We start from the raw sequence: 115,343 nt of genomic DNA, 5'->3' as shown, positions 1-115,343 counted from the left end.
GGTTCCACGGCCGAGGAGTGGAAGTGGTACCGCAAGGCGCTCTCCGCCTGGGCCAACTTCTACGTGAACCTGATCCTGCGGCTGGGCGTCAAGGACGCCACCGCGGGCTTCAAGGCGTGGAAGGCCGACACGCTGCGCGCCATCGACGTGTCCTCCATCAAGAGCAACGGGTACTCGTTCCAGGTGGAGATGAACTACCGCACCGTGCGCAAGGGCATCGCCATCGCCGAGGTGCCCATCAGATTCGAGGAGCGCACGCTGGGCGCCTCGAAGATGAGCCTGAAGGTGCAGCTCGAATCGGCCCTGATGCCGTGGAAGCTGTTGTTCGGCAAGCAGGTTTGATAACACGGCCGGGAAATCAGTTGTCGCGTCGAGCGACCGCGGAGGTTTCCGGCCAGTTCAGCAGGGTGTTCTGCATCAGTGTGCGGACGCCCGCTATCTCGGCGTCCATCGCGGCGGGGTCCCAGGCGCTGACGTCGATCGGCGGCAGGACCGCCACGTCCACCACGCCCTTGCGGACGACCGCCGAATTGCGCCAGGCGATTTCGCCCGCGTTGCGGATGACGACCGGGATGATGGGCGCGCCCGCCTGCAGCGCGATGTGGAACGCGCCCTTCTTGAAGGGGCCGATGCGGGGCGTCAGGGAGCGGGTGCCCTCGGGGGCGATGACGACCGACAGTCCGCCGCGCAGGGTCTCGACCACGGGGGCGAGCGCGGCCTTGGCGGCCAGTTTGTCGGCGCGGTCGATGAAGGTGACCTCGACCAGGCGCATGAGCGGGCCGAAGACCGGGTTGGCCGCGACTTCCTTCTTGGCGACGCCGGTGAATCCGGTGCCGAGGACCTCGGCCAGCACGATGATGTCGAACTGGCTCTGGTGATTGAAGATGAAGACCGCGGGCCGGGGCGTCGCGGTGTGCTCGCGGCCGCTCACCCGCACGCGCACCCCGCTGCCGCGCAGGGTGGAGTCGGCGGCGTGCACCATCATGGAATCGGCCATCTGTCTGCGCTTCTTGGTGGCGGCCTTGGCGGCGACGCCGAACAGCGCCCCGCCGATCAGGCCGCCGAACGCGCCGGCGGTGCGCAGGTAGTCTCCGGTGCGCGGCGGGCGGCGGGGCCGGAAATGCAGGACGGGCCAATCCCTTTCGGTGGCCTCGAGCACCACGCGCGGATCCGGGTTGACCGCGGTGGGCCGTCCGGCCACCTGGAGCAGCGGTAGATCGGCGGCGCTGTCGGCGTAGACCCAGCTCCGGCTCAGGTCGATGTCGCGGGCGGCGGCGAAGCGGCGGACGGCGTCGGCTTTGCCGTTGCGCCAGAGCGGTTTCCCGTCGACGTGCCCGGTGAGCACGCCGTCCTGCACCGTCATGGCGGTGCACAGCACGTGCGCGATCCCGAGCTCGTCGGCGACCGGTCGCACCTGGTACCGGGTCAGCGAGCTGACGAGTACCAGCGTGTGCCCGGCGGTTTCGTGTTCGCGCACCAGCCGCCAGGCCTCGGGGAACAGGTGCCCGTGCACGGTGCGCCGGAACAGCTCGGCGCCGAGTTCGGACAGGGTGGATTCGGGCACCCCGGCCCAGGTGTGCATGACCTGCTGCAGGAAGCGCTCGTATTCGCCCTCGCTGCGGGCGCCGCGAATGCTGGAGAGCAGGCCGGCGGCCAGGGGCCGGGCGGCGGGGCGGCGGGTCAGGCGGGCCAGCAGGCCGGGCGGGTCGAAGCCGGCGACCACGGTGCCGCCGAAGTCGAAGACGGCGGCGATGCGCGGGCCCTGCGGGCCGGACCGGATGGCGGCGACCGCGGCGTCCAGATCCTGCGCGCCGGGGGCCGCGCGGGTGATGCCCGCGCCGGGTAGGGCCGGGTGTAGATCCCCGCTCGCGGGGTGACTCATCGCGGGTCCAGCCGGTTGGAGGGATCCAGGGTGGCGGCCCGGGAGATGCGCGCGGAGATGTCGCGGAGTTCGGCGGCGAAGCGCAGGCGGCGGTCGGTGAGGTCGGCCGGGTCGTCGCCGGGGGTGAGCAGGCCGTGGTTGTCGGCGAGTTTGAGTGCGCTGCCGAACAATTCCGACGACACCGATTCGGGGCTGTGCAATCGCTGTTGCAGCAGCATCTGTTTGCCGACCTGCAGGCATTCGTCGAGGAACGTCTTCTTGTCGACGGCGACGGCGGGGTCGTGCGCGGCCAGGCGTTCGGCCATCACCAGTTGCGCGTCGAAGAACGAGCGCAGCACCCGGTGGGCCATCATGAAGCCGGAATCGGCGAGCTGGGCCAGGATTTCGCTGCCGACGGTGCCGGCGGCGGTGCGGCGGTGCCAGTGCGGATCGACGCGCAGCATCTCCGCGGTGAGCTGACTGGTGAACTCGGCGCGCTCGGGGAAGAAGAATTCGAATTTGAGCAGATCGCGCAGCCGGTAGGCCGCTTCCCAGCCGACGCGCAGCTGATCGCCCTCGGGCGCTTCGACGGCGCTGAGCACGGCGAGTTCGAGGATGGCGCGATTGGCGAACCAGTGCACGGCGCTGTTGCGGTAGAACGCGGCCTCGAGGTGCGCGCCCGCCCCGATGGAGTACACGGGTTCGAGCCCGCCGCGGTACACCGTGACGACCTTGGCCACGGCGAGCTGTTCGAGCACCACCGCCAGGCCGTGGTCGGTGCGCAGGGTGTCGAGTTCGCCGCGGGGCAGGTCCCGGCTCTCGATGTAGCCGAGCACCGGCGCGATGGCGGCGCCCAATTCGGCTCGGGTGAGGGCGCGTTCGTGCACGCCCAGCAGCACCAGGGTGGTGAGGGCGTTGACGGTGATGGGGGTGACCTCGTTGATGCCGACGGCGACCTCGAAGGCCAGGCGCTGCACGGCCCGCTGTTCGAGCGCGGTCTGTTCGGGGTTCTCCGCGGCGGCCGGCGCCCCGAGCGGATCGCCGTGCGCTGCCAGGCGTTCGCGGCCCGAGAGCGGGGTGCCGAAGCGGACGTACACGTGCCCGGCCGAATGTTGTTGATTGCGAATGTATCGCGCGAGCCAGGCCAATCCCTCGGCTTGTTTGCGGCCGCCGGTCTGTTCGTCGGCGATGGCGCCGATCTCGTTCAGTCGTTCGTAGGTAATGGAGACCGGCACCAGCATGACATCGTCGATGCGAGATGAACGCAGGGCCGCCGCAAGGTAATTCAACAATCCGTAGCGCGGCGGCCGGAGTTTCCCGGTGCGGGTGCGCCCGCCTTCGAAGTACCACTCCAGATTGAATCGTTTGGCGAGCAGATAGGCGAAGTATTCTTCGACGACCGCTTTGTACACTTCGTCGTCGCCGAAACTGCGCCGAATGAATACCGTTCCGGTGCGCCGGGCGATGGAGCCGAGCGGCCAGAAACTCAGGTTTGCCCCGCCCACGACATGATTGGGCGGAAAGTCGTTGCGCGCCAGAATGTCACCGAGGACGAACGCGTCCACATAGGAGCGGTGCGAGGGCAGGAATACCAGGGGGTAGCGACGATTGAGCGCGCGCAGCCCGTCGAGCCCGGCGGGGTCGTCGTCGACCTTCCAGGTCGAGGCGTGCACCGGCCGCATGGCCTGGGTGAACAGATCCGAGACGAGCCTGCTCTGCGCGGCGACCAGTTCCCGCAGCGCCTTCTCCGCGCGCCGGTACACCTCGCGCGCGGGCAGGTCGGCCGCGGCGGCGACGGTGTCGAGCCTGCGCAGGAACGCGGGGGAGTCCAGGATTTCCTCGACGACCAGGCGCGGCACCTTGTAGCGGTCGCCGATGACGGCGCGTTCGGCGCGTTCGAGGGCGACGATGCCCGCGCGCACGATGGCGCGTGCGAACGCTTCGGGCGCCCCGGCGGCGCCCGGGTTGTTGGTGCGCAGCTCGCTCAGCCGGGCGGGGGCGCCGGTGAGTACCAGGTGCCGGTCCGGGGCCTTGGTGACCAGGCGCCGCTGCATGAACCGGTTGGGCTTGCGCGGGTTGGACATGGTGAGCAGATCGCCGAAGCTGGTGCGGCGCACGCCGTCTCGTTCGGGCGGCAGCCACAGCACGCGGACGGGGACTACGAGCGGATCGTCCTGTCGGCCCACCAGCCGGGTGCCCACCGCGCCGGGATCGAGGTCCAGTTGGGTGACGGGCGCGGTGGTGCCGAACTCCTGCGCGATGCCGCCCTCGGCGAGCCAGTTACCGATGAGTTCCCGTTCGACCCGGCCGGCGGCGTCGACCAGTGCCACCACCGAACCCGGGGTGGTAGCCGCTGCCGGGAGCCGGCTGTAGTGATCGAGCATCTCTGGATCCCTCCGCAACTGAACCGCCGCAATCCATTGAAGCGGAAACGCGAGCGCGGGGTGGGAGGTCGCACAATTCACCGGCCGGTTCGAAGTATGCGCGGACTCGGGCAGAGGTGATATTGCCCATGGCGGCCGACTTCGCCATAAACGGAAAGGTAATGCTAACCTCACTCCTTAAAGTAAGGTAAGCATAACCTTGGAGGTCTGGTGTCGGCCACGGACGAACGGGTACGGCTCGATGGCGAGCAGCGCTGGGGCGAGTACGTCACCGATCCGGTCGCGGCGGTGTCCGCGCTGGCAGCTACGGAACGTTTCGGTGAATACGTAGTCTACGAACGCCCCGGCGCATGGGTTTTCGCCGCGGATCCGATCGGCGGAGTCGAGCTGGACGCGGACGAGCTGCGCGTTTCCTGGGAAGGGAACATCACCACCGGCGCGTGGGACGGCAGTCCCGCGCAGGCCGTGGATCGCGCGCTCGCCGCACTGCCGCTGGGCGCCCGGAACGCGTACGGCTGGATCGGTTTCGAGTTCTGCGCGTGGTCGCTGGGCGCGACCGCGCACGTGCACCCCCGGGCCACCCTGGCACACCTGATGATTCCCCGCATCGAGGTCCGCATCGACGCCGCCGGTGTGCGGGTGTCCGGCGCCTCGCCCGCGGAGACCTCCGAGATCCACGAGCTGATCGCGGCCTCGCAGGGCACCGCGCTGCCGGTGGCGCATCCGGTCGACGTGACCGTGGACCCGACCGGCTACGCCGATCGCGTGGCCACCGGCGTAGAGGAGATCAACAGCGGCAAGTACCAGAAGGTCATCCTGTCGCGGAAGGTGGAACTGCCCTTCGCGGTGGACGTTCCGGCCACCTACCGCCTCGGCCGCGCCAACAACACCCCGGCCCGGTCGTTCCTGCTGCGCCTGGGTGGCCTCGAAGCCGCCGGGTTCAGCCCGGAGCTGGTCGCCTCGGTCGACAGCGCCCGCGTGGTCACCACTGAGCCACTGGCCGGCACCCGCGCCTTCGGTCGCGGCGCCGACCTCGACATGGCGGCTCGCGCCGATCTGCTCAGCGACCCCAAGGAGATTGTCGAGCACGCGATTTCGGTACAGACATCCTTCTCCGAGATCGCCGCGGTCGCCGAGCCCGAGACCACCGCGGTCTCGGACTTCATGGCGGTGCGCGAGCGCGGCAGCGTGCAGCACCTGGCCTCCACGGTGCAGGGCCGGCTGGCCGCCGACCGCAGCCCGTGGGACGCGCTGGAAATGCTCTTCCCCTCGGTCACCGCCTCCGGCATCCCGAAGGCCGCCGGCGTCGACGCGGTGTTCCGCCTGGATCACGACCCGCGCGGACTGTATTCCGGTGCCGTGGTGACGGTGTCGCCGGACGGTGCGCTCGAGGCCACGCTGGTGCTGCGCGCGGTCTACCAGAGCGGCGCGGACGCGTGGCTGCGCGCGGGCGCGGGCGTGGTCGGGCAGTCCCGGCCCGAGCGCGAGTTCGAGGAAACCTGCGAGAAGCTCGGCAGCGTCGCGCCCTACGTGGTGCGCGCGCCCGAACGGGACTGATCACACCGGCAGTTCCACCCCCGTCGACCGCTCGGCCAGCTCACAGAGCTGACGGGCGGTTTTCTCGTCGTGCGAGGCGGCGCTGGACTCGGTCTCGACCGGATGCCCGCGCCAGCCCCACCAGGAGCCCGGCCCGTAGTACGCGCCCGGCCGGGCGGCCGCGGCGGCCGCGTACAGCGTTGGCAGCGCGCCCATCTCGACGCTCTGGGCCAGCACCCGATTGCCGACGGCGATGAACTGCTCGAGGAAGTTCTCGGCCTTGGAGTTGATCTCGGTGGCGGCGTAGCCCGGATGTGCGGCCACCGCGAGCCGCGCCGATCCGGCGGCGTCGAACCGGCGCTGGAGTTCGTAGGTGAACTGCAGCAGCGCCAGTTTGGTCTGGGCGTAGGCGCCGAATCGGCTGTAGGCGCGCCGTTCCCAGTGCGGGTCCTCGAGGTCGATGCGCCCGATGTAGTGGGTGTGGCTGGAAACGTTCACCACGCGATCGGAAATCCGTTCCAGCAGTAGGCCGGTCAGCGCGAAGTGCCCGAGAAAGTTCGTGCCGAAATGCGTTTCGAAGCCGTCGGCGGTGCGGCCCCGGGGCACGGCCATCACCCCGGCGTTGTTGATCAGGACGTGCGCGTGCTCGATCGAGTCGGCGAAGGCGCGCACCGAGCCCAGGTCCGCCAGGTCCAGGGCCCGGATCTGGACCCGCCCGCCGGTGATGGTGTGCGCGACCGCCTGGGCCTTGACCTCGTTGCGGCAGGCCATGATCACCTGGGCGCCGGCCCCGGCCAGACCGCGCGCGGTGGCCGCGCCCAGCCCGCTCGTGGCCCCGGTGACGATGTACGTCCGCCCGGTCAGGTCGGGAATGTTCGCTGTGTTCCAGCCGCCCATAGCATCACTCTATGACGCTCCGGGCTCGCGCGCCCGTGGAAGTGCGGTGCGGAAATTCACACGCGCACAAAAGATTCGAAGCGCGGCGATCGGGATACGCACGCGCGCGTTTCGTGCTCGCGCGTATCCCGGCGCGGGTCTCAGGCCCCGCGCAGCGCCTTCTTGTCGATCTTGCCGACCGCGGTGACGGGCAGTGTGTCGGCCTGGCGCAGCACGTCCGGCAGCTTGTACGTCGCCAGTCCGCGCCCGGTCAGGAAGGTCTTGATCTCGGCGAGCGAGGGCATCGCGTCCTCGACCACCAGTACCGCGCACGCCTTTTCGCCGAGCACCGCGTCGGGCAGTCCGACCGCCGCCGCGTGCCGCACACCTGGGTAGGCGAGCAGATGCTCCTCGAGTTCGTCGCAGGAAATATTCTCGCCGCCGCGGTTGATCACGTCCTTGATGCGGCCCGAGACGATGAGGTGCCCGCTCGGCAGCTGCCGCACCAGATCGCCGCTGCGGTAGAAGCCGTCGGGGGTGAACGCGCGCGCATTGTGTTCCGGCGCACGGTAGTACCCGCGCAGGGTGTAGGGACCCCGGGTCAGCAGTTCGCCCTCCTCGCCCGGCGCGACGTCGTTGCCCTCGCCGTCGACCACGCGCACCTCGTCGGCGGGGGAGAGCGGGCGGCCCTGGGTGGTGCACACCAGGTCGTCCGAGTCTTCCGCGCGGGTGTAGTTGAGCAGTCCCTCGGCCATGCCGAAGACCTGCTGCAGCCGCACGTTCAGCGCCGGAACCACTTCGCGCGCATTGACTTCGGCCAACCGCGCGCCGCCGACCTGGAGCAGGCGCAGCGTCGAGATATCCGCGTCCTCCCAGTCCACCGCGGCGGACCACAGCTGCGCCAGCGGCGGCACCACGGCGGTGACGGTGACCCCGTGCCGCTCGATGGCGGCGAAGGCGTTCTCCGGGCTGGGATCGGTGACGAAGGCGATGGCGCCGCCGGTGGCGATGGTGCCGAGCACGCCCGGGCAGGCGAGCGGGAAGTTGTGCGCCACCGGCAGCGTCGCGAGGTAGACGTCCTCGGGACCGAGTTCGCACACCTCGGCGCTGGCCTTCGCGTTGTAGGCGTAGTCGTCGTGGGTGCGCGCGATGAGCTTGGGCAGGCCGGTCGTGCCGCCGGAGACCAGCATGAGCGCGATATCGGAGGCGTCGACCTCGGGCAGCGAATCCCCGTCGGCCCGAACGCTGTTCAGATCGGTGAACTCGCCCGGATCGCCGAGCACCAGTACGTGCCGCAGGGTGGGCGCCGCGGCCCGGACCTCGGCGGCCAGGACGCGGTAGTCGAAATCGCCCGCGCGGTCCGCGATCACGTAGGCGACCGCGCCGGACAGGTTGGTGAGGTGCTCGATCTCGGCCCGGCGATGCGCGGGCAGGGTCAGCACCGGGATGATGCCGGCGCGCAGCAGGCCGAACAGCACCGTGATGAACTCGGGGGTGTTGGGCAGCTGCACCACGACGCGGTCGCCGGGCGCGATGCCGAGTGCGAGCAGCCCGTGCGCCGCGCGATCGGCGGCCGCGTCGAGTTCGGCGTAGGTCGCTCCGGCGCCGTCCGCGCCGGGCACCAGGGCCGTGTGCTCGGGCCACTTCGCCGCGGCGGCGCGCAGCAGCTCCCCGAGCGGGGTGCCCGCCCAGTAGCCCTCGCGCCGGTACCGCTCGGCGAATTCGGGGGGAAAGGGAACGAAGCCGGCACGGTGATCCGGTGCGGCGGTGGGATTCGATGTCACTGCTCAGGCCTCGCGTAAAGGGGATAAGGGTCTCATTACAAAGGTTAGGCAACCCTATCTCAATGGGTTAGGCTCCTTCCGAACCCATCCGGCCATCCCGGCTCGGGATTGGCACGAGACAAGGAGTACCAGCGGAAATGGAGTCATCGCAGGGCGCGGGCGCGACCATCGCCAGGGACGAGATCCGGGCCGCGGTCGCCGGGCACCTCGGCCTCGAACCGGACGCCATCGCCGACCACGACGACCTCATTCAACTCGGTCTGGACTCCATCCGCACCATGAAGCTCGCGGGCTCCTGGCGTAAGCGCGGGCTGCCGGTGAACTTCGCCCAGCTCGCCGCCGAGCCCAGCGTCGCGGCCTGGCATCTGCTGCTGGGCGGTTCCGACGAACCGGCTGCCGACGAACCGGCCGCCGCTGAACCGGCCGGCGCTGCCGAGCCTGCCGCCGCCGAGCCTGCCTTTGCCGCCGAGCCCGCCGCCGCGCTTGCCGACGACGGCACCCCCTTCGGCCTCGCCCCCATGCAGCACGCGTACTGGGTCGGCCGCGGCGAGGGCCAGCAGCTGGGCGCGGTCGCCGCGCACCTGTACGTGGAATTCGACGGCGCGGACGTGGACGCCGGTCGGCTGGAAACCGCCGCCGCCGCCCTGATCCAGCGCCACCCCATGCTGCGCACCCGCTTTTTGGGCGACGGCACCCAGCAGACCCTGGACCGCCCGGGCCGCCCGGTGTGGAGCCTGACCGACCTGCGCGCCGCCGACGCCGAGACCGCCGAGCAGACGCTGGAACAGTTGCGGGACAAGCGCACCCACCAGCTCATGGCGGTCGAGGACGGCCAGGTCATCGACATCGCGCTGACCCTGCTGCCGGACGGGCGCACCCGCCTGCACCTGGACGTGGACATGCTGGCCGCCGACGCCATGAGCTACCGCATCCTGGTCGCCGATCTCGCCCGGCTCTACCACGGTGAGCAGCTGCCCGCGCAGGACTACACCTTCCGTGAATACCTGGAGCGGCACGCCGCCGCCGCGCCGGAGCACGAGGCCGACCGGGAGTGGTGGCAGCGGCGACTGCCCGAACTCGCCGGCGCGCCCGAGCTTCCGCTCGCCACCGCGGCGGGCGACACCGCCGCGCGCACCGTGCGCCTGCACCGCCGGCTCTCGCCCGACGCCAAGGCGCGGGTGTTCGCCGCCGCGCACTCGCGCGGCATCACCCCGGCGATGGCGCTGGCCTCGGTGTTCGCCGAGACCATCGGCGGCTGGTCCGCCCAGCGCCGGTTCCTGCTGAATCTGCCGCTGTTCCACCGGGAACCGGTGCATCCGCGGGTCGACGGCGTCGTCGGCGACTTCACCTCCTCGGTGCTGCTCGAGGTCGACGTGACCGCGCCCGCCACCGTCACCGAGCGCGCCCAGGCCCTGCAGCGCGAATTGCACGCCGCCGGTTCGCATTCGGGCTACTCCGGCCTCGAGGTGCTGCGCGATCTGGGCCGTCTTCGCGGTGAGCCGGTGCTCGCGCCGATCGTCTACACCAGCGCCATCAACCTCGGCGAGCTGTTCTCCGAGCAGGTCACCGAGACCTTCGGCGACCCGGTCTGGATCATCTCCCAGGGCCCGCAGGTGCTGCTGGACGCCCAGGTCACCGAGGTCGGCGGCGGCCTGCTGCTGAACTGGGACATCCGCGCGGACGCGTTCCCCGCGGCCATGGTCGAGACCATGTTCGCCCGCTACATCGACGCCGTGCTGCGCCTGGCCGAGGTGGACGCCGACGGCCGCGAACTCGGCCCGGCCGGCGGCGCGGGCTGGGACGCCGACGCCGCGGTCCGGATCCCCCTGGAACAGGCCGTGATTCGCGCTCAGGTGAACGCCACCGACGGCCCGGTCACCGGCCGCGCCCTGCACACCGGCCTGTTCGACCACGCCGCGGCGAACCCCGGCGCGCCCGCGGTGATCTGGGAGCGCGACGCGACCGCGGCGGGGATCGTCGCCGGCTCGGCGGTCGATGCCGCGAACGGCAACCCGGCCTCGAACAGCGGCGCGGCTGCGAACGGCAGCCCGGCCTCGAACAGCAGCCCGGCCTCGAACAGCGGCGCGGCTGCGAACGGCAGCCCGGCCGCGAGCGGCAGCGCGGCCTCGGACGCCGGTGTGGCTTCGAACGGCAGCGCCGACACGAACGGTGCTGCGGGGCAAGGGCAGTCCGCCGACGCGGACCGAGTCGTGGAAACGCTCACCTACGGCGGCCTGGCCGCGCAGGCGCTGGCCATCGCGGGCGCGCTGCGGGCGGCCGGGGTGCGGCCCGGCGACGCCGTCGCCGTGCAGCTGCCCAAGGGGCCGGACCAGATCGTGGCGACCGTGGGCGTGCTGGCCGCGGGCGGCGTGTACGTGCCGATCGGCTTCGACCAGCCCGCCGCGCGCCGGGCGGAGATCCTGCGCACCGGCGCGGTGGTCGCGGCGCTGACCGCCGGCGCCGTGGTGCCCGAGGTGCCGACCCTCGCCCTCGCCGACGCCCGCGTGTACCCGGAACCGTTGGCGGAGCCGGTGATCGGCGACCCCGAGGGCATCGCCTACGTGCTGTTCACCTCCGGCTCGACGGGCAAGCCCAAGGGCGTGGAGGTGCCGCATCGCGCCGCCATGAACACCATCGACGACCTCAACGAACGCTTCGAGATCGGGGTCGCGGACCGGGCGCTGGCGCTGTCCGCGCTCGAGTTCGACCTGTCGGTGTACGACATCTTCGGCCTGCTGAGCGTCGGCGGCGCGGTCGTCGCGGTGAACGACACCCAGCGCACCGATCCGGCCCGCTGGGTGGAACTGCTGCGCGCACACGGGGTCTCGGTGCTGAACTGCGTGCCCAGCCTGCTGGACATGACGCTGGAGGCCGCCGCCGGACAGCCGCTCGACAGCCTGCGCATGGTGATCCTGGGCGGTGACTGGGTCGACGTGGCCCTGCCCGGCCGCCTGGCCGCGGTGGCGCCGCGGGCCCGTTTCGCGGGCCTGGGCGGTGCGACCGAGACCGCCATCCACTCCACCATCTGCGAGGTCGTCGGCGCGGCGGTGCCCGCCGAATGGTCGGCGGTGCCCTACGGCACCCCGCTGCGCAACGTGCGCTGCCGGGTGGTCGGCCCGTCCGGCAACGACTGCCCCGACTGGGTCACCGGCGAACTGTGGATCGGCGGCGACGGCGTGGCCGCGGGCTACCGCAACGATCCCGAGCGCACCGCGGACCGCTTCGTCGTCCACGAGGGCCTGAACTGGTACCGCACCGGCGATCTCGCGCGGTATCTGCCCGACGGCGGGCTGGAGTTCCTCGGCCGCGCCGACCACCAGGTGAAGATCCGCGGCTACCGCGTGGAGCTGGGCGAGGTGGAGAGCGCCCTGCGCGCGCTGCCCGGCGTCCGGCACGCCATCGCGGCGATCATCGGCACCGCCGCGCCGAAGCTGAGCGCCGTCGTGGTGCCCAACGACGGTGTGGCCCTGGCGGTTCCGGAGCTGCTGACCGCGGTCGGCGAGCTGCTGCCCGCGTACATGATCCCCAGTCGGGTGGAGCTGCTCGCCGAGCTGCCGTTCACCTCGAACGGCAAGCCGGACCGCAAGGCCATCGCGGGGCTGCTCGCGGTCGAGGACGAGGTCGGCGAATTCGTCGCGCCCGCAACCGATCCCGAGCGCGCGGTGGCCGACATCGTGGCGACCGTGCTCGATCGCGACCGGGTCGGCGCGACCGACGACTTCTTCGCCCTGGGCGGCGATTCGGTGCTGGCCACCGCCGTCATCGCCCGCGTTCGCGATTGGCTGGAGTCGCCCGACGCGGTGGTGGCGGACTTCTTCGCCGCCCGGACCGTCACCGGCCTGACCGCGCGCCTGCTCGATCGCGAGCGCCGCGCGGGCCAGGCGGGCCGCCTGGCCCAGGTCGCCGCGCTCTACCTCGAGGTGGCCGCCATGACCGACGACGAGGTGCTCTCACACTCCTGAGAGCTGACAACTCTCCTGCGAAAACGGTGATCCCCGTGCCTGTTTCGGCGCGGGGGTCACTGTGCGTTGCCGGGCAGCACGCAACCGTCGTGCAGCAGGCCGAGATCGTGCGGCAGCTGATAGCAAGCCGGATCGTCGGGCAGCTTCCAGTGGAAGCCCTCCAGGAAGAACGTCGCCACCAGATTCACCGCGATCAGCAGCGCCAGGAAGCCGAGCGCGGCCGCGCCGATCGCGCGATGCGGACGCGATGGGATATCGGTCGCGGCGGTGCTGTGCGAGAACGCCAGCACCACACCGATGGTGGTGACGGCCGCGACGAACAGCACCAGCGCCCAGACGTACAGGTGCAGGCCCAGATACGCGCCGCCGTACCCCTTGTCGCCCGGCAGGATGTGCAGCATGGTCTGGCGCCAGGCGGTGAAGCCGCCACCGAAGCACGCCACGATCGCCAGGCCCCAGCCGACCGCGTAGTCGCGCTGCGCGATACGCCCGTTCATGCCCTTGCGGACGATGTAGGCCCCGCCCAGTGCGGCCAGCATCATGAAGTAGCGCTGCAGCATGCACAGCGGGCACGGGTACTCCCAGTTGCCGAACTGGAAGCCGAGCCCGCCGCAGACCACGCCCGCCCAGCCGATCACGAAGATGACGGCCAGCCAGTACTGCACCTGCCCGAGCGCGCCGGTGGCCCCGGCGTCGGTCGCGGGGGCGGTGCCGGTCACCATGTCAGCCCCAGTCCGAGCGAGCTGGTGATGTGCAGCTTCAGCAGGAGGCCGCACGCGAGGAGGGCGAGGAACCAGCCGGTCAGAACAGACCGCCGGGAACTTTCCCGGAAGATCAGGAACAGCACGCACAGCAAACCCGCGAGTATGAGCGTGTCCATGTCGCGGACGCTACATCTCCTGCTGGTGCAGGCCGGTAAAAGATGTGCGGACACGCCGCTCGTGCCGCACTCTGAATCCGATGGTGAATAGTCGGCTACCGACACCCGCGAGCCTGTTGGATTCGACACCCGGCGGCGGTACCCGGACCCCCCTAAACTCGATCCGGTGAGTGGTTGGGACTTCGCGGACATCCCGGATCAGACCGGTCGGACGATCGTCGTGACGGGCGCCAACAGCGGGCTCGGCAAGGTCACCGCGGGCGCGCTGGCGCGAGCGGGTGCGCAGGTGATCATGGCCTGCCGCAACGAGATCAAGGCTCGCGGCGTCGCCGACGAGATCGGCCACGGCGCCCAGGTGCGCCGCCTGGATCTGGCCGATCTGGCCTCGGTCCGGGAGTTCGCCGACTCGCTCGACGCGGTCGACGTGCTGATCAACAACGCCGGCGTCATGGGCGTGCCCGCCGGGCGCACCGTCGACGGGTTCGAAACCCAGTTCGGCACAAACCATCTCGGCCACTTCGCGCTGACCGGGCTGCTACTGGACCGGATCCGCGATCGGGTGGTCACGGTGTCCAGCGGTCTGCACGCCATCGGCAAGATCGATCTCGCGGACCCGAACTGGGAGCGCCGCCGCTATCAGCGCTGGCCCGCCTACGGCCAGTCCAAGCTCGCCAATCTCATGTTCGCCTACGAGCTCCAGCGCCGCCTGACCGCCGCCGGGTCGGCCAAGCTCTCGCTCGCCGCGCACCCCGGCTACGCCGCCACCGGCCTGCAGTCGCACACCGATTCCTTCTACGACGTCCTGATGGCCGTGGGCAATCGCGTTCTCGCCCAGAGCGCCCGGATGGGCGCCCTGCCCACCCTCTACGCCGCCACGTCGCCCGAGGCCGAGCCCGGCCGCTTCTACGGCCCCGGCGGTTTCCTGGGCCAGCGCGGCTATCCCGCCCCCAGCGGCTCGACCACCGCCGCCAAGGACGAGGTGACCGCCCGCCGCCTCTGGGAGATCTCCGAACAACTGACCAAGGTCACCTTCCCTTTCACCCGCCGCTGATTCTGCGCCTCACCCGCGCCGACTACCTGGCCGATGCTCCAGCTCGAAGGGCCGAGACTTCGGGGCCGCGGCCCCCGCCCGGAGCGAAGCGGAGGGCAATGGACACAGTGTCGTACGCCATACGCACGAAATGTCATCTCTGGTACGGTGCTGGGCATGCAGCGCGTGTATTTCTGGTTTAGCCAGCCGGCCCCGGGTGGGCCGAGCGGCGTGAACCTGCGCTGACTTCCTCCACCCCGAGCCGGATACAAGACCGGCTCCACGGGGTTTCGCAAGAAAATCCTCTGCGTGGGTCGGCCTGAGAAAAGGAACCCACGATCATGACTGTTGCCGCGGATCTGACACGGCATGCCGATCTCGACGACCAGCGCACGCTGAGCGTGAGCCCGCTGCTCTCGCCCGCCGATGTGCGGGCCGCGCATCCCATCGACGACACTCTCGCCGATGTCGTGCGCGCCGGCCGCAAGGCCACCGTGGATGTCCTCAACGGCGATGACGACCGCCTCATGGTGATCGTCGGCCCGTGTTCGGTGCACGACACCGATGCCGCGATGGACTACGCCCGCCGCCTCGCGGCCAAGGCGCAGGAGCTGGGCGACCGGCTGCACGTGGTCATGCGGGTCTACTTCGAGAAGCCGCGCACCACGCTCGGGTGGAAGGGCCTGATCAACGACCCGCACCTGGACGGCAGCTTCGACATCAACACCGGTCTGCAGGTCGGGCGGCAGCTGCTGGTGGACATCACCGCGCTGGGCCTGCCGATGGCCGTGGAATACCTCGATCCCATCACCCCGCAGTACATCGCGGACCTGGTCTCCTACGGCGCCATCGGCGCCCGCACCGCGGCCAGCCAGGTGCACCGTCAGCTCTCCAGCGCGCTGTCCATGCCGGTCGGCATCAAGAACGGCACCGACGGTGACGTCCAGGTCGCGGTCGACGGCGTGCGCGCCGCGGCGGCCAGCCACGTCTTCCCCGGCACCGACCTCGACGGCCGCTCGGCGCTGATCCGCACCGCGGGCAACCCGGACTGCCACGTGATCCTGCGCGGCGGCAGCAACGGCACCAACTTCGACGCCGACTCGTGCGCGGAAGCCCTGCTGCGCCTGGAGAAGTCGTCGCTGCCCCAGCGCCTGGTGGTCGACGCCAGCCACGGCAACAGCAACAAGGACCACAACAAGCAGGTCGACGTGGTCACCGATATCGCCGAGCGCATCGCGGGCGGCGAGCGCACCGTCGTCGGCCTGATGATGGAGAGCTTCCTGGTGGCCGGCCGCCAGGATCTCACCCTGGGCAAGGCCGAGGAACTCACCTACGGCCAGTCCATCACCGACGCCTGCCTGGACTGGAACGTCACCGCCGAGCAGCTCGACCGCCTGGCCGACGCCGTCGCCCGCCGCCGCGCGCAGGCCTGAAAACCCGCGCCGCCGAGCGTTATTCGCCGCCCCGCGGGGTGGCGATGACGCACAGCAGGTCCCCGGCGCGCACCACGCGCTGATCGAAACCCGCCGCCGACAAGTGTCCGAACAGCTTGGCCGGGGCGGGTTTCGGGCTTTCCGGGGGATCGTCGGGCCCGCCGTAGCCGTACACGAGATACAGGATCCCGCCGGGCGCGAGCAGCTCGCGCACCATCGCGAGTCCGCCGTCGGCGTCGCGAGTCCAGAACAGATTCACGTTGCACGCCAGGATCCGGTCGAACGGGCCGCCCGCCGCCCGGAGCAGCGCGGTCGCGCCCGGGTCCGGCACATCCGCGTGGACCAGGCGCAGCCTGCCCGAATCGAGCAGGGCGGCATGCTTTTTCGCCGACCGGGCGATCGCGGTGGCGGACCGGTCGACGGCCACCAGCGTGCCGGTGCGCAGCCCAGCGGCCAGGTACGCCGCCGACGGGCTCGACCCCGCGCCGATCTCCAGGATCCGATCGCTCGCCCGGATGTCCATCATCCGCGCGATCCATTCGAACCGGTCCTCGCCGGTCATCGGGCCGGCCGCGGGGGGATCGGCCAGGCGGGGGCGGGGCCCGGGGGATCGCTGATCAGGCGGCTCGCTATCCAGCAGTCGTGGCGGGTGCCGCGCTGGAGGGTGCCGCCGCGCAGCAGGCCCTCGTAGCGGAAGCCCGCGCGCCTGGCCACCGCGGCCGAGGCGTGATTGCCCGCCAGCGCCCGCCATTCGATGCGCACCAGGCCCAGGAAGCCGGGATCGAAACCGGCCGCGCAGACCAGGTTCACGGCCCTGGTCATCAGCCCGCGCCCGCGCAGCTCCGGCGCCAGCCAGAAGCCGATCTCGCTCGCGCCGTCGTCGCGCCGGGACTCGCTGGGGCCCAGCCCGATCATGCCCCGCACCGCCCCGTGCGCACCCAGGCGCAGCGCCCAGGTGGGGGTGCGCGCGGCCCAGCCCGGAATCACCGCGTCGCACACGAACGTCTCGGCGTCGCTGCGGCGGTAGGGGACCGGCATCGTGGTCCAGCGGCCCACCGACGGCTCCTGACAGCAGGCGGTGATGTCGTCGATGTCGTGCACGGTCGGCGGGGAGAGCCGGAGCGGGCCGTCCGAGAGCGTCTGCGGATCCACCGGGCCATGCTGACACGGAACCGCGCACGGGCGCACCGGGTTTGCGGGTCCGGTGCGGGCCGTTCCGGGCCGCCTCCGTAGCATCGGAGCGATGGTTGCCGCTCTGCTCGCCGACTTGTTCGAAGGCCACAGGTCCCACCTGCTGTCGGTGGCCTACCGGCTCACGGGCAGTGTCGCCGACGCCGAGGACGCGGTGCAGGAGGGCTGGCTGCGCCTGGCCGTGGCCCGGCAATCGGAGATCGAGGACCTGCGGGCCTGGCTCACCACGGTCGTCAGCCGCATCTGCCTGGACCGGCTGCGCAGCGCCGCCGCGCGCCGCGAACAGTACGTGGGCCAGTGGCTGCCCGAACCCATCGTCACCTCGGCCGCGCCGTCCAGCACCCCCGATCCGCTGGCCGCGCTGGTGCGCAAACAGGACTGCCGTTTCGCCGCGCTGGTGGTGATGGACGCGCTGACCCCGCCGCAGCGGGTGGCCTTCGTGCTGCACGACGGGTTCGGCGTGCCGTTCGACGAGATCGCCGACGTGCTCGACATCTCGGTCGAGGCCGCCCGGCAATTGGCGGTGCGAGCCCGGAAAGCGTTGGCGCACACGCCGGAACCGGTCTCGGACGACGAACACAATCTCGCCGTGCAGCGATTCCTGGAGGCGCTGCTGCGGGGCGATGTGAACAGCGTGATCGCGGCGCTGCATCCGGACGCGCGCACCATCGGCGACGCCGGGGGCACCACCGGCACGGCCATCAACATCGTGGAGGGCGCGGAGAAGAACACCCGCCTGTGGCTGGGCCTGCGCACCCGGTACGGCTTCCACGACCCCGAACGGCTGGCCGGCGGCTTCGAACCCGTGCTGGTCAACGGACAGCTGGGCATGCTCATTCACGAGCGCGCCTCGGAGAACGGCTACCCGGGCACCCCGCTGCGGATCTACGGCTACACGGTCCGCGACGGAAAGGTCTGGGGCATCTACGATCTGGTGAACCCGGCCAAGCTCAAGGGCATCCGGCTGCCTAATTAGCTCGCGCTGATCGGGACCCGGCGCGCGGTGCCGGAACCGGCGGTCCCGGTGCGCTGAGCTGCGGTGCGAGCGCCGCCACCCGGTGACGAGCCGCCCCGGGGCCGCGAGCCGGGGCGCCCGAGTCGACTATTCTCCGGACATGCCTGAGATTCCCACCGTCGCCCGGCTGCGCCCGTACGCGTCGACGATCTTCGCGGAGATGACCGAGCTCGCCGTCCGGCACGGCGCGGTCAATCTCGGACAGGGTTTCCCGGACACCGACGGGCCCGCGGGCATGCTCGAGGTGGCGCGCCAGGCCATCGCCGACGGCTTCAACCAGTACCCGCCCGGGCGCGGGGTGCCCGCGCTGCGCCAGGCCATCGCGGTGGACCGGGCCCGGCGCTACGGCACGCACTACGACCCGGACAGCCAGATCCTGGTGACGGTCGGCGCGACCGAGGCGATCGCGGCGACCATTCTCGGCCTGGTCGAGCCCGGCGACGAGGTGGTGCTCATCGAGCCCTACTACGACTCCTACGCGGCCGCCGTCGCGCTCGCGGGCGCGCACCGCCGCACCGCCCGGCTCGTGCCCGACGGCGACGGCTTCGCCCTCGACCTGGACAGCCTGCGCGCCGCCATCACCCCGAAAACACGGATGCTGCTGGTGAATTCGCCGCACAACCCGACCGGGACCGTGCTCTCGCGGGCAGACCTGTCCGCCATCGCGGCGCTGGCCATCGAGCACGACCTCTACGTCATGTCCGACGAGGCGTACGAGCACCTGGTGTTCGACGGGCACGCGCACCACAGCATCTCGACCCTGCCCGGCATGTACGAGCGCACCGTCGTGATCTCCAGCGCCGCCAAGACCTTCAGCGTCACCGGCTGGAAGATCGGCTGGGCCTGCGCCCCCGCCCCGCTGCTGGACGCGGTGCTGGCCGCGAAACAGTTCCTCACCTTCGTCGGCGGCGGCCCCTTCCAGCCCGCGATCGCGCACGCCCTCACCCACGAACAGCACTGGGTCGAGGCCCTGCGCGACACCATCTCCGAGAAGCGCCTGCGCCTGTCCGCCGCCCTGGCCGAGGCCGGTTTCGGTGTGAAACGCAGCGACGGAACCTATTTCGTCTGCGCCGACATCACCCCCCTGGGAGCGACCGACGCCTACGACTTCTGCCGCGAGCTCCCCGCCCGCCTCGGCGTGGCCGCGGTCCCGGTCAGCGTCTTCGCCGACGACAAACCGAGCTGGAACCACCTGGTGCGCTTCACCTTCTGCAAGAAGGAAGAGACGATCGCCGAGGGCGTCCGCCGCCTCCGCGCCGGAAAGTCCGTCGCGACAAGGTAATCGACCGTCGGGCAAGACGATCCGTCGTCGTGTGGTCACCGGATCGTCGCGTCCGAGCGTCCGGGGCCCCCTCCGCCTGGTCGGCGGAGGGCCCGTCACGGCGAGAGAATCGACCGATCACGCGTAAACCGGCGTCGTCCGGCAGGGCCGGATGTTTCGTGGGTCTCGGCGGTTCGAGGGCGTTCGCGGGCGCCCGCCCCAGCGGGGGTGCGCGCCGGAATGCCGCCCGTAGCGACCAACCACGGGGCGGTCACCGGACTACGGGCCGGGTCCAGTGGCTGCGGACTGGACCGCGACAGCCCGGGGTCCGGGGGCGCAGGATCGAACCATGATCGGAACTGCGGCGGTGCTCGGGGTTGCGGCGGCGGCGCTGGGGATGGTGCTGACGCCGGGGCCGAACATGATGTATCTGGTGTCGCGGACCGTGTCGCAGGGGCGGCGGGCCGGGTTCGTCTCGCTGGCGGGGGTCGCGGTGGGATTCGCGGTCTACCTGGCGGCGGCGACGGCCGGAATCACGGCGGTGTTCGCCGTCGTGCCTGGACTGTATCTGGCGCTCAAGCTGGCGGGAGCCGCCTACCTGGGCTGGCTGGCGTGGAAAACGCTGCGGCCGGGCGGGGTCTCGGCGTTCGCGCCGGCTGCGCTGCCCGCCGACCCGGCGCGGCGGCTGTTCACCATGGGCCTGGTCACCAACCTGCTCAACCCCAAGATCGCCATCATGTACATGGCGCTGATCCCGCAGTTCGTGGCGCCGGCCAACGGGCACGTGTGGTTGCAGAGCCTGTCGCTGGGCGCGGTGCAGATCGCGGTCGCGCTGACCGTGAACGCCCTCATCGTGCTGAGCGCGGGCGCCGTCGCGACCTTCCTCGGCGGCCGCCCGCTCTGGCTGCGCGCCCAGCGCTACGTCACCGGAACGGTGCTCGGCGCGATGGCCGCGCTGGTCGCCACCGACCGCACCCGCCCGCTGCCCGCCTGAGAGGGCCACGCCCGCGGCGGCTTCCGGTGCGGGCCGATCTGCTTCGGTTCGGCCGGCACGAGCCCCACGACCCGTACCGGGTGATCACATTGCGGCCGAACGTATTCGGGAACTACAGGTGCAGGCTGCCCGGGTACAGGTACTCGTCGGCGGGTGGCTCCTCGCGGTCCAGCCACGCCTCGAAGAACCCCGTCAGGTCGTGAGTCGTCCTGGACTGCATGAACTTCCGGAACTCCGGCATCGAGGCGTTGCCGAACCGGTGCGTGCTCACGAACTCCTGGATCGCGGGGAAGAACACCGGGTCCCCGACCGTGCGGCGCAGCGCGTGCAGGAACAGCGGGCCCCGGTAGTACACCGAGGTGAATTCCTTTCCCGCGCCGGGGTTCTGGAGCGGGTTCCGCCAGAACTTCGGATTGCCGTAGAACTCGTCGAGGGTCTCGCGGTACATCGCGTCCACATCCTTGCCCTCCTTGCGCTCGGGCCACAGGTAGTCCGCGGTGTAGCTGGCGAAGCACTCGTTCAGGCAGATGTCGGACCACTGCTCGATCGACATCGAATCGCCCCACCACTGATGCGCGATCTCGTGCACCACCGTGTCGAGCTCGGTCCAGGGCGCGTAGATCGGCCGGGACTGGGTCTCGAGCGAGAACTCGAGCTCGGTGTCCACGTAGATCCCGCCCGCGGTGTCGAACGGGTACGGCCCGAACAACTCCTCGCTGAAATCCAGGATCTCCGGCAGCCGCCGCTCGGTCTCCATCGCCTTCATCGCCTCGGGCGCGAACGCGCTCAGCAGCGGGGTGCCGTTGGCGCGCCGCTGTTCGAGGAATTCGAACCGGTCCACGGCGATCGTGGTGAGGTAGCCGATCACCGGCTGGCGCATCTCGAAATCCACGGTGCGATCCGGGCCGCGCACCTCGTCACGCACCTTCGCCCCGATCGACATGACCTCCCATTCGGCGGGCACGGTCGCGTGCAGCGTGAAAGTGGCCTTGTCCAAAGGGGTGTCGTTGAGCGGATACCAGGCGCTGGCCGAATGCGGCTCGCCCGCGGTGAACGCCCCGCCGCTCGGGGAGAGCACCCAGCCCTCGCCCTCGGTGTCGGTCACCGCCCCCGCGTAGTCCACGCGCACCGTGAACGGCAGCCCCGGCAGCAATGGCAGCAGCGGCGTGATCACCAGTTCGTGCTCGCCGGTGCGCTCGGCGAACGCCGGCAGATTGTTGACCTGCACGCGCGAGACCGGCGGACCGCTGTAGTCGAGATTGAAGGTGCGCAGGGCCTGGGTGGCGGTCGCGTCGATACGCGTGGAGCCGGTCAGCTCCTTGGTCTCCGGTACATAGCCGAGCGTGACGTCGTAGTGCCGGGCGTCGTATCCGCCGTTGCCGTCCAGCGGATAGTAGGGGTCCCCGAGTCCGGCCGCGCCGGTGAAGGGATCGCTCACCTCCGCCCGCGCCGGGCTCGCGGCCGCCACGGCCAGCGCCGCGACGCCGACCACCGTGTACCGCCGCCACCTGCTACCGCTCATGCGCCGCGCAACCCCCTTTCCGGCGTTCATCGCCGACCAGCCCGATGCTAGCCGCCGCGCACGGCCGGGCCCGGGACCCGCCGCCGCGCGGCCCACGGATCCCGGGCGATCGGAGGCCGTCAGTGACCGCCGCTGCCGGACACCGCGACGCTCGCGCCCAGCCCGATGATCATCACCCCGCCCGCGCCCCCGACGGCCTCCAGCCGCTTCGGCGACCGCGCGAACCAATCCCGGGCGAGCCCGGCCATCAGCGCCCACGAACTGTCCGAGACCAGCGCGATGCCGATGAAGATCAACCCGAAGATGAGCAGCTGCAGCGGCACCGCCCCGCCCTCGGGCGCCACGAACTGCGGCAGCACCGCCGAGAAGAAGATGATGGCCTTGGGATTGCTCACCCCGACCAGGAACGCCTGCCGCAGCATCCGCTTGCCCTCACCCGGATCGGCGGGCGACTCCCACGCCTCCCGCAGCGACCGGCGCTGCCGAATCGCCTGAATTCCCAGGTGAATCAGATACAGCGCACCCGCCAGCTTCACGATGGTGAGCGCGATGGCCGAGGCCGCGATCACCACGCCGAGGCCGGCGGCCACGAACAGCAGGACCACGAGCACCCCGGCGGAATGGCCGAGCACCGAGAACATCGCGGCCCGGCGACCGTGGGTGAGCGCGCGGCCGATGACGAACAGCACGCCCGGGCCGGGAATGACGATCAGGGCCACGGCGGCCAGCGAGAAGGCCACCAGATTCGCACCGGGGATCATCCTCTCGATGCTACTCAGCGGCACAAGCCTTTTCGCTGGAACGGCGGCCGGCTACCCGCGCAGCTCGCCGGGCAGCTGCTGCGGATCCAGCAGCAGCCGTTTGGCATCCACCCGGCGGACCTTGGCGGCCAGATCCAGATTGTCGGTGAGCAGCTGCCACTCCACCTCGCGGATGGCGGTGCGCGCGCGGTCGATGACGTTCAGATCCCGCGTGCCCCAGGCGATGGGCATGGCGCTGACCGTCTGGCGCAGATCGACCGAACCCGGCGCCCGGTCCACCCGGACCGTCACCGCGGGAACCCGCTCCCCGGCGCGGGCGTGATGGCCGGGCAGCGTGCGCACCGAACGGGTCACCAGCGCGTAGCGCGGCCCGTCCGGCCCGGCCTTGGCCAGCTTCACCAGCGCCAGCAGCACGACCCCGCGGCCGTTGATCTCCGACACCACCGCGGGCACGAGTTCGCCTGCGGCGTACAGCTTGTCGACCCGCCCCCGGTGCGGGGTCCACAGTCCGATGAACAGCGAGGTCGCCGCGCCCAGCGCGAAGGCCACCGCCAGCAGGTACGACCACGGATGATCCAGCCAGATCAGGTACGCGGTGCCGACACCGAGCAGCACGGCCGCGCCGATGGCGACCACTCGCAGGCGCCGCAGATCCGCCACGACTTCGTTGACCGCCCGGGCATGCTCACGGTCCACCGCGAATTCGAAGCGTCGCACGTGCGTTCCCTCCCGCCTACTGGAGGCTGTTTCTCCAGTTATCCTAACGTCGGCCCCAGCAGGTCGTCCGCATCGGTGATGCGGTAGGCATACCCTTGCTCGGCCAGGAAACGCTGCCGGTGCGCGGCGTATTCGGCGTCGAGCGTGTCGCGCGCGACCACCGAGTAGAAGTGCGCCTGACCGCCGTCCTGTTTGGGCCGCAGCAGCCGCCCGAGCCGCTGCGCCTCCTCCTGGCGCGAGCCGAAAGTGCCCGAAACCTGCACCGCCACAGAGGCTTCGGGTAGATCGATGGAGAAGTTCGCGACCTTGGACACCACGAGCACCGGGATCTCCCCGCGCCGGAAGGCGTCGAAGAGCTCCTCGCGTTCCTTGGTGCGGGTCGACCCCTGGATGACGGGCGCGTTCAGGTGCTCGCCCAGCTCCTCGAGCTGATCCAGGTACGCCCCGATCACCAGGCTCGGCGAACCCTGGTGCCGGGCCAGAATCGATTCCACCACCGGCAGTTTGGTGCGCGCGGTCGAGCACAGCTTGTAGCGCTCCTCCGGCTCGGCGACCGCGTACGCCATGCGCTCGGCGTCGGTGAGGGTCACCCGGACCTCCACGCAGTCCGCCGGGGCGATCCAGCCCTGCGCCTCGATGTCCTTCCACGGCGCGTCGTAGCGCTTGGGTCCGATGAGCGAGAACACGTCGCCCTCGCGGCCGTCCTCGCGCACGAGCGTGGCGGTCAGCCCGAGCCGGCGTCGTGACTGCAGATCCGCGGTCATGCGGAAGACCGGCGCGGGCAGCAGGTGTACCTCGTCGTAGATGACCAGACCCCAGTCGCGGCTGTCGAACAGCTCCAGGTGCCGGTACTCGCCCTTCGATTTGCGCGTGATCACCTGGTACGTGGCGATGGTGACCGGCCGGATCTCCTTGCGCTCGCCGGAGTACTCGCCGATCTCGTCCTCGGTGAGCGAGGTGCGCGCGAGCAGCTCGCGCCGCCACTGCCGCCCGGCCACGGTATTGGTGACCAGGATCAGCGTGGTCGCCTTGGCCTTGGCCATCGCGGCCGCGCCGACCATGGTCTTGCCCGCGCCGCAGGGCAGCACCACCACGCCGGACCCGCCCGCCCAGAACGAGTCGGCGGCCAGTTCCTGATAGTCGCGCAGGTGCCAGTCGCCGCCGGAGTAGTCCAGGTCGATGGTGTGCGCCTCGCCGTCGACGTACCCGGCCAGGTCCTCGGCCGGCCAGCCGATCTTGAGGAGCATCTGCTTGATGCGGCCGCGCTCGGAGGGATGCACCACCACGGTGTCCTCGTCCACGCGCGCGCCGAACATGGGCGCGAGCTTCTTGTGCCGCAGCACCTCCTCGAGCACCGCGCGATCCAGGCTCACCAGGGTCAGGCCGTGCGCGGGGTTCTTCACCAGCTGCAGCCGGCCGTACCGGGCCATGGTGTCGACGATGTCCACCAGCAGCGGCTGCGGGACGGCGTACCGGGAGTACTTCACCAGCGCGTCCACCACCTGCTCGGCGTCGTGCCCGGCCGCGCGCGCGTTCCACAGCGCCAGCGGGGTGATGCGATAGGTGTGCACGTGCTCGGGTGCGCGTTCGAGCTCGGCGAAGGGTGCGATGGCCTGCCGGGCGGCGTTGGCCGCGGCGTGGTCGATCTCCAGCAGTAGTGTCTTGTCGCTTTGAACGATGAGCGGACCCTGGACCGAATCGGTCACGGCACCTCCTGGCTTGTCGGACCCGATCGGGCCGCTGTCCATTGTTCCTGATCGCGCCGACAGACCCGCGCGCGGAGCGCGGTGGGGCGAACTCGTGCGGGAGCGCGGCCGAATCCGCGCCGGGCGCGTGCCCCGCCGGCGATCGGGGCGCCGGGCGGCAGGGCCGCGGCGTCGTCGTCGAGGGTGGACAACGCCCGCATCGCCGCGAGTATTTCGGCCGAAACGATCAAGACCCCAGTTTCCGTGGCTACGATCACTCCCAACTTGGGCACCTGTCCAAGTTGGACGATTGATCTACACCGCTCGGTTCACGAGACCCGGCGGCGACATGTGAACAGGGGTAGCCGATGCGCAGGGGACACCGGGCCGGACGATGGACGGCGGGCCTGATAACCGCGGCGCTCGGCGCCGCGCTGCTGACCGCACCACCACCGGCGAGCGCCACACCCGCCGCCGGGACCCTGCGCATCGAGGGCAGCGACTTCGTCGACGACGCCGGCCGCGTCGTGCTGCTGCACGGGGTGAACAACGTCGACAAGGACGCGCCCTACGTCGAACTCGGCGACGGCTTCACCCTCACCGATCAGGACGCGGCGCTGCTGGCCGGGCACGGCTTCAACACCGTGCGGCTCGGGGTCTCCTTCGACGGCCTCATGCCGGCCCGCGGCGTGATCGACACCGCCTACCTCGATCGCGTCGGCACGGTCGTGGACACCCTGGCGCAGCACGGCATCCACACCCTGCTCGACAACCATCAGGACGGGCTGTCGAAGATCTGGGGCGGCAACGGTTTTCCCGAATGGTCGCTGAGCTCGCGGCCGAGCGCCCTCGAACCCAACCTCGGCTTCCCGCTCTACTACCTCATGCCCAGCATGAACCTGGGCTGGGACGAGGTGTGGAACAACGACGACGGCGTGCTCGACTACCTGGGCCAGGCGCTCGGCGCGCTGGCTGCCGAGATGTCGGGCCGCGCCGGGGTGCTCGGCATCGAACTCATCAACGAGCCGTGGCCCGGCACGGCGTTCCTGTCGTGCTTCCCCAACGGCTGCCCGGGCTTCGACGCCAAATATCAAGCGGCCATGCAGAAGCTGACCGACGCCGTGCGGGCGCGCAACGGCGACATCATGGTGTTCTGGGAGCCCAACGTGACCTGGAACGAGACCATGCCCACGAATCTGGGCAAGAATCCGCCGATCACCTCGCCGCAGATCGCCTTCGCCCCGCACGACTACTGCATCCCGAGTCAGCTCGCCATCTACCTCGGCCTGCCCGCGTTCCTGCGCGGCCTGTGCCCGGTGCAGCAGGACAAGACCTGGGGCAACATCGACGCCTTCGCCGCGCGCACCGACATACCCACCGTGATCACCGAATTCGGCGACGGGGATCCGACCGTGCTGCGCAACACCATGAAACGGGCCGACGAGCGTTTCATCGGCTGGCAGTACTGGCACTACTCCTCGCGGTTCGGCGCGGGCGGCCCGCGCCCGGACCCGTTCCTCGGCGACATCGGCCGCGAACTCGTGCGCACCTATCCCCGCGCGACCGCGGGCACGCCCGGGCGCATGATCTTCGACGCGGAGGACGGCGATTTCGCCTACCGCTACACCCCGCGCGCGCTCGCCGCGCCGACCGAGATCTACGTGTCGGATCTGCACTACCCGGGCGGCTACGAGGTGCGGGTGGACGGCGGCACGGTGACCTCCGCGCCTGGCGCGCGCGTGGTGACCGTGACCGCGAACGGCGCGGGTCCGGTCAGCGTCTACATCAACCGGCCGGGGTCGCCGGGCGCGACCGTGCCCACCGGGCCCGTCGGCACCGGTTCGGGCGGTTCGTCCGCGGGCTCGGCCGATTCCGGATCCGGTTCGGGGTCCGCGGATTCGGGGTCGGGCTCCGGTTCCGGGGACTCGGGGTCGGGCGGCAGCGGATCCGGTCGTTGACCGGGGGAATTTTCTGGTTCGCGGGTGTAACGACCGTTCGCCCGGGAACGACACACGTGCGAAGCGCCTCTGTTGGACACGCGCCCAGATCGAGAGGGAACACATGATCGCCTTCAGCCCGCAGCTGTTCACCCAACTGCTCCCGATGATGCTCGGTTACGCCTGGTTGGGTATGCGCGGACTGTCCATGCTCTGAGATCTTCGGCTCCCACGTCGGAAACAGGTGGCCGCGGTGCTGCGGCCGCCGATCCCGCACAGGTATCCTCACCGCGTTCACGGCAGCCGTGAATGGTTCGGTGAGAAAGGTTTTCGCACGTGAAGTTCGCAGGTACGAGGCTGATCACGCGCCTCGTCGTCGCCCTGGTGGCGATGGCCGTGGCAATGTTGGCCGTCACCGGGTGTTCCATGATCAAGGACGCCAGTAAATCCGAGACCGCCAAGTCGAAGGTCGGTGACTGCATCAACGTCATCGAGGGCTCGATGGTCGACTCCAAGACCGAGCCGATCGACTGCTCCTCGGAGAAGGCGGTCTACAAGATCGCCTCGGTCTTCGACACCAAGACCGAGTGCAAGGAGGAGCAGACCTCCTACGAGGAGACGCTCAACGGTGGCACCACCGCGTTCCTGTGCTTGACGCCCAACTTCAAGGAGGGCGCCTGCTACAACGAAAGCCCCACCACCGGTTACAAGTTCGTGGATTGCAGCGCGCCCGAGGCCAGCTTCAAGGTCACCAAGCGGGTCGACGGCCAGGCCGACGAGTTCCTGTGCGACCCGGCCACGGACACCAACTTCCACGCCCTGACCGAAGCCAAGATCACCTTCTGCCTCGGCAACCCCAAGGGCTAGACCCGGTTCTCGGGGACTGCCGGGGCTCGGCCCCCGAACCCCGAAGGCGCGGGCGGCCGCACGCCGAGACCCCGCGCGACTCCGGTTTCGCCGAACCCCGGCGGCAGCGTCCCATCGACGCGGCCGCCGGGGTTTCGGCGTTTCCGGCCGGTCTCAGTCCACCAGGGCGACCGAGGCGATCCGGTGCAGGGTGAACTGGCGGACCGCGCCGCTCACCGGATCGACGGCGTCGAGCTGGCCGCTGGTGATGTTGAGGGGTTCGACCACGCGCTGGGTGGCCACGCCCGCGGCGTCCACGTAGCTGATGTGCACGCTGCGGCGGGTGCGGGCGGCCAGCTGCAGCAGATTCAGCGTGGCGGTGGTGGTCGTGCGCGACCCGTCCGCGCGCACCGTCTGCCCGCCCCGGGCATGGGCCGCGCGCTCACCGGCCCGCAGTTCGGCGACCAGCGACCGGAGTTGTTCGGGGGAGGGCGGATTGGGCCGCCACTGCTGCCTGGGCTGCCCGCGCCCGGCGATCCGGGCGCCCCGCGCCCGCAGATCGACGATCGCGCCCGAGGAATCCTCACCCGCGGGGCTGAAGCCGGCGGCCCGCAGCTTCTCCAGCACCTCACCCAGCGAAGCCTGCGAGATCGCGACGGTCGGCGCGACCGCGCGCAGCGCCAGCTCACCGGCGACGGGCGCGGCCAGCACCTCGGCCAGCAGCGCGGGATCCTCACTGCGCACGAAGGATTGCGCCATGCCCGCGCGCAGCCGCCCGTGCCTGCGCGCGACATCGTCGATCAGATAGGTCAGCGCCTGCGGCACCGGGGTGCGGGAGTGGGTGGTGAACAGGTGGTGCAGTTCGGCGGCGGTCGCGCCCGCGTCGAGCGCGCGCCGCACCGAGTTCTCGCTCACCCGGTACACCGTCGCCGCGCCAGCGGATTCGACGTCGGCCACCAGGGACATCCGATCCTGCAGGTCGGGAACCAGCGGCCCGGGCGCGATGATCGTCAGATCCGCCTGCACCAGTACGTGATCCACGGGTGCGGGCAGCGCGGCCGTCATCTCGGACTCCGCGTCCTCCGGGCTACCGTGCAGCAGTGCCCGGCCGGCCGAGGTGATCGCGCCGCGCGCCACCAGCCCCAGCGCCTGCGCCTCGGCCAGGGTCCGTTCCACCGCCTCCGCGCGGTAGTGCCGCCGCCACCGCGGCTGCCGCCAGGCCAGCGCACGGCTCAGATCCGCGGTGGAAACGGTGGTGCCGGTGGGGTATTCGGCCAGCAGGCTCAGGATGGCGCGGCGGTCGCGCACCGCGTGCGCGTTCCGCAGTTCCGGCGAGAGCGCGGCCAGCGGTTTGTCGTTGGCGTCGCGCAGCCCGATCATCCACGGGAAGCGGTCCAGCTCCAGCCAGGCCTGGGCCAGCATCACCCAGCGCCGGGCCGGCGGCACGGCCAGCCAGGCGTCCGAGATCGCGGTGGGCGCCCAGAAATCGTCGTCGCCCGCGTCCGGGGCCGGTTCCGGGGTACCCCGGTCGAGTAGTCGCGCCGCCGTCAGTACCTCGGCGAGCAGGCCGATCCGCTGTTCGTCCACCCCGGTCTGCTTGACCAGGCGCCGGGCCTCGCGCACGCCGAGCCCGCCCGAGCGCAGCACCGGCGCGGGCGCCTGGCCCAGTACCTCGAGCACGGAAGCGCTGTGCCGCAGCAGTTCTCCGACCTCACCCGCGGCCGCCGCGTTCACGTCGGCGGCGGCGAGTTTGATCAGCGCGGGCTTGGGCGCGGTGAGCGCGTGCGGATCGGTGACCGGCTCCGCGCGCAGCACCTGACCCACCGAGACGGGCAGCTCGACGGTCTCGTCGTCGATCCGGTGCAGCAGCCGCAGCGCCAGCAGCCGGGGGACCGGCCGATCCGCCGGGGTGCCGGGCGCCGCGTCGCGGGTGCGCCCGCGCGGTCCGGTGGTGGCCAGCTTCTCCAGCAGGCCGCGTTCCTGCGCGCTCAATTCGCCCAGCGCCGCGGCGATCTCGGCTTCGGTGAGCGCGCCGGGGAGTTCGGTGGTGCTGCCCAGCGGCCACGGCAGCGCCTCCTGGGCGGCCGGGGTGAGATGCAGTTCGGCGTCCGCGCCCCAGATGATCGCGCGGGCGCGCAGCTTGTCCACACTGGCGTTCAGCGCGGTGACGGTGACCCGATCGCCCAGCAGTTCGCGCAGGCGCGGCCGGGGCACGGGGGCGCCGTTGCGCGTGTCCGCCGCGCCCTGCACCGCCAGGGTCTCGATGATCGCGAAATCGAGGGTGTCGAACTCGTCGGTGGCCCGCAGCACCGAGGCCCGCTGTTCGGTCCGGCCCGCCAGCACCGCCATGGTGCCGGGGAGCGGAACGGCCAGATCCGGCCGCAGCTGCAACAGTGCGACGAGATGGTCGTCGCTGAGCGCGGCCAGCCATTCGGGCAGGGTGGCCGGAATGGGAGCGGCCTTGGGGGCGCGGCTCTTCCGGGCCTTGGGGGCGGTGTCGGTCACGTCACCCGATCCGGGCCGCGGGTACGGCGAGACGGCGGAATCGGGCGCGGTTCAACGGCCGCCGCGGCGACGAGAGTCGCGTGCGCGGCGGCCGCCGGACTGTGTGCCGCGCCGATAACCGCATGGTTGTCGGATGTGGGGCGAATCAGCGGTTGATGACCGTGTGCGGGTGCACGTAGGGCAGCTGATCGACCGGGAGCGGGAACTCGGTGTCCTCGCCGTACGGCGAGAGTCCACCCGAGCGGGTCGAGGAAAGCTCGGTGACCGCGTGGTCTCCCTGGGCCGTCTCCGGCCAGCCATTGTCGACGTAGGGTTTCTTCGATTTGTTCACCACGGCCTCATTCTGGCATGCGAATCACGAACGCCCCGCATCGACATTGATGCGGGGCGTTCGCTCGGTGCGAAAGGTGTCGGCTCAGTGCGGGAGCAGGCCCTTGTTCGCCTCGTAGAAGTTCACGATCTGCGGGTCGAGTTGGCCGCCCGCCTTGGTGGCGTTGAAGAAGTCGAGCACCGGCTGCGGGATCGCGATGCCCTGCTGCTGAACGACTTCCACGGCGCGGTCGACAGCCTGGAAGACTTCCTGGGAGGCGTTGGCGGCCTGGGCGGGACCCGGGTTCGGGTTCCAGCGCGGCGCTTCCTGCGCGGGAGCCGGCGCGATGCGCTCGGTGGGACCGCTGGTCAGTCCGAGGCTCGAGGAGCAGGACGGCCACGCGCCCCAGCCCTGGGAAGCGAGCACCTTCTCGGCGACGGCGATCTGCTGTTCGCGGGTGGCGTGGTTGGCGGACGCGGCGTACTCGCCGCCGCCGTGGGCCTTCCAGGTGCTGGGCGAGAACTGCAGCCCGCCCTGGTAACCGTTGCCGGTGTTGATGCCCCAGTTACCGCCGGCCTCACACTGTGCGAGACGGTCCCAGTCGGAGTCGGGTGCCGCGCTGGCGTTTCCGGCCAGGGCCACTCCTGCACCGCCGACGATCGCGCTGGTCAGTGCGACCTTGGCGACGGTGCGTCCGGTGTTACTCGGCTTGCGATGGCGTCCACTCATGTTCGGGTCGTTCCTCTCGTACGCTCCTGCGAGACCGACTACCGGGGGCGAACTGAGAGGTCGTCCGGCCCGGCGCGCTGTTGCGCGCTGTTTCTCGCCCTCACCCCTTCGTCCAGTTGGGGGTCCGTACCCGCGGGGTGAGGTTGGTGCGGCGGGCCGGTGGCGCCGGGCTGACCCGGCTGATGAGTGACCATACGGTGATCTCGGTCAAAAATCACCATTTGGTAACCGTCGTGTCCGACGGGGCGCTATCCGGCGCAACGGGTTCCGTTTAGCTTCTGTGCAGGTGGTTGCGGCGAGTCCGCGACGATAGGGGTCCGTCACCGCGCCGTGACCCTTTCGTTATGTGACCAAAGTCACAGGTGTGCCGTCGTAACGAACGGGGCAATCCGACGTGTCGGCGCCGGTTTCCGCGACGAAATGCGCAGTGCTGTTCGCCGCGTGCCGCACGCTACGCGCGGGCACCGACAACCGGCTGCCGCCCGTGTTCCGGGCCCGCCGGCTCAGCGCGCGCGGCGGCCGGACCAGAGGGCGTAGCCGATGCCGAGCAGAAACGCGAGCGGCGAGAGCATCGCGACCAGATACAGCCACAACCACGGCTCGGTATCGGTCAGCAGCCCGATACCGAAGATGGCGATGATGGCCAGCAATCCCACCGCGAATAAACCGATGATGATCGTGAGCGGCCAGCTGCCGGACCTGCGCGGAGCCTGCTGCGAAGAAGAGTCGGACACGTGAAGACCGTAAAACTGATGTGCTCGCGCTATTCACACCGGGGTAGACTCGATGTCATTCGCGTCCTGCCTAGCTGCGGGGCGCGTTCTTTTCGCGAATGGAAAGGTTGCGGACGATTGGTCCGACAACCAGGACTTGTGCCCGGATATCGCCGGGCATCGAATTGACGAACGGGTGAGCGCGGTGCCGACCGGCAAGGTGAAGTGGTACGACGTCGACAAGGGCTTCGGTTTCCTTTCCCAGGATGAGGGTGAGGACGTCTACGTTCGATCGTCGGCACTGCCCGAGGGTGTCGAGGCGCTCAAGCCCGGCCAGCGGGTCGAGTTCGGAATGGCCGCCGGTCGCCGCGGCCCGCAGGCGCTGAGCCTCAAGCTGCTCGAGACCCCGCCGCCGCTGCGCAACGAGCGCGGCGCGGAACGCGGTGAGCGCGGCGACCGCCGCCGGTCGGCCGAGGCGCCGGTCAGCCGCAAGTCCACCGACGAACTGCACGGCCTGATCGAGGACATGATCACCCTGCTGGAGACCAAGGTGCAGCCGGACCTGCGCCGGGGCAAGTACCCGGATCGCAAGATGTCCCAGCGCATCGCGGAAGTGGTGCGCGGCGTGGCGCGGGAGCTCGACCACTGACCGTGGCCGACAGAGCAATTCAGGCCCCGGTGAGCTGACGCTCACCGGGGCCTGTGTGTAGGTGGGGTTGAGTCTACGAATCCTTCTGGATGTTCTGGATCGACCAGACCGCGTGCGGGATGTAGCCCTCGTTGCCGTCGGCGTCGCGGGCCGGGACCGGCAGCTGGATCTCCACCACGGCCAGTTGCAGGCGCGGGTCTGGCGGGGTCTGCACGGTGATCGCGCGCGCGTTCTCGGGGTAGTCGCGGTGCGTGGCAACCTGTTTCACCGCCGAGCCGTCCGGCAGCGCGTAGACCATCACCATCTGCCACGGGGCGTCGGAGATCTGCTTGGGCAGCGAGAGCTGCAGCGGGTAGCCCGGCGGCACGTCGAGGCTCGCTACGAACTGGCTCTCCTCGCAGTCACGCAGATCGAGCATGTTGTTCTCGACGTGGACGGTGCAGTACATGAACGGGTCCACCGTCACCGTTTTGCCGTGCGCGTACGCGGTGATCTGCGGGTCCGGGGCCTTCACGTCGCGGGCGAGGTAGACGATGACGGCGACATAGGCCACGGCCGCCACGAGCAGGGCCGCGAGCAGTCCGACGATCGTGCGGGCTTTGGGTGTGCTCACCGTTGGTTCCTGTCCGTCACTGAGTGGGTTCGCCGGCGCCGTGTGCGCCGGGGATCTCCTGCTTCGCGTGTTGCGGTCGATTACCGCCCAAACCGGGCAGTAGCGAATGACCACGGTAGCTGACGACAGTTTGTATCAATCCAAGTGCCATGACCGCCGTGACCGCGGCGAAACCTTCCCACCACACGGTCGGCAGCAGCACGCCCATGGAACCGCCTATCACCCAGGACAATTGGAGAACGGTCTCCGAGCGCCCGAAGCCCGAGGCGATGGATTCGGCGGGCAGGTCGTCCTGGATCGAGGCGTCCAGCGAGACCTTGGCCAGCGCGCTGGCGCCCGCCGCCACCAGCGTCGCCACCGCGGCCCCGATGAGGTTGTTCAGCAGCGCCGCCGCCACCGCGACGCCGACGCAGGCGCACGTGCAGGCCAGCACGATCGGGGTCGGGCGGCCCAGTTTCATGCGCGCGCCGCTGGCGTTGCCCGCGAAGTTGCCGATGGCCGCGGCCGCGCCGACCACGCCCAGCATGGCGGCCTGCTGCGCCGGGCGGTGCTCGGTCGCCTTGGCCACGAAGGCCACGTAGAAGGTCAGGAAGCCGGTCAGGATGCGCACGGTGCCGTTGCCCCACAGGCCGGTCACCACGGCCCGGCCCAGCGGCTGGCGGCGGCGGCCGGGCTGCACGGTGACGGACTGGCCCGGTTCGAGCACCTCGGTGCGGGAATCGGAGCCGTGGTAGGTCAGGGTCGCGGGGACCTCGCCCTCGGTGACCTCCACCCAGGACGGAATCCGCAGGCTCAGATACGCACCGAGTGCCGCGAGGCAGGCCGCGTAGACGAGCACGCCGGGCGAATGCGCGATCACCGCGATCAGGCCCGCGACGGCGCCCGCGCCCAGGGTGCCGCCCACCAGGCCGAACACCGTGAGCCGGGAGTTGGTGCGCACCAGGTCGATTCCCGGTGGCAGCACGCGCGGTGTCACCGCGCTCTTGAGCACCGAGAACGATTTGCTCAGGATCATCATGCAGAGCGCGAGCGGATACAGCGCCCAGTTGTCGATGTTGAAGATCAGCAGGATCGCCACCACCACGCGCACGGCGAACGATCCCGCCAGCGCCAGTCGCCTGCCGCGCTGCAGCCGGTCCAGCATGGGCCCGATCAGCGGCGCGATCACCGCGAACGGGGCGATGGTGATGAGCAGGTACAGCGCGACCTTGGTCTTGGATTCGGCGGTGGCGCTGGCGAAGAAGAGCGTGTTGGCCAGCGCCACCGCGACCGCGGCGTCGGTCGCGAAGTTGGCCATGGTGGCATAGACCAGTGCGGTCAGGCCCGATTCCTCCGCGCCGTCGGCCTTGGCCGCGCGCTGGAAGGTGGCGATGCCGCGTTCGGTCAGTTCCCGGCTGCGCCGCGCGGCTACCCGGGTGACCGTCAGTTTGCGCGGCGGCCTGTGCAATCCGGTGAACTCGGGGTCGGCGGGCTCGGCGGCGTGACCCTGCGCGAGCTCCTGGCCGGGCACGGTCTCCGGGCGCGTGGGATGCGGTTCGCGGCGCGCGGCGGGAGGATCCTGCTCCCGCGCACGCTGATTCGCGTCCGGGGCCGGGCGCGGGAGGTGGTCCGGGGCGTCGCGGCGCCCGGCGAAGGGCTGCGTGGGCGGCGCCTCGGCGCGGCGGCGGGACCAGCGCGTCGTGGTCCCGCGCGGGGGCGCGCCGCCCGGGGACGCGGGCCGGGCTTCGGGCGCGTCCGGGCCCGGCGGGGTGCGCGGGGCCGGGGTGTTCGCCGGTGGGTAGCGGTCGAAGCCGGGGTGGCGATCGAGGACGGGAGACTCCTCGTCCCCCCACCGACCGGCGTCGGCGTTCGGGTCACGGGGAGTTGGCACGTACCCAATTCTTGCAGTGCCGGGGGAGTGCGGCTGCACTACCGGCGGTGCGACCCGCCACAGTTCGGGTGTACGACCCGCTCAGGCCGGGACGAACCGGACTTCGTAGCTGATGGGCCAGTTCTTTCCGGTCAACAGGAAACGGTCGGTGCCGGGCAGGTGGGCGATGCCGTTGAGGACGTCTGTGTCGCGGGTGCGCTCGCTGTCCGGCAGCAGGCCGGAGGCGTCGATGATGTCCAGGATGTCGCCGCTGTCGGGATCGATGCGGACGATGGTCTCGGTCGGGAAGTCGTTGGCGTAGATCGAACCGTCCGGGGCGCAATCGAGTTCGTTGATACGGGTGCCGCGGCGGCTGGTCAGGGTGACCGTGCCGGTGGGTTCGAAGGTCACCGGATCGCGGAAGGTCAGGGTGTCGCTGCCGTTGCTCATGACGATGCGGCCGTCGCGAGTGCACAGTCCCCAGCCCTCGCCGTCGTAGGTGGTCCGCTTGATCTCGGCGAGCGTGGCCGGATCGCGGGCGATGGCGATCTCCTCGCGATAGGTGACCTGCCACAGCAGGTTTCCGGCGCGGGTGATGCCCTCGCCGAACAGCGGCGCCGGCAGGTCGACGCGGGCCAGTTCCTTGCCGGTGGCCAATTCGCTGGTCCGGATGAAGGACCTGCCCGACAGTCCGGTGCCCTCGTACAGCACGGTGCCGTCGACCTCGAGCCCCTCGGTGAACGCCGCGGTGTCGTGCGGACGGGTCGAGACCACTTCGACACGCAGGCTCGGCGTGTCGCCGGGGTCGGAACATCCGGTGGTCGTGGCGGCCAAGGCCGCGGCGACGGCCACCGTGACCGGGACGCTCGCTACCGGTGCATGACGTTTGCGCTCCATACGGCAAAATGTAGGGCGTGAGCGCGGTTGGAGTTTCGGAGTCCGTTGTACGGCCGATCCTGGCGGAGGCGGTCGACCTGGCTCGCCGTGCGCTCGTGGAGCTCGAGCCGTTCGGCGTTGGCGTGCATGTCGGGGTCACGGCCGAGGGTGATTCGGCGGCCACGCACTACTTCGAGGCCACGCTGGCGGGCTATCGCGGCTGGCAGTGGGCGGTCGTGGTGGCGGCGCCCCCGGAGGCCGGGCACGTGACGGTGAGCGAATCGGCCCTGCTACCCGGGCCCGAGGCGCTGGTCGCGCCCGACTTCCTGCCGTGGGATCAGCGCATTCGCCCCGGCGATCTGGCTCCCGGCGACCTGCTCGCCCCGCCGCTGGACGATCCGCGCCTGGTGCCCGGCTACCTGGCCACCGGTGATCCCGAGATCGACGACGTGGTGCTCGAACTCGGATTCGGCCGCACGCAGGTGCTGAGCCGCGTCGGCCGCGAGGACGCCGCCGACCGCTGGTTCTCCGAGTTCGGCCCCGAGACCGACATGGCCCGCGCCGCCCCCTCGACCTGCGGCCGCTGCGGCTTCTTCGTCCCCCTGGCCGGCGCCCTGCACGCGGCTTTCGGCGTCTGTGCCAATGCCATGGGCGCCGACGGGCGCGTGGTGCACACTGCGTACGGCTGTGGCGCCCACTCCGATACCGAGCTCCCCACCGGCGCGGGCTCCCCGGCCTACGAGGCCTACGACGACGCCGCCGTCGACCTGATCCCCAATTCCGAGCTCCGCCCCGCCGTGGCGGACGCCCCCGCAGCGGGCGAGATGGCCGTCGAGGGCGAGACCGCCGCGGTCGCCACCGAGGAGTCCACCGCGACCGCCGCGGTCGTCGAGACCGATCCGGCCGCGACCGCCGCCGACGCCCCGGAAACCGCCACTGCCGTTGCCGCCGAGGCGAATTCCGCGTCCCCCGAGCCCACCGCCCCGCTCGAGTCGGCCCCCGAGTCCCCGGCGGTGTCCGAAGCGGTTGCCCCCGTCTCGGTTCCGGCCCCCGAGGTTCCGGCGTCCGCGTCCCCCGACGCCACCCCGGCCCTGTTCGACATCGACCCGGACTCCCGGTACGACGACGCGTGGGCCGTCACCGAGGTCAAGGTCGACGCCGACCCCACCGCACCCGAGTCGGATCCGTCCGCCGAGTAGCTCCGCCCGACCGCGGCGCGGCCCGGATCGCGGGTCGCGAGAGCCGATCCGGCCACCTGCTCGAGAGTGCGTGGCTGTCGTCTCCCGATCGCTGCTATGCGTGGCGTCTGCTCCGCGGAGCATCTGCGGAACGGGTGCCATGGCGGTTGCGCGACACGGGATCTCCGAAGTTGGTCGTGCCCTCCCGACTCGTTCCCCGCGTACCTATTGCCAGATCCACGAGAGGTGACGATGCGGCACGATGCCGAGTCGCGACGCCGACGTCGAGGTGCCCCGTGCCGCCCGGATCCCCGTCACCAGGTCCACTCCTTCGAATCCTCGAAGGAACCGGTGCGGGGCGTGTCGGCGGTAACGCGTGCGGCCCGGACTTCGACGTTCGGCTCAGGCACGGATCGCGCGCGGGGCATCGCGGCGAGGTGCTCGCCGGTCGCCGAGTGTGGCCGATGCGCGGAGCTGCCGAAGCCGGGGTCTATGGCTTATCGGGCCGGTGGGCGTGGGGTCCGTGGCCGGGCCTCGGGTACCGGTCCGGTACGTGGCGGGCGGGTTCGTGCGAGAGTTGCCGCGGTGTGCGCGGTTCGGTGTGATCTGGAGCGGAAGGGGTGCGTGGAGTGAACGGCGACAGGGGAGTGGGGGATCCGTTCGATACCGCTGCGCTGCGGGCCGGGGTGGTGGCCGCGTGGCAGGGGTCGCCGACTCGGCTGCGGGAGGACGCGGCCACCGAGGCCGACCTCGTGCGGTCCGGATACCGGGACCGGCTGCTGACCGAACTGGCGCAGAACGCCGCCGACGCGGCGGCCAAGGCCGGGGTGCCGGGGCGGGTCGCGGTCTGGCTCGAGGGCCGGGTGCTGCACGTCGCCAATACCGGTGTGGGACTGGACGTTACGGGCGTGCACGCGCTCACGGCGTTGCGCGCGTCGAACAAGTCGGCGGCCGAGCCCGCGGTGGGACGGTTCGGCGTCGGGTTCACCGCTGTGCTGACCGTGTCGGAGGAGATCGAATTCCGTTCGCGCGGCGGCTCGGTGCGGTTCTCGCGGGCCGAGACCTGGGCGCTGCTGGGCGCGCAGGGCATCGCCATCCCGGAGACCGAGGCGGAATTCGTGCCGCCCGCGCTGCGGCTGGCCTGGGCGATCGACGAGCGCCCCGCGGTCGGCTTCGACAGCGAGGTCGTGCTGCGCCTGCGCGAGGATGTGGACACCGTCGCGCTGCTCGACGCCATGCGCGCCGACGCGGTCGATCTGCTGCTGGAGCTACCCGCGCTGACGAGTATTCGCATCGGCGACCACGAGATCGCCAGCGCGGTCACCGAACTCGACGGCGGCCTCCAGGAACTGCGCGTCTCGGGCGCGGACCCGCAGACCGACGCCGACGAACGCCGCTGGTGGCAGTACCGCACCAAACACGCCCGCTGGCTGCTGCCGATCCGGGCCGGGCGCCCGGTCGCCGCGCGCCCGGACGTGCTGCGCGCGCCCACCCGCTCGGACGAGGAACTCTCCCTCCCGGCCCTGCTCATTGCCGACATTCCCATGCAGCCGGACCGCCGCCGCCTGCTGCCGGGCGCGCGCCTGGCCGACCTGGCCACCGGCTACGCCGATTTCGCCCGTGCCCTGCCGCCCGCCGACCGCCTGGTCCTGGTCCCGACCCCGGCCTTCGCCCGCAGCGAGGCCGACCACCTGCTGCGCGAGGCCCTGATAGCCGAACTGCGCGAACAGGATTGGCTGCCGGTGCTCACGGTCGATGGGCCCGCCGTCCTCGACCCGGTCTTCGCCGTCGACGCCGCCCTGGCCGCCGCGCCGGCCGGCACCGAGCTCGGCGAGCGGGACCGCCGCGCGGGCGATACGTCGCCGGGCCACGAGACTTCCGACGACCGCGCCGGCGCGTATGCCGACGATGCAACGCATGTCGGCGATGGGCGCGCTGACGACGCAACGCGCGCTGACGACGCGGGGCGCGCTGATGACGCAACGCACGCGGACGACGCGGGGCGCGCGGACGATGTAGCGGGCGCCGACGCTGCGGGCCTGGGTGGCGCCGCGGGGCACGACGGTGCGGCGCACGACGACACCGTGCACTCCGACGCCCCCCTCCTCTCCGGTGCCGACGAGTTCGAGGACGACTCCTGGTCCGTGGTCAGCGGGGCCGTGCCCTCCGCCCCCACCGCCCTCGTCTCGGCCCTCACCGTCGAGCGCCCGCGCCGTGCGAGCGTATTCACCGGTGTGACAAAGGAACTGGCGGCGCTGCTCGCCGACATCGTCGGCCCGCTGGTGCTGCCGGAGCTGTCCGGCCGCGCCGCCGCCGACGCGCTGTCGGTGCTGGACGTGCACCGCCTCGGGCTCGCGCGCATCGCGGAGCTCTCGGCGAGCTTGGAGCGCGAGCCGACCTGGTGGTACTCGTTCTACGACGCCCTGGAACCCTTCGTCCAGGACCCGCTCGCGGTCGAGGAACTCGGCGCGCTGGCGGTTCCCCTGGCCGACGGCCGGCTCGTGACCGGACCGCGCACCGTGGTCCTGGACGACCAGCTGGAGAGCGCGGCCCCCGTGCACTGGGCGCGCCTGGTGCACCCCGAAGCCGCCCACGAACTCCTCGGCCGCCTCGGCGCCCGCCCCGCCACCGCCGAGGATCTGCTCAACGATCCCGGCCTGCAGGCGATCCTGGAGGACGACCCGAGCGACCCGGACACCGTCGACGCGGTGCTGAGCCTGGCCGGGCACGCCGACGCGACCCCCGGCGCGCTGCCCACCTGGCTGAGTCTCATCGAATTGCCTTCCAGCACCGGCGAATTGCTGCCCGCCGACGAGCTCCTGCTGCCCGGCGCTCCGCTGACCGCCCTGCTCGAGGACGATTCCCCGTTCGGCACCGTCGACGCCGAAACCGTTGCGCGCCACGGTGAACAGGCCCTGCGCGCGATCGGCGTCGGCTGGGGCTTCACGGTGATCGCCGAAGCCGATCCGACCGGCCCGGACCATCACCTGGACGGCGCCGAGGAATGGTGGGAGGGCCTGGCCGAGGATCCGCCGGAGCTGCGCGCGGTCCGCGATCTCGACCTGATCGACGAGGACGCGTGGCCGCGGGCGCTGGAGCTGCTGCTGTCCGATCCCGACACCCGCCCGCTGCTGGCCGACCGGGCCGGCTACACCGCCTGGTGGCTGCGCCGCTACGCCCATATCGACGGCGTCCCACTGGGTTTCCACAGACATCCCGACGACACCGACTTCGACGGCCTGCTACCCCGGCTCGACGGTTTCGGGTATCAGGACCTGATCGTGCTGCGCGCGGTGCTCGCCGACCCCGAGGTGATGACCGCGCACCTGGCCGAGGAACTGCTCGACGCGCTCGCGGATTCCGCGAAAACCCCTACCCCCGAGGCGATCTCGCGCACGCATCGCCGCCTGTCCGCGGCCCTGGCGGACGGCACCCTGGACGTGGAGGACCTGGATCCCCCGCAGCGGGTGCGCGCGCTGTCCGGCGCGGTGATCGACGGCGCGGATGCTTTGGTACTGGACCGCCCGTGGTTCGGTGCGGTGCTGCCGCCCGAGCGGCTGGTGGCGGGCGACATCGAGCACGCGGAATCCCTTGCGGCCCTGCTGGATCTGCCGCTCGCCTCGCAGGCGGTCACCGCCGAGGTACTGGGCGAGGGCAGGCACACCGACTGGGCCGCCGAACCGCTGGGTGTGCTCCTGCGCCTGCAATTCGGTGTGTCCGCGCCCACCGGCGCGCTGGTGATCCACGACGAGTTGCGGGTGCGGCTGAGCGGTGCGTACGAGGCGACGGTGGCGGTCACCCTGTGGCAGGACGGAGATGTGACCCACGCCCAGGCGCAGCCGCGCCTGATCACCGGCGCGTAGAACTGGTCCGGCGCGGGCGGCTCCGAAGAGCCACCCGCGCCGGAATGCGGTGGACGGGCCTGCGGCCCAGGGGGATTGGTTCAGGAAGCGTGCGTGCTCACCATGCCGGCGAGGACGTCGAGCTGCTCGCGGACAGCGGCGCTGTCGTTGTCCACGAGCCAGCGCAGCACGATGCCGTCGATGGTGGCCAGGACGAACCGGCTGAGCGTGCCGACGGGAACGTTCCACTGGGTGCCGGTGGCTTCGCGCGCGTGCTCGATGACATCGCCGAGCGTGGAGTCGTTGAACGTGTACTGCTCTCGGGCAATCGCGAGTTTTGCCGGAGTTTGTTCACCTTCGCGAAGTGCGTAGGTGGTGGTTTCGTACGTGAGTAGTTGGCGTTCCGGCGTGGCTTCGATGTTCAACCACATGAGTTCCAGGGCAACGCGCACCAATTTTTGAAGCGCTTCTTTTCCGGTTCCGACGTCTTGCCATACCGTTTCGTTGGCGTCGACGGAATCTCGCAATTCCATCGAAAGCGCCTTGACCAGCTCGGTCATCAGCTGGTCCTTGTTTTCGAAACAGTAATGCACCACACCGAGCGAAACACCGGCAGCCTGCGCCACATCGCGCGTGGTAACCCCTGCCACGCCCTTTTTTTCGGCAAGGCCGATGGCTGCCTCGATAAGGTGGGCCCGTCGTTCTTCGACGCTCAATCGGGAGGACACTCCAGGGAGTTAAGCGCCCGCGAAGCGCCCAGTCAATTCGCGTGCTCGGAAATCTCGCCTGGACGAATGTCCAGTTGTATGGTTCGCTCGCATCCAGGACGAGAGGAGGCGCGAATGGCGCTGTCGGACAACGGGACGGCCGGGGACGATCGAACCGGGCCGGTTTCGCGGGCGATCTCGCGCCGCACGGCGCTCGCGGGCGCGGGTGTGAGCGCGGCGGCGCTGGCCGTGGCCGCGAACCTCGCGCTGCCCCAGACCCGCGCGCACGCCGAATCCGGCGAATACCTGGTCGGAGTGGGCATTTCCGACATAACCGGCCCCGCGGCCGAGTGCGGCATGATGGGCTACTCGCAGTTCGGGCAGGACACCGCGGGCATCCATCTGCGCCCGCGCGTGCGCGCCTTCGTCTTCGAGGCCGGCGGTCAGCGCGTGGCCTACGTGGTCGCCGACAACGGCATGATCTTCCAGTCCGTGCACAACGGCGTCATGCTCGCCCTCGCCCAGCGCTTCGGCGACCGCTACACCGAGCAGAACGTGGTGCTGACCTCCACGCACTCGCACGCGACCTGCGGCGGCGCCGCCCACGACTACGCCTACAACCTCTCGATCCTCGGATTCCAGCAGCAGGTGTTCGACATCGAGGTCGCCGCGATCGTGGAGGCCATCGCCGCCGCGGACGCCGACCTGGCCCCGGGCGAGCTCGACCTGGGTCACGGCGAACTGCACGACGCCAGCGTGAACCGCTCCAAGGTCGCCTTCGATCGCAACCCCGAGGCCGACAAGGCGTTCTTCCCCAACGGCATCGACCCGAACGTCACCGTGCTCTCGCTGCGCCGCGGCGGCCGCCCGGTCGGCGCGATCACCTGGTTCGCCACCCACAACACCTCCATGAGCAACAAGAACCGGCTCATCAGCGGCGACAACAAGGGCTACGCCTCGTACGCTTTCGAGCACACCGAGCACGGCGTGCGCTACCTCGACGGTGCCGATTTCGTGGCCGCCTTCCCGCAGACCAATCCGGGTGACATCTCCCCGAACCTGAATCTGAGCCCCACCTCCGGGCCGACGGACAACGAATTCGAGAACACCCGCATCATCGGTGAGCGCCAGTACCACGCCGGCAAGTCGGCGCTGAGTTCCGCGCGGTCCATCGGCGGACCGGTCGGCAGCCTGTTCTGCTACATCGACCTCGCCGACACCGCGGTGGACGGCCGCTGGACCGACAGCGGACAGCCGCGGCACACCGCACCCGCCTGCGCGGGCGTCGCCCTGATCGCGGGCAGCATCGAGGACGGCCCGGGCCTGCCCGGCGTACCGATCCCCGAGGGCGTGCGCAATCCGTTCGTGGACGCGCTCGGCGGCGCGAACGCGCCGGTGCCGGGCTGGCTGGCCGACGCCCAGGCGCCCAAGGCGATCGTCGCCCCGCTGGGACTCATGCCGCCGGTGGCCTGGGTGCCGAGCGTGGTGCCGATCCAGCTGGTGCGCATCGGCGAGCTCTATCTCGCCTGTGCCGGTGCGGAATTCACCGTCGTGGCGGGGCTGCGCGTGCGCCGCACGGTGGCCGAGGCCCTGGGCGTGCCGCTGGAGCGGGTGCTCATGCAGGGCTACGCCAACTCCTACCACGAATACGTCACCACCCCCGAGGAATACGACGCCCAGCAGTACGAGGGCGGCTCGACGCTGTACGGCCGCTACACCCTGCCCGCGTACCAGCAGGAGTTCCACCGGCTGGCAACGGCTTTCGCCCAGCGCCAGGGCGTGCCGCGCGGTCCGGCGCCGCGCGATGTCTCGGGCATGCAGCCGAATCTGGTGTCACCGCCCGGTCCGGACGCCACCCCCACGGGCGCGGCCTTCGGTGATGTCCTGACCCAGCCCGCAGCCGCCTACGCCCCGGGCGATCAGGCCGCGGTGGAGTTCGTCTCAGCGCACCCCAAGCACAACCCGCGCCGCAACGGCACCTTCCTCGAGATCCAGCGCGCCACCGGTTCCGGCTGGACCCGCGTCGCCAACGAGGGCGAATGGCCGGTCAAGTTCTTCTGGAGCAAACGCGACGCCGCGGCCTCGGTGGCCCGCTTCACCTGGGACATCCCCGCGGGCACCCCCGCCGGTCGCTACCGCTTCCAGCACTTCGCCGACAACCTGACCTCCGACGGCGTCCTGCACCCCTTCTCCGGGGTCAGCGCCGAGTTCGAGGTGCGCTAGCCCTCCAGGCCGAGCTGGGCGCCCTTGTCGCCGCGGCGCGAGCCGCGGCGCTGGATGGCGAACAGGGTGTAGCCGAGCAGGCCGACGGCCATGCCCATGAGGCAGACCGGGCGGGCGGTGGCCCAGTCGTCGTTGAGGTAGACGGCGATGGTGGCGAGCAGGAAACCGAGGCTGCCGATGGCCAGGACCGGGCGCGGATCGGTGAAACGTGCGGGGATCTGGGGCACCGCGGGCGGCTCGGACTGGTTCACGGGATCCAGCCTAGAAGGTTCGGGGACCGAATGCCGGGCGGGTGCCGGGGGTGTTCGGGGGTCGCGGGGGTGGGGTACCGGTCGGTACAGCGCCCGTCGGCGCGGAACGAGGCCCGGCACCGGGAGAAGGGGTGGAGCGGACCCCGCGAACCGGCGTCCCGGGCGCGGGTGGTCCCGTATCGTTTGCCTCTGTGACAACGCCTTCCGATATTCGAGCGCTCGCTGGTGAACTCTCACTGGCGGTGGTGCGCTTGACGCGGCATCTGCGGGGGAGGCGCGCCGATGCTCAGATTTCGCTGACTCAGCTCTCCGCGCTCGCGACACTCAATCGCGATGGCGCCATGACGCCCGGCGCACTGGCCGCCCGGGAGCGGGTACAGCCGCCGTCGATGACCCGGGTCATCGCGTCGCTGTCGGAAATGGATCTGGTGGAACGCAATCCGCATCCGACCGACGGCCGTCAGATCATCGTGTCGCTGTCCGAGCAGGGACGCGCGCTCATCGCCGACGAGACCCACGCCCGGGAGGCCTGGATGACCGAGCAGCTGGGCGGGCTGACCCCGGATCAGCTCGCGGTGCTCGAACAGGCCGTGTCCATCATGAAGACCATCGTCGCCGAATCGGAGTGAGCGAGCGCGGCTCGTACCGCGCCCGCCTCGAAACCGCCTGCCGCGCGGCGGCTCTCAGGCTCCCCAGGCCCGATCGGACGGCACGATCTCGCGCCCGAGCGGGAACAGCGACACCGGGATCAGCTTGAGATTCGCCCAGGCGAACGGGATTCCGATGATGGTGATCGCGAGCGCGATGCTGGTGAACAGGTGCCCCAGCGCCAGCCACCAGCCGGCCACCACGAGCCACACGATGTTGCCGAGCATCGACGGCACGCCCGCGCCCGGCTTCTCCACCGCCTCGCGGCCGAACGGCCACAGCACGAAGGACGCGATCCGGAAGGACGCGATGCCCCAGGGGATGGTCACGATGAGCACGCAGCAGATGAGTCCGGCGATCACGTAGCCCACCGCCATCCAGAATCCCACCAGGACTAGCCACAGGATGTTCAGAATCAGCTGGATCGGCTTCACGCCTCCAGCATGCCAGCGCGCCGCGCCGCCGACCACCGGGAAAACCCTGACTTATCGGTGGGGGCGCTGACGGGGGTGTATCGGAAAGCCCGGGGATCGCCCCGGCGGCGTCCGGTGCCGCCTCGCGTCGGTGTTAATCTTCGGCTATTCATTGAATATTGACTGCTCTATCGCAAATGGCGTGTGCACATGACTGTCCACATGAACAGGAGCAATGAATGAGCAAATATTCTCGGTGGGGTGCGGGCGCCGCAGCGCTGGCACTGGCCGCGACGGGCGCGCTGAGCGGCTGCGGCAACGAGAGCGATTCCAATTCCTCCGATGCCAGGACCTCCGATCGCACCACGACCACCGGCGCGGCCGCGGCGTCGCCCGGATCCACCGCACCGCGCAATCCCTACCTGGCGGCCGACAAATACGCCATCACCCACCTGGACTCCGCCCAGTCGGACAGCTTTTCGGATCCCATCCCGCGCGGCACCTTCACCATCGACCCGGCCGCCATGCCGCGGGTGCCGGTCGGCCCGGTCAACATCATGACCCTGGCCTCGACCGAGAAGAACTACCGCTGGATCTCCTCCAGCCAGGGCGTGCGCTACGTCGACGTCTCCGACGGCGGCTTCCGGCAGGTCGCCGGGCTGGACACCCCGGGCAGTGTGCCGATCTCCGAGCAGGCGCTGGATCAGGTCCTGGACCAGCGGTTCACCGACGTCGGGCAGATCGAGAGCGCGGTCCAGCAGGAGTGGAAGGTGGATTGGACGCGGATCGCCAACGGCGTCTACGGCATGGTCGACCGGGACAACCGCGTGTACTACAACACCTTCGATTCCCAGCTCTACATCTTCGGGCTGAAGGACAAGGACAAGCCCGAGGACGGCACCGAGGTCGTGAAACACCTCGACCTGAAACCGTTCCTCGGTACCGGGCAAACCACGCTGGGTATCCCGGAGAACGTCGTCGGTGTGAGCATGACGTACGACGGCCACGTGGTCGTGGCCTCCTCCCGCGGGCTGCTGCTGTTCGACCGCGCGCTGGAGAACGAGCCGAAGCAGGTGCGGTTCTCCGACGACGAGACCATTTCGAACTCGATGGCCAATGACGAGGACGGCGGGATCTACATCGCCAGCGACAAGTTCATGCACAAGGTGGTGTGGACGGGCAGCGAGCTGTCCACGAAGGAGAGCGATGGCGCGTGGTCCGCGCCCTACGACTTCGGGGAGCAGCCGCCCGCGGTGAAGTTCGGGATCGGCACCGGTTCGACGCCGACCCTGATGGGTTTCGGCGAGGGCGAGGACGAACTGGTTGTGATCACCGACGGCGCGAACCAGATGAAACTGGTCGCGTTCTGGCGCAACAAGATTCCCGACGGCTTCCAGCAGAAGGCGGGGACGAAGTCGAACCGGATCGCCGATCAGATCGCGGTCACCGCCGGGCTGCCCGAACCGCTGCCCGAGTTCGTGCAGTCCGAGCAGTCGGTGGTGGTGAACGGGTACGGCGCGTTCGTCGTGCAGAACATCGGCGACGGCGGCTCCCAGGACCGGCTCATCGACGTGCTGGCCAACGGTCCGGTCGCCGCGCCGCCGCACGGCATGCAGCGCTTCGAATGGGATCCGGCGGCGGACAAGTGGAACTCGGCGTGGACGCGCGGTGACGTGGTGTCCACCTCCATGGTTCCGGCGGTATCGAGTTCGGCGGGCGTCGTTTTCGTGAACGGGTACTCCACCGCCGACGGCTGGGAGGTCACCGGCCTGGACTGGAAGACCGGGGAGACGGTGCACCGCACCATCTTCGGTCAATCCAACCTGGGCAACGGCGCCTACGCGATCGTCGAGGGCCTGCCCAACGGCGATCTGCTGTTCAACAGCATCGGCGGGCCGTTCCGCGCGAAGATCGCGGACGAGTAGCGGGCGAGACGAGAACGGAAACGGCCGGGCGGCAGTCACTTTGCCGCCCGGCCGTCGTACGGTCCCGAGTCTTCACCCCACCCGGATCAGAAGAACCAGCCGAGTTCCGCGTCCCGATCGGTGGTCAGCGCCCGGTCGAACGCGGCCAGGCGTTCGGCGTCCTTGGCCTGAATCCGATTGGCGGTGGCCAGGACCCGGGCCCGGTGCGCGCCCAGGTACAGGCTGCCGAGGGTGTCGATGCTCAGCTCGACGTCGGCCGGGCGCGTGGTCGGCTCGCACTCGGCCACCCCGTCGCGCACCCGCAGCGCGAAGGTCCCGCCCGCCTCGCGGAACGAATCCTCCACGCCCAGCACCACATCCAGGTTCCCGGTGTAGGTCCGTGCGGTGAGCGCGGTGGGAACGTCCATGACGCGCAGCCAGAGCCCGTCGTAGCGGCCCTTGACGCGCACCAGGCGCGGATCGGTCAGCAGGTAGGGGAGCGGGTCGTCGTCGGTGAGCGAGGCCTCGATCCGGTCGGTCAGATCCAGGCTCAGCAGCACGCGCCACAGCGCGATGTGCGCCTCGGCGGTGACCGCGCGCAATTCCGCGACGGTGGTGACGTTCTCGTGTTCGCCCCACTTGCGGCGGTAGAGCGCGTAGCCGTCCGGATGGGTCAGCACGAACAGGGTCGAGGCCCCGTCACGATAGCGGTCGGGGTCGGCGAACCAGATGTTCCAGTTGGCGTCCGGGCGGTCCTGCCCGCCGGGCACCAGCCGCCGCCAGCGGTCGTACACCTCGCGCACATGGTCCTTGGACGCGTCCACGGTAGCCAGCCGCACCCCGCCGGGATCGGGTGTGGTGGAGCGGAATTCGGCCCGGTGCCGGTCGATGGACACCTCGTTCATCGCGGTGGCGGGGCCGTAGCCGAAGCGGCCGTAGATGGTGCCCTCGCTGGCGGTGAAGATGGTCAGCGGCAGGCCCTCGGCCTCGGTGCGCGCGTGCTGTTCGGTGTAGAGCGAGCGCAGGATGCCGCGCCGGCGGTGCGTGGGGGCGACCGTGACCGAGGAGACGCCCGCTGCCTGGACGGTGGCCTCGCCGGGCACGGTGACCGTCATGACGCGGTCCACGGTGTGTCCCACGATCTGCCCGTCGTCGACGGCGACGATCGCGCGTTCGATGGGGAAGATGCCGGGGATGTTCTCGATCTCGGGTGGGTCGTAGCGCATGCCGAAGCAGATCTCGGCCAGCTGCACGATCGCGGGGAAGTCGTTCTCGGTGGCAGAGCGCAGAATGATGTTCGATGCCATGACCGAACCATCCCATGAATTCGGGGTCGTCCGCATTCGGTTTTTACTGAGAATCGGGCCGTGCCCCGTAAAGATCGCGGAGGCTCAGGTGGCGGCCCGCTGTGCCGCTCGCTGCCGGTCGTGCTCGCGCAGGTCAGGCGGTTCCCAGAGATCATCGGGGACGGCCTGCTGTACGCGACGAACCCGCCCCCGGAATTCCGGGGACGGGTTCGTGAGCGTGTTACCGCTCTTTACCGCTCGTTGATGCCGATGTAGTCGCGCTCTTCGTAGCCGGTGTAGATCTGGCGCGGGCGGCCGATCTTGAGCGGCTCGGAGTGCATCTCGCGCCAGTGGGCGATCCAGCCCGGCAGGCGGCCCATGGCGAACAGCACGGTGAACATGCGGGTCGGGAAGCCCATGGCGCGGTAGATGACGCCGGTGTAGAAGTCGACGTTCGGGTACAGGCGACGCTCGATGAAGTACTCGTCGGTGAGCGCGGCCTCTTCGAGAGCCTTGGCGATGTCCAGCAGCTGGTCGTCGCCGCCGATCTTGGCCAGGATGGTGTCCGCGACCTGCTTGACCAGCGCGGCGCGCGGGTCGTAGTTGCGGTAGACGCGGTGCCCGAAGCCCATGAGCTTCACGCCGTCTTCCTTGTTCTTGACCTTGCGGACGAATTCCTTGACGTCGCCGCCGTTCGCCTTGATCTCGTCGAGCATCTCGAGCACGGCCTGGTTCGCGCCGCCGTGCAGCGGGCCCCAGAGCGCGTTGATGCCGCCGGAGACGGAGGTGAACAGGTTGGCGTCGGACGAACCGACAAGGCGCACAGTCGAAGTCGAGCAGTTCTGCTCGTGGTCGGCGTGCAGGATGAGCAGCATGTCCAGGGCCGCGGCGACCTCGGGGTCGACCTCGTACGGCTCGGCCGGGAAGCCGAAGGTCATGCGCAGGAAGTTCTCGACCAGGCTCAGCGAGTTGTCCGGGTACAGGAACGGCTGGCCGACCGACTTCTTGTAGGCGTAGGCCGCGATGGTGGGCAGCTTGGCCAGGAGTCTGATGGTGGACAGCTCGACCTGCTCGGGATCGCGGGGATCGAGCGAGTCCTGGTAGTACGCGGACAGCGCGTTCACCGCCGAGGACAGCACCGGCATCGGGTGCGCGTTGCGCGGGAAGCCGTCGAAGAACCGCTTGAGGTCCTCGTGCAGCAGGGTGTGCCGGCGAATGCGGTTGGTGAAGTCGTCCAGCTGGGCCGGGGTCGGCAGCTCGCCGTAGATGAGCAGGTAGCTGACCTCGATGAAGGTCGACTTGCCCGCCAGCTGCTCGATCGGGTAGCCGCGGTACCGCAGGATGCCGGCCTCACCGTCGATGTAGGTGATGGCGGACTTGGTCGCCGCGGTGTTCATGAAGCCGGGGTCGTAGGTCACGAACCCGGTGCTGGCCAGCAGCTTGCCCAGGTCGATCCCGTCGTTGCCCTCGACCGCCTTGGTGACGGTCATCGGGTACTCGCCACCGGGGTAGGACAACACCGGCTTGGCGTCTGCGTCGACGTTGATGATGTTCTCAGCGGGCACGGAAGGATCCCTCTCAGGCTTGAAACCATAGGCATCGGACGCGGATGGCGACGACGCGCTTGGTTCAACGCTAGTCGCTGTCCAGTACGCCCGAGTAATGAGGGTGGCCAATAACTACCTCACAGTCGCCTCGTTCGGACGTGAGGTGCGGTGCGGTCATGTGGTATCCGCATGAACCGCCCCCTCCCCATGATCAACCGCGCTGATCACCGCACCCGGGCGTGTCTCCCGGCGCTCGTCACCGCGAACCACGCTGCTCTCGTCGTAACCCCGCTCTGCCAGGTCCGGTCCGGTGGTCAGGAAGCCTGAACCTCGGAATGGGCGCGGGCCACGCGGTATCGGATGAACGCCGGGAAGACCAGGGCCGCGACCACCATGCCGATCACCACCAGGACGCCGCCGCCTGCCGCCGCTGCAGCGGTACCCACCGCGGCGGCCGCGAAACCGTGCGCAACATCACCGATGCGGGGGCCGCCGGCGACTACCACGATGAACACGCCCTGGAGGCGGCCGCGCATCTCGTCGGTCGCCACCGACTGCAGCATCGTGGTGCGCAGGGCCGCGGAGAACATGTCGACCGCACCGCCGAAGGCCAGGCAGGCGAACGCGATCCAGAGCGCGACCGTCACCGTCAGGCCGTGGCCCGCCGCGCCCACGGCGACGCCGAAGCCGACCATCGCCAGGCCCCACAGCACGATGAGCCACACCACCGCCAGGCCCTGGCGGCGAATACGGGTGAGCCAGCCGGAGAACACCCCGCCCAGCACCGCGCCCACCGACATGGCCGCGAACAGCAGGCCCAGCGCGTGCCCGCTGCTCTCGGTGTCGCCGAAACTGTCCTGCGCCATCTCCGGGAACAGCGCGCGCGGCATACCGAAGACCATCGCGACCACGTCGACGGCGAAGGAGGCCAGCAGGATTCGCTGGGTGGCCAGGTAGACGAAGCCGTCGGCGACCTCGCGCAGCCCGGCCCGGCGGGCCTCGCCGGTCGGCGGGATCGGGGGCAGCTTCCAGGTGGCCCACAGCGTCGCCAGCAACGCGAGCGCGTCGAGCAGGTACAGCGTGGCCAGGCCGCTGAGCGGAATCATCATGCCCGCCATGACCGGACCGGCGATGGCGCCGAACTGCATGACGGTCATGGACAGCGAATTGGCCGCCGGCAGTTGCGCTTCGGGCAGCAGCCGCGGATAGATGGCGGCGCGGGCGGGCTGATTGACCGCGAAGAACGCCTGCTGCACCGAGAACAGGCCCAGGATCAGCCACACGTTGTTCAACTCGGCCGCGGCCTGGGCCCAGAAGGCCAGCGCGGTCAGCCCGGTACCCGCGCCGGTGATGAGCAGCAGCTTGCGCCGGTCCATCACATCGGCGAGCGCGCCGCCCCAGAGGCCGAAGACCACCAGCGGCACCAGGCCGAAGAGTCCGGCCAGGCCGACGTACGAGGAGTTGTGGGTGATGTCGTAGAGCTGTTTGGGTACCGCCACCACCGATAGCTGCGCACCGATGACGGTGACCACGCCGGTGGTCCACAACCGCCGGAAGTCCGGGTTGCGCAGGGGAGTGATATCGGCGAGCAGTTTCACCGGCGTGAGAGTAGCGGCGGAAAACCGCTGGCGGCTAGGGGTTTAGGGAGAAACATCCCATCATTTGGACGTGATTCATCCCACGAGTTTTTACCTTGTCGAACCGCGCCTTCGATGCGGTCGCACGGCCCCGGCGACCGGTTCGGCATCCCGGCCGCCCGCCCCAGACGCGCAGCCGCCGGGCCCGCAGGCATCGGCGCGGGGTTCTCCGGGTCCGCAGCCCGGGGCGCACTCATCTCGACCGCCCCGTCGTTCAGGGCTGCAGCCGCTCAACTTTCATGGCCGCGACGTCGGTGTTCCCCGGCTCCAAGGTGACCCGCAGTCGGTTGTGCATCCGGCTGCGCCGCCCCTGCCAGAACTCCAGGTACTCCGGCCGAATCTGGAACCCACCCCACCGCGGCGGCACCGGAATCGATTCCACGCCCTCGAATCGGGCCGCGGTGTCGAGCAGCCGCTGATCCAGCTCCGCGCGCGAGGCGATGGTCCGGGACTGCTCCGAAGCCCACGCCCCCAGCTGCGATCCGCGCGGGCGCGAGCGCCAGTAGACCTCGGTGACCTCCGGCGCGACCCGGTGCACCGGCCCGCGCACCGTCACCTGCCTGCCCAGCGCGGGCCAGGCGAAGGTGGCCGAGGCGTACGGCGTCGCGATGAGTTGACGGCCCTTGGCGGAATCGTAATTCGTGTAAAAAGTCACACCCTCGGGCGAGAGTCCCTTGCACAGCACGGTGCGCGACGCCGGCCGCGGACCCGCGTCGGTGAGCTCGACGGTGGCGATCACCATGGCGTTGGGGTCGGTCACGCCCGCCCCCGTCGCGTGCTCGATCCAATTGCGCAGCAACGGTTCCCAGCCGTGCGCGAGCCAGCTCTCGTCGAGGTCGGTTTCCGGGCCCGGATGATTGTCCCCGGCGTCCACCCCGTACTCCACCCGCAGGGCCGAGAGATCGAGGTCGGGAGTGGCGTAATTCTCCTGGTCGGGCATGGGCCAGACGTTACTCCCGAGTAATCCTCGCGTTAAGGTCTAGGGGATCGGCGTGGTCGCCCAGCGATCGGGTGACCCGACTTTGCAAGGAGAGTCACAACATGACTGCCAGCGCTGCGGCCAGCCCTGTCATCCCCGCTGATTTCGTCAGCGGCCTCGAAGGCGTGGTGGCGTTCACCACCGACATCGCCGAACCGGACAAGGATGGCGGCGCGCTGCGCTACCGCGGCGTCGACATCGAGGACCTGGTCGCGAACCGGGTCACCTTCGGTGACGTGTGGTCGCTCCTGGTCGACGGCGAGTTCGGTCACGGCCTCCCGCCCGCCGAGCCCTTCCCGCTGCCGATCCACACCGGCGACGTCCGCGTCGACGTGCAGGCCGGTCTGGCCATGCTCGCTCCCATCTGGGGCTACCAGCCGCTGCTGGACATCGACGACGAGACCGCCCGCGACAACCTCGCGCGCGCCTCGGTCATGGCGCTGTCGTACGTCGCGCAGTCCGCGCGCGGCATCTACCAGCCGGCCGTGCCGCAGAAGCAGATCGACGAGTGCACCACCATCACCGAGCGCTTCATGACCCGCTGGAAGGGTGACCCGGACCCCAAGCACACCGAGGCCATCGACGCCTACTGGGTATCGGCCGCCGAGCACGGCATGAACGCCTCCACCTTCACCGCCCGCGTCATCGCCTCCACCGGCGCCGACGTGGCCGCCTCGCTGTCCGGCGCCATCGGCGCCATGTCGGGCCCGCTGCACGGCGGCGCCCCGGCCCGCGTGCTCCCGATGATCGAGGCCGTCGAGCAGTCGGGCGACGCCCGGGCACTGGTCAAGGGCATCCTGGACCGCAAGGAGAAGCTCATGGGCTTCGGGCACCGGGTCTACCGGGCCGAGGACCCGCGTGCCCGCGTGCTGCGCGCCACCGCCCAGCGCCTGGACGCCCCGCGCTTCGAGGTCGCCGCCGCGCTGGAGCAGGCCGCCCTGGCCGAACTGCGTGAGCGCCGTCCCGATCGCGCCATCGAGACCAACGTCGAGTTCTGGGCCGCGGTCATCCTGGACTTCGCCGAGGTGCCGGCGCACATGATGCCCGCCATGTTCACCTGCGGCCGCACCGCGGGCTGGTGCGCGCACATCCTGGAGCAGAAGAAGCTCGGCAAGCTGGTCCGCCCGGCCGCCATCTACACCGGCCCGGCCCCGCGCCTGCCCGAGACCGTGGTCGGCTGGGAGACCGTCGTCCGCAAGTGATGTCCGCGCGCGAGCGTCACCCGGCCCCGGGTGGCGCCGGGCGGGACCGGCCGGAGTTCTCGTAAGCAGCGTTCTCCCAATACAAGTCGTGGCTCGCAGCGAAATTCCGCTGCGAGCCACGACTGTTTTCGGGGTGACCCGGAACTACTGGGTCTTCACCACGATGCTCTTGACGATCTTGTCCGCGAAGGTCTGCTTCTTGTCGTCCCACAGCGGCCACAGGAAGCCGAGGTAGCAGGGCAGGGCGTCGAGGATGTGGGCGAAGCGCCGGCCGATCGCCGCGCCCGTGCCCAGCAGCTGGCCGTCGGCTTCGCGGATCACGCGAATCTTGAGGGCCTTCTTGCCCGGGGTCTGACCGGTGGTGCCCTCCAGGTAGCCCTGGAAGAGCAGGCCCGCGATGCTGGCGGCGAAGGCCAGCACCAGCAGGATCAGGCCGAAGGAGGACAGTCCGCCGCCGGTGCAGGGCTCATAGCTGGTGCTGTCGAAATCGCAGCTGAGCGGCTCGGTGAACGCGGTGCGCGCGATGATGTTCAGCAGCGCGCCGGGCAGGCCGAAGATGAGCCCGTCGATCAGGAACGCGCCGACGCGAGAACCCCAGTCCGCCAGCACACCCTGCGGCGCGCCGTAGGGGGAGTACCCCGGCTGCGGCGCCCCGTACGCGGGCTGGTGCGGAGCGCCGTAGCCGCCCTGCGGAGCGCCGTACGCGGGCTGCTGGGGAGCGCCGTATCCCGGCTGGGGCGCGCCGTACGCGGGTTGCTGCGGCGCCCCGTACCCCGGCTGGGGCGCGCCGTACCCGGGTTGCGGTGCGCCGTAACCCGGTTGGGGCTGCTGCGGGTAGCCACCGTAGCCGGGCTGCGCGTCGTAGCCGGGCGCACCCTGCTGCGGCGGGTAGGAGAAACCCCCGGGCTGCTGCGGCTGCTGCGGATAGGGGTTGTTCGGGTAGGTCATGTAAATCCTTGTGCGGAGAATGAAATCAGCCGTGTGGCCGTACCGTGCGGCAGTTGCCGCTGATTGGCTCGGCCTCGTGGCGACCCAACCGGTTACAGTCTGGTATACGACGGCCGTGTCTGCGCGCCGGGGCTGGTGGGATGTGAGAAAAGCTGCCCCGAAAGGTCGTTCGTCCCGGCCGGTGGCGAATCGGTTGCCGGTCGGCTACATCTGGAAAAACGCTGATTCCGGCGCTGGCCACCGGGTTTGGATTCGCATAGCCTGCATCGGTGCTGGACCACCGATTGCCGCGTCGCGGTTTCCTGACCGCGGGCGCGGTCCTGGCCGCCGGCCTCGTGACCGCCGGCTGCGGTGTGGCGAACGGTAATTCGTCCGACCACATCCTGGAATCCGCGCCGAACCCCGCCGACCCGCGCCTGGTGCCCGCGAATCTGCCGGTCACCCTCGCCGACGGCGGCACCGCCGCGGTGGTGGCCAAATACGCCGGGCACAAACCGAGCCGGTGGGGCCCCGACCTGTCCGGGATCCGCACCTCGTTCGCGGCGCAGGGCAAACAATTCGCCCTGACCCTGGACGCCTGCGGGGGCCCGGGCAACAACGACATCGACGAGAACCTGCTGAGTCTGCTCATAGCCCAGCGCATTCCGGCCACCCTGTTCCTCAACAAGCGCTGGATCGACGCCAATCCGGCGCGTGCCGAGCAACTGGCAGGCAACCCGCTGTTCGAGCTCGCCAATCACGGTGTCGCGCACAAGCCGCTCTCGGTGAACGGCCGCGCGGCCTACGAGATCAGGGGAACCGCGTCCGTGCAGGAGGCGGTCGACGAGGTCTGGCTCAATCACGAGCGCCTCACCGCGGTCGCCGGCCGCGCACCGCGCTTCTTCCGTCCCGGCACCGCGCACTACGACGATCTGGGCGTCTCGATCGTGCAGGACCTCGGCGAAACCCCGATCGGCTACACGATCAACGCCGACTACGGCGCCACCGCCACCGCCGCCCAGGTGCAGGCCGGGCTGCTCGCCGCCAAGCCCGGCGGCATCGCGCTCGCCCACATGCACCGCCCGCGCTCGGGCACCGCGGCGGGTTTGTTCGGGGCCCTGCCCGCGCTGCGCGACAAGGGTTTCGAGTTCGTCCATCTGCCGTAGCCGAAGGATTGCCCGTCCTGGATCAGTGTTCATTCCCCGCGCCGAATCGGATAGTCGCCCGCGGGTTGCGCTCGTCCGGCGTGCCCCGGCCGGGAACCGTCAGCGGCGTCCCGCGCGCGACGCGGCCCAGTCCACCGCCACCGAGTCGCCCCGGTCCACCGTGAAGAAGGCGACCTCCAGCCGCGCGCCCAGATCCACCAGCTCCAGCGCGGCCAGCGGCACGGGCGTGACGAGCCGTACCCGCCACGGACCCGGTTCGTCCCAGGCCCGCAACTCCAGATCCAGGCGCAGCACCGGATCCTCGCGCCCGGAGTAGTCGGCCGCCACCGGGCTCGCGGCCAGCACGGTGGCCCGCGCCCGCCGGCCGTGCCCGAGAATCGTCGCGATGTTCGCGCGCGCGGACTCCCCGGGCGCGGGCACGTAGATCACCAGCCGGTCCGGGTCGCCGGGGTCGACGCGGCAGGCCACCGTGTCGCCGGGCTGGGTCCACACCAGGTCGGCGGCGGTGATGCGCTGGCGGATCCGGGTCTCGTAGGGATGGCGGCCCTCCAGGCGCACCCGGACCCGGAGTTCGTGCCCGCCGGCGGTGTCCGGACCGGGCGCCCGCACGCTCAGCACGGTCGCCACGCCCTCGCTGCCGTGCAGCAGCAGTTCGCGGCGCCCGGCCTCGTCCAGGTCCGGACCGCGCCGGGCGAGGCCCCGGGAGCCGAACTGGGTCGACAGGCGCGCCAGGAATCCGGGCCCGCGCTGCCCGCCCGGCGCCGCCCCCGGACCGCGGCCCAGCGATGTCTCCGGGCTATAACCATGTGGCCCAGCCGAATTCGCGAACGCTCCGGACTCGTCGGGGGTGACGTCCGGGCGCACGTGTTCGGCCATGTCCATGGCTGTGCACCGTAACGGCTGTGTGGCCCGTGCCACAGCGATACTCGCCGGTTGCCCGGGACCGGCCGCCGATCGCGTTGCCGGGCCCACCCACTCGATTCACCCGGTACCGGCAGGCTTTAGTCTTGTCGCCATGACCTCTGCGTTCCCGACCATCCCCGACGATCTCAAGCCCGCCGACGGACGGTTCGGCTGCGGACCCTCCAAGGTGCGTCCCGAACAGCTGCAGTCCCTGGTGGATACCGGCGCCTCGGTGTTCGGCACCTCGCACCGGCAGAAGCCGGTCAAGGACGTGGTGGCCCGGGTGCGTTCGGGCCTGCGCGAATTGTTCGCCCTGCCCGACGGTTACGAGGTCGTGCTCGGCAACGGCGGCACCACCGCGTTCTGGGACGCGGCCGCCTTCGGCCTCATCCGCGAGAAGTCGCTGCACCTGACCAACGGCGAGTTCTCCTCGAAGTTCGCCTCGGTCGCCAAGGCCAACCCCTTCATCGGCGACCCGATCGTGGTCAAGGCCGAGCCGGGCAGCGCGCCCGAGCCGACCTCCGATCCCTCGGTCGACCTCATCGGCTGGGCCCACAACGAGACCTCGACCGGTGTCGCCATCCCGGTCTCGCGTCCCGCCGGGTCGGAGAACGCCCTGATCGCCATCGACGCCACCTCCGGCGCGGGCGGTCTGCCGGTGAACATCGCCGATTCCGACGTGTACTACTTCGCGCCGCAGAAGTGCTTCGCCGCCGACGGTGGCCTGTGGATCGCGCTCATGAGCCCGGCCGCGCTGGCGCGCGTGGAGGAGATCAAGAACTCGGGTCGCTTCACCCCCGAATTCCTGTCGCTGCCCATCGCGATCGACAACAGCACCAAGGATCAGACCTACAACACCCCGGCGCTCGCCACGCTGTTGCTGTTCGCCAACCAGATCGAGTGGATGAACGGCAACGGCGGTCTGGACTGGGCTGTGAAGCGCACCGCCGATTCGTCCTCGCGCCTGTACTCGTGGGCCGAGACCAGCGAATACGCGACCCCGTTCGTCGCCAACCCCGATCACCGGTCGCAGGTTGTCGGCACCATCGACTTCGCCGAGTCGGTCGATGCCGCACAGGTTGCGAAGGTGCTGCGCGCCAACGGAATCGTCGACACCGAGCCGTACCGTAAGCTGGGTCGTAACCAGCTGCGCGTCGGCATGTTCCCGGCCATCGACCCCGAGGACGTGTCGCAGCTGACCCGCAGCATCGATTGGGTCGTCGAAAACATCGGCTGATACCCGTAATTCGGTGTCCGCCCGCCCCGAGCGGAGGGTGCCGAAAGAGACACCATATGCGGCGCGAGAGTCTGGCGACAGATTTTCGCGCCGCGTGTCTTGCCCCACGAATCACAGAAGTGCACTACTGTTCCAGAACGTGGGCGGTGTCGCGAGCCTGTCAGCTGTTTATAGAAGCAGCACTGTGCTAGATGCAGTGACAAGGAGGTAACGGTGCGTGAACTTCGAGTAATCGGATTGACGCCCGATTCCACACACATCGTGTGCATCGATACCGAGAGCGGTCAGAAGTACCGCCTCGCCGCCGACGACAAACTGCGCGCCGCTGCCCGCGGAGATCTTGCCCGGTTCGGACAAATCGAGATCGAAACGGAAGCCACGATGCGCCCTCGCGATATCCAGGCACGAATCCGTGCCGGTGCCTCGGTGGAGCAGGTCACCGAAGAATCCGGAATGCCCGCGAGCCGGGTGGAACGTTTCGCGTACCCCGTGCTGCTCGAACGCGCCCGCGCCGCCGAACTGGCGCAGAAGGCCCACCCGGTCCGCAACGACGGCCCGGCCATCGAAACCCTCATCGAGATCGTCTCCGCGGCCTTCGCCGAGCGCGGCCACAACATCGAGGTCGCCGAGTGGGACGCCTGGAAGGACGAGAAGGGCTACTGGGTCGCCCAATTGCAGTGGCAGGCCGGACGTTCGGTCATCGCCGCGCACTGGCGCTACCAGCCCGACGCGCACGGCGGCTCGGTGGTGCCGCTCGATGATCCCGCCGCCGATCTGATCGACCCCGACTTCGGCCGCGCCCTGCGCGGCCTGGCCACCATCCTCCCGGACCAGACCGAGTCCGCCGTGGTCGAGACCGTGCCCGCGCCCGCGCCGCGCGAGGAGCGCGCCGAGTACGAGGCCACCTCGGCCCGGGTCACCGGTCAGCAGGACCTGGACGGCTACTACGAGCAGCGCGCGGCCGTCGGCGACGGCACCGTGCCCGCGGTGACGGCGGCCGCCCCGGCGCCCGCGCCGATCGCGCCCTCCGCCCCGGCGACCCCGAATCCGCCCGCCGCCCCGGCGCATTCGGCCCCGGTACACACCGCTCCCGCGCATACGGCGCCCGCGCACCAGGCGCCCGCACAGCCGGCCCCCGAGCCCGTCGCTCCGGCCGCGCCCGCTCCGGCGCCCGCGGCCCCGCCCGCCGAGCCCGCGCCCGCCCCGGCCGCCGCCGCGGCGTCCTCGGCCCCGGCCGCGAGCACGGACAAGCCCGCGACCAAACCGGCCGCGCCCAAGCAGAACCGTGCCAAGCGCGGCGGCAAGGCGCCCATGCCGTCCTGGGAGGACGTGCTGCTGGGCGTGCGCAGCTCGGGTCACTGAGTTCGCAGGACACCCGGTCGCGGCGGCCGCTGCCCGCCGCGGCCGCTCGGCCATTTCCACGTGATCGGCGGCCGAGTTCGCCGCGCCGGTAACAACGTTGGGCAACGGCGACATTTCGGCCGCCGGTGCGGGTAGATTTTTACGTGGTGGCGGTGGTTGCCGGGTTGACTCCACGCCGACGCCGACAACGGCCACCGGGTGTTGCTCAAGAGTTGCCAACTTGGGTCGCAACAATCGGGAGGTGCCGTAAGTGCCGTCCACAGTCTCTTCGCTCTGGTACGTCGATGCTCCCGACCCCGCCGCCGTGCTCCGCGCGCACCCCGGGCCCGATCCCGAAGCCGCGCTGGCCCTGGCCAGACAGCTCAATCCCGACCGTGACGTCGTGCCCGCCGCCGCCGGCACCATGAAGGTCTGGGGCGGCCCGGATCCGGAGTCGACGTACATCGGCTGCTATCCCGGCGTCACCGTCGTGTGCTCGGCGCAGGCCGCGCTGCCCCGGCCCACCGCCCTGCCCGAACTACTGGTCCGGCCGCTCGCCTCCGAGCACACCTATCTCGTCTCCTACGACCTCTCCCTGGGCTGGGGCGCCTTCGCGTACTGGGAGCGCGGGGAGTTCCGGCGCTCGTTCAGCGCCAGCCGGGTCAACATCCTGGAGGACGAGGGCATGCCGATGGTCTGGGAGCGGCCGTACTGGGCGGGGGAGCACCCCATCGCGCTCGCGCCGGGCGTGCTGCCGGATCCGCAACTGCTGCCCTTCGATCCGCCGGATTTCGCGGACGCGGCCAACGGGCTCTGGCTCGGTTTCCGGTATCGCGGGCCCCTCGCGAGTGCCGGCGCCGCCGAGCCGGGCGCTCCTGAGCCGCTGACCTCCGATCAGATCCAGGTGTGCGGCTTCTCGCTCTTCCCCAAGGGCCGGGCGCCGGCCGCCGATCCCGGGCCCGAGCCGGTCGCCGAGCACAACGGCAAACGCGGACTGCTGGGCTGGCTGCGCGGCGGGCGCGACCGGCACCACGTGTCCTAGGCGAGCAGGGCGATCCAGCCCAGCAGCACGCCGGTGGCCAGTCCGGCGATGACCCAGCGCGTCACCGGCTGGAAGCGCCAGCGCCAGGCCGACGGCGCCACGCCGCCGACCGCGACCAGATTCACCAGCGCGGCCAGCAGCGGATGGATCTCGGCCAGGGCCGCGCCGAAGGCGTACACCCCCGTCGCGGTCAGCGCCGCCACCAGTGCGCTGACCGGCACGCCGATCGCCCACGGGGTGGGTTCGGAATAGCCGTAGCCGTAGGGTCCGTCCGGGGGGTAGCTCACTGGTTTCGCACTCTCTCGTAGAAGGCCATGGCGGCCGCGGTCGCCACGTTGAGCGAATCGGTGCCCGGGGTCATGGGGATCCGTGCGCGAATATCGCTGGCGCCCATGGTTTCCGCGGTGAGGCCGGGGCCCTCCGCGCCGAGCAGCAGCGCCACCCGCGACCCGGTCATGGCGGTGGCCAGATTGGCCGCGGCCGGATCCGGGGTGAGCGCGATGATCTGAAAACCGCGCTCGCGCAACACATCCAGGCCGCCGGGCAGCGCCGGCAGGGTGGCGAACGGGATCCGCAGCACGTGTCCCATGGAGACGCGCACCGAACGCCGGTACAGCGGATCGGAGCAGCGGTCTCCGAACAGCACCGCGTCCGCGCCGAGCCCGGCGGCGTTGCGGAAGATCGAGCCGATGTTCTCGTGATCGTTCACGCCCTCCAGCACCGCGACCGTGCGCGCGCCGTCGAGGACCTCGGCGGCGGTGAGCTCGGGCGGGCGCCGCGCCACGGCCAGCACGCCCCGATTCAGATGGAATCCGACGATCTCCGCCATCACCTGCGCGCTCGCCCGGTAGTACGGCACGTCGACCGCGCGCAGCCGCTCGGCGAGCACCTCGTGCTTGCGCGCCACCCCGAGCAGCGCGACGGGGGTGAATCGCGAGGTCAGCATGCGTTCCACGACCACCGTGCCCTCCGCGACGACCAGTCCCTTGCCGCCCGGCAGGTCCGGGCGGCGATCGGCGTTGGCGAGATCGCGGAAGTCGTCGGCGCGCGGGTCGCTGGGGTCCTCGATATCGATCACGTCGGCCACGATCGTCCATATTGCCGCTGTGCCGGGCCGGGCTCGCGCGCGGTGCCTGATTACGGGGTGGCCGTATGCCAAGGCATAAGGTGATCAACGATCCCGATCCCCTAATCGAAGAGGACAACCCATGAGCAAGCCCGAAATCGAATTCCAGGAGGGCGACGCCCCCACCACGCTGGTGATCAAGGACCTGGTCGTGGGCGAGGGCGCCGAGGCCACCCCCGGCGCCACGGTCGACGTGCACTACGTCGGCGTCGAGTTCGCCAGCGGCGAGGAGTTCGATTCGTCCTGGAACCGTGGCGAGTCCATCACCTTCCCGCTGCGCGGCCTGATCCAGGGCTGGCAGGAAGGCATTCCGGGCATGAAGGTCGGCGGCCGCCGGCAGCTGACCATTCCGCCGGAGCTGGCCTACGGCAAGGCCGGCGCGGGCCACCAGCTGTCGGGCAAGACCCTGGTCTTCGTCATCGACCTGCTGGACGTGCTGAGCTGACATCGGCTCACCGCACAATCGCGCCCGCCTCGCTGTCCGCGAGGCGGGCGCCGTGGTTCGGAGGGTGTTCCGGCGTACTCAGCTGACGATCGTGTTCATGATCGTGCCGGCGCTGGTGGCCGTCGCGCCGCCGATCATGGCGTTGGCGACCATCTTCGGGGAACCGGCGCCGCCGCCCCACTTCTCCCAGGCGAACTTGCCGCCACCGTAGGTGATGGCCGCGATGCCGGACATCTGGGTGAACCAGGTGAAGTAGCGGAACATCTTCATGAGTTTGTCCGCCATGGGCGGGGTTTCGGCGGTGGGGTTGCCAATCTGGGCCAGGACCGTGCTGTACATGTCGTGCGCGGCCAGCATCATGCTCACGATCGTTTCCTCTCCGGTACCGGGGGCGCTGGGGTCTAGCCGTGGCGCGGGGTAGGGCAGGAGCGAGTTGTGAAAACGAATCGATTAGAACAATTCGGACATGAGCTTAGCTTGACGAACCGCCGAATGTTGCTGATTGTTTGCGATTCCTAGTCGCGAACGATGTCGACCGGGTCGGTCAGGGCGGTCGCGATGGCCGACTGCTGGGCGACGCCGCGCTGGGGGAGCGCGCTCAACGCCTGATTCGCCTGTTTGCCCAGGGTGGTGGTGACAGCCTGGAGCTGGGTGACCCCCGCCGTGAGCGCCTGGAGCGCGCCCTGCAACTGCGCGCTGCCCTCGTCCGCGAGTTGCGGAATGCTCGCCGCCAGCGAACCGCCCTGATTCAACTGCGCGCTCGCCTCGCCCAGCCGGGTCGCCGCGTCACGCAGCAGCTGACCGAGCGAGGTCTCGGGCGTGACCTCCGCCCCGACCAGCTCGCCCACCCCCGAGAGCTGGGCGCCCGCCTGCCCGGCCACCGTCTGCAGGCCCTGCAGCTGCCCGATGACGTTCGCCAGCCGCGGATCGCCCGCGAAGGGCAGCGCCTGCAGCAGCGGAACCACCGTGTCGATCCCGCCACTGAGCTGATCGGCGGCCCCGGACACCTGACCGACCGTCACGCCGGTCGAATCCAGCGCCGCCGCAAGCTGATTCGCCTGCGTGGTGGCCGCCGACACGGTGTCGTTCAACGTCGCGATGGCCGACGTCAGCTGTCCGGCGCCGGCCTTGGCCTGTTCCAGGAAGCCGAGCATGTCGTCGGCGCCGGAGCTGAACTGTTCGGCGCCCGCGGCGGCGGCCTGCACGCCCATGTCGAGCATCTGCGTGGTCAGCGCGACCTGCGTGACCGAACCGCGCGCGGCGTTCATGGCCGCGAACACGGTGTCGAGCCCGGTCGCGGTGATCCGCCGGGTCACCTCGTTCACCGCGTCGGTGACCAGGGCCGGGTCCGCGTCCTCGTGGGTGGTCACGGTGACCTGCGCGCGCTGCGGCTTGTCGGTGGCCAGCGAGGTGACGGCGGTGGACAGATCGGGCGGCAGGGTGATGACGGCCGCGTAGTCCGCCGTGCTCGCCTCGGGCACCACCTCCCATTCCCGCGCCCCGCCGTCCTGCAGGGCGATCGCGATGCGCTGCCCCATGGGGCCGGTATCGCTGTTGACGAGCGCCACCGCGGTGGGCGCGGGCTCCTGGCGTAGATAGGCGATCGCGCCCGCGCCGACCGCGATTGCCAGCAGCGGGAGTGCGACGAGAAGGGACCGGCGAGTGGGTTTTCCGAACACCCGTCACACCGTAGAGGTGCGAATTGGCGCTAGCTCTGGCGCTTTTCTGAGAATTCGGTGAAGTTCGGCGGCAATCCGGCTCCGGGAGCGGGCAATTCGAGCACCAGCCGGACGCCGCCGAAGGTCCCGTCGTCGAAGTACGCGCGGCCGCCGTGCAATTGCGCCTGCTGCGCCACCAGCGCCAGCCCGAGCCCGGAGCCGCCCTTGGTCGCCAGGCTGCCGCGCACGAAGCGTTCGAAGACCGCCGCGCGTTCGTGCGCCGGAATGCCCCGGCCGTTGTCGTCGACGGTGATGATGATGTGCCCGAAGGGATCCCGGTGCGCGGACAGCAGCGCCAGCGTGGCGTGCCCGTGCCGCGCGGAATTGGCCAGCGCGTTGTCCACGGCCAGCCGCAGCCCGGTGGGCAGGCCCCGGGTGACGAGTTCGGCGTCGGTGTCGATGAGCACCTTCAACTCCGGGAAGTGCCGCATGGCGTCGTGCGCGGCGGCGTCGCAGAGTTCGGCGACGTCGGTGTCGACGTGGTCGCGTTCGTGGGTCAGATCCCCGGCCGCGAGGCGTTCGAGTGCGCCCAGAGTGGATTCGACCCGGTTCTGGCCGCGATGCAGGTCGGTCAGGATCTCGATGCGCTGGGCCTCGTCCAGATCCAGGGTGCGCAGCACCTCCAGGTCGGTGCGCATGGCCGTGAGCGGGGTCCGCAGCTCGTGCGCGGACACCGCCGCGAAATCGCGCGCGGTCTCGAGCGCCGCGGCCGTCTCGGCCTGCGCCCGGTCGATGCGTTCGAGCATGGTGTTCACCGCGTCGGCGAGCTGCTCGGATTCACGCACGCCCGCCCCGTCCACCGGCAGCGGGCCGCCGGGCTCGCCGTGCCTGCTCAGCTGCCGGGTGAGGTTCTCGATGGGGCGCACCGCGCGCCCGCCGAAGAGCCAGCCCAGCCCGGCGGCGGCCGCGACCGCGGCTCCGGCCGCCCACAGCACCCAGCGCCGCTGGGTCGCGGTGACCCGCTCGGTCTCGGTGGTCGGAATACCCAGGGACACAACGCGTCCCGGCGGCTGGTTGAGGGTGGTGGTGAGCACGCGGTAGGTGTTGTCGCCGACCGTCACGGTGTGATTGCCCTCCGGCAGCTCCGGCAGTCGCACCGGCGTGCTGGCCAGCGAGCCGTCCTCGTTGCGCACGGTCAGGGCCAGGTCGTTGGTCGGTCCGAGTACGCCGAGCACGGTCACCGCGACCACCGGTTCGATCAGCACCACCCGCGAGGTGAGCGCGAGCTGCTGGTCGGCCTGGGTCATGTTGTTGCGCTCGATGGCGTACATGGTGACCCAACTCAACACGGCCACAATGATTGTCGCGCCCAGCGCCGCCGCGGCGGCCACGCGGGCGCGCAGCGAGAAGGTGCGCCGGGTACGCCGCCGGGCCGGGCTCATTTCGGGATGCGCAAGACGAATCCGACGCCTCGAATGGTGTGCAGCAGCCGGGGTGTGCCGTCCACTTCCAGCTTGCGCCGCAGATATCCGACGAATACGTCCACCACATTGGTATCGGCGGCGAAGTCGTAGCCCCACACCAATTCGAGCAGTCGTTCCCGGCTCAGCACCACCCCGGCGCTGCGCGCCAATGTGGACAGCAACTCGAATTCCCTTTTGGTGAGCTCGATTTCCGTGCCGTGCAACAGCGCGCGATATCCGGCGACATCCACTTCGAGTGGGCCGACGGTGATGGCTCCCGGAATGGCGGAGACGGGCGTATCGGTGCGGCGGCGCAGCAGCGCCTTGATGCGCGCCACCAATTCCGCGAGTACGAAAGGCTTTACGAGATAGTCGTCGGCGCCGGACTCGAGTCCGGCAATACGATCATCGACCGAACTGCGCGCCGACAGCACGCAGATCGGCACCTCGTTGCCCATGGCGCGCAGGGCCGTCACCACGCCGGCGCCGTCCAGCACCGGCATGTTCATGTCCAGCACCACCGCGTCGGGCGGATCGTCGGTGACCGCGCGCAGCGCCTGCGCCCCGTCCCGGGCGATGATCACCCGGAAGCCGGAGAGCCGGAGCCCGCGTTCGACCGAGACGAGCACGTCCTCATCGTCGTCGACGACCAGGACACTGGGTACTTCGCCGCGTTCGCCCACGGGTTCCATTCTCGCAGTCGCTGCCTCAGTAGTTGTGGCAGGTGTCGGCGACGAGTTGGATCGTCGCCGCGATGCCGGAGGCGTTCGGGTTGGCTTCGGCCTGGGCGGCGGCCTCGGGATTCGCGCGCACGTAGGCGTCGAACTCGGCCTGTCGCTGTTCGATCGGCTGGTTGAACTTGGCCTCGAGTTCGGCCTTCTGCGCGGGGTTCTGATCGAGCATCGACGCCAGCGCGGGCGCCTTGTCGTGCAGCGCGGCATCCACCTGAGCGAAGCTGCACGTCGAATTCAACAGGGGGGCCGCCAGATCCAGGGGACCGGCGGAGGCGGTGGCGGGAACGAGGGCGAGGGCGAGGGTGGCGAGGGCGCCGGCGCCCAGGACCGCTCCGGTCCGGCGACTGCGGACGAGACTCATGCATCGACCTTTCTAGGCTCTGCACGCGAATCAGGCGATCCGCGCCCGCCCGACGCTAGGGCACCCGCTCGAGAGGGCCGTGAGCCCTTTCTGAGAAAACCCTATGGGTGGCGCCGGGCGTGGCGGCCCGGGTCAGGACGTGGCGGCCGGGTCCTCGGCAGGTGCGGCGGGAGCCGCGGGCGCCTCGGGCTCGATCCGGCGGAACGGCATGGTGGCCGCGTCGGCCGCGCGGATCCGCTCCCGATCGTCCATGACGGTGACCGCGTCGCGGATCTGCCGTTCCAGGGTGGGCAGCATCGCGGCGTCCTCGATGGTGGGCGGCACCTCGTACTCCCCGCCCGCCGCGATCTGGCGCATGGTGCGGCGCAGGATCTTGCCCGAGCGGGTCTTGGGCAGCGCGGTCACCGGCACCACGTCGTAGAGGGTGGCGATCGCGCCGACCCGATCGCGGACCCGCGCGATGACCTCGGCGCGCAGTTGGTCGGCGTCGATGTCGACCCCGGCCTTGAGCACCACGTAGCCGATGGGCCGCTGGCCCTTGAGCTCGTCCGGCACCCCGACCACCGCGGTCTCGGCGACCAGCGGATGTCCGGCGATGGCGGCCTCGATGCCGCCGGCCGAGAGCCGGTGCCCGGCCATATTGATCACGTCGTCGCTGCGGCCCAGGACGTAGAGGTAGCCGTCCTCGTCGAAATAGCCGGAGTCGCCGGTCAGGTAGTGGCCCGGGTAGGCGGCGAGGTAGGAGCGTTCGAAGCGGGCGTCGTCGCGCCACAGGGTGGTCAGGGCGCCGGGCGGCAGCGGCAGGCCGATGACGATGTTGCCCTCTGTATGGGGGGCTACCGCGTTGCCGTCCGAATCCAGCACCCGCAGCCGGTAGCCGGGCACCGGCACCGAAGCAGAGCCGATCTTGATCGGGAGTTGTTGCAGGCCCAGCGGATTGGCGCACACCGGCCAGCCGGTCTCGGTCTGCCACCAGTGATCGACCACCGGGCAGTCCGGATTCTCGCGCAGCAGGGTGCCCGCGGCCCATTCGTAGGTGGCCGGGTCCAGGCGCTCGCCCGCGCAGAACAGCGCGCGCAGGGTCGACAGATCGTGCCGGTGCGCGAGCTCGGCCTCGGGATCGGCCCGGCGGATGGCGCGCAGCGCGGTCGGTGCGGTGAACATCACGTCCACCCGGTAGTCCTGCACGAGCCGCCAGAAGGTGCCCGCGTCGGGCGTACCGATGGGCTTGCCCTCGTAAAGGACGGTTGTCGCACCCACGAGCAGCGGCGCGTAGACGATGTAGGAGTGCCCGACGACCCAGCCGATGTCGGAGGTCGTGAGCATGACCTGCCCGCCGGAGACGTCGTAGATGTTGCGCATCGACCAGGCCATGGACACCGCGTGCCCGCCGTTGTCGCGCACCACGCCCTTGGGCTTCCCGGTGGTCCCGGAGGTGTAGAGGATGTAGAGCGGATCGGTCGCGGCCAGCGAGACCGGCGCGGCCGGTTCGGCGTCGACCAGCGCCGCGTCCCAGTCCAGCCAGCGCGCGGCCACCGTCTGTGACGACGCGGGCAGGGTGTCGGTGGCGGCCTGTTCGGCCGGGAACCGGTTGGCGGGGAAGCCCTCGCGCTGTTTGACGAGCACGGTCCGGGGCGCGGTGGTCCGGGCCAGGTCCAGGGCCTGCAGCACGATCGGCGGGTACTCGATGCGGCGGCCCGGCTCCAGCCCGCCGGAGGCTGTGATGATCAGCACAGGCTCGGCGTCGTCGATCCGCGCGGCCAATTCGTGGGCGGCGAAACCACCGAAAACGACAGAGTGGACAGCGCCGATCCGCGCGCAGGCGAGCATCGCGATCACCGACTCGGGAATCATCGGCATATATATGACGACGCGATCGCCGGTCCGAACACCCAGGCGCAGCATGGATCCGGCAAATCGGGCGACTTCGTCGAGTAATTCGGCATATGTATAAACACGCCTGGCGCCGGTCATAGCGGAGTCGTATATTAGGGCGGGCTGATTGGCGCGACCCCCCTCCTGACCGCCGAAAGTGCCGTCCGGGGTTGTGATCTCGCGCACATGCCGATCGAGTGCGTTGTAGGAGGTGTTGAGGCGAGCGTCCGGGAACCAGCGCGTCGTGGGGCGGGCGGTGGAGTCGACAATCTGGGCGGGCGGTACGTCCCAGCTGATGTATTCGGCCGCGGTGCGCCAGAACTCCGAGGGGTCGACCAGGCTCAATTGATACGCCGGTCGGTACTCCTGCTTCGCGTTCAACCCCGTGACTCCCTAGCTCCGCATCAGCACGCATGTGAAGGGCAGCGATGCCCGCCTCGATAGATCAGCCTGATTGTGGCAGACTTCACGCGACGTCCGGGCGGGCGCCGCGACCTTTGATTTTGCCTGCAAACGGCTGGTCAGAGACCGGTGGTTGCCAAGAGGTCACACAAGAAGTTATTGATCCGTTAGAATCGCATGTCACATATTTCGGCCGTCTTGGACGCAATTTCTCGGCCAGCCGCAGTTCTCGCCTCGCTCCGCCTGCCGGGTCCCGCGTGCGATCGCGGAGGCTCGCTGATGGCGCGTGGCTGGGGCCAGTTTGGAAAGTGAGTGGGAGATGCGTGACGCCGCAAGGTCGTCCGGCAGCAATAAGCGCTGGGCGCTGAGCAACTGGGACCTGCGATGGAAGGTGACGGCAGTGCTGGCCGTCCCGCTTCTGGTCGCTGTCGTCCTGGGTGCGTCGAGGATCTCGGCAGAGTTCTCAGAGTCGACGAGGCAGTCGACAGCAGTGGAGCACGTCGCCGTCATTCCGGCGATCACGGGTTTGAGCGCGGCCGCCGGTCAGGTGGTCGGCGGTCAGATGGTGAAGATCGGCAACAACTCGTTCACCACCGAGCCGGAGCTGGCGACGCTCGACACCGCCATCAAGTTCGCCGAGCGCGCCACCGGCGAGCTCGGGTCCATGCCCACCGCGAAGGCCGCGCTCGAAGACATGATCGTCGCCTCGAAGGCGGTACTGGCGCAGGGGCTCGCACCCCTGGCGACGACCGTCGAGGGCACCAATCAGATCGAACGGATCCGCGCCAACAGCGTCCGGACCGTGGAGACCATCGTCTCGACCATCGCCGACAAGAACGTCGACCAATCCAAACTACGTTTGGTCGACGCCCTGAACACCCGCGTGGTGCTGGTCGGTCAGATCGCCGGTTTCGCCGAGGTGCTGCGCAGCAACACCAAGGACGGCCTGCGCGACATCCAGATCTCCATCAGCACCGAACGTCAGATGCTCGGGGTGATCGGCCATCGCTTCCCCGACGGTGACGCGCTCATCTCCGATCTGCAGGGGCAGATCGACACCCGGCTGCAGCTGATCACCAGCCCGCAGGCGCAGGCCGGGCAGCTGCCCGCCACCGAGTTGAAGGACTCGCTGGTCGTCAGTATCGGCAAGTACCAGGAGATCAGCACGAACGCGACCCGGGACATCGTGGCCCGAGTCGACTCGCTCGCCTCCACCGCGCGCGGTGACGCCATCCGCTACTCGATCGTCGTCATCGCCACCATCCTCGGCGCGCTCGCGCTGGCCGTGCTGATCGCGCGCGCGATGATCGTCCCGCTGCGCCGTCTGCGTCTGGCCGCGCTCCGCGTCGCCGAGTACGACCTCGCGCAGGAGGTCACCGCGCTGCGTGACGGCGCCGACCCCGAAGACGTGCCGCTGGAACCGATGCCGGTGCACACCGACGAGGAGATCGGCCAGCTGGCCCGCGCCGTCGACGACATCCACGGTCAGGCGCTGCGCCTGGCCGCCGACCAGGCCGCGATCCGTACCCAGGTCAACGACATGTTCGAAACCCTGGCCCGGCGCTCGAAGTCCCTCGTCGACCATCAGCTCACCCTCATCGAGGCGATGGAGTACGACGAGAAGGACCCGCGCCTGCTCGAAAACCTCTTCCGCCTGGACCATCTCGCCGCGCGTATGCGCCGCAACGGTGACAACCTGCTGATTCTGGCCGGCACCAAGCAGCGCCGGACCAAGTCCGCGCCGGTCGAGATCGCGGACGTGCTGCGCGCCGCCATCTCCGAGGTCGAGGACTACGAACGCGTCAAGCTCGGTGCGACACCGCGTGGTTCGCTCACCGAACCGGCCGCCTCCGACCTCGCGCACCTGTTCGCCGAGTTGCTCGACAACGCGCTGCGCGCCTCGCCGCCGGAGACGGACGTGAAGTTCACCTTCGCGCAGGCGCACGACACCGGTCTGCTCATCGAGGTCGCCGACCGCGGCATCGGTATGCCGCCCGCGGAGATGGCCGAGATCAACCGCAGACTCGAGACGACCGCCGAGGTCGGTCCCGACACCGCCCGCCACATGGGTCTGTTCGTGGTCGGCCGGCTGGCCGAGCGGCACGGTCTGACCGTGCGGCTGCGCCCGACGTTCGACACCGCGCGCGATCCCGGCGTGACCGTGACCGTGCACGTGCCCAAGGCCCTCATCGTCGGCACCGGCGGCGGCGCCATTTCGGTTCCGCCGCAGCCGAATCAGCAGGCCCCGGCTCCGCAGGGCGGTGGCGCCCCGGCCAACCAGGGCGGCACCCCGGCGTCCATGCAGATGCGTGCGGTCACCCGTACCGCGACCGGCAACGTCATGGTCACCGTGGATCCGGGTGGGAGCGGGCCGATTCCGGCCGGCCAGGCCCCGGCGTCCGCTCCGTCCGGACCGGCTCCGGCGGCGGCCAAGGCCCCGGGCGGACTGCCCCAGCGCAACCCGGGTACACAGATTCCGGCGGGCATCGCCAATACCGGTCAGCCCGGCGGCGGTTTGCCGCAGCGGCAGCCGGGTACCAACGGCCCGACCATGAAGCATTCGGTACAGGCTCCGGCCGGTGGCGCTCCGGGCGGACTGCCCCAGCGCGCGCCGGGCGCGCAGATCCCGCCCGGCACGGACTCCCCGCCGGGCGCGGCGCTGCCGCCGCGCCAGCCGGGCGACGGTCCGGCCCGTCCGGGTGGCGGTCTGGCCGCGAACATGATGCGCCGTCAGGGCGCCCCGGGCGGGGTGCCGCAGCGGCCGGGTGGCCCGGGTGCGCCCGGTGGTCCGGGCGAGCCGGGTGGCCTGCCGCAGCGCGGCCCGGTGCCGCCGCAGCAGCGCGATCCCAGCGGGCTCGCCCCGCGCGGTGACGGCCCGGGTGGCCTGCCCCAGCGTGATCCGTCCGCCGGTGGTCTCGCGCCGCGTGAGCCCGGCGCCGGTGGTCTGCCGCAGCGTCAGCCCGGTTCCAACGGCGCTCCGTCGCGGGAGCCGAACGTCGGCCTGCCGCCGCAGCGTTCGGCCGCGGGTGGGCTGCCGCAGCGTGATCCGGGCAAGAACGGTGCGCCGCAGCGTGATTCCGCGCTGGGCGGGCCGCAGGGCCCGGGCGCCGGTGGCAACCTGCCCCCGCGCGAGGGTGGGCTGCCGCAGCGCGGCGCCGCCCCGCAGGGCCCGTCGGGTCTGCCGCAGCGCGAGGCCGGTCAGAACGGTGCGCCGCAGGGCGGTCTGCCCGCACGTGACGGATTGCCCCAGCGGGACGGCGGTCTGCCGCAGCGCGGCGAGGCCGGCGCGTCCGGGCTGCCGCAGCGCGAGGCTCCGGCGCCACGTGACGGTGAGCCGAACGGCCTGCCGCAGCGCGGTCCGGGTGGTCTGCCGCAGCGCGGTGAGGCCCCGAACGGTCTGCCGCAGCGTGATTCGGGTCCGGCCCGGCGTGAGCCCGGCAACGGGCTGCCGCCGCGCGACGGTGGTCTGCCCCAGCGTGACGGTGGCTTGCCGCAGCGCGACGGTGGTCTGCCGCAGCGCGGTGAGACCGGTGCTTCCGGTCTGCCGCAGCGGGATCCGAACGCGGGCGGTCTGCCGCGCCGCGGTGGCCCGGGCCTGAACGGCCCGGCCGGCAACGGCGCGCCGCAGCCCGACCCCTTCGGTGGGCTGCCCCAGCGTGGCGAGTCCGGCGCCCCCGGTCTGCCGCAGCGTGGCGAGGCCCCGGGCGGGCTGCCCCAGCGCGGCCCGGGTAACGGTCTGCCGCAGCGTGATCCGGCGGCCGGTGGTCTGCCGCAGCGCGGCGGCAACGGACTGCCGCAGCGGGAGCCGGGTGCGGGTCTGCCGCAGCGTCCGGCGCCGCTGCCGGGCGTCGGTCTGCCGCAGCGGGATCCGGCCGCGGCCGGGTTGTCCCAGGGCGAGGAGTCCGGTGATCCGAAGGATCGCGGACGCCACAGCTTCCGTTCCAATCCGCAGAAGGCGGCCTCGTTCTTCCAGACCCGGCTCCAGCCGGCCGGGGAGTCCGAGGCGGCCATGGGTACGCCGATCTTCGCTGAGATGATGTCGGCGTGGTTGTCGGATCCGAGTGCGGACCGGTCCCAAGTGGCCTCTTCCTTCGAATCACCCGGTGATGAGGGTTGGCAGGCCGCACAGCGCGCGGTGCAGGCCGAACCGCAGCGGCGTACCGCCGCGGGTCTGCCGCAACGTGATCCGGGCAACCGGCTCGTGCCGGGCGGTGTCAACGGAAACGCTGACAAGGCCGCCCATCGCGACCCAGAATCCATCAGGTCGAGTCTGAGTCGGCATCAGCAGGGTGTCCGGGATGGCCGCGCAATGAAAGAAATGAACCTAACCGGAGATAAAGGAGACCGATGAACCCCGATCTAGGTGGTACGAAGCGTCAGCTGGATTGGCTGGTTTCGAACTTCGCCAATGAGGTTCCCGGCGTTGCGCACGCGGTTCTCGTGTCGGCCGACGGCCTACTGATGGCCGCGAGCGCGCAGCTGCCCGTGGACCGTGCCGAGCAGCTGTCCGCTGTAACCGCGGGCCTCGCGAGCCTGTCGGTGGGTGTGTCGAATCTGTTCGAGGGCGGCACGGTGCTGCAGTCCGTCGTGGAGATGGAACACGGCTACCTGCTGCTCATGGCAGTCGGCGACGGCTCGTACCTCGCGGTGCTCACGAATACCTCGTGTGACATCGGTCAGGTGGGTTACGAGATGGCGTTGTTGGTCGAGCGAGTGGGCCAGACGGTTCAGGCCACACCTCGCGTCACGATGGGTTCCTGATGGCGGGATGGACATAGACAACGAACGCGTTGGGAGCGCCGAACCCAGCCTGGTTCGCCCTTATTCGCTGACCGCCGGTCGCACCCGGCCCAAGGTGGAATTGGCGTTGGAGGCGCTCGTCGCATCGCATCCGGTCGCCCTCGAGCGGCAGTTCGAACTCACCAACATCGAAACGTCCATCGTGGAGTTGTGCAGAGAATCGCCGTCTGTCGCGGAGGTGGCAGCGCGCCTGGGCATTCCCATCGGGGTCGCCCGGGTGCTGGTCGCCGACCTCATCGAAGCCGGCCATGTGCGGGTTTCGGCGACATTGAAAGACGATTCCAGCGACGATGAACGTCGCGAGCTGATCGAAAGGGTTCTCAGTGGACTCCGGCGTATTTGATTCGACGACACAGGTCGATACGCGCACCAGCAAGCCCACGTCGGCCAAGATCGTGGTCGCCGGTGGCTTCGGTGTGGGCAAGACGACCCTGGTAGGTGCCGTCTCGGAGATCGTTCCGCTGCGCACCGAAGCTTTGGTGACCAATGCCAGTGTGGGCGTTGACAGTTTGACCGGAGTGCCGTCCAAGGCCACCACCACGGTGGCCATGGATTTCGGTCGCATCAGCCTCGCCGACGATCTGGTGCTGTACCTGTTCGGTACGCCCGGCCAGTACCGCTTCTGGTTCATGTGGGACGACCTGATCAAGGGCGCCATCGGCGCGGTGGTGCTGGTCGACACCCGCCGGCTGGAGGACAGTTTCGCGGCCGTCGATTATTTCGAGGCGCGGAACCTACCCTTCCTGGTGGCCATCAACGAATTCGACGACGCGCCACGGTATCCGGTCGAGGACATCCGCCAGGCGCTCGCCGTTCCCGCGGACACCCCGATCCTGTCGATGGACGCCCGTCGCCGGGAGCCGGTGAAGCAGGCGCTCGTCGCCGTCACCGAGTACGCCCTGCGCAAGGTCGTGCAGGGGTACTGATAACACGCGACCACCGACGTTGACCGCAGCGACGTCGGGGTCAACTATGCTCGCGCGCGTGAAGATCTCGGCGCGCGAGTGGCTCGGCGAAATGCTCGATCCCGGTTCTTTCGAGAGCTGGGATCGACCGCCGGTTGCCGTCGACGCCGCGCCCGGGTACCGGGCCGAACTGGCGCGGGCGGAGCGGTCGGCGGGCACCGATGAGTCGGTGCTCACCGGTTCCGGTTCGCTGCGCGGGCGGCGGGTCGCCGTGATCGCCTGTGAATTCGCCTTTCTCGCGGGGTCGATCGGCGTGGCCGCGGCCGAGCGGATCACCGCCGCGGTGGAGCGCGCGACCGAGCGCGGGTTGCCGCTGGTGGTCTCGCCGACCTCGGGTGGCACCCGAATGCAGGAGGGCACAGTCGCTTTCGTGCAGATGGTGAAGATCGCCGGTGCGGTCGCGGCGCATCGTTCGGCCGGGTATCCGTATCTGGTGTATCTCCGCAATCCGACCATGGGTGGCGTGTTCGCCTCGTGGGGATCGCTGGGGCACATGACATTCGCGGAACCCGGGGCGCTGATCGGGTTCCTGGGGCCGCGGGTCTATCGGGCACTGTACGGCCGGGACTTCCCGGACGGGGTGCAGACGGCGGAGAACCTCTATCGCAACGGGGTCATCGACGGCGTGGTGCCGGTGCGTGTCTTCCGCCGCATCGCGCATCGCGCGCTGAACGTGCTGTGCGGGCCGGCCGCCGCGCTGCCCGAACATCAGGGCGACGCCAGGGAATTCGACACCGGCATCGGGGTATTGCGCGCCGGGAGCGAGCTGTACGGGCCCGCGCTGCGCGGCACCGATGACATGCCCGCCTGGCAGTCGGTGCTGGTGTCGCGCCGGGGCGATCGGCCCGGCGTCCGAGAGTTGTTGCGGCACGCGACCGATCGGGTCCCGCTCTCGGGTACCGGGCAGGGCGAGGCCGATCGCACCGTGGTGCACGCGCTGGGTTCGCTGCGCGGTCAGCCCTGCATCCTGTTCGGTCACGATCGCGCGGGTCAGTCCGCCGACCAGACCATGGGTCCCGCCGCCCTGCGGGAGGCCCGCCGCGCCATGCACCTGGCGGCCGAACTGCGCGTGCCCCTGGTCCTGGTCATCGACACCATCGGCGCGTCGCTCTCGCGCGAGGCCGAGGAACGCGGCCTCGCACCCGAAATCGCCCGCTGCCTGGCCGATCTCGTCACCCTCGACACCCCCACGGTCTCGGTCCTGCTCGGTCAGGGCAGCGGCGGCGGCGCCCTGGCTCTACTCCCCGCAGACCGCGTGCTGGCCGCCGCCAACGGCTGGCTCGCCCCCCTCCCGCCCGAGGGCGCCAGCGCGATCGTCTACCGCGACACCCTGCACGCCCCCGAACTGGCTGCCGCCCAAGGCATCCGGGCGAAAGACCTCCTCGCGAACGACATCGTCGACGCGATAATCCCCGAATACCCCGACGCCGCCGACGAACCCGTCGACTTCGCCCTCCGCACGGTGTCCGCGATAGCCGCCGCCCTGGCCGACCTGACCACGAAGCCGGTCTCCGAGCTCCAGTCCCTGCGCCGCAACCGCTACCGCCGCCTGGGCCTGCTCACCCCCTGACGCTCCCGCCGGGATTGTTTCCGCCACCGACTTTGGGGTCTCCGAAAACGTGTTGTCCACCAGTACTTTTCACCGTGAAGTTACTGGTAACCGCGTGCGCCAGGGGGTCACGCCGCAGCCGAGTCCGGAGGGTTCTCCCATGCACACCACAGCTCGTTTACTCCTGATCAGCACGATCGCCGCCGCGGCGTTCGCGAGCGGCGGCGCCGTGGCGTCGGCCGACGCGGCGCCCGAGGCGGTTGCCGCGGGTACCGGATCGGTCAGTACCGGAAGTGCTTCCGGGGTTCAGCTCGCACTGCAGCTCATGGGCGCCGGGTCGGGCGCGCTGAGTCCCGGGGGGTACCAACTTGTCGACAATCTCCGGACACTGCTCGTCGATTCGGGTTCCTTCACCCGCTGTCAGCTCCATCCCGGGGGTATGGATCCGACCTGCATGTTCGGGTAGCTCGCTATCGGAAGCTGAAAGTTAGCTACTTCACAAAGCCACTGCCAGGGCTAACACGCCGGGGAGCGTGGTTGACGTGCGGGTAAAGGGCTCCTACCGTCGGAATGGTGACTTACCGGAGCGAGACCAGCGCAGTGCCGTCGATCGTCCTGGGGGACGGGCAGATCATGCCCAAGCTCGGATTCGGGGTGTTCAAGGTCGACGCCGACGAGACGGTGGAGATCGTGAGCGCCGCACTGGGGGTGGGGTATCGGAGCATCGACACCGCCGCGGTCTACGGCAACGAGGCCGAGGTGGGGCGGGCCATCGCGAAGTCGGGGCTGGCGCGGGACGAAGTGTTCGTCACCACCAAGCTGTGGAATTCCGATCAGGGCTACGACGCGACCCTGCGCGCGTTCGACGCGAGCATGAAGCGGCTCGGGCTCGATGTGCTGGATCTGTATCTGATTCACTGGCCGATTGCCGGGTCCAATCTGTATGTCGACACCTTCCGTGCCCTGCAGGCGCTGAAGGCGCAGGGCCGGGTCACCTCCATCGGGGTCTCGAACTTCCAGCGCGCGCATCTCGAGCGCGTGATCGGTGAGACGGGGGAGACCCCGGTGGTGAACCAGATCGAACTGCACCCGTATCTGACCCAGAACGAGCTGCGCAAGTTCCACGCCGAGCAGAGCATCGTCACCGAGGCGTGGAGCCCGCTGGGCCGCGGCGCGGAGTTCGAGGATCCGGTGATCCTGGCCATCGCGCAGGAGACCGGCCGCACCCCCGCGCAGGTGGTGCTGCGCTGGCACATGCAGCTGGGCAACGTGGCGATTCCCAAGTCCGCCACGCCTTCTCGTATCGCCGAGAACTTCGAGGTGTTCGATTTCGAACTCACCGGGGCGCAGGTCGCGCGGATCACGGGCCTGGACCGTGGCTCCCGCCTCGGCCCGGATCCGGACACCTTCGACGCGGGCGCGCCGGAGTAGCGTCCGGCGTCGTTTCGTCGTTCGCTCGACCCGGTGCCCGCCGGCAGCCCGGTGTGCTCAATTCCGGGGCAGCCCAAGGTATTCGGTGAGTTCCGCGGCCGCCGCCCGCCCGGCGCGATTGGCGCCGATGGTGCTGGCCGAGGGCCCGTACCCGATCAGATGGATGCGCGGATCGGCGGCGACCTGGGTCGCCAGCCGTCCCGTCATGGTGATGCCGCCGCCCGGCCCGCGCAGCCGCAGCGGCGCCAGATGGTCGAGGGCGCTGCGGAATCCGGTGGCCCAGAGGATCACGTCGGCGGCCTGGAACCTGCCGTCGGCCCAGCGCACGCCGCCGGGTTCGATGTGGTCGAACATGGGTTCGCGGTTCATGACCCCGCGGGCGCGCGCCGCGCGCACCCGGTCGGTCTCGAGCAGCCCGGTCACCGAGACCACAGATCCGGGCGGCAGCCCGCGCCGGACCCGGTCCTCGACCAGCGCCACCGCCGCGCGCCCGTCCTCGGGCGCGAACGCGCCGTCCCGGAACACCGGTTCGCGCCGGGTCACCCATGTGGTGTTGGTCACCGCCGAGATCTCGTCCAGCAGTTGCACGGCGGTGATTCCGCCGCCGACCACGATCACGTGCTTGCCGGCGAATTCGGCGGCGTCGCGGTAGTCGTGCGCGTGCAATTGCCGTCCGGCGAAGGTGTCCGCGCCCCGGTAATAGGGAATGAAGGGTTTGTCCCAGGTGCCGGTGGCATTGACGAGCCCCCGCGCGCGAATGGTGCTGTCGGCGGCAACAATTGAAACCGATTGGTCTGAATTGGCGGTGCCATTCGGGCCGCCCGCCCGGGTCTCGGCGTGCAGCAGCCCGTCGACCTCGGCATCGGGGCAGGTCACGGCCGTCGCGCGATCGCAGACCACGCGCACCGACCGCGGCCGCCGCACCCGCAGATCGAATCGCTTCTCGTACAGCGCGAAATAGTGCGGCACGGCGGTGGCGGCCCGAACATCGTCCGCCCCGTCGGCATCGGCGCCCACCGTCTCCGCGAAGGACATCCCCGGCAGATCGTGCACCCGATTCACCGTGCTCAATGTCAGTGACGGCCACCGGAATTGCCATGCCCCGCCCGGCGCGGGGGAGTGATCGACGATGAGGAAATCGCGTTCGGGCGCCAATCCGAGGCGTCGCAGGTGGTATCCGACCGACAATCCGGCCTGCCCGGCGCCTATCACCAGGATGTCGACATCGGGTGTTGCTGTCACGGACCCGACGGTACGCCCGCTTAGAGTGAAGCAAAGCACGGGTACGCAGCTCAGTGGGGAAGGACAAATGCTCGGAGTCAGCCGCGATGGCGAAGTCGTCACCATCGAACTGCAGCGTCCGCAACGGCGGAACGCCCTCAACGACGAGCTGGTGGGTGCGTTGCACGCCGCGATCGACGAGGCCGCGGCCACGTCGCGGGTCATCGTCCTGACCGGTCAGGGTCCGCTCTTCAGCGCAGGCGCGGACCTGGACGGCGTGTACTCGGACAGTTTCCTGTCCGGTCTGCTCGCCATGCTGCACGCCATCGAGACCGCTCCGGTCCCGGTGATCTCGGCGATCAACGGCGGCGCGTTCGGGGCCGGGGTGCAGCTGGCGCTGGCCTCGGACCTGCGGGTGATGAGCGCGGATTCGTTCATCGCCATTCCCGCGGCGAAGCTCGGCATCTCGGTCGATCGCTGGACCGTGCGCCGACTATCGTCGCTGATCGGCTCGAGCCCGGCGCGCACGCTGCTGCTGGGCGCGGAACGTATCTCGGCGCAGGACGCGTACACCTTCGGATTCGCCAACAAGATCGGCACACTCGCGGACGCCCAGATGTGGGCCAAGCACATTGCCGAGCTCGCACCCCTCTCGCTGCGGCATCTGAAGCTCGTCTTCAACGACGACGCCACCCGCGGCGAGGACACCAACGCGCAGGCCGACGCGCTGCGCGCGGCCTGGACCAGCGAAGACGCTCAGGAGGCACGAGTGGCACGGATGGAGAAGCGCCCCGCGAAGTTCCAGGGCCGATGAACGGGGGGCGCATGACCGCGAATTCGCGGAAACTGGTGGGTATGGCAGCTGGTGCTTTCGGTATCTCCTGGTTGGTGCGGGCGGCGTGGGGCATTCCCTCCGCCATCGGCGCGTCGATGTCGGCCATCGCCCCGACCGCCACGGGATCGGCGACCTATCGCAAGGGGCAGTTCCACAACACCGAGCCGAGCAGTCAGCTCACGGGTTCGGGCCTGGAACTGCTGTATCAACTTCTCACCCAACGCAATTCGGGCCGGCCGCCGGGCCGGATCCCGGTGCAGACGCCCGTGCTGCCGGAGCAGGCCGCGGATCTGGCGGTGACCTGGTACGGCCACGCCACCTGCCTGGTGGAGGTGGACGGGTACCGGGTGCTCACCGATCCGGTGTGGAGCGAGCGCGTCTCGCCGTCGCCGCTGATCGGCCCGGCCCGGTTGCACCCGGTGCCGACCCCGATCGAGGCGCTGCCGCCGGTGGACGCGGTGCTGATCTCGCACGATCACTACGACCATCTCGATCGGGAGACCGTCGACGCGCTGGTGGCCGGGCAGGACGCGGTCTTCATCGTCCCGATCGGCATCGGCGCGCACCTGCGCCAGTGGGGCGTGCCGCAGGATCGGGTCGTCGAATTGGACTGGGCCGCTTCGGTCGCCCTCTCGGATCTGAATCGCAATCGCGACGACGGCACCGACCTGGTGATCACCTGTTCGGAGGCCAGGCACTTCTCCGGCCGGGGTCTGGTGCGCAATACGACGCTGTGGGCGTCCTGGTCGATCGCCGGTCCCACCCGCCGCGTCTACTTCGGCGGCGACACAGGCTACACCAAGGCGTTCGCCGAGGCGGGCGCCCGGCTCGGACCTTTCGATCTGACGCTGCTGCCGATCGGAGCCTACGATCGGCATTGGCCGGATGTGCACATGAATCCGGAGGAAGCGGTCCGATCGCACGCCGACCTGTGTGTCGGGGACGCGGGATACGGCCTGCTGGTGCCGATTCACTGGGCGACCTTCAATCTGGCCTTCCACGGCTGGTCGGAGCCCGTTCGACGGCTGGTCGCGGCCGCACAGGAGGCGGGAACGGCGGTCGCCGTGCCCAAGCCGGGTCAGCGGATCGACCCGATTGGCCTCCCACCACGGGATTCGTGGTGGGAGGATGTGCGCGAATGACCGAAGACCGAGAGTGAAGGAGTGCGCAGCTGTGAGTCTGATCGACACGCTCAAGGGATTGGTCGGCAAGGGCAAGGAAGTGGCGGCCCAGAACGCCGATAAGATCGAGAACGCGGTGGACAAGGCCGGGACTTTCATCGACGGCAAGACCGGAGGGAAGTACTCCTCCCAGATCGAAAAGGGTTCCGAGGCCGTCAAGAACGCCATTCCGGCCGACGCCGCCGCGCCCGCGGACGCCCCGGCTCCGGCGCCGGAGGCGGCTCCCGAGCCCGCCGCGACGCCCGCCCCGGCCGAGGCCGCGGCCGAGCCCGCCCCGGCTCCCGAGCCCGCGCCCGCGGCTCCGGACGAGGCGCCGAAGAACCAGCCGCCGGCCTAGTCGCCGCACTGTCGTACGGGCCGCCCGGGTCCGGCGGGCGTCTCCCGCCGGACCCGGGCGGCCCGTCGGCGTCGTACCGGGAATTCCGGCGGCGCGGCCCTAGACTGCCCCCATGAGGTCCCGGCGGGATTTCGGGGGCGTCGAGGTTGGGCTCACCAACCTCGACAAAGTTCTGTACCCGGCGACGGGCACCACCAAGGGTGAGGTCATCGACTATTTCACCGCCGTGGCCCCGGCCCTGCTGCCGCATATCGCGCAGCGCCCGGTGACTCGCAAGCGGTGGCCCAACGGGGTGCGCGAGACCTCGTTCTTCGAGAAGAACCTGCCCGAGCACGCCCCGAAGTGGATCGAGCGGCGGTCCCTGGAGCACTCCGATCGCGACGTGGTCTATCCGCTCATCGACTCGGTGGCCGGGATGGCGTGGCTCGGGCAGCAGGCCGCGCTCGAAATCCATGTGCCGCAATGGCGTTTCGCGGGGTCGGCGCGCGGGCCCGCCAGCCGGCTGGTCTTCGATCTGGACCCCGGGCCGGGGGCGGGGCTGGCGCAGTGCGCGGAGGTGGCGCTGATCCTGCGCGATGTGGTGGCCGAGGTGGGGTTGCGGGCCTTCCCGGTGACCAGCGGTTCCAAGGGAATTCACGTCTACGTGCCGCTGGATCGGGAACTGGGTCCGGACGGGGCCTCGACGGTGGCCAAGCAGGTGGCCATGAATCTGCAGCAGCTGCGCCCGCGTCTGGTGACCGCGACCATGGCCAAGGTCGCGCGCGAGGGGAAGGTCTTCCTGGACTGGAGTCAGAACAATCCGGCCAAGACCACCATCGCGCCCTACTCGCTGCGCGGGCGGGAGGAGCCGTGGGTGGCGGCCCCGCGCGACTGGGACGAGATCGCGGATCGGAAGAAGCTGCGGCACTTGCGTTTCGAGGAGGTGCTGGGCCGGCTGCACAGCGACGGTGATCTGCTGGCCGAGATGGACCCGCCGCTGGAATCGAATACCGCTCCCGCGCAACCGGATCGGTTGCACACCTATCGTTCCATGCGTGATGCCGGGCGGACGCCCGAACCGGTGCCCACGCGTCCACCCGCCCCGAGCGCGGGGAATCGCTATGTGGTGCAGGAACATCACGCGCGCCGCCTGCACTGGGACGTGCGCCTGGAGCGGGACGGGGTGCTGGTGTCGTGGGCGGTGCCCAAGGGCCCGCCGGTCGATACGCACGAGAACCGGCTCGCCGTGCACACCGAGGATCATCCGCTCGAATACCTGGATTTCCACGGCTCGATTCCGCGCGGCGAGTACGGGGCGGGGAAGATGACGATCTGGGATACGGGCGTGTACGAGACCGAGAAGTGGCGGGACGACGAGGTCATCGTGCGGTTTCGGGGCGAGCGGCTGGACGGGCGCTACGCGCTGATCCGGACGAACGGCAACCAGTGGCTGATGCATCTGATGAAGGATCAGTCCGGCGGCGGTACGGCGAACGCCGGTGCGGGCGCGCCGCTGCCGCGCGAACTGCTGCCCATGCTCGCCACCTACGGGGACGTCGGCGAACTCGACGGCGCGCACTGGGCCTTCGAGCCCGCCCTGGGCGGTGTCCGGTTGCTCGCCGAAATCTCCGGCGGCACGGTGCGATTGCGCGGCCGCACCGGGCGCACGGTCACCGGGAAGTACCCGAGCCTGGCCGCGCTGGGCCCGGCCCTGGCCGAGCACCGCGTACTGCTCGACGGCACGGCGGTCGCCCTCGACGCGCACGGCCGGCCCGATGCCGCACTGCTGCGGGCGGATTCGAGCGGCGCGGTGTTCGCGGCCACCGACATCCTGTACCTGGACGGCACGTCGCTGCTGCGCAAACGCTACGACGACCGCCGCCGCGTGCTCGAGGCCCTGGCCGGGGCCGTGCCGGCGCTGTCGGTGCCGCCGAACCTGCGCGGTTCCGGCGCGCAGGCGCTGGCCCGGGCCCGGGCGGACGCGACGCCGGGCGTGCTGGCCAAACGGCGGGACTCGGTCTACCTGCCCGGCAAGCGCGGGCAGGGGTGGATCTTCACCCCGAGCGACCCGCCGGGCGCGGGGTGACCGCGCTAGGCGGACTTCTCCAGTAGCGGGGAGATCGTGTCCACGTCGGTCTCGATCACGTGGCCCTGGAAGGCGAATTCGTCCCAGGCCCTGGCCAATCCGGCTTCGTCCTTCCCGCCGACGGCGTCGCGGACCACGACCGGGACGAACCCCAGGTCGGTGGAGTGCGCCACGGTCGGGGCGATGCCGATCTCGAGCGCGACGCCGGTGATGGCGTAGGAGCCGATCCCCAGGTCCCGCAGCGTGGAGGCCAGGGGAGTGCCCTCGAACGCGGACATGGAGGTCTTGTCGAAGACCGTCTCGCCCGCCTGCGGCTGGAGTTCGGGCACCAGCTGGAATCCCGGGGTGTCGCGCTGCAGGATCGGGGTGACGGCCTCGACCGAGTCCACCCCCTGCCAGTTCATGGCCATCCGCAGCGCGAAGGCGCCCATCAGCCGCTTGGGCAGGAACATGTGCCGCAGGAAGATGATCGGGTATCCGCCCCGCCGCGCGGCCTCGACCACCCGGACCACGCGCTCGGTGATCTGCCGCCCGTGCTCGAGTTGCCCGAGCACACCCACCTGCATGTCGTACACGATCAGCGCCATGCGCTCGGGCGCGCAGACGTCCTCGAGCGTTTCCGGAATCTCAACACCGTTACCGTGCCGCATCGCTCTCCGCTATCGGTAGCTCCCACAACAACTTTCGATCTTCACCCTACGCGGATCCGAGCGCGCGTGGCAGCCGTGCGGTAGGGGATGGAAGCCGGGCAGGTAGCGGTCGGCGTACGGGATCATGAGGTGGATGAGCGGGCCGATCCCGAAGGCGTAGACCAGGGTGCCGACGCCGATGCTCCCGCCGAGCAGCCAGCCGATACCCAGGACGGTCACCTCCAGGCTGGTTCGCACCAGCCACACCGGCCGCCCGGTGCGCCGGACCAGTCCAGTCATCAGGCCATCGCGCGGCCCGGGCCCCATGCCCGCGCCGATGTAGAGCACCGTGGCGGCCGCGTTGAGCACCACGGCCCCGAGCATGGCCGCGATCCGCCCGGGCAGCCCGTCCACCTCCGGCAGCAGCCACAGTCCCGTGTCCACCGCGATGCCGATGACCACGACGTTGCTGATCGTCCCCAGCCCCGGCCGCTGCCGCAACGGAATCCAGGCCAGCAACACCACCGCGCCGGTGATCGCGACGACGGTCCCGAAGCTCAACGGCACGTGCGACGCGACCCCCTGATGGAAGACGTCCCACGGATCCAGCCCGAGCGCCGCCCGCAGCATGATCGCCATCGACAGCCCGTACCACCACAGCCCGACGTACAGGGCGACCATCCGACGCAACAACATCGCCCCATGATCTCCCCAACTGGCCTGTGGATAAATATCCAGTCTCCATCGTCTGGACCCTTATGGATTCCACAACCCCCAGTCCACACCCTGGGGAAACCTGTGGATAACAGCAACCCGCCCCTGAACGGAGTCGCCCCGGCACAGCGCGCGCCCACCACCCCGGTACTGCCCCGGAACCGCGCAACAGATTCGAATGCGGGAGACAGAGCAACTGCCGAACGACCCCGCGATCTCGAGCCGACGGCGAGGGGTCTGTGCCGGTTCCTTGCCGTTGCCGGCCAGGCCGATATCGGGCCTGGCCCACGCCGGGGTCGGGCCCGGGGAGCGGCTCTGCAGCGCCAGGTCCCGCGGGCTGTTACGTGCGCCGGTGCCGGGTATCGCGCCGTCCACGTGATGCCTGGGCCCGTGACGCCGCACCGTGTCCGCGATGCCGGGTTGTAGCCGCACCGTTGCCTCCCGGCAGCTGTGTCGCGCCGGCCCGGCCGCGGGGCCGCCGTACCGTATCCACCGATGGGGTCGGTCGCGGCTGCCGCCGCGCCGGGGGTACGGCGTTCGACGGCGTGTCGAAACCGGGCAATGGGTACGAATCGCGCGACGTTGGGGTGCGGGCGGGGCGGTGTGTCCGGGCCGTCCGATCCCCCTGTGGGACAGGTATTTTCGGGTTGCCGGTCCGGAGCGCGACGCGCGGGAGCGCGTTGACCTGCGGGTATTCTGGGCAGTACGTTTGACACTCCGATGCGCTGGAATATGGAGGACGGCGTGACGTACGTGTTCGTGTGCCCGTCGCGTCGGCGGACGGGACGCGGGAGGCGTGTGTATGCGGAGCGATGACGCATCGGTCACCGGATGCGGAAACGGCGTGCGAGGGGGTGCTCGGCGGTTGCGAAGCTGGAGTCGCGTGGCTCTGGTCGGCCTGGTGGCGATGCTGGCGGCGCTACTCGCCATGCCGCACGCCTCGGCGAATATTCCCTTCCCCGACGATGATCCGTTCTACGCGGCGCCGGCCGGGCTCCGGTACGCGGACAACGGCGCGGTCCTGAACTCGCGCCCCATCTCGGTGCTGGGCCTGCCGCTCCCCGTGGCGGGCTGGCAGGTGCAGTACCGCAGCACCGATTCCACCGGTGCGGCGGTCGCGGACGTGGCCACCGTGCTGTCCCCGCTGCTGCCCTGGTTCGGCCCCGGCACCCGGCCGCTGCTGTCCTACCAGGTCGCCGAGGACAGCCTCGGCACCCGCTGCGCGCCGTCGTACGCGCTGCGCGGCGGCCGCGATTTCTCCATCGTCAACACGATGCTGGACGTGCCGTTCCTGACCGAGATGCTGCGCCGCGGCTGGGCCATCGTGGTCTCGGACTACGAGGGCCCGCAATCGCGTTTCTTCGACGGCGTGAACTCCGGCCGCGGCGTGCTGGACGGCATCCGAGCCGCCAAATCGTTTCCGCCCCTGGGTATTACCGATGCGAGCCCGATCGGGGCTTGGGGGTATTCCGGCGGCGCGTTCGCGACCCTGTGGGCGATGCAGCAGCGCGCGAGCTACGCCCCGGAGCTGTGGCTCTCGGGTGTCGCGGCGGGCGGGGTGCCCGCCGATATCGCGGCCATCGCGCAGCGGGTGAACGGGGAGACCCAGGCGGGTCTGGCGGTGCTGATCCTGGTCGCGCTGGCGCGCAACGATCCCGAGTCGGGCCTGTACGACACCCTGAATCAAGACGGTCGCGACCTGCTCGTGCGGGAGGCGAACGCGTGCGGCGCGGATCTGGTGGTCCGGTACGGCAACCAGCAGCTCGACGAATTCTCCGACACTCCGAATCTGCTGTGGAATCCGGCTTTTCGCTACGCCGCCCAGCGTCAGGAACTGGGTGACAACGCCCCCGACGTGCCGCTGTACCTCTATCACAGCGTCGAGGACGACGTGATCCCCGTGGCAGGCTTCAGCGCCCTGGTGGATCGCTACTGCGCGCTCGGCGCGAACCTGACGGCCGTGCACTCGGGCATCTCCGGCCACAATCCGGCCGCGGTGGTCGAATCCTTGGGCGTGCTGGGCTATCTCGCCGATCGGTTCGCGGGCGTTCCCGCCGCGCGGGGCTGTGTCATGCGCTGATCGCGGGTGCTGAGTGTGCTTTGCGGAACCGAGTGTCGTCTGCCGACCCCGGGTTCGGCTGCGAGGCCGGACCGGGGGAGAACCACTCGGGTTCGAGAGTCGTGCCGGCACCGCCCGGGCCGATGTGGGCTGTACCGCCCGGGCCGGTGTTCATCGAATCTGGGGGAGAGTCCGTAATTCCCTGCGCCCCATAGGTTTCGAAACTTTGGTCTAGAACTCGCTGACGCCCGCCCACTTGGTCGTGCCCGGTGCACCCGCCAGCGTGGAGATCAACTCGATTCCGGCGACGAACAGGGTCGGACCGCCGACCGCGAGCGAGCCGATGATGCTGCCCACCGCCGCGCCGGTGATCAGACCCGCCACGATGCCGGGCCCGGTGGGCGAGCTGATCAGCGCGCCGATCAGCGCGCCGACGGCGGTGCCGATGAAGGCGCCGACGGCGGTCGCGATGCCGAACTGGCTGGAGAAGTTGGCCATGGCCCGCTGGTTCTCGAGCGGCGAGGCGACCTCCTGCACCGCGGCCGGGCGGGTGGCGGCCTCGTTCTTGACCGCGGTCAGCGACAGCGTGCGGGCGTCCTCGCTGATGGTGCTGGGCAGCGGGTAGACCAGTCCGTCGGAAACGAACGACAGCGGCATGGCGACCACGGTGTTTCCGGCGGTGTCCTTGATGTTCACGGTGTTCCCGGCGTATTCGAACGCGCCGTTGGTCAGCGTCGTGACGACGGTGTTGCCTTCCAGGCGTGCCTCGTAGCCGATGTCGGGCGTGCCCGGCTCGGCGTGTGCGATCCCTGCCCCCGCGATGGCGACGGCGGTCACGACCGGTGCGGCGGCAGCGGTGATCTTGCGCAGCATTCTGTTGTGTCCAATCTTCATCAGGTTTTCGGGGCAACGCACGCCCAACAAGAAGAAATTCCCTTCCAGCTGGAAAGGTGTTGAGCCCCCGTGCTTTTGCGCTACCCCGCGTTCGTGGACACCACGTTAGCGTGCCGGGCCGACACGTCGAATCATTTTGGCGCCGGTGTTGGTCAAATGAGCAGGTCGATGCCGAATCCCAGGATGTATACCGCCGCGATGATCGCGAAGGCGACCGCGTCCGCGCGTCCCGGAGCGCCCGGTCGCGCCGTCAGCTCACCCGTGCCGCCGCGCGTGGTGATGGCCTCGCCGAGTTCGCCCGCCCGCCGGCTGGAGACCGCCATGGCGGCGGTCAGGATGTCGACGAGCGGGTTCTGCTCGGCCATTTTCATGACCGAATCGCGGGGCCGCAGTTTGCGGGCGGCGCGCAGGATCCGCATCTCCTCGAGCAGTAGCGGCAGCCCGCGCAGGGTCAGCGCGATCACCACGGCCCACTCGTCCACCGGGATGCGGTGCCGCACCCCGCGCCGGGTCCAGCCGACGTGCCGCAGCGGCGCGGCGAGCTTGGCCAGCGCGGGCGCGACCTCGCCCATCGGGGTGGTCCAGGCGATCAGGAACGAGGCCCCGAGCAGGATGAAGCCGAAGACGACGACCTTGGTGTACGACAGCACCGCGGTCATGCCCACCGGCGCGTTGATGAGCGCGCCCAGCGCGACGCCCGCCCAGAACCACCACGGGAAGCGCGGCAGGGTGCCCAGCGGCAGTTTCGCCAGCACCCACACCAGCACCAGGAACGCGACGGCGATGGCGATCAGCGGCCAGGACGGCACGAACATGAGCAGGACGCTCACCGCGAACGCGCCGATCATCTTGGTGCCGGCCCACAGCCGGTGCACCGGGCTGTCGATCGGCACCTCGCGCAGGACGACACTGCTCATCGGAACCCTCCGGTGAAGTCATGGGTGGCGGGCGGCGCGGCGACGGTGTCGCTCTCGGTGATGCGGCCCGCGCGCAGGTGCACGATGCGGTCGCACACGGCCGCCACGTCGGCGATGTCGTGCGAGATGACGATCAGTGTCAGGCCCGAATCACGCAGCCGGGCAATGAGTTCCACCACCCCCGCGCGTCCCTCGGGGTCGAGTCCGGCCAGCGGTTCGTCCAGCACCACCACCTGCGGGCGGCTGGCGACCATGGCGGCGAGCACCACGCGTTTGGCCTGCCCGCCGCTGAGCTCCTCGATGGATCGCGAGGCCAGCGCCCGGTCCAGGCCCACCGCGTCCAGCGCGCGGGCGACCGCCGCGGTGCCGGTGCCGCCCCAATCCTCGATCTCGGTGCCGACGGTCTGACGCTGCAGTTGCAGCCGCGAATGCTGAAATGCCAGCTGCACGGCGCGAATTCGCTTGTGCACCGGTTTGCTGCCGGTGAGTTCGCGCAGTTCGCAGGTGCCCGAGCTCGGCAGCGTGAGCCCGGCCATGATCCAGGCCAGGGTGGATTTTCCCGAGCCGTTGCCGCCCACGATGAGCAGCGCCTCGCCGCGCCGCACGCTGAGATCGACCCCGTGCAGGGCGGGCGCCTCCCACGGCGTGCCGCTGTTGTAGGTGTGCCGCACGTCGCGCAGTTCCAGCACCGGGTTGCCCATGGGGCGCGTGCGCTGATCGCGGACCGGGCGCGGCCACGCGGGCAGCTGGTCGACCGTGCGCCCGCCGCGCAGGTGGATCACCCGGTCCGCGGCGGCGGCGTCGGCCTCGTGATGGGTCACCAGCACCACCGCCATGTCGCGGCGGCGCGGCAGATCCGCGAGCAGCGCGACCAGATCGCGCCGGCCCTCGGGATCGATCATCGAGGTGGCTTCGTCGGCGAGCAGCAGGGTCGGTGTGCGGGCCAGGGCCGCGGCCACGGCCAAGCGCTGCTGCTGACCGCCGGACAGGGTGGCGGTCTCGCGCCCGCCCATGCCCTCGAGTCCGACCTCGCGCAACAGTCCGTCGATGTCGACCTCGGCGGCGTGGCCGGTGGGCAGTCCCCACACGACGTCGTCGCGGACGAGCACGCCCAGGGTCTGGCTCTCGGGGCGCTGCAGCACCATGGCGGTGCCGCCGCGCAGGCCGAGGCCGGCCGATCCGGGGCGGGTGACCTCGCCGCTGGTGGGCGGCCGGCCCGCGAGAATCCTGGTGAGCGTGGACTTTCCGGAGCCGTTGTGGCCGACGACGGCGACGAACTCGCCGCTGCGGACGGTGAGGTCGATGCCGTGCAGGGCGTCGGTCCGCGCGTTGGGATAGCGGAAACCGACCCCGCGCAGGGTGATCGGCAGCGGTGCGATGGGGCGGTCGTCGGCGGGCGCGTCGAGCAGGTCGTCGCGGCCGGGCAGCCAGGCCAGCCGGTCCAGCACCGAGCCGAGCACGAACCAGGAGATGATGCCGCTGGCGAGCATCGCGAACACCACGCCGCCGCCGACGAACACCCACCACCAGCGCAGCACGTAGTCGGTGGCCTCGGCGACGCCGCGGCCCAGGGGTTCGAGTGCCGACTGACGCGCCGCGATGTTCTCCAGGCCCTTGGCGGTGTTGTCGATACTGTCGAACAGCAGTTGGCGCGCCCGGGAGAACAGCAGCAGCATTCCGACGGAGAACGATGCACCGAGCAGACCGGTCAGCAGGGAGAGTCCGAGCACCGCGAGCAGGCCGCCGTGCCGTCGTTTGACGATGCCGATGATGCCGCCGATCACCGCGACGCCGACCAGGTTCACCGCGGGGACCAGGCCGCCGGCGACGAAGGTCACCAGGGTCGCGGCGATGGTGGCGGTGATCAGGGCGCGCAGCCGGTGCCGGTGCGCGAGCAGGCCGATCGGCACGGCCGCCACCAGTTGCAGCGCGGCCGCGAACGGAACGAGCGAGCCGACGGTCACCAATCCGACCGTCGCGCCGCCGAGTACCGCGCCGGTCGCGAGCTCGATGGGACGCAGGGCGCCCGCGGGCAGCGGGGGGCCGGTCGCGGCGGCGCGGGTCTGGGACGAATCGGTCACGCCCACCAGTCTGCCGTGTGCGCGGCGAGACCCGGGGATACCTCCACGACATCGGCACAACGCTGATTGCATTCATGCGCATTCGTGCATATATTGGTCGGCGTGGGACATGATCATTCACACGGCGTCACGCCGTCGAGCGCGTCGGGCAAATACCTGCCCCGCCTGGTGCTCGCACTCGCCATTGCCCTGATCTTCATGCTGGTCGAGTTCGCGGTGGCCTTCGCGACCTCGTCGCTGGCCCTGCTGTCCGATGCCACGCACATGCTCACCGATGTGGTCGGCATCTCCATGGCGCTGTCGGCGATTCTGCTGGCCCGGCGCAGCCGCCCGACGGCGACGCGAACCTTCGGCTACTACCGGGCCGAGGTGCTGGCCGCGCTGGCCAACGCGCTGCTGCTGTTCGGCGTGGCGATCTACGTGCTGTACGAGGCCGTCGTGCGGCTCGGCGAACCGCCCGAGGTGCCCGGCTGGCCGGTGCTGATCGTGGGCGCGCTGGGTCTTCTCGCCAATATCGTCTCGTTCCTGCTGCTGCGGTCGGGCGCGCAGGAGAGCCTCAACATCCGCGGCGCGTACCTCGAGGTGTTCGCCGATCTCATCGGCTCGGTGGGCGTGTTGCTCTCCGCGGCCATCACCATCACCACCGGCTGGCGGTACGCCGACATGATCATCGGTGTGGCCATCGGCCTGTGGGTGCTGCCGCGCACCTACGTGCTGGCCAAGCGGTCGCTGCGAATTCTGTTCCAGCACAGCCCCGAAGGGCTCGACGTGGACGAGATGACCGCGGCGCTGCGGGCGATACCCGGCGTGGCCGACATCCACGACCTGCACGTGTGGACCCTGACCTCCGGTATGGAGGTGGCCTCGGCCCATCTCACCGTCACCCCGCCGCACCCGACCGGCGAGGTGCTGCGCGCCGCCCAGCAGCTGCTGTCCACCCGCTTCCACATCGATCACGCCACCCTGCAGACCGAAGGACCGGAAGAGGCGAACCACTGCCGCGAACTGTCCTGGTAGCGAACGGGCTCGGGTTGTTAACCCTTTCGGGGGGTGGGGCCGATGAACCAGTGTCCGCATCGTGTCCGAATGCGCTGGCGGAATGGTTATGGCTGGTCGCATACTGCGGGCAGGCAGGGCGAAGGTCCGTGGCGCCGAGGGGGAATCGCAGGTGGGAGGGTCGCTCAGGGCGGGAGACGAGTTCGCCGGCTACGAGATCGTGCAGTCGCTGGGCGCCGGCGGCATGGGCGCGGTGTACAAGGCCCGCGATCGGGATCTCCCGCGCTTCGTGGCCCTGAAGCTGCTGACCGTGCCGGGCGGGGGCGGGGCCGAACATCACGTGCGCTTCCGCCGCGAGGCCGATGCCGTTGCGCGGCTGGATCATCCGAACATCGTCACGGTGTACGCGCGCGGGCAGGTCGACGATCAGCTCTGGATCGCCATGACCTACGTCGACGGCGATGACGTCTCGGTGGTGCTGCGCGGCGGCGCGCTCAATCCGGGGCGCGCGGTGCGGATCATCTCCGAGACCGCCGGAGCCCTGGACCACGCGCACGCGGCCGGGATCCTGCACCGGGACGTGAAGCCCGCCAACATCCTGCTGACCCGGGGACAGCCGGAACGGGTGCTGCTCACCGATTTCGGCATCGCCAAGACGCTGGACGAGAGCCAGCAGCTGACCGGCATCGGTGAGGTGCTGGCCAGCTTCCACTACGCCGCGCCCGAGCGCTGGACCGGGCCCGGCGACGCCGACCACCGCGCGGACGTCTACTCCCTCGGCTGCACGCTGTACCACATGCTCACCGGCCAGCTGCCCTTTCCCGGCCAAAGCGTCGGCCAGCTGCTGTACAACCACGCGTACGGCGATGTCCCGCAGCCGAGCCGCCACGTCCCCACCCTGCCCAGGGGTTTCGACGAGGTGATCGCCCGCGCCCTGCACAAGGACCCCGAGCACCGCTACCAGAACTGCACCCAACTGGCCCGCGCAGCGCTGCAGTCGCTGCGCGAGCCCTCGCACCCCCGCCACCGGACCCAGCCCCCGACCGAGCTCCTCGGCGGTCCGCCCAGCGACCCCAAAAATCCACCCCGCCAACCACACCCAGGCCCGTCGACCCACACCGGCACGACCTCGCACCCCGGCGGAATCACGCCCCCGCCCGGGGGTTCCGCGCGCCCGGCGACCGACCCGCGCTCACAACCCACCCTCCCGCAGCCGACCGGGCACCACACCTCCGGACCCCAGTTCACCGGCGCGACAGCGCATCCGCCGCGCCAGGGTCCGCCGCCGACCGGCTTCGCCGCCCGCCCGAATGAGGCGCGCCAGTTCACCGGCGCCGCGACGTCCGCGAATCAGCAAGGGGCGCAGCGTGCGATGCCCGCCGAGTCCGCGAACCGGCAGGGCGCGGCATCCGGGCCCGCATCCACCCGGGCGAGCCGGCCGGGACCGCCGCACACGACCGCGGTGAATCAGCAGGGGGCGTTGCCGACCGGCGCCGCCCATCCGAACGAGCAGCGGTCGGGAGCACCGGCGCACCCGAACCCGCAGGGGCAGCGGTCATCCGGGGCCGTCGCGCACCCGAATCGACAGGGCACGCATCCCGCCGCCTCCGGCGCGGGTCCGGTCGCGCCCGCGGCCGGTCAGACCTCCGGGCCCCAGCGCCGTCCGCTGCCGCCCACCCGGCAGCTGCCGCAGCTCGATCGGGAGCCCCCGCGCGCCGAGCCGGCCCCGAGCACGCCGGATGCCCCGCCCACCCTGCTGGACACCGGTTCCGCGTGGGAGCCGCCCGGCGGGCACGTCCCGCCCCCGCCCACCCGGCGCAAGCGGAGCAGGCCCGTCTGGATCCCGCTGCTCGTCGCGGTCCTGACGGTGGTCGTCGCCCTGGTCTATCTCCAGTCGCGCCGCGACGGCTCCCCGGCCCAAACCCTGCCCACGACCCCGTCGGTGGTGACCACGACCGCCGAGCCGACCACGACGACCGACGACGTGCTCACCACCACGGCGCAGCCCACGACGAGCACCACCTACCGCGTCACCACGACGACGACCACCACCTCGGTCAAACCGGTCACCACCCCCGTGCCGAACGTGGTCGGCCAGCTGATCGCCGCCGCGAAGGCGAAACTGGAGAGCGCGGGCTTCGTCGTGGTGACGGTCGACCGTGAGGACAGCAGCGCCAAAGGCACGGTCCTGTCCCTGGATCCGGCCGCGGGCACCCAGCGCGCGCCCGGCTCGAAGATCACCGCCTACGTCTCGACCGGGACCACCACGACCACGATCACCATGCCGAACCTGGTGGGCCACACCGTAGCCCAGGCCACCGCGGCCATGAAGGCCGCAGGCTGGACCGGCTCCCTGCACACCACGACCAAGAAGGTCACCGACGCCACCCAGGCCGACAAGGTAATCGCCCAGTCGGTGACCTCCGGAACCGCGATAACCCCCGACGCCCCGGTAACCGTCACCGTAGGCGAATCAGCCACCCCCACAACCTGATCACCGGCTAGGCGGGGGTTCTCGACAGCACCGTCACCAGGTGCCAGGTGGCGGAGGGGGCGTCGGCCGGGGGATCGGGGCGGGGGCGTTGCTCGACCAGCAGGTGGTAGTCGTAGCCGGGCTCGAAGTCGAAGCCGTCGATCCCGAAATAGTGGTTCTCGTAGGGGGAGCCGGGATCGCGGCGGACCCGTAGGCATTGCATCGGAGCCACACCCGTGCACGGCACCGTCTGCGGGGCCACGTAGATCTCGAAGCGTTCGGCGCCGGGGGCGACCGTCGGCAGCACCGCCGGGGACGAACCCGGGGCGGTGGTGGTGGCCGCGGGGGCGGTGGCCGACGACGCGGACGGCGTGTGGGCGGCGTGGTCGTCGGCGGACGTGGAGCAGCCGGTCAGGGGCAGGGCCGCGGCGAACAGAGCGGCGACGATCGGCCGCGGGCGGGGGCGCATGGGCGTGAATATGCCACAGGATCGCCCCGACCTGCGGTGTCAGCGCGCGCGGGTGAGTCGGTAGTCGGCGAGCCGCACCCTGCGTGTCCGGCGCCGGTAGCTGCGGGTGGTGCCGGGCCAGTTGTTGGTGATGCGACCGGAGGCCGTGCGGTACCAGCTGGTGCAGAAGTTCCACGGCGTACGGGAAAGGCGTTGCTGCAGCGCGCCGTTGAACGTGCTCTCGGCCTCCGGGCGCACCTCGAGGCTGTGCCCGGGATGCTCGGCCAGAATCTGTACCGCGTGCCGGATGTACCGGGCCTGCGATTCGATCATGTAGATGATCGACCCCACCCCGACATTGGTGTTGGGCCCGTACACCAGGAACAGATTGGGGAAGCCGGGCACCGTGACGCCCAGGTGCGCGTGCGCCCCGTCCGCCCAGACCTTGGACAGTGCGGTACCGCCCGCCCCGCGAATCTCCATGGGCCACAGGAACTCCGTGCCCTTGAACCCGGTCCCGTAGATGATCACGTCGGCCGCGTGCACGGCGCCGTCGGCGGTGCGCACGCCCTCGGGCACGATGTCGATGATCGGGGTCGTCTCCACGTGCACGTTCGGCTGCGTGAGCGCCGGGTAGTAGTCGGACGAGAACAGTGCCCGCTTGCACCCGATCGGATAGTCCGGGGTGAGTTTGGCCCGCAGTTCCGGGTCCGTGACCTGCTCCTCGAGCTGCTTCTCGGCGAGCTTGGCTACCGCCCGCGTGATCCCCGGGAACTCCACCAGCCCGAGCGCCACGAACTCCGCGATCGCCCACCACGAAAAGCGCTCGGCCGCGGGCATTCCCGGCACCCGCTGCAGCACCCGCTGGTGAATCGGCTTGTAGTCGGTGTCGAATTTGGGCAGCACCCAGGCCGGGGTCCGCTGGAAGAGCGTCAGCGCTGCCGTTCCCGGCGCGATCTCCGGAATGTATTGGAGGGCACTGGCGCCGGTGCCGATGCAGGCCACCCGTTTACCGGCGGTGACGACCTCGTGATCCCACCGCGCGGAGTGGAACGAGGCGCCCGCGAAGCTCTCGATCCCGGGTATGGCGGGCATAGCCGGCCGCGACAGCTGCCCGACCGCCGAGATCAGCACCGTCGCCGTGCGCGCCACCCCGTCGGTGGTGAGCACCGTCCACTGCCCGGTGCTCGCGTCGAATTCGGCCTCGCTGACCTCCGCCCCGAAGACGATCAGCTTGCCGAGCTCGTGCCGTTCGGCCACGTCCCGGATGTACGCGTGAATGTCCTCGCGCCCCGAATAGCGCTGTCGCCATTTCGGTTTCGGTTCGCGGGCGTAGGAGTACAGCGGTGAGGGCACATCGCAGGCCGCGCCCGGATAGGTGTTGTCCCGCCACACCCCGCCCAGGTCCCGCGCCCGCTCCAGAATGGTGACCTCGTGAAATCCGTTCCGCTGTAGTTCCATGGCCATCCCCAGCCCACCGAACCCGGCCCCGATGATGATCACCGACGGCATGCGGCCCTCCTCGCCTAGCAGACCCCTTCCACTCTAAAACCGGGACCTCGCCGGCGTGGGTGTCTTAATCGAGATTTTCGGCCATACTTTTCGCTATGAGCACGGTTCAGGAAGCGGGGATTCGGGACTGGGACTTCCCCCGGGGCGTCGCGAGCATCGCGTTGATGGTGGGGTTCGCGCGGGAGCACGGCGTCGCGGCCGCGCGCGTCCTGCAGGGCAGCGGGGTGAGCGAGCGGGGGCTGAGCGATCCCGATGCCCAGGTGGACGCGCAGGCGGAGCTCACCGTCATTCGAAATCTGGTGCGCGAGTTGGGGGACAGGCCGAATCTGGGCCTGGAGGTGGGGCGGCGGTACCGGATCACCACCTTCGGCATCTTCGGTTTCGCCTGTGTCAGCAGTCCGACCCTGGGCGAGGCCATCGCGTTCGCCCTGCGTTATCTGGAGCTGAGTTTCACCTTCTGCATTCCGGTCGCCCGGTGGAAGCCGGGCGAATTCGTCGCCCGCATCCACGACGAGCGGGTCCCCGGCGACGTCCGGCGTTTCCTGGTCGAGCGCGATGTCACCGCGATGTTCGGCATGCTGAGCGACCTGCTCGGGCACCGCCTGGACCTGGTACGCGCCGAGTTCGACTTCCCCGCACCCTCCGATACCGGCCTGTACGACGAAATCTACGGCCTGCGACCGGAATTCGAGCAGCCGCACAATCTGTTCGGCCTGGATCCCGCGGTGCTGGAACGCCCGCTGCCGCAGGCGAACGAGCACACCTGGGCGATGTGCCTGGCCCAGTGCCGCGACCTGGTCTCGCGCCGGCGGGCCCGCACCGGTATCGCCGCGGAGGTGCGCGAGCTGCTGGTCCCGCGCGGCGGCGCCGACGGTTTCACCGCGCCACCCGGAATCGACTCCGTGGCAAGGGATCTCAACGTCAGTACGCGCACCCTGCGCAGGCACCTGGATGCCGCGGGTACCGGCTACCGGCAATTGCTCGACGAGGTGCGCCGGGCGCTGGCGGAGGAAATGCTCACGGCCACACCGCTTTCGGTGAGCGATGTGGCCATCAGGCTGGGCTACGCCGAAGCGTCGACCTTCATCCACGCCTTCAAGCGCTGGACCGGCACCACGCCCTCGACCTATCGGCGCGCGCTGCTCACTCCGCCGGTGCGCTGAGCGGCCCGCCCATGCCGATCGGCCGGAACGCCGAGAGCAGCCGCCCGTCCTGAATCGAATGGAACACCAGCGAGGGGTCGGGCGCGAAGTCGATCGGCACGTGTCCCGGTGCCGCCGTTTCCCATTCGCAGCCGATGGTGGAGGAGACACTGGGCGCGACGACCAGCGGCTTGCCCGCGAACGAGGTGACCAGGCCCGAATGCACGTGCCCGGTCAGCACGCCCAGCACCCGGTCGTCACCGGCCACGATCTCGGCCAGCCGTTCGGGATTGGTGAGCCGGATGGGATCGACGACGGTGCTGTGCACCGCCACCGGCGGATGGTGCATGGCGATGAGCACGGCGTCGTCGGCGGGCGTGGCGGCCAGCAGGTCGAGCAGCCAGTCGTAGGTTCCGTCGTCCAGAAAGCCCTCGGGCCGGCCCGGCACGCTCGAGTCGAGCAGGGCGAGGGTGAGCCCATTTCCGCTGTGCGCCTGGTTGATCGGCGCGTAGTCGGACTCGGCGCCGAAGAGCACGGTGCGCATGTGGCCGCGGTCGTCGTGGTTGCCGGGCATGATGAGCACCGGCACATCGGCGACCAGCGCCGTGCGGGCCTGCTGGTATTCCTCGATGTCGCCCTCGTCGGCGATGTCTCCGGTGACGACGATGACGTCGGGTCGCCGCGGCAGCTCGGCCAGGAACCCCATCACCCGTTCGGCGCGTTCGTAGTTGCGGGCGCCCAGGTTGAAATGGGTGTCACTCAGCTGTGCCAGCAGAACCATCGGCGTTCGCTTTCTGTGAAGGGCCGCATCGTCGCGCCCGAACGTGCCGCACCCTTGCGCCACGGATTCAGGCTAGATGACCTGCCCATATGCGGTCTCGGTGAGACTCGCCACCGAATATAGCGGTTTCACATCAATGCACGTCGGGGGTGGTGGCGGTCACCGCGGCCCGCGCGATGCCGAGTAGTTGCCCGGGCGTGCCGGTTACGGGTTCGCCGCCCACTTGCCAGAAGTCCGGTCCGGGCTCGGCCTCGAGGTCGAGGACGGGCGGCGTGCGCCAGGAGGCATCCAGTCCCAGCCGCCACGAGTGCAGATGGGTGCGCGCGTGCGCACCGGATTTGTCGAAGAGCGGATCGCCGACGATGGGATGCCCGATCCACGCCAGGTGCACCCGGATCTGATGCCGCCGCCCGGTGAGCGGCCGCAGCGCCAGCACCGTGTGCGTGCCGGTGTCGGCGAGGGTCACGAACTCGGTGATCGACGGGTAGTTCTTGCCCGCGAGCAGTTCTCCTTCGGGTACCTCCCAGCGATCGCCCGCGCGCCGAATGCTCTCGCGCGGTGCGGCGATGCGCACCCGGTTCTTGCGCCCGACGCTCAGCGGCAGGTCGATGACCCCGCGCGCGGGCAGGCCGGTGGAGGCGGTCACCGCGAGGTACGCCTTGCGTGCGGTGCGCTTGTTGAATTGCCGGGTCAGCTCACCGTGCGCGGGCAATTCCTTGGCCAGCAGCACGAGCCCGGAGGTCACCTTGTCGATGCGGTGCACGGGGTACAGCGTCTCCCCGGCGGCCGCGGCGAGCTCCACGATGTCGGTGTCGTGGCGTTCCCCGGTGACCGAGATCCCGGCGGGCTTGTTCAGCGCGAGCACCGCCGGGTCCTCGCTGATCAGGCTGTTCTTCCGCAGTTCGGGCCAAGAGGTGTCCACCCGGTCAGCGTAGAGATCGCGCCGCCGCGCCGATCGGCCGGTGGGCTCGCGGCGAACCGGTCGCCCGGCGCCCGCGAGCCCGCCCGGCTCAGGCGACGGCCCGCTCCAATTCGGCCAGTCCGTCCTCCATGTGCCGCGGCAGCCGGTACAGGTCGGGCACGGTGCGCCGGCAGCCGACGAAGCCGAAATCGAGGTTGTCGCCGTTGGTGGTGAGCGTGATGTTCATGCCCTGCGATTCGAACGGAATCGAGAGCGGGTAGTTCGCGTCCAGGCGCGCGCCCCGCATGTAGACGGGCTTGCGCGGTCCCGGCACGTTCGAGATAACCAGGTTGAACGGCATGCGCGGCAGCGCTTCGAAGCCCGGCACCAGCGAGACCCCCAGCGGTGACATGAGCAGCGCCGAGAGCGCCATGGCCTCGATCTTGGGCAGCTGGGTGAAGACCTGTTTGGTCCGGCGCATGGACGTGCTGATGGCGGTGAGCCGTTCCAGTGGATCGGCGATGTGGGTCGCCAGATTCGCCAGGCAGGCCGCGACCATGTTGCCCTCGGAGGTATCGGACTCGGCCGAGCTGCGGACGTTGACCGGCACCATGGCGATGAGCGGTTCGTCCGGCAGCGCGCCGTGTTCGAGCAGATACGAGCGCAGCGTGGCCGCGCTCATGGCCAGCACGACGTCGTTGACCGTGGCCCCGGTGGCCCGCCGGATCGCGTTGACGCGTTCGAGCGGCCAGGACCGGACCGCGACGCTGCGCGCCCCGCCGATGGACACGTTGAGCATGGTGCGTGGTGCGGTCATGGGCATGGTGAGCCGCCCGTCGATCGCCCCGCGCAGCGGCGCGGCGACGGAGGCGGCGCTACGGGCCATGCGCGGCAACGCTTTTCGCAGCTGCTGCCACTGGCTCCGGGGTTCGGGGGTGCTGTCGCGCTCGACCGGGCGGGTACCCCACGGCACCCGCACGCGGGTGTCGAGCGGGTCGTCGGTGAGGGTGCGCTGCAGCAGGCGCATGGCCGAGACGCCGTCGATGAGGGCGTGGTGCATCTTCATGTAGATCGCGAACCGGCCGTCGTCCAGGCCCTCGATGAGCCGGGCCTCCCAGAGCGGGCGGTGCCGGTCCAGCAGCGTGCCGTGCAGGCGCTCGGTGAGATCGATCAGATCACCCATGCCGCCCGGCCCCGGCAGGGCGCATCGCCGCAGGTGGTAGCCGAGGTCGACCTGTTCGGCGTGCGACCAGTTCACGCTGGAGAAGCCGCCGAAGGTGCGGCTGGGGTGGCGCTGGAAGCGGGTGCGCACGTCGGTGGCGCCCGCCATGCCGGCGAACAGGTCCCGGGTGAAATCCGGGCCGGCGTCCGCGGGTGGCTCGAACAGCTGCAAACCGCCGACGTGCATGGGGTGCTCGCGGGATTCGACAGCCAGGAAGATCGCGTCGAGTGGGTTGAGAAGATCCATCGGATTCGCCTATGCCGTGGGGGAGCGCTGTACGTGGTGAAACCGGACACCGCTGCCGGGAGATACGGTCAGGCGACGCTGCCCCCCGCTGCGTTGAGATGAATCAGGTTATCACCGCGCTTGATTCGTCATAACCCCGACGCGCGGCCCTAAACCTCGCGTATCCGAACGTGTCGCGAGAGTAGCTTGTGATTCGCCATGGATCACCTCATCCGCAGACGCACGCTGCTCGGAATGGCCGCCGGTCTGGCCGCCGCCGGGCTCGCGGCCGCGTGCGGCCGGACCGGCGAACCGGGCGACGACGATCCGCCCGACGCCGCCGAGGCGATGCGGATCGCCACCGACGCTTATGTTTTCGGCTATCCGCTGGTGCTGATCCACGCCACCCGCGATGCCGGCGGCCCGGTCAACGCCTTCCGGCACAGTCGCGACCTGCCCACCGACGAGGACCGGGTGATGGTGCGCGCCAACCAGGACACGCTGTATTCCAACGCCTGGCTGGACCTGTCCGGCGAACCCATGGTGCTGCAGGTGCCCGCGATGGCCCCGGACCGCTACTGGATCATGCAGCTGCTCGACGCCTGGACGAACACCGTGCACCACCCGAGCTCGCCGCGGACCGGCGTCGCGGGCACGCCGCCGCTGTTCACCTATCTGATCAGCGGCCCGGGCTGGTCCGGCACGGTGCCGCCGGGCCTGACGCATCTGCCCATGCCGACGGTCACCACCTGGCTGCTCGGGCGGGTCCAGGTGAACGGCACCGGTGACGTGCCCGAGGTGCGGGCGTTGCAGGATCGAATGCGATTGGCGCCCTTGAGCGCCTGGCTCGCCGATCCCCAGGCCACCCGCACCGGCGCGGCCATCACGGTGGACGACCAGCTCACCGCACCGGTCAAGGAGGTGGCGGCCCTGGACGGGCGGACCTTCTACGACCGGCTGTGCACCCTGATGGCAGTCGACGCGCCCGCGCCCGCCGACGAGCCCGCGCTGCGCCGGTTCGCCCGCATCGGCATCGAACCCGGCGGCCGGATCGACGACTTTCCCATCGCCACCCTGGACGCGGCCGCCGCGGCCGCGCGCAAGAGCATCGCCGCGCACGTCGATCCCGGTACCCGCACCGAGAACGGCTGGCTCTTCTCCACCGCGCTGGGCGCCTACGGCACCGATTACGCGCAGCGCGCCGCCATCGCCCAGCGCGGGCTCGGCGCGAACCTGCCCGAGGACGCGCTGTATCCCTCCACGCCCGAGCTCAGCGCCGACGTCAACGGCGAACCCCGCAGGTTCCGCATTCGCTTCGAGGCGGGCCGGTTCCCGCCGGTGGCGGCGTTCTGGTCGCTGACCGCCTACGACGCCGAGGATTTCCTGGTCGACAATCCGGATCGGATCTACGCGGTCGGGCACGGTCTGCCCGTGGTCCCGGCCCCGGACGGTTCGGCGGAGATCCTGATCCAGCACGCCGACCCCGGACCCGCGGTGCCGCGCGGCAATTGGCTGCCCATCCCCGCCACCGGGATGTTCTCGCTGACCTTGCGGTTGTACGCGCCCCGCCCCGAGGCCGCCGACGGCCGCTGGCAGCCGCCCGAGATCCAAGCGGTGTCCTGACTGTCCGGTCGGAGTGTTCTCTGCCAGAATCGAATTGCTGTGAGTACGCTGAGCGCCGTTCATCGTGGGTTCCGGGGTCGATAACCAGTCCCGGACCGACCTCGAGGAGGATGTGGTGACTGCCGTAGCTCCCAAGCCGGAATCGGGGTTGGAGGCCGCCCGGCCCTACCCGCCGCGCTTGGGCCCCAAGGGTTCGTTCATTCACAAGGCGGTGACGACGACCGACCCGAAGGTGCTCGGCGTCATGTACCTGTGCACCGCCATCACCTTCTTCCTCATCGGTGGGCTCATGGCCCTGCTCATGCGCGGTGAACTCGCTCGCCCGGGCATGCAGTTCCTCTCGCCCGAGCAGTTCAATCAGCTGTTCACGATGCACGGCACGATCATGCTGCTGTTCTACGCGACCGCGATCGTCTTCGGTTTCGCGAACGTGATCCTGCCGCTGCAGATCGGCGCGCCGGACGTGGCGTTCCCGCGCCTGAACGCGTTCAGCTACTGGCTGTACCTGTTCGGCGGCACCATGGCCACGGCCGGATTCGTGACCCCGGGCGGCGCGGCCGATTTCGGCTGGACGGCCTACACCCCGCTCTCGGACATCGTGCACTCGCCCGGCGTCGGCGCGGACCTGTGGATCCTGGGCCTGGCCGTCTCCGGTCTGGGCACCATCCTGGGCGGCGTCAACATGATCACCACGGTCGTCTGCCTGCGCTGCCCCGGCATGACCATGTTCCGCATGCCGATCTTCACCTGGAACATCCTGGTGACGAGTGTGCTGGTGCTGCTGGCCTTCCCGCTGCTGACCGCCGCGCTGTTCGCGCTCGCGTACGACCGGCATCTGGGCGGGCACATCTACGATCCGGCCAACGGCGGGGCCATTCTCTACCAGCATCTGTTCTGGTACTTCGGCCATCCCGAGGTGTACATCATCGCGCTGCCGTTCTTCGGCATCGTCTCGGAGATCTACCCGGTCTTCAGTCGCAAGCCGATCTTCGGGTACACGACGCTGGTGTACGCGACCCTGGCCATCGCGGCGCTGTCCATCGCGGTGTGGGCGCACCACATGTACGCGACGGGATCGGTTCTGCTGCCGTACTTCTCGTTCATGACGTTCCTGATCGCGGTGCCGACCGGCGTGAAGTTCTTCAACTGGATCGGCACCATGTGGCGCGGCCAGCTCACGTTCGAGTCACCGATGCTGTGGTCGATCGGCTTCCTGGTGACGTTCCTCTTCGGTGGTCTGTCGGGCGTCATCCTGGCCTCGCCGCCGCTGGACTTCCACGTGTCCGACACCTATTTCGTGGTCGCGCACTTCCACTACGTGCTGTTCGGCACGATCGTGTTCGCGACGTTCGCCGGCATCTACTTCTGGTTCCCCAAGATGACCGGCAGGCTGATGGACGAGCGGCTGGGCAAACTGCACTTCTGGACCACGTTCTTCGGCTTCCACCTGACGTTCCTGGTGCAGCACTGGCTGGGCAACGAGGGCATGCCCCGCCGCTACGTGGACTACCTGCCGTCCGACGGATTCACCACCCTGAACACCATTTCCACGGTCGGCTCGTTCGTGCTCGGCCTGTCGATGATCACGTTCGTGTGGAACGTCTTCAAGAGCTACCGCTACGGCGAGGTGGTGACCGTCGACGACCCCTGGGGCTACGGCAACTCCCTGGAGTGGGCGACGACCTGCCCGCCCCCGCGCCACAACTTCTTCGAGCTCCCCCGCATCCGCTCCGAACGCCCCGCCTTCGAACTCCACTACCCCCACATGGTCGAGCGCATGCGCACCGAAGCCCACGCCGGCTGGGGCAGCCGAACCCACAAGACGGTCGAAGCGACCGAGCCCCCGCCCCTGGAACAGCCCCGCCCCGAAGACCGCCCCACCCTGGAGAAGGAATAGCCCCGCACGCCCGCCGCGAGACACCCGCACATCGGCGCCCGGCCTCGGGCACTCGGCCGTAAGGCCGCGGCCCGTCTCGTTCTGGACTGAGTGGAGCGGGGGAGCGAAGCGGAGGAGCGGAGGGAGGGAAGAACGAGACTTCAGGGGCCGCGGCCCGCCCGGAGCGAAGCGGAGGGCAAGATAAACACCGTGCTGCTTTCTGATCGCGACATCCGTACGGAGATCGCCGCCGGGCGTCTCGGGCTCGACCCGTTCGACCAGGCGCTGGTGCAGCCGTCGAGTATCGATGTGCGGCTGGACAGTCTGTTCCGGGTGTTCAACAACACGCGGTACACCCACATCGATCCCGCGCAGCGGCAGGACGAGCTGACCACGCTGGTCGAGCCGACCCCCGGCGAGCCGTTCGTGCTGCACCCGGGCGAGTTCGTGCTGGGCTCCACCCTCGAGGTGTGCAGCCTGCCGGACGATCTGGCCGGCCGCCTGGAGGGCAAGTCGAGTCTGGGCAGGCTCGGTCTGCTGACCCATTCCACGGCGGGCTTCATCGATCCGGGCTTCAGCGGTCACATCACCCTGGAGCTGTCGAACGTCGCCAACCTGCCCATCACCCTGTGGCCGGGGATGAAGATCGGCCAGCTGTGCCTGTTCCGGTTGAGCAGCCCGGCCGAGAACCCGTACGGTTCGGCCGCGGCGGGCTCGAAGTACCAGGGCCAGCGCGGTCCGACCCCGTCCCGCGCGTACTTGAACTTTCAGTCCGTCAACGGCAACTGACCTGCCTTCTCCCTGCCTTTCATCGCGGCGCGCGCACGCGTATCACGGCCCCGGGCACGGTAACTCGGGCCCGATCTGCCCGCTTGCGGGTGTACGTAACGCTCGGCACGTCGTAAGGTGGCCCCGACAGGTACAGTGACCACACCGTGATGTGTGGTTCCACCGCTCCGCGCCCGGTTTTCCGCGGGCGATTCGCAGGTGGCCCCGGGCCGCTCGCGGATCGGTGAGCGGGGCATACGAAATGGGCAGCAGATGAGTTCGGTACTGGGAGTTTCGGTGGGGTCCGGCGCTATTCGCGTCGCACGTCCGCTGGCGAACTCCACCGAGCACGCCACCGCCGAGAATTTCGACGTGCAGGCGGTGCCGGTCGGCGCCCGCCGGGTCGAGGAATTGGCCGCCGACGCGGTCGGGGCGATCCTGGCCGCGGATCCGCACATCGTCGCCACCGCCATCGCCTACCGCGACGAGCAGCACGCGCGCGCCATCCGGGCCGAGATGGCGCGGCGGCAGTTCACCAACTACGAGCTCATCCCCGATGTCGTTGCCGCCCTGGAGTTTCTGGAGTACTCCGGTGAGCTGCAGGGATACGGCACGGTGGCGCTGTACGACCTGGGCGCTTCCGGGCTGTCGGTGACGGTCGTCGACACCGGTTCGCGCCAGCTGGTCGTCACCGAGCGCACCAGCGACATCAGCGGCGACTACCTGGATTCGCTGATCCGCGAGCAGCAGATCGCCTCGGGCCGGATCGCGCATCCGCCGGACGCGGCCGGGCTGGCCGAGCTGGATTCGCTGTGCCGCCAGGCGAAAGAGCAGCTCTCGAGCAGCAGCGCGGTCGCGCTGCCCTCGACCGAGGGCCTGGTCCTGCTGTCGCAGGAGAACTTCGAAGCGCTGATCATGCTGGCCGTCGAATCCTCGGCGCGGATGACCCGCGATGTCATCCTGCGGTCGGAGCAGCCGGTGCAGGCCGTGGCGCTGGTCGGCGGCTGCGCTCAAATTCCGCTGGTGGCACGGGTTCTGCGGCGCTGGCTGGGTGTCCCGGTCATCGTGGCGCCCGGTCCGGGCAGTGTCGCCACGCGCGGCGCGGCCCTGCTGGCGCGCCCGGTGCGCCAGCGTCCGGCGAACGTGCCGTTCCCCAACGCCTTCGCGGATCCGGCGCCCGCGCCGGTGCCCGCCGCGCCGTCCTGGCGGTCGCGCCGCACCGACCCGACGACCGGCCCGGGGGAGAAGTTCAGCCGCCGCCGGGAGATCAGCGTGGCCGGGGTCGCGGTGGGCGCGCTGGTCGTGGTCGCCGCCATCGGCGTCTCCATCGGCTGGGGTCCGCAAGTGCTGGAACACGATTCGCAGAGCAGCGACGCCGCGTCGAGTTCGATCCCGCCGACCACGACGCGCACGCCCGCCGTCGAGGCCACCACCGCTCCGCCCACCACGAGCGAGGCCACCAACGAATCGCTGGCCGCCCCGCCGCCGCGGCAGGCCACGACCACCACCGACGCGGCTCCGCCCCCGCCCGGTCCCAACACCTTCACGATCATTCCGGGGCTGCCGCCGGTCGTGGTTCCGACGCTGCCGCCGCTGTTCCCGCAGCAGCCCGCGCCGTAATCCGCCGCCGCGAGCCCGCACGGCGGTTGTGGTCACCCGCTGTATTCACCCGCGCGGCAACCGTACTCACCCGCCGAGTCCGCCCCGTCGACTGCCAGAAAGGGGCGGACCCGGTGGATGCCGGCGCGCGCCTGCGCCGGTGCGAGGGCCGGCTGCGTTTCAGTCCTCGCTTCCGGTTCCCACCGCCAGAGCTGTCGTGACTATCACCGACAGGGGTGGGAGTTGGAGGTCACGGGTCGGAGGTACCACCCAGTGGCAGCCCTCACGCGTCCATCGGCCGAGGCCGGTGGGCAGCATGACGGCGCTGCCGACGGCGGGGATGCCGACGTCGAGCCGGTTGAGCGCCTCCAGGATCTGCACGCCCGGACGTGAATCCGGCTCCGCCAGAAAGCTCCAGCGGATCTGGCGCGCCAGCATGGGGCCGGTGCGCCGGCGCTGATGCAGTGCGGTGCGGACCTTTTCGGCGCGGGCCACGGGCAGGTGCACGACGGCGACATGACCGGTGACCGGCAGCATGACGAATCCGCCGCGCTCGGCGACCGGGAGACCGGCTTCGTGCCGGTAGTACGACACCCAGTCCTGCACCGTTCTCAGCTTGTCCGCGTTCACCACCGGCTCCCTTACCTCCGCCTCCAGGGTCGCGGTTCTTACGGACGGGTGGGTATGCCCGCACACCCGCCTTACACTGCCCTTCCGCTGCCTTTATTGCCGATGCGCATAAAGCCTGGTACCAGCTGGGTTTCGGCTGTGGCCGTGGCCGGTTCTCGCTCGTACCCTGGACATCGGAGTTCGTTCGGAAGGATGACATCGTGGTCCGGCAGTGGTCAGGTAAAGAGGCCCGTGCCCTCCGCGATGCCAAACGAATGAGTATTCGGGAGTTCGCAGCACATTTGGGTGTGCACGAACGCCTGGTTTCGAAGTGGGAGGCCGGGGGAAATCGGGTACATCCCCGTCCCGTCAATCAAGCCGCTCTCGATACTTCCCTCGCCAGGTCCGACGAGATCGTTCGGGCACGGTTCGCGGCATTGATCGACCAGCCACTGATCGATCGGCCGTCCGTGCCGGATTTCGATGCGCGCCAAGGAGGTTCCCCCGCCGGGCAACCGACCGCGGCCGCGGCCAGCTATTCCAGCGACGCGGAACTGCTGGCGCTCGTGGATTCGGGTGCGATGAGGGGCGATGCGTTAGCGGCGATTTCGGAGAGGGATCTGATCATGGCGGCTGCTCATGAAGCGAGCGACCATGCCGGGAGGGCGGAGAGCACCAATGTGGGTCCGACCATGTTGGAGCAGCTCGACGCCGACGTCACGCGGATCGCGAACGACTACGTTCATGTGCCACCCGTGCCGATGATGGTGGAGATGCTGCGGGTGCGCCGCCGCGTCTACCGGCTGCTCGAGGGCCATCAACGCCCGGCCGACACCGGGCACCTGTATCTGCTGGCGGGGACGCTGTCGGGCTTGCTGGCCAACGCCAGCACCGATCTCGGCTACGTCGATGCCGCGGGCGAACAGGCAAGGGCCGCTTGGGCGTACGCGGAACTGTGCGAGCACAACGGATTACGGGCCTGGACCCGCGGTATGCAGGCGCTCATCGAGTACTGGTCCGAGCGCCCGCGGCGCGCGGTGCTGCTGGCCCAGAGCGGTCAGCAGTACGCGGAATCGGTGACCGCGCGGGTGCGGTTGCACAACATCGAGGCTCGCATCTGGTCCAAACTGGGCAGCGTCGCCGACACCGAGCGCTGTATCCGCGCGGCCGACGCGGCCCGCGAGGGCAGTTCCAGCGACACCCTGCACGACGAGGTCGGCGGCGTCTTCGGCTTCAATCAGCCCAAGAGCCACTACTACGCGGGCGCGACCTACATCCATCTGGGCCAGGCCCAGCCCGCGCTGGCGGCGACCGAACGGGCCATCGATCTGTACGCCAACGGGCCCACCGAACAGCGCTCCTACGGGGCCGAATCCCTGGCCCGGGTGGACAGCGCGGCCGCGCACCTGATCAACGGCAGCCTGGACGGCGCGGCCGAAGCCCTGCAACCGGTCCTGCGCATGGACGAGGACAAGCGCATCGCCCAGCTGGAGGAGCGTCTCACCGGTCTGCGTCAGCGCCTGATCCGCCCGGAGTTCCGGGAGGCCACCGAGGCGCGCCGGCTGGACGAGCGGATCGAGGAGTTCTGCGGGACCACCGCGGCCAAGGGCATCCTGCCGCCGGATGCCGGGCGGTAGAGCGGCGGGTGTGGCGGCGCGCGGCCGGGTCCCGAAGTGGCCGGGCGGCGGAACTGGCACGATGGTCGGGTGAGCCCTTCCAGTCACCTACCGCACCGGTCCCCGCGCGTCTTGGAGCAGTCCACCAAGCTCCAGAACGTCGTCTACGAAATTCGGGGTCCGGTACACGCGCACGCGGCACGGCTGGAGGCGGAGGGGCATCGCATCCTCAAGCTGAACATCGGCAATCCCGCGCCGTTCGGGTTCGACGCCCCCGATGTGATCATGCGCGACATGATCGCGGCGCTGCCGTACGCGCAGGGCTATTCCGAGTCCAAGGGCATACTGCCCGCGCGCCGGGCGATCGTGACCCGCTACGAGCTGGTGCCGGGCTTCCCGGAATTCGATGTCGACGACGTCTACCTGGGCAACGGCGTCTCCGAGCTGATCACCATCACCATGCAGGCGCTGCTGAACAACGGTGACGAGGTGCTGCTGCCCGCGCCGGACTATCCGCTGTGGACGGCCATGACCAGCCTGGCGGGCGGCACGCCGGTGCACTACCTGTGCGACGAGTCCAACGGCTGGCAGCCCGACATCGCCGACATGGAATCGAAGATCACCGACAAGACCAAGGCCATTGTCGTGATCAATCCGAACAATCCGACGGGTGCGGTGTATTCGTCGGAGGTGCTGCAGCAGATCGTGGATCTGGCGCGCAAGCATCAGCTGCTGCTGCTCGCGGACGAGATCTACGACAAAATCTTGTACGACGACGCCAAGCACGTGTCGCTGGCGTCGCTGGCGCCGGATCTGCTGTGCCTGACGTTCAACGGTCTGTCCAAGGCCTACCGGGTCGCGGGATATCGCTCGGGCTGGCTGGTGATCACCGGTCCGAAGGACCACGCGGAGGGCTTCCTCGAGGGCATCTCGCTGCTGGCCTCCTCGCGCCTGTGCCCGAATGTGCCCGCGCAACACGCGATCCAGGTGGCCCTCGGCGGGCACCAGAGCATCGAGGACCTCATCCTGCCCGGCGGGCGACTACTCGAACAGCGCGATGTGGCGTGGGAGCAGCTCAACACGATCCCGGGTGTCTCTTGTGTGAAGCCGCGCGGGGCGCTCTACGCCTTCCCCCGGCTGGACCCGGAAGTGCATGAGATCCACGACGATTCGAAGCTGGTGCTGGACCTGCTGCTGCAGGAGAAGATCCTGATGGTGCAGGGCACGGGCTTCAACTGGCCGCATCACGACCACTTGCGGATCGTCACCCTGCCGTGGGCGCGCGACCTGTCGGTGGCCATCGAGCGGTTCGGTAACTTCCTCGCGGGATACCGTCAGTAGCCCTGAACTGGGCATATGACCAGTGGCGCACAAGCGACACGGTCAAAAACAAACCGCTGGTACGAAAAAGTTCGGTTTTTAGAGACTTAGCTAGCGCAAAGAACCGCCTTTTGTGTACAGTGGGACTCGGCACTCAGGTGCCCGACCGGACCGCCTACCCCCCCTGGGCCGTCCGGTCCTGGATTGGCAGGCCTACCCCCCCTGGGCCGCCGATCCCCGGGCGGCGGAGACATCCCCCTGCTCTCCGCCGCCCCCTCCCACTTTCTCCGTCCCGCCTCGGGACAGCCCTTCGTACTTCGAGAACGATTGTCGTTTAGGCTCCCCGAGTGAGCGATCACCATCATCATTCCCACGACCATTCGGGACCGCTAGCGATCGGCGCGACCGCCGCTCGCGTGGTCGTCGGCCTGCTCGCCGTCATCGGCGTGCTGGTCGTGGCCGGTCTGGTGTGGCTGTGGCCCAGCGCGCAACAGGTCGACATCCCGCTGCCGATGCAGAGCGCGGGCGGCGGCGCGGTCACCACCGAGGCCGGCACCGTCGTCATGCAGGACATCGGTCCCTGCGGCAGCCCGTCGATCGGCCGGGTCTTCCCCGACGAGCCGCAGCAGCCGCGCAACGACTCCTACACCTGCGAACGCAGCATCGTCACCATCGACTCCGGACCGCACGAGGGCAACAAGACCCTCTTCGAAATCGCCAAGGGCCCGGGGCAACCGCAGCTGCACGTCGGGGATTCGCTGCGCATCGTGCGGCAGAGCGACGCCTCCGGCGTGCCCATGTACTCCTTCGACGACTACGCGCGCGGGCTACCGCTGTCCATCATCGTGATCGTCTTCGCGGTCGTGATCATCGCGGTGGCGCGGTGGCGCGGGCTGCGGGCGCTCATCGGCCTCGTCTTCGCCTTCGGCGTCGTCGTGAAGTTCCTTCTCCCAGCGCTTTTGGACGGCAAGCCGGCTATTCCGGTAGCCCTGGTCTCGGGTGCGCTGATCCTCTACGCGGTGCTGTACCTGGCGCACGGGGTGAATCTGCGGACCAGCTCCGCGCTGCTGGGCACCCTCGCCTCGATGGTGGTGGCGGCGGTGCTGTCCTGGGTGGCCCTGGAGATGACGCACCTGACCGGGTTGTCCGAGGAACAGAACACCAACGTCGCCACCTACCTGCAGCACGTCAGCATCACCGGATTGCTGTTGGCGGGCTTCATCATCGGCTCCCTCGGCGTGCTCAACGACGTGACCATCACCCAGGCGTCCGCCGCCTTCGAACTGGCGGCGCTGGACGAGAAGGCCACGCGCCGAAGCATTTTCGGATCCGCCATGCGGGTGGGCCGGGACCACATCGCCAGTACCGTCTACACCCTGGTGCTCGCCTACGCCGGCGGCGCGCTGCCGCTGCTGCTGCTGTTCAGCGTGGCGGGCCGCTCGATCGGCGACGTCCTCACCGGTGACGCGGTCGGCATCGAGATCGCGCGATCCGCCGTCGGCGGTATCGCACTCGCCCTGTCGGTGCCGCTGACCACCGCCATCGCGGTCATGCTGGCCCGGCCGTTCGGCCACAAGCCCGCGCTGAGCAAGACCGGCGGCGGTCCGCGCCGGACGGGCGCCGGAACGCGTACCGGTGCCCGGGCGGGCGCCGGAGCCAAGCGCCCGGTCGCGGACAGCGGGACGGGCGGGGCGCGCCGCCCGCGCGCCGCGGGGGCGGGCGGACCGGCGACGGGCGCGCTGCGCAAGGAGCGCCAGGCGGCCGGGACGACCCCGCCTTCAGGTGCGCCGCAGGCGAATCCGTCCTATCCGGGCAGTCCGCCGAGTCCGGACCAACCGCCCGCGCCCTGGTCCCTGCGCGCGAATTCGGGGGGTGCGGGCAATGCCCAGGACATCACCGATCCGCGCCATCCGATCACCGGCGGGATCCCGAGGCCGCTGCCGCCCAACCCGATTCAGCAGCCGCCGCCCACCGGTCCGGCGAGTGGTTTCGACCCGTGGAACTCCACGCCCGGGCCGGGTGCGGGTGAGCGGCCGGATCGCGGTACCGGCTGGGGCTCGGGAACCGATGCGGCTCAGCCGAATACGCCGCCGGATCCGGATGACCCGCCGCGCCCGCGCGGCGGCAGGCACTCTCGGCCCTGATCGGGGTTTCCGCTCGGTAACCACCGCGGAATCGGGGCCGAAGTCGCTGACACGCTGGGCGTGTGGATTCCCGCTGTTAGGGGTGTGATCGAGTACGGTGACCGTGCGGTGCGAGTTGCTCCGCAATTGCCACAATTCCGGTTCATCGCAGGTGCCAGGTTCCGGGTCCGGAGGATGCTCCGCATCGTGCCCCGTGACCCGCCGGCCTTCGAGCGACCGGGTGCGAAAACAGCTGCGAGAGTGGTGTTCCGGGGTTGGATCACCACTCTCGCAGCGTTCTGTTCAGGCCGTTCCGGCGCTCTTCAGGCCGGTCGTGCGCTCTTCAGGCCGGTAGTGCGCTCAGAGTCGCTGCCACAGAGCGGGAGTCGCGGTCGGCATCCAGTTCGGGTCGTACACCGTGTGCGCCTGCCGGCACCGGTACCTGGCGCCCTGATAGGTGACCACGTCGCCGACGGCGTACTTGCCGCCCACCCGCCATTCGTCGCCGGCGGGCTTGTCCGTGGTGGTCGGGTGCTGATGAGTGGTGGTCACCGGCGGCTGCGTGGTCGCGGGGGGCGTGGTGACCGGCGGCTTGGTGGTGACCGGGGGCTTGGTGGTCGGCGGCACGGTCGTGGGCGGCGCGGTGGTGGGACGCGTTGTGGTGGGCGGGTTTCCGCCGCCGCCACCGATCTGCACGTCCACGCACGAGTAGAAGGCCGCGGCGGTGTCGCCGATGTTCCAGATGGCCAGCAGCTTCTGGCGGCCGGTGAAGTTGCCGAAATCGATGGTGTGCGTGGTGCCCTGCGCGGGCTGCTGCATGTTGCCGTCGAATACGCCGAGCCGGGTGTTGCCGATGTAGTACTCCCAGTTCAGCGTCCGGTGATTGGCGGTGAACGTCCAGCTGAAGGTCGCGGTCTTGCCGACCTGCTGGACCTTCCAGGGCTTGGAATCGTCGTCCAGATCGGCGAATTGGCCGAGATTCGCGCTGCAGTTGCGCAGGCCCTTGGGGCCCTCCACGCTCTGCGGTTCGTACTTGATCGCGCCGCAGGACACGGTGCCCGCGGCGCACTGCGCCTGTCTGCTGAAGGTCGTGATGTAGCCGTGCGCCTGGGCGTCACCGGCGGGCAGCAATGCCAGAATGGGCGAAATGCCCAGGGCGGCCCCGACAATGGACAGTCTTCTACTAACCACGTGAAACTCCTTGCGAGAGTGAGACAGCGGGGGCCCGCACGCTGTCTCGTGACATAGCTGTGACGTGATCTGGATCACTTTGAAGCAGAATCGTGCTCTAAAAGATATGGTCCGGCAACGCGTTGGTCAAGCGTCCTAGCTCAGAAGATCGAAAATTCGTTGCGCACAGCAAACTTCGGTTCGCTCGCAGCAAACCTGACTCGTAAGTAGCTGGGAAAACGCTGAATTCAGACCGTCGAGCGGGCCGCCACGCAGAGAGCCGACACGCCGTCGGCGTCGGTGGCGAAATGGTCGAAGCCGCTCGGGACCCCGAATTCGGCGAAGGAGACCTCGGAATCCGGGACGGGCAGCGCCGGGACCGGAATGCGCACGGCGGCATGCAGATCCCGGACCTGCGTCAGCTCGATCACCCGCCGGGCATTGTCGGCGCGCACACCGCCGCAGGCCATCACGTCGATGCGGCCGTCCGCGAGGTTCACCAACTGCGTGATCAGCGGGACGCCGTCCAGGACCGAGTCCTGCCTGCCCGAGGTGAGCAGCCGGGTGAATCCCGATTCCAGTAGTAGATCGAAGCCGGCGAACGGGTCGGCGCACACGTCGAACGCGCGGTGGAACGTGACCTCGATGCCGTCGGCGGCAGCGAGTAGCTCGGCGTTGGCCGAAGCGTCCAGATTGCCGCGTTCGTCGAGCGCGCCGACCACGACCCCGTGCGCGCCCACCCGCCGCGCCAGCTCGACGTCGGCCCGCATGAGCGCCACCTCCTCGGCGGAGTAGCGAAAGTCGCCCGGGCGCGGCCGGATCAGGACGTGCACCTCGGTGTCGACCACTTCCAGCACCGCTGCCTCGATCAATGCCGCGCTCGGGGTCAGTCCGCCCACCGACAATCCGCTGCACAGTTCGACGCGATCCGCCCCCGCCGCCTCCGCGATCCGCACCCCGGCCATCGACTCCACGCCGATCTCCACCCGCACCGCCCGCGTCTCCGTCATACCTTGCAGTATGGGCGAAAACCCGCGACGGCGTTTGCCAACGATTAACGACTGCTGTCTGAAGATCAGCGTTCAGCGCGGTGTCGTCCACGTGCGCTCGCGGTGAGGAGGCCGTGCGCGGCCGTCCGGACGCGGTGGGTCGTGCCGCGTGGTGAGCCTGCCGGGGCCCGGGCGAGCAGGGTGGAACGACGGCGGAGTGGGCCGCGGCTGCCGCGCCCGAGGCGCGTGAAACGCAAAGGGCGCGCTACCGGGTGGGTAGCGCGCCCTCGACTGTCAGGCGGTGCGGGTCAGCTCTTCTTGCCCGGGGCCTTCATGCCGGACTTGAAGCCGAGCCCACCGGGCTTGGCGGCCGGGGGATTGGCCGCGCCGTTCGCTTCGGTGCCGTTCGCCTCGGTGCCGTTGGCGGCCGGGGTGCCGTTGGTCTCGGGAGCGCTGGTCTCGGCCGGAGCCGCGACCGCTTCCTCGACCTCGTCGGCCGGAGCCGAAGTGGCCGGTGCCGCAGGCGCTTCGGCGGCCGGAGCCGCCGGAGCGGCCGCGCCGGGCGCCTTGGTGGTCGGGCGCTTGAGGCCGGACTTCATGGCCAGGCCCTTGGGGGCGATGGACGGCTTGGCCTCGGCGGGCGCCGCCGACGCCGGGGCCGCGGGTGCCTCGGCCGCCGGAGCCTCGGCAGCAGGTGCCTCGGCCGGAGCGGCGGGGGCCGCCGGGGCTGCCGGAGCCGCTGCGCCGGGCGCCTTCGCGGTGGGGCGCTTGAGGCCGGACTTCATGGCCAGGCCCTTGGGCGCGATGGACGGCTTGGCTTCGGCAGGAGCCTCGGCGGCGGGCGCCGCGGCGGCCGGAGCTTCGGCCGGAGCCGATTCCGCCGGTGCCGCAGCGGTTTCGGCCTTCGCGCCGGGCGCCTTGGCGGCGCCCTTCATGGCCAGACCCTTACCGGGGGCCTTCGCCGGACCCTTCATGGCCAGGCCCTTGACGGGGGCGGCCGGGGCCGCCGAGGCCTCGGGAGCCGTTGCCGCGGACTCGGTTTCGGCGGCGGCGGGGGCCGCGGCCTTCGCACCGGGTGCCTTGGCGGGACCCTTCATGGCCAGGCCCTTGCCGCCCGGAGCCTTGAGGCCACCCTTCATCCCCAGGCCCTTGGCCGGAGCGGGCGCGGCCGGAGCCTCCGCCGAATCGGTTGCCGCGGCGGCGGTCTCGGCGGCGGGGGCCTTCGCGCCCGGAGCCTTCAGACCACCCTTCATGCCCAGACCCTTGCCGCCGGGGGCCTTGAGGCCGCCCTTCATACCCAGACCGCCACCCGCGGGCGCGGCCTTGGCCTCGGCCGGAGCCGCCTCGGCCACAACCTCCGGCTCGGGCTCGGGCTCGGCGACCGGTTCGGGTTCTTCGACCTTGGGGACCTGGATGACCTTCAGGTTCTCGGTCATCGCAGCCGCGTCGATCCGGTCGATGGACTGCAGCATCAGCTGCGCGACATCGACGACCTCGACACCCTGACCGACCTCGCCACCATCCTTACGCGCGGTGACACCGTCGGTCAGCATCACCCGGCAGAACGGGCAACCGGTCGCGATCATCGACGGCTCGTTGCCACCGTTCAACGCATCCAGGGCCTCATCGACACGGTCGACGTTGATGCGCTTGCCGAGCTGCTCTTCCATCCACATCCGCGCACCACCCGCGCCACAGCACATCGAACGCTCACCATGGCGTGGCATCTCCAACAGCTTCGAACCCGACGCCTCCATCAACTCACGCGGGGCGTCGTAGATCTTGTTGTGCCGGCCCAGATAGCACGGGTCGTGGTAAGTGACGTTCTGCGCGACCGGGGACACCGGAATCAGCTT

The 115,343-nt window shown here is 70.1% G+C and carries 93 protein-coding genes and 2 pseudogenes (1 of these 95 running past the window's edge); 44 read left to right on the top strand and 51 right to left on the bottom strand.

Annotated elements, in window-relative coordinates; genetic code table 11:
* Positions 1–342 carry the 3' end of a polyprenol monophosphomannose synthase gene (locus tag ACWDOP_RS24280; RefSeq protein ID WP_454205785.1) on the top strand. It extends 399 nt beyond the left edge of the window, so 342 of the gene's 741 nt are visible here — the last part of the coding sequence; its start codon lies beyond the left edge, outside the window; it ends in the stop codon at positions 340–342.
* A gap of 16 nt (positions 343–358) precedes the next feature.
* On the opposite strand, the gene ACWDOP_RS24275 is transcribed toward ACWDOP_RS24280, so the two are convergent.
* The gene (locus ACWDOP_RS24275; protein WP_456346888.1) at positions 359–1,882 is read right to left on the bottom strand and encodes an HAD-IB family hydrolase; all 1,524 of its coding nucleotides are present in this window, start codon (positions 1,880–1,882) and stop codon (positions 359–361) included.
* Positions 1,879–4,245, bottom strand: a complete 2,367-nt coding sequence (locus ACWDOP_RS24270) for a glycerol-3-phosphate 1-O-acyltransferase (protein ID WP_456346887.1) — start codon at positions 4,243–4,245, stop codon at positions 1,879–1,881. The genes ACWDOP_RS24275 and ACWDOP_RS24270 overlap by 4 nt, the downstream gene beginning before the upstream one ends.
* 210 nt (positions 4,246–4,455) lie before the next feature.
* On the opposite strand from ACWDOP_RS24270, the gene ACWDOP_RS24265 reads away from it, so the two are divergent.
* Entirely contained in the window at positions 4,456–5,802 is a 1,347-nt protein-coding gene (locus ACWDOP_RS24265; RefSeq protein WP_456346886.1) for a salicylate synthase, read from the top strand.
* Here the strand turns inward: ACWDOP_RS24265 and ACWDOP_RS24260 are convergent, their stop codons facing one another.
* Positions 5,803–6,678: an oxidoreductase gene (locus tag ACWDOP_RS24260; protein ID WP_454205777.1), complete on the bottom strand. Its 876-nt coding sequence runs from the start codon at positions 6,676–6,678 to the stop codon at positions 5,803–5,805.
* 140 nt (positions 6,679–6,818) lie between these two features.
* A complete protein-coding gene (locus ACWDOP_RS24255; RefSeq protein WP_456346885.1) occupies positions 6,819–8,441 on the bottom strand; it encodes a (2,3-dihydroxybenzoyl)adenylate synthase in 1,623 nt (540 codons plus the stop codon).
* A 137-nt stretch (positions 8,442–8,578) separates the two neighbouring features.
* On the opposite strand from ACWDOP_RS24255, the gene ACWDOP_RS24250 reads away from it, so the two are divergent.
* Positions 8,579–12,403 (top strand): non-ribosomal peptide synthetase, encoded by a 3,825-nt coding sequence (locus ACWDOP_RS24250; RefSeq protein WP_456346884.1) that lies wholly within the window; start codon positions 8,579–8,581, stop codon positions 12,401–12,403.
* A gap of 56 nt (positions 12,404–12,459) precedes the next feature.
* On the opposite strand, the gene ACWDOP_RS24245 is transcribed toward ACWDOP_RS24250, so the two are convergent.
* A complete protein-coding gene (locus ACWDOP_RS24245; RefSeq protein ID WP_456346883.1) occupies positions 12,460–13,125 on the bottom strand; it encodes a disulfide bond formation protein B in 666 nt (221 codons plus the stop codon).
* Entirely contained in the window at positions 13,119–13,283 is a 165-nt protein-coding gene (locus tag ACWDOP_RS24240; RefSeq protein WP_454205769.1) for a DUF5993 family protein, read from the bottom strand. Before ACWDOP_RS24240 ends, ACWDOP_RS24245 begins: the two co-directional genes overlap by 7 nt.
* A gap of 166 nt (positions 13,284–13,449) precedes the next feature.
* Here ACWDOP_RS24240 and ACWDOP_RS24235 point away from each other — a divergent pair, with 166 nt between their 5' ends.
* Positions 13,450–14,334, top strand: a complete 885-nt coding sequence (locus ACWDOP_RS24235) for an oxidoreductase (protein ID WP_456346882.1) — start codon at positions 13,450–13,452, stop codon at positions 14,332–14,334.
* A 320-nt stretch (positions 14,335–14,654) separates the two neighbouring features.
* Positions 14,655–15,746: a 3-deoxy-7-phosphoheptulonate synthase gene (locus ACWDOP_RS24230; protein WP_454205766.1), complete on the top strand. Its 1,092-nt coding sequence runs from the start codon at positions 14,655–14,657 to the stop codon at positions 15,744–15,746.
* Positions 15,747–15,765: 19 nt separating this feature from the next.
* Here ACWDOP_RS24230 and ACWDOP_RS24225 read toward each other — a convergent pair whose 3' ends face one another.
* Together ACWDOP_RS24225 and ACWDOP_RS24220 are read right to left on the bottom strand one after the other, a co-directional pair.
* Positions 15,766–16,308, bottom strand: a complete 543-nt coding sequence (locus ACWDOP_RS24225; RefSeq protein WP_456346881.1) for a class I SAM-dependent methyltransferase — start codon at positions 16,306–16,308, stop codon at positions 15,766–15,768.
* Positions 16,305–16,898, bottom strand: a complete 594-nt coding sequence (locus tag ACWDOP_RS24220; RefSeq protein ID WP_454205762.1) for a GNAT family N-acetyltransferase — start codon at positions 16,896–16,898, stop codon at positions 16,305–16,307. Before ACWDOP_RS24220 ends, ACWDOP_RS24225 begins: the two co-directional genes overlap by 4 nt.
* 91 nt (positions 16,899–16,989) lie before the next feature.
* Here ACWDOP_RS24220 and ACWDOP_RS24215 point away from each other — a divergent pair, with 91 nt between their 5' ends.
* From ACWDOP_RS24215 to ACWDOP_RS24205, 3 genes are all read left to right on the top strand, one after another.
* Entirely contained in the window at positions 16,990–17,913 is a 924-nt protein-coding gene (locus ACWDOP_RS24215; protein WP_454205760.1) for a sigma-70 family RNA polymerase sigma factor, read from the top strand.
* Positions 17,914–18,052: 139 nt separating this feature from the next.
* A complete protein-coding gene (locus tag ACWDOP_RS24210) occupies positions 18,053–19,234 on the top strand; it encodes a pyridoxal phosphate-dependent aminotransferase (protein WP_456346880.1) in 1,182 nt (393 codons plus the stop codon).
* A 328-nt stretch (positions 19,235–19,562) separates the two neighbouring features.
* Positions 19,563–20,207, top strand: a complete 645-nt coding sequence (locus ACWDOP_RS24205; protein WP_456346879.1) for a LysE family translocator — start codon at positions 19,563–19,565, stop codon at positions 20,205–20,207.
* 112 nt (positions 20,208–20,319) lie between these two features.
* Here the strand turns inward: ACWDOP_RS24205 and ACWDOP_RS24200 are convergent, their stop codons facing one another.
* The 4 genes from ACWDOP_RS24200 to ACWDOP_RS24185 all read right to left on the bottom strand — a co-directional run bounded on the left by ACWDOP_RS24200 (position 20,320) and on the right by ACWDOP_RS24185 (position 24,913).
* Positions 20,320–21,729, bottom strand: a complete 1,410-nt coding sequence (locus tag ACWDOP_RS24200; RefSeq protein WP_456346878.1) for a M1 family metallopeptidase — start codon at positions 21,727–21,729, stop codon at positions 20,320–20,322.
* A 119-nt stretch (positions 21,730–21,848) separates the two neighbouring features.
* Positions 21,849–22,490, bottom strand: coding sequence for a LysE family translocator (locus tag ACWDOP_RS24195; RefSeq protein WP_456346877.1), 642 nt, complete (start codon positions 22,488–22,490; stop codon positions 21,849–21,851).
* 51 nt (positions 22,491–22,541) lie between these two features.
* Positions 22,542–23,207 (bottom strand): DUF3239 domain-containing protein, encoded by a 666-nt coding sequence (locus ACWDOP_RS24190; protein WP_456346876.1) that lies wholly within the window; start codon positions 23,205–23,207, stop codon positions 22,542–22,544.
* 38 nt (positions 23,208–23,245) lie between these two features.
* On the bottom strand, positions 23,246–24,913 hold the full coding sequence (locus ACWDOP_RS24185) for a DNA repair helicase XPB (RefSeq protein WP_454205749.1): 1,668 nt from the start codon (positions 24,911–24,913) through the stop codon (positions 23,246–23,248).
* 347 nt (positions 24,914–25,260) lie between these two features.
* Here ACWDOP_RS24185 and ACWDOP_RS24180 point away from each other — a divergent pair, with 347 nt between their 5' ends.
* Together ACWDOP_RS24180 and ACWDOP_RS24175 are read left to right on the top strand one after the other, a co-directional pair.
* Positions 25,261–26,850: an endoglycoceramidase I gene (locus tag ACWDOP_RS24180; protein WP_456346875.1), complete on the top strand. Its 1,590-nt coding sequence runs from the start codon at positions 25,261–25,263 to the stop codon at positions 26,848–26,850.
* Between the two features lie 315 nt (positions 26,851–27,165).
* Positions 27,166–27,696, top strand: coding sequence for an LppU/SCO3897 family protein (locus ACWDOP_RS24175; protein WP_454205745.1), 531 nt, complete (start codon positions 27,166–27,168; stop codon positions 27,694–27,696).
* Positions 27,697–27,849: 153 nt separating this feature from the next.
* Here ACWDOP_RS24175 and ACWDOP_RS24170 read toward each other — a convergent pair whose 3' ends face one another.
* The 4 genes from ACWDOP_RS24170 to ACWDOP_RS24155 form a co-directional block, all read right to left on the bottom strand.
* Positions 27,850–30,180 (bottom strand): helicase-associated domain-containing protein, encoded by a 2,331-nt coding sequence (locus ACWDOP_RS24170; RefSeq protein ID WP_456346874.1) that lies wholly within the window; start codon positions 30,178–30,180, stop codon positions 27,850–27,852.
* Positions 30,181–30,325: 145 nt separating this feature from the next.
* A complete protein-coding gene (locus ACWDOP_RS24165; RefSeq protein ID WP_354985798.1) occupies positions 30,326–30,514 on the bottom strand; it encodes a hypothetical protein in 189 nt (62 codons plus the stop codon).
* An 81-nt stretch (positions 30,515–30,595) separates the two neighbouring features.
* Complete coding sequence (locus ACWDOP_RS24160) at positions 30,596–31,219, bottom strand: resuscitation-promoting factor Rpf1 domain-containing protein (RefSeq protein WP_454205739.1); 624 nt, start codon at positions 31,217–31,219, stop codon at positions 30,596–30,598.
* A gap of 503 nt (positions 31,220–31,722) precedes the next feature.
* The gene (locus ACWDOP_RS24155; RefSeq protein ID WP_454205737.1) at positions 31,723–31,953 is read right to left on the bottom strand and encodes a hypothetical protein; all 231 of its coding nucleotides are present in this window, start codon (positions 31,951–31,953) and stop codon (positions 31,723–31,725) included.
* A 184-nt stretch (positions 31,954–32,137) separates the two neighbouring features.
* Between ACWDOP_RS24155 and ACWDOP_RS24150 the strand changes: the two genes are divergently transcribed.
* Positions 32,138–32,581: a cold-shock protein gene (locus ACWDOP_RS24150; protein ID WP_454205919.1), complete on the top strand. Its 444-nt coding sequence runs from the start codon at positions 32,138–32,140 to the stop codon at positions 32,579–32,581.
* Between the two features lie 73 nt (positions 32,582–32,654).
* Here the strand turns inward: ACWDOP_RS24150 and ACWDOP_RS24145 are convergent, their stop codons facing one another.
* The 3 genes from ACWDOP_RS24145 to ACWDOP_RS24135 all read right to left on the bottom strand — a co-directional run bounded on the left by ACWDOP_RS24145 (position 32,655) and on the right by ACWDOP_RS24135 (position 35,940).
* Positions 32,655–33,194 (bottom strand): DUF2771 domain-containing protein, encoded by a 540-nt coding sequence (locus tag ACWDOP_RS24145; protein ID WP_456346873.1) that lies wholly within the window; start codon positions 33,192–33,194, stop codon positions 32,655–32,657.
* Positions 33,195–33,210: 16 nt separating this feature from the next.
* Positions 33,211–35,064, bottom strand: a complete 1,854-nt coding sequence (locus tag ACWDOP_RS24140) for an MFS transporter (protein ID WP_456346872.1) — start codon at positions 35,062–35,064, stop codon at positions 33,211–33,213.
* Positions 35,065–35,145: 81 nt separating this feature from the next.
* Positions 35,146–35,940 (bottom strand): glutaminyl-peptide cyclotransferase, encoded by a 795-nt coding sequence (locus ACWDOP_RS24135; protein WP_454205732.1) that lies wholly within the window; start codon positions 35,938–35,940, stop codon positions 35,146–35,148.
* Positions 35,941–35,957: 17 nt separating this feature from the next.
* Here ACWDOP_RS24135 and ACWDOP_RS24130 point away from each other — a divergent pair.
* Together ACWDOP_RS24130 and ACWDOP_RS24125 are read left to right on the top strand one after the other, a co-directional pair.
* A pseudogene (locus ACWDOP_RS24130) lies at positions 35,958–36,800 on the top strand (DUF3027 domain-containing protein); the annotation flags it as partial.
* 983 nt (positions 36,801–37,783) lie between these two features.
* Positions 37,784–40,960: a sacsin N-terminal ATP-binding-like domain-containing protein gene (locus ACWDOP_RS24125; RefSeq protein ID WP_456346897.1), complete on the top strand. Its 3,177-nt coding sequence runs from the start codon at positions 37,784–37,786 to the stop codon at positions 40,958–40,960.
* An 80-nt stretch (positions 40,961–41,040) separates the two neighbouring features.
* Here ACWDOP_RS24125 and ACWDOP_RS24120 read toward each other — a convergent pair whose 3' ends face one another.
* The gene (locus ACWDOP_RS24120; RefSeq protein WP_354984436.1) at positions 41,041–41,655 is read right to left on the bottom strand and encodes a TetR/AcrR family transcriptional regulator; all 615 of its coding nucleotides are present in this window, start codon (positions 41,653–41,655) and stop codon (positions 41,041–41,043) included.
* Between the two features lie 126 nt (positions 41,656–41,781).
* On the opposite strand from ACWDOP_RS24120, the gene ACWDOP_RS24115 reads away from it, so the two are divergent.
* Positions 41,782–43,869, top strand: a complete 2,088-nt coding sequence (locus ACWDOP_RS24115; RefSeq protein ID WP_456346871.1) for a neutral/alkaline ceramidase — start codon at positions 41,782–41,784, stop codon at positions 43,867–43,869.
* Here ACWDOP_RS24115 and ACWDOP_RS24110 read toward each other — a convergent pair.
* The gene (locus ACWDOP_RS24110) at positions 43,866–44,120 is read right to left on the bottom strand and encodes a DUF2530 domain-containing protein (RefSeq protein WP_454205726.1); all 255 of its coding nucleotides are present in this window, start codon (positions 44,118–44,120) and stop codon (positions 43,866–43,868) included. The genes ACWDOP_RS24115 and ACWDOP_RS24110 overlap by 4 nt on opposite strands.
* 191 nt (positions 44,121–44,311) lie before the next feature.
* Here ACWDOP_RS24110 and ACWDOP_RS24105 point away from each other — a divergent pair, with 191 nt between their 5' ends.
* Positions 44,312–44,749: a MarR family winged helix-turn-helix transcriptional regulator gene (locus tag ACWDOP_RS24105; protein WP_454205724.1), complete on the top strand. Its 438-nt coding sequence runs from the start codon at positions 44,312–44,314 to the stop codon at positions 44,747–44,749.
* Positions 44,750–44,803: 54 nt separating this feature from the next.
* Here ACWDOP_RS24105 and ACWDOP_RS24100 read toward each other — a convergent pair whose 3' ends face one another.
* Positions 44,804–45,202: a YccF domain-containing protein gene (locus tag ACWDOP_RS24100; RefSeq protein WP_454205722.1), complete on the bottom strand. Its 399-nt coding sequence runs from the start codon at positions 45,200–45,202 to the stop codon at positions 44,804–44,806.
* A 218-nt stretch (positions 45,203–45,420) separates the two neighbouring features.
* Here ACWDOP_RS24100 and ACWDOP_RS24095 point away from each other — a divergent pair, with 218 nt between their 5' ends.
* A complete protein-coding gene (locus ACWDOP_RS24095; protein WP_456346870.1) occupies positions 45,421–47,106 on the top strand; it encodes a hypothetical protein in 1,686 nt (561 codons plus the stop codon).
* Between the two features lie 86 nt (positions 47,107–47,192).
* On the opposite strand, the gene ACWDOP_RS24090 is transcribed toward ACWDOP_RS24095, so the two are convergent.
* The 4 genes from ACWDOP_RS24090 to pdxH all read right to left on the bottom strand — a co-directional run bounded on the left by ACWDOP_RS24090 (position 47,193) and on the right by pdxH (position 52,495).
* Positions 47,193–48,392 carry a GNAT family N-acetyltransferase gene (locus tag ACWDOP_RS24090; protein WP_456346869.1) on the bottom strand — a complete coding sequence of 400 codons (1,200 nt, stop codon included), beginning with the start codon at positions 48,390–48,392 and terminating at the stop codon, positions 47,193–47,195.
* 230 nt (positions 48,393–48,622) lie between these two features.
* A complete protein-coding gene (locus tag ACWDOP_RS24085; RefSeq protein WP_454205717.1) occupies positions 48,623–49,936 on the bottom strand; it encodes a citrate synthase in 1,314 nt (437 codons plus the stop codon).
* A gap of 296 nt (positions 49,937–50,232) precedes the next feature.
* Positions 50,233–51,516, bottom strand: coding sequence for an MFS transporter (locus tag ACWDOP_RS24080; protein WP_456346868.1), 1,284 nt, complete (start codon positions 51,514–51,516; stop codon positions 50,233–50,235).
* Positions 51,517–51,769: 253 nt separating this feature from the next.
* Positions 51,770–52,495 carry a pyridoxamine 5'-phosphate oxidase gene (pdxH, locus tag ACWDOP_RS24075; RefSeq protein ID WP_456346867.1) on the bottom strand — a complete coding sequence of 242 codons (726 nt, stop codon included), beginning with the start codon at positions 52,493–52,495 and terminating at the stop codon, positions 51,770–51,772.
* A 101-nt stretch (positions 52,496–52,596) separates the two neighbouring features.
* On the opposite strand from pdxH, the gene ACWDOP_RS24070 reads away from it, so the two are divergent.
* A complete protein-coding gene (locus ACWDOP_RS24070; RefSeq protein ID WP_456346866.1) occupies positions 52,597–53,736 on the top strand; it encodes a citrate synthase 2 in 1,140 nt (379 codons plus the stop codon).
* A gap of 144 nt (positions 53,737–53,880) precedes the next feature.
* On the opposite strand, the gene ACWDOP_RS24065 is transcribed toward ACWDOP_RS24070, so the two are convergent.
* Complete coding sequence (locus ACWDOP_RS24065) at positions 53,881–54,684, bottom strand: RDD family protein (protein ID WP_456346865.1); 804 nt, start codon at positions 54,682–54,684, stop codon at positions 53,881–53,883.
* A 269-nt stretch (positions 54,685–54,953) separates the two neighbouring features.
* Between ACWDOP_RS24065 and ACWDOP_RS24060 the strand changes: the two genes are divergently transcribed.
* Positions 54,954–55,829 carry a polysaccharide deacetylase family protein gene (locus tag ACWDOP_RS24060; protein ID WP_456346864.1) on the top strand — a complete coding sequence of 292 codons (876 nt, stop codon included), beginning with the start codon at positions 54,954–54,956 and terminating at the stop codon, positions 55,827–55,829.
* Between the two features lie 99 nt (positions 55,830–55,928).
* On the opposite strand, the gene ACWDOP_RS24055 is transcribed toward ACWDOP_RS24060, so the two are convergent.
* On the bottom strand, positions 55,929–56,711 hold the full coding sequence (locus ACWDOP_RS24055) for a hypothetical protein (protein ID WP_456346863.1): 783 nt from the start codon (positions 56,709–56,711) through the stop codon (positions 55,929–55,931).
* Positions 56,712–56,844: 133 nt separating this feature from the next.
* On the opposite strand from ACWDOP_RS24055, the gene serC reads away from it, so the two are divergent.
* From serC to ACWDOP_RS24040, 3 genes are all read left to right on the top strand, one after another.
* Entirely contained in the window at positions 56,845–57,969 is a 1,125-nt protein-coding gene (gene serC / locus ACWDOP_RS24050) for a phosphoserine transaminase (RefSeq protein WP_456346862.1), read from the top strand.
* Positions 57,970–58,182: 213 nt separating this feature from the next.
* Positions 58,183–59,331 (top strand): septation protein SepH, encoded by a 1,149-nt coding sequence (gene sepH, locus ACWDOP_RS24045; protein ID WP_456346861.1) that lies wholly within the window; start codon positions 58,183–58,185, stop codon positions 59,329–59,331.
* A gap of 250 nt (positions 59,332–59,581) precedes the next feature.
* A complete protein-coding gene (locus tag ACWDOP_RS24040; RefSeq protein WP_456346860.1) occupies positions 59,582–60,352 on the top strand; it encodes a DUF6928 family protein in 771 nt (256 codons plus the stop codon).
* Here ACWDOP_RS24040 and ACWDOP_RS24035 read toward each other — a convergent pair.
* Complete coding sequence (locus ACWDOP_RS24035) at positions 60,349–60,639, bottom strand: DUF2537 domain-containing protein (RefSeq protein ID WP_456346859.1); 291 nt, start codon at positions 60,637–60,639, stop codon at positions 60,349–60,351. The two genes, ACWDOP_RS24040 and ACWDOP_RS24035, sit on opposite strands and share 4 nt — an antisense overlap.
* Positions 60,636–61,439, bottom strand: coding sequence for a TrmH family RNA methyltransferase (locus tag ACWDOP_RS24030; protein WP_456346858.1), 804 nt, complete (start codon positions 61,437–61,439; stop codon positions 60,636–60,638). Before ACWDOP_RS24030 ends, ACWDOP_RS24035 begins: the two co-directional genes overlap by 4 nt.
* A gap of 121 nt (positions 61,440–61,560) precedes the next feature.
* On the opposite strand from ACWDOP_RS24030, the gene ACWDOP_RS24025 reads away from it, so the two are divergent.
* Complete coding sequence (locus ACWDOP_RS24025; protein ID WP_454205697.1) at positions 61,561–61,923, top strand: FKBP-type peptidyl-prolyl cis-trans isomerase; 363 nt, start codon at positions 61,561–61,563, stop codon at positions 61,921–61,923.
* A 78-nt stretch (positions 61,924–62,001) separates the two neighbouring features.
* On the opposite strand, the gene ACWDOP_RS24020 is transcribed toward ACWDOP_RS24025, so the two are convergent.
* The 6 genes from ACWDOP_RS24020 to ACWDOP_RS23995 form a co-directional block, all read right to left on the bottom strand.
* Positions 62,002–62,283, bottom strand: a complete 282-nt coding sequence (locus ACWDOP_RS24020; protein WP_454205917.1) for a hypothetical protein — start codon at positions 62,281–62,283, stop codon at positions 62,002–62,004.
* 155 nt (positions 62,284–62,438) lie between these two features.
* Positions 62,439–63,602, bottom strand: coding sequence for a hypothetical protein (locus tag ACWDOP_RS24015; protein WP_456346857.1), 1,164 nt, complete (start codon positions 63,600–63,602; stop codon positions 62,439–62,441).
* 29 nt (positions 63,603–63,631) lie between these two features.
* Entirely contained in the window at positions 63,632–65,023 is a 1,392-nt protein-coding gene (locus tag ACWDOP_RS24010; RefSeq protein WP_454205695.1) for a sensor histidine kinase, read from the bottom strand.
* On the bottom strand, positions 65,020–65,727 hold the full coding sequence (locus ACWDOP_RS24005) for a response regulator transcription factor (RefSeq protein WP_454205694.1): 708 nt from the start codon (positions 65,725–65,727) through the stop codon (positions 65,020–65,022). The genes ACWDOP_RS24010 and ACWDOP_RS24005 overlap by 4 nt, the downstream gene beginning before the upstream one ends.
* Positions 65,728–65,752: 25 nt before the next feature.
* Positions 65,753–66,139 carry a hemophore-related protein gene (locus tag ACWDOP_RS24000; RefSeq protein ID WP_454205693.1) on the bottom strand — a complete coding sequence of 129 codons (387 nt, stop codon included), beginning with the start codon at positions 66,137–66,139 and terminating at the stop codon, positions 65,753–65,755.
* A gap of 132 nt (positions 66,140–66,271) precedes the next feature.
* Positions 66,272–68,395 (bottom strand): AMP-binding protein, encoded by a 2,124-nt coding sequence (locus ACWDOP_RS23995; RefSeq protein ID WP_454205692.1) that lies wholly within the window; start codon positions 68,393–68,395, stop codon positions 66,272–66,274.
* Positions 68,396–68,906: 511 nt separating this feature from the next.
* Here ACWDOP_RS23995 and ACWDOP_RS23990 point away from each other — a divergent pair.
* The 7 genes from ACWDOP_RS23990 (at position 68,907) to ACWDOP_RS23960 (ending at position 77,161) form a co-directional block, all read left to right on the top strand.
* Positions 68,907–72,767 carry an ATP-binding protein gene (locus ACWDOP_RS23990; protein WP_456346856.1) on the top strand — a complete coding sequence of 1,287 codons (3,861 nt, stop codon included), beginning with the start codon at positions 68,907–68,909 and terminating at the stop codon, positions 72,765–72,767.
* Positions 72,764–73,177 carry a roadblock/LC7 domain-containing protein gene (locus tag ACWDOP_RS23985; protein WP_029930951.1) on the top strand — a complete coding sequence of 138 codons (414 nt, stop codon included), beginning with the start codon at positions 72,764–72,766 and terminating at the stop codon, positions 73,175–73,177. Before ACWDOP_RS23990 ends, ACWDOP_RS23985 begins: the two co-directional genes overlap by 4 nt.
* A gap of 7 nt (positions 73,178–73,184) precedes the next feature.
* Complete coding sequence (locus ACWDOP_RS23980) at positions 73,185–73,559, top strand: DUF742 domain-containing protein (protein WP_067531005.1); 375 nt, start codon at positions 73,185–73,187, stop codon at positions 73,557–73,559.
* Positions 73,540–74,142, top strand: a complete 603-nt coding sequence (locus ACWDOP_RS23975) for a GTP-binding protein (protein WP_454205690.1) — start codon at positions 73,540–73,542, stop codon at positions 74,140–74,142. The genes ACWDOP_RS23980 and ACWDOP_RS23975 overlap by 20 nt, the downstream gene beginning before the upstream one ends.
* A 46-nt stretch (positions 74,143–74,188) precedes the next feature.
* Entirely contained in the window at positions 74,189–75,751 is a 1,563-nt protein-coding gene (locus tag ACWDOP_RS23970) for a carboxyl transferase domain-containing protein (protein WP_456346855.1), read from the top strand.
* Positions 75,752–75,890: 139 nt separating this feature from the next.
* Complete coding sequence (locus ACWDOP_RS23965) at positions 75,891–76,196, top strand: hypothetical protein (protein ID WP_456346854.1); 306 nt, start codon at positions 75,891–75,893, stop codon at positions 76,194–76,196.
* 167 nt (positions 76,197–76,363) lie between these two features.
* Positions 76,364–77,161, top strand: coding sequence for an aldo/keto reductase (locus ACWDOP_RS23960; RefSeq protein ID WP_456346896.1), 798 nt, complete (start codon positions 76,364–76,366; stop codon positions 77,159–77,161).
* 57 nt (positions 77,162–77,218) lie between these two features.
* Here ACWDOP_RS23960 and ACWDOP_RS23955 read toward each other — a convergent pair whose 3' ends face one another.
* Positions 77,219–78,403 carry an NAD(P)-binding domain-containing protein gene (locus tag ACWDOP_RS23955; RefSeq protein WP_456346853.1) on the bottom strand — a complete coding sequence of 395 codons (1,185 nt, stop codon included), beginning with the start codon at positions 78,401–78,403 and terminating at the stop codon, positions 77,219–77,221.
* A 67-nt stretch (positions 78,404–78,470) separates the two neighbouring features.
* On the opposite strand from ACWDOP_RS23955, the gene ACWDOP_RS23950 reads away from it, so the two are divergent.
* The 4 genes from ACWDOP_RS23950 (at position 78,471) to ligD (ending at position 82,800) form a co-directional block, all read left to right on the top strand.
* A complete protein-coding gene (locus ACWDOP_RS23950) occupies positions 78,471–79,196 on the top strand; it encodes an enoyl-CoA hydratase (RefSeq protein ID WP_454205685.1) in 726 nt (241 codons plus the stop codon).
* Between the two features lie 41 nt (positions 79,197–79,237).
* Complete coding sequence (locus ACWDOP_RS23945; protein ID WP_456346852.1) at positions 79,238–80,359, top strand: MBL fold metallo-hydrolase; 1,122 nt, start codon at positions 79,238–79,240, stop codon at positions 80,357–80,359.
* Positions 80,360–80,390: 31 nt separating this feature from the next.
* Positions 80,391–80,735, top strand: a complete 345-nt coding sequence (locus ACWDOP_RS23940) for an antitoxin (RefSeq protein ID WP_456346851.1) — start codon at positions 80,391–80,393, stop codon at positions 80,733–80,735.
* 112 nt (positions 80,736–80,847) lie between these two features.
* Positions 80,848–82,800 carry a non-homologous end-joining DNA ligase gene (gene ligD, locus ACWDOP_RS23935; RefSeq protein ID WP_456346850.1) on the top strand — a complete coding sequence of 651 codons (1,953 nt, stop codon included), beginning with the start codon at positions 80,848–80,850 and terminating at the stop codon, positions 82,798–82,800.
* Between the two features lie 5 nt (positions 82,801–82,805).
* Here ligD and ACWDOP_RS23930 read toward each other — a convergent pair whose 3' ends face one another.
* Positions 82,806–83,450 (bottom strand): cysteine hydrolase family protein, encoded by a 645-nt coding sequence (locus tag ACWDOP_RS23930; protein ID WP_454208677.1) that lies wholly within the window; start codon positions 83,448–83,450, stop codon positions 82,806–82,808.
* A 9-nt stretch (positions 83,451–83,459) separates the two neighbouring features.
* Complete coding sequence (yczE, locus tag ACWDOP_RS23925) at positions 83,460–84,125, bottom strand: membrane protein YczE (protein WP_456346849.1); 666 nt, start codon at positions 84,123–84,125, stop codon at positions 83,460–83,462.
* Positions 84,126–85,026: 901 nt separating this feature from the next.
* On the opposite strand from yczE, the gene ACWDOP_RS23920 reads away from it, so the two are divergent.
* Positions 85,027–86,223, top strand: coding sequence for a lipase family protein (locus ACWDOP_RS23920; protein WP_454208675.1), 1,197 nt, complete (start codon positions 85,027–85,029; stop codon positions 86,221–86,223).
* A gap of 210 nt (positions 86,224–86,433) precedes the next feature.
* On the opposite strand, the gene ACWDOP_RS23915 is transcribed toward ACWDOP_RS23920, so the two are convergent.
* From ACWDOP_RS23915 to ACWDOP_RS23905, 3 genes are all read right to left on the bottom strand, one after another.
* Positions 86,434–87,075, bottom strand: coding sequence for an ammonium transporter (locus ACWDOP_RS23915; RefSeq protein WP_456346848.1), 642 nt, complete (start codon positions 87,073–87,075; stop codon positions 86,434–86,436).
* Between the two features lie 173 nt (positions 87,076–87,248).
* On the bottom strand, positions 87,249–88,013 hold the full coding sequence (locus ACWDOP_RS23910) for a CbiQ family ECF transporter T component (RefSeq protein WP_454208672.1): 765 nt from the start codon (positions 88,011–88,013) through the stop codon (positions 87,249–87,251).
* Positions 88,010–90,094 carry an ABC transporter ATP-binding protein gene (locus ACWDOP_RS23905; RefSeq protein ID WP_454208671.1) on the bottom strand — a complete coding sequence of 695 codons (2,085 nt, stop codon included), beginning with the start codon at positions 90,092–90,094 and terminating at the stop codon, positions 88,010–88,012. Before ACWDOP_RS23905 ends, ACWDOP_RS23910 begins: the two co-directional genes overlap by 4 nt.
* 102 nt (positions 90,095–90,196) lie before the next feature.
* Here ACWDOP_RS23905 and ACWDOP_RS23900 point away from each other — a divergent pair, with 102 nt between their 5' ends.
* Complete coding sequence (locus ACWDOP_RS23900) at positions 90,197–91,111, top strand: cation diffusion facilitator family transporter (RefSeq protein WP_454208670.1); 915 nt, start codon at positions 90,197–90,199, stop codon at positions 91,109–91,111.
* A gap of 151 nt (positions 91,112–91,262) precedes the next feature.
* The gene (locus ACWDOP_RS23895) at positions 91,263–93,584 is read left to right on the top strand and encodes a protein kinase domain-containing protein (protein WP_456346847.1); all 2,322 of its coding nucleotides are present in this window, start codon (positions 91,263–91,265) and stop codon (positions 93,582–93,584) included.
* A gap of 7 nt (positions 93,585–93,591) precedes the next feature.
* Here the strand turns inward: ACWDOP_RS23895 and ACWDOP_RS23890 are convergent, their stop codons facing one another.
* Together ACWDOP_RS23890 and ACWDOP_RS23885 are read right to left on the bottom strand one after the other, a co-directional pair.
* Positions 93,592–94,032 carry a DUF4377 domain-containing protein gene (locus ACWDOP_RS23890; protein ID WP_456346846.1) on the bottom strand — a complete coding sequence of 147 codons (441 nt, stop codon included), beginning with the start codon at positions 94,030–94,032 and terminating at the stop codon, positions 93,592–93,594.
* Between the two features lie 39 nt (positions 94,033–94,071).
* Positions 94,072–95,523, bottom strand: a complete 1,452-nt coding sequence (locus ACWDOP_RS23885) for a flavin-containing monooxygenase (RefSeq protein ID WP_456346845.1) — start codon at positions 95,521–95,523, stop codon at positions 94,072–94,074.
* A 95-nt stretch (positions 95,524–95,618) separates the two neighbouring features.
* Between ACWDOP_RS23885 and ACWDOP_RS23880 the strand changes: the two genes are divergently transcribed.
* The gene (locus ACWDOP_RS23880) at positions 95,619–96,686 is read left to right on the top strand and encodes an AraC family transcriptional regulator (RefSeq protein WP_456346844.1); all 1,068 of its coding nucleotides are present in this window, start codon (positions 95,619–95,621) and stop codon (positions 96,684–96,686) included.
* Here ACWDOP_RS23880 and ACWDOP_RS23875 read toward each other — a convergent pair.
* The 3 genes from ACWDOP_RS23875 to ACWDOP_RS23865 all read right to left on the bottom strand — a co-directional run bounded on the left by ACWDOP_RS23875 (position 96,667) and on the right by ACWDOP_RS23865 (position 99,815).
* Positions 96,667–97,446: a metallophosphoesterase gene (locus tag ACWDOP_RS23875; RefSeq protein ID WP_456346843.1), complete on the bottom strand. Its 780-nt coding sequence runs from the start codon at positions 97,444–97,446 to the stop codon at positions 96,667–96,669. The genes ACWDOP_RS23880 and ACWDOP_RS23875 overlap by 20 nt on opposite strands.
* A 133-nt stretch (positions 97,447–97,579) precedes the next feature.
* Positions 97,580–98,368, bottom strand: coding sequence for an RluA family pseudouridine synthase (locus ACWDOP_RS23870; protein ID WP_456346842.1), 789 nt, complete (start codon positions 98,366–98,368; stop codon positions 97,580–97,582).
* An 88-nt stretch (positions 98,369–98,456) separates the two neighbouring features.
* Positions 98,457–99,815 (bottom strand): WS/DGAT/MGAT family O-acyltransferase, encoded by a 1,359-nt coding sequence (locus tag ACWDOP_RS23865; protein WP_456346841.1) that lies wholly within the window; start codon positions 99,813–99,815, stop codon positions 98,457–98,459.
* Positions 99,816–100,013: 198 nt separating this feature from the next.
* On the opposite strand from ACWDOP_RS23865, the gene ACWDOP_RS23860 reads away from it, so the two are divergent.
* The 4 genes from ACWDOP_RS23860 (at position 100,014) to ACWDOP_RS23845 (ending at position 105,681) form a co-directional block, all read left to right on the top strand.
* On the top strand, positions 100,014–101,417 hold the full coding sequence (locus ACWDOP_RS23860) for a DUF1254 domain-containing protein (RefSeq protein WP_456346840.1): 1,404 nt from the start codon (positions 100,014–100,016) through the stop codon (positions 101,415–101,417).
* Positions 101,418–101,532: 115 nt separating this feature from the next.
* Positions 101,533–103,314: an aa3-type cytochrome oxidase subunit I gene (gene ctaD, locus ACWDOP_RS23855; RefSeq protein WP_456346839.1), complete on the top strand. Its 1,782-nt coding sequence runs from the start codon at positions 101,533–101,535 to the stop codon at positions 103,312–103,314.
* Between the two features lie 189 nt (positions 103,315–103,503).
* On the top strand, positions 103,504–104,082 hold the full coding sequence (gene dcd, locus ACWDOP_RS23850) for a dCTP deaminase (RefSeq protein WP_454204450.1): 579 nt from the start codon (positions 103,504–103,506) through the stop codon (positions 104,080–104,082).
* A 252-nt stretch (positions 104,083–104,334) separates the two neighbouring features.
* On the top strand, positions 104,335–105,681 hold the full coding sequence (locus ACWDOP_RS23845) for an Hsp70 family protein (RefSeq protein WP_456346838.1): 1,347 nt from the start codon (positions 104,335–104,337) through the stop codon (positions 105,679–105,681).
* 159 nt (positions 105,682–105,840) lie between these two features.
* Here ACWDOP_RS23845 and ACWDOP_RS23840 read toward each other — a convergent pair whose 3' ends face one another.
* Positions 105,841–106,290: a hypothetical protein gene (locus tag ACWDOP_RS23840; RefSeq protein WP_454204452.1), complete on the bottom strand. Its 450-nt coding sequence runs from the start codon at positions 106,288–106,290 to the stop codon at positions 105,841–105,843.
* Between the two features lie 671 nt (positions 106,291–106,961).
* Here ACWDOP_RS23840 and ACWDOP_RS23835 point away from each other — a divergent pair.
* The 3 genes and pseudogenes from ACWDOP_RS23835 to ACWDOP_RS23825 form a co-directional block, all read left to right on the top strand.
* Positions 106,962–107,906, top strand: a complete 945-nt coding sequence (locus tag ACWDOP_RS23835) for an XRE family transcriptional regulator (protein WP_454204453.1) — start codon at positions 106,962–106,964, stop codon at positions 107,904–107,906.
* A 69-nt stretch (positions 107,907–107,975) separates the two neighbouring features.
* Positions 107,976–109,226 carry a pyridoxal phosphate-dependent aminotransferase gene (locus ACWDOP_RS23830; RefSeq protein ID WP_454204454.1) on the top strand — a complete coding sequence of 417 codons (1,251 nt, stop codon included), beginning with the start codon at positions 107,976–107,978 and terminating at the stop codon, positions 109,224–109,226.
* A gap of 326 nt (positions 109,227–109,552) precedes the next feature.
* Positions 109,553–110,797 (top strand): annotated as a pseudogene (locus ACWDOP_RS23825) (YibE/F family protein); the annotation flags it as partial.
* 891 nt (positions 110,798–111,688) lie between these two features.
* Here ACWDOP_RS23825 and ACWDOP_RS23820 read toward each other — a convergent pair.
* The 3 genes from ACWDOP_RS23820 to ACWDOP_RS23810 all read right to left on the bottom strand — a co-directional run.
* Entirely contained in the window at positions 111,689–112,519 is an 831-nt protein-coding gene (locus ACWDOP_RS23820) for a lytic polysaccharide monooxygenase (protein WP_456346837.1), read from the bottom strand.
* 227 nt (positions 112,520–112,746) lie between these two features.
* Positions 112,747–113,508: a copper homeostasis protein CutC gene (locus ACWDOP_RS23815; RefSeq protein ID WP_456346836.1), complete on the bottom strand. Its 762-nt coding sequence runs from the start codon at positions 113,506–113,508 to the stop codon at positions 112,747–112,749.
* Positions 113,509–113,795: 287 nt separating this feature from the next.
* Positions 113,796–115,343: (Fe-S)-binding protein (locus ACWDOP_RS23810; protein ID WP_456346835.1), on the bottom strand; the 1,548-nt coding region annotated here is incomplete at its 5' end.

This window comes from Nocardia sp. NPDC003693 (assembly GCF_053981095.1).
The sequence above is the reverse complement of the archived record's forward strand: the minus strand, read 5'-3'. Positions and strand labels throughout refer to the sequence as shown.

What these genes read in the sequence shown, in the direction of transcription:
- ACWDOP_RS23875 (WP_456346843.1), bottom strand. Translation starts at nt 97,446, where the DNA reads ATGGTTCTGCTGGCACAGCTGAGTGACACCCATTTCAACCTGGGCGCC.
- ACWDOP_RS24210 (WP_456346880.1), top strand. Translation starts at nt 18,053, where the DNA reads ATGCCTGAGATTCCCACCGTCGCCCGGCTGCGCCCGTACGCGTCGACG.
- ACWDOP_RS24090 (WP_456346869.1), bottom strand. Translation starts at nt 48,392, where the DNA reads ATGGCATCGAACATCATTCTGCGCTCTGCCACCGAGAACGACTTCCCC.
- yczE (WP_456346849.1), bottom strand. Translation starts at nt 84,125, where the DNA reads ATGTTGTTGCGTCGGATGGTCGCCCTGTACGTCGGGCTGTGGTGGTAC.
- ACWDOP_RS24245 (WP_456346883.1), bottom strand. Translation starts at nt 13,125, where the DNA reads ATGGTGACCGGCACCGCCCCCGCGACCGACGCCGGGGCCACCGGCGCG.
- ACWDOP_RS24025 (WP_454205697.1), top strand. Translation starts at nt 61,561, where the DNA reads ATGAGCAAGCCCGAAATCGAATTCCAGGAGGGCGACGCCCCCACCACG.
- ACWDOP_RS23965 (WP_456346854.1), top strand. Translation starts at nt 75,891, where the DNA reads ATGCACACCACAGCTCGTTTACTCCTGATCAGCACGATCGCCGCCGCG.
- ACWDOP_RS23885 (WP_456346845.1), bottom strand. Translation starts at nt 95,523, where the DNA reads ATGCCGTCGGTGATCATCATCGGGGCCGGGTTCGGTGGGCTGGGGATG.
- ACWDOP_RS24240 (WP_454205769.1), bottom strand. Translation starts at nt 13,283, where the DNA reads ATGGACACGCTCATACTCGCGGGTTTGCTGTGCGTGCTGTTCCTGATC.
- ACWDOP_RS23960 (WP_456346896.1), top strand. Translation starts at nt 76,364, where the DNA reads ATGCCCAAGCTCGGATTCGGGGTGTTCAAGGTCGACGCCGACGAGACG.
- ACWDOP_RS24010 (WP_454205695.1), bottom strand. Translation starts at nt 65,023, where the DNA reads ATGAGCCCGGCCCGGCGGCGTACCCGGCGCACCTTCTCGCTGCGCGCC.
- ACWDOP_RS23835 (WP_454204453.1), top strand. Translation starts at nt 106,962, where the DNA reads ATGTTGGAGCAGCTCGACGCCGACGTCACGCGGATCGCGAACGACTAC.
- ACWDOP_RS24230 (WP_454205766.1), top strand. Translation starts at nt 14,655, where the DNA reads ATGACTGTTGCCGCGGATCTGACACGGCATGCCGATCTCGACGACCAG.
- ACWDOP_RS24135 (WP_454205732.1), bottom strand. Translation starts at nt 35,940, where the DNA reads ATGGAGCGCAAACGTCATGCACCGGTAGCGAGCGTCCCGGTCACGGTG.
- ACWDOP_RS24275 (WP_456346888.1), bottom strand. Translation starts at nt 1,882, where the DNA reads ATGAGTCACCCCGCGAGCGGGGATCTACACCCGGCCCTACCCGGCGCG.
- ACWDOP_RS24020 (WP_454205917.1), bottom strand. Translation starts at nt 62,283, where the DNA reads ATGATGCTGGCCGCGCACGACATGTACAGCACGGTCCTGGCCCAGATT.
- ACWDOP_RS23985 (WP_029930951.1), top strand. Translation starts at nt 72,764, where the DNA reads ATGAACCCCGATCTAGGTGGTACGAAGCGTCAGCTGGATTGGCTGGTT.
- ACWDOP_RS24115 (WP_456346871.1), top strand. Translation starts at nt 41,782, where the DNA reads ATGGCGCTGTCGGACAACGGGACGGCCGGGGACGATCGAACCGGGCCG.
- ACWDOP_RS24215 (WP_454205760.1), top strand. Translation starts at nt 16,990, where the DNA reads ATGGTTGCCGCTCTGCTCGCCGACTTGTTCGAAGGCCACAGGTCCCAC.
- ACWDOP_RS24250 (WP_456346884.1), top strand. Translation starts at nt 8,579, where the DNA reads ATGGAGTCATCGCAGGGCGCGGGCGCGACCATCGCCAGGGACGAGATC.
- serC (WP_456346862.1), top strand. Translation starts at nt 56,845, where the DNA reads ATGACCTCTGCGTTCCCGACCATCCCCGACGATCTCAAGCCCGCCGAC.
- ACWDOP_RS23915 (WP_456346848.1), bottom strand. Translation starts at nt 87,075, where the DNA reads ATGCTGCGCAAGATCACCGCTGCCGCCGCACCGGTCGTGACCGCCGTC.
- ligD (WP_456346850.1), top strand. Translation starts at nt 80,848, where the DNA reads ATGAGGTCCCGGCGGGATTTCGGGGGCGTCGAGGTTGGGCTCACCAAC.
- ACWDOP_RS23945 (WP_456346852.1), top strand. Translation starts at nt 79,238, where the DNA reads ATGGCAGCTGGTGCTTTCGGTATCTCCTGGTTGGTGCGGGCGGCGTGG.
- ACWDOP_RS24180 (WP_456346875.1), top strand. Translation starts at nt 25,261, where the DNA reads ATGCGCAGGGGACACCGGGCCGGACGATGGACGGCGGGCCTGATAACC.
- ACWDOP_RS23890 (WP_456346846.1), bottom strand. Translation starts at nt 94,032, where the DNA reads ATGCGCCCCCGCCCGCGGCCGATCGTCGCCGCTCTGTTCGCCGCGGCC.
- ACWDOP_RS23980 (WP_067531005.1), top strand. Translation starts at nt 73,185, where the DNA reads ATGGACATAGACAACGAACGCGTTGGGAGCGCCGAACCCAGCCTGGTT.
- ACWDOP_RS23910 (WP_454208672.1), bottom strand. Translation starts at nt 88,013, where the DNA reads ATGAGCAGTGTCGTCCTGCGCGAGGTGCCGATCGACAGCCCGGTGCAC.
- ACWDOP_RS24070 (WP_456346866.1), top strand. Translation starts at nt 52,597, where the DNA reads ATGACTGCCAGCGCTGCGGCCAGCCCTGTCATCCCCGCTGATTTCGTC.
- ACWDOP_RS24200 (WP_456346878.1), bottom strand. Translation starts at nt 21,729, where the DNA reads ATGAGCGGTAGCAGGTGGCGGCGGTACACGGTGGTCGGCGTCGCGGCG.
- ACWDOP_RS23880 (WP_456346844.1), top strand. Translation starts at nt 95,619, where the DNA reads ATGAGCACGGTTCAGGAAGCGGGGATTCGGGACTGGGACTTCCCCCGG.
- ACWDOP_RS24195 (WP_456346877.1), bottom strand. Translation starts at nt 22,490, where the DNA reads ATGATCCCCGGTGCGAATCTGGTGGCCTTCTCGCTGGCCGCCGTGGCC.
- ACWDOP_RS23970 (WP_456346855.1), top strand. Translation starts at nt 74,189, where the DNA reads ATGCTCGCGCGCGTGAAGATCTCGGCGCGCGAGTGGCTCGGCGAAATG.
- ACWDOP_RS23860 (WP_456346840.1), top strand. Translation starts at nt 100,014, where the DNA reads ATGGATCACCTCATCCGCAGACGCACGCTGCTCGGAATGGCCGCCGGT.
- ACWDOP_RS24065 (WP_456346865.1), bottom strand. Translation starts at nt 54,684, where the DNA reads ATGACCTACCCGAACAACCCCTATCCGCAGCAGCCGCAGCAGCCCGGG.
- ACWDOP_RS24205 (WP_456346879.1), top strand. Translation starts at nt 19,563, where the DNA reads ATGATCGGAACTGCGGCGGTGCTCGGGGTTGCGGCGGCGGCGCTGGGG.
- ACWDOP_RS24000 (WP_454205693.1), bottom strand. Translation starts at nt 66,139, where the DNA reads ATGAGTCTCGTCCGCAGTCGCCGGACCGGAGCGGTCCTGGGCGCCGGC.
- ACWDOP_RS24260 (WP_454205777.1), bottom strand. Translation starts at nt 6,678, where the DNA reads ATGGGCGGCTGGAACACAGCGAACATTCCCGACCTGACCGGGCGGACG.
- ACWDOP_RS23815 (WP_456346836.1), bottom strand. Translation starts at nt 113,508, where the DNA reads ATGACGGAGACGCGGGCGGTGCGGGTGGAGATCGGCGTGGAGTCGATG.
- ACWDOP_RS24160 (WP_454205739.1), bottom strand. Translation starts at nt 31,219, where the DNA reads ATGAGTGGACGCCATCGCAAGCCGAGTAACACCGGACGCACCGTCGCC.
- ACWDOP_RS24270 (WP_456346887.1), bottom strand. Translation starts at nt 4,245, where the DNA reads ATGCTCGATCACTACAGCCGGCTCCCGGCAGCGGCTACCACCCCGGGT.
- ACWDOP_RS24225 (WP_456346881.1), bottom strand. Translation starts at nt 16,308, where the DNA reads ATGACCGGCGAGGACCGGTTCGAATGGATCGCGCGGATGATGGACATC.
- ACWDOP_RS24095 (WP_456346870.1), top strand. Translation starts at nt 45,421, where the DNA reads ATGAGCAAATATTCTCGGTGGGGTGCGGGCGCCGCAGCGCTGGCACTG.
- ACWDOP_RS23950 (WP_454205685.1), top strand. Translation starts at nt 78,471, where the DNA reads ATGCTCGGAGTCAGCCGCGATGGCGAAGTCGTCACCATCGAACTGCAG.
- ACWDOP_RS23865 (WP_456346841.1), bottom strand. Translation starts at nt 99,815, where the DNA reads ATGGATCTTCTCAACCCACTCGACGCGATCTTCCTGGCTGTCGAATCC.
- ACWDOP_RS23930 (WP_454208677.1), bottom strand. Translation starts at nt 83,450, where the DNA reads ATGCGGCACGGTAACGGTGTTGAGATTCCGGAAACGCTCGAGGACGTC.
- ACWDOP_RS24055 (WP_456346863.1), bottom strand. Translation starts at nt 56,711, where the DNA reads ATGGACATGGCCGAACACGTGCGCCCGGACGTCACCCCCGACGAGTCC.
- ACWDOP_RS23845 (WP_456346838.1), top strand. Translation starts at nt 104,335, where the DNA reads ATGAGTTCGGTACTGGGAGTTTCGGTGGGGTCCGGCGCTATTCGCGTC.
- pdxH (WP_456346867.1), bottom strand. Translation starts at nt 52,495, where the DNA reads ATGCCCGACCAGGAGAATTACGCCACTCCCGACCTCGATCTCTCGGCC.